The sequence below is a fragment of the Vreelandella alkaliphila genome, assembly GCF_016107625.1.
GTDB lineage: Bacteria > Pseudomonadota > Gammaproteobacteria > Pseudomonadales > Halomonadaceae > Vreelandella > Vreelandella alkaliphila.
On the sequence record NZ_JABASV010000001.1, the window covers coordinates 576037 to 690936 of the forward strand.

General features: G+C 53.8%; 112 protein-coding genes, 1 tRNA gene and 1 pseudogene (2 of these 114 cut by a window edge). 37 read left to right on the forward strand and 77 right to left on the reverse strand.

All coding sequences use genetic code 11. From position 1 onward, the window contains the following. A protein-coding gene (locus JFC11_RS02575; RefSeq protein WP_198348654.1) for an FAD-dependent oxidoreductase crosses the window boundary here: on the forward strand, positions 1 to 269 show its 3' end. 925 nt of this gene lie to the left of the window's left edge; 269 of the gene's 1194 nt are visible here — the last part of the coding sequence; the start codon falls outside the window, past its left edge; the stop codon is at positions 267 to 269. 29 nt (positions 270 to 298) lie between these two features. Here the strand turns inward: JFC11_RS02575 and JFC11_RS02580 are convergent, their stop codons facing one another. Genes JFC11_RS02580 through JFC11_RS02590 form a run of 3 tightly spaced genes read right to left on the reverse strand, consistent with a single transcriptional unit; the run spans position 299 to position 1684 of the window. Continuing rightward, positions 299 to 730 (reverse strand): META domain-containing protein, encoded by a 432-nt coding sequence (locus JFC11_RS02580; protein WP_198348703.1) that lies wholly within the window; start codon positions 728 to 730, stop codon positions 299 to 301. A 45-nt stretch (positions 731 to 775) separates the two neighbouring features. Next, on the reverse strand, positions 776 to 1216 hold the full coding sequence (locus JFC11_RS02585) for a VOC family protein (protein WP_120385794.1): 441 nt from the start codon (positions 1214 to 1216) through the stop codon (positions 776 to 778). A gap of 18 nt (positions 1217 to 1234) precedes the next feature. Next, positions 1235 to 1684 (reverse strand): DUF411 domain-containing protein, encoded by a 450-nt coding sequence (locus JFC11_RS02590; protein ID WP_198348655.1) that lies wholly within the window; start codon positions 1682 to 1684, stop codon positions 1235 to 1237. Positions 1685 to 1760: 76 nt separating this feature from the next. On the opposite strand from JFC11_RS02590, the gene JFC11_RS02595 reads away from it, so the two are divergent. Next, positions 1761 to 2831, forward strand: coding sequence for a metal-dependent hydrolase (locus JFC11_RS02595; protein ID WP_198348656.1), 1071 nt, complete (start codon positions 1761 to 1763; stop codon positions 2829 to 2831). A 30-nt stretch (positions 2832 to 2861) separates the two neighbouring features. On the opposite strand, the gene JFC11_RS02600 is transcribed toward JFC11_RS02595, so the two are convergent. From JFC11_RS02600 to rho, 8 genes are all read right to left on the reverse strand, one after another. Continuing rightward, on the reverse strand, positions 2862 to 3602 hold the full coding sequence (locus tag JFC11_RS02600) for an MliC family protein (protein WP_198348657.1): 741 nt from the start codon (positions 3600 to 3602) through the stop codon (positions 2862 to 2864). Positions 3603 to 3733: 131 nt separating this feature from the next. Next, positions 3734 to 4246, reverse strand: coding sequence for a DUF3087 family protein (locus JFC11_RS02605; protein ID WP_089039212.1), 513 nt, complete (start codon positions 4244 to 4246; stop codon positions 3734 to 3736). 89 nt (positions 4247 to 4335) lie between these two features. Further along, positions 4336 to 5415, reverse strand: a complete 1080-nt coding sequence (locus JFC11_RS02610) for a 3-deoxy-7-phosphoheptulonate synthase (protein WP_232482732.1) — start codon at positions 5413 to 5415, stop codon at positions 4336 to 4338. Positions 5416 to 5418: 3 nt separating this feature from the next. Continuing rightward, positions 5419 to 5595 (reverse strand): hypothetical protein, encoded by a 177-nt coding sequence (locus tag JFC11_RS02615; protein WP_167457095.1) that lies wholly within the window; start codon positions 5593 to 5595, stop codon positions 5419 to 5421. Between the two features lie 376 nt (positions 5596 to 5971). Further along, complete coding sequence (locus JFC11_RS19060; RefSeq protein ID WP_267900578.1) at positions 5972 to 6100, reverse strand: hypothetical protein; 129 nt, start codon at positions 6098 to 6100, stop codon at positions 5972 to 5974. Between the two features lie 67 nt (positions 6101 to 6167). Next, the gene (locus JFC11_RS02620) at positions 6168 to 6947 is read right to left on the reverse strand and encodes an NAD(P)H-flavin reductase (RefSeq protein ID WP_038481228.1); all 780 of its coding nucleotides are present in this window, start codon (positions 6945 to 6947) and stop codon (positions 6168 to 6170) included. A gap of 42 nt (positions 6948 to 6989) precedes the next feature. Beyond that, complete coding sequence (gene ubiD / locus JFC11_RS02625; RefSeq protein ID WP_095602769.1) at positions 6990 to 8483, reverse strand: 4-hydroxy-3-polyprenylbenzoate decarboxylase; 1494 nt, start codon at positions 8481 to 8483, stop codon at positions 6990 to 6992. A 69-nt stretch (positions 8484 to 8552) separates the two neighbouring features. Next, complete coding sequence (gene rho, locus JFC11_RS02630) at positions 8553 to 9812, reverse strand: transcription termination factor Rho (RefSeq protein WP_038481222.1); 1260 nt, start codon at positions 9810 to 9812, stop codon at positions 8553 to 8555. A 466-nt stretch (positions 9813 to 10278) separates the two neighbouring features. On the opposite strand from rho, the gene ppx reads away from it, so the two are divergent. After that, complete coding sequence (gene ppx / locus JFC11_RS02635; RefSeq protein WP_038481218.1) at positions 10279 to 11814, forward strand: exopolyphosphatase; 1536 nt, start codon at positions 10279 to 10281, stop codon at positions 11812 to 11814. On the opposite strand, the gene tilS is transcribed toward ppx, so the two are convergent. The 18 genes from tilS to rpsB form a co-directional block, all read right to left on the reverse strand. Continuing rightward, complete coding sequence (gene tilS / locus JFC11_RS02640) at positions 11795 to 13087, reverse strand: tRNA lysidine(34) synthetase TilS (protein ID WP_198348658.1); 1293 nt, start codon at positions 13085 to 13087, stop codon at positions 11795 to 11797. The two genes, ppx and tilS, sit on opposite strands and share 20 nt — an antisense overlap. After that, a complete protein-coding gene (locus tag JFC11_RS02645; RefSeq protein WP_038486504.1) occupies positions 13068 to 14024 on the reverse strand; it encodes an acetyl-CoA carboxylase carboxyltransferase subunit alpha in 957 nt (318 codons plus the stop codon). The genes tilS and JFC11_RS02645 overlap by 20 nt, the downstream gene beginning before the upstream one ends. 173 nt (positions 14025 to 14197) lie before the next feature. Next, positions 14198 to 17701, reverse strand: coding sequence for a DNA polymerase III subunit alpha (gene dnaE / locus JFC11_RS02650; protein ID WP_198348659.1), 3504 nt, complete (start codon positions 17699 to 17701; stop codon positions 14198 to 14200). A 38-nt stretch (positions 17702 to 17739) separates the two neighbouring features. After that, positions 17740 to 18357: a ribonuclease HII gene (rnhB, locus tag JFC11_RS02655; RefSeq protein ID WP_120385801.1), complete on the reverse strand. Its 618-nt coding sequence runs from the start codon at positions 18355 to 18357 to the stop codon at positions 17740 to 17742. After that, on the reverse strand, positions 18347 to 19546 hold the full coding sequence (lpxB, locus tag JFC11_RS02660) for a lipid-A-disaccharide synthase (RefSeq protein WP_198348705.1): 1200 nt from the start codon (positions 19544 to 19546) through the stop codon (positions 18347 to 18349). Before lpxB ends, rnhB begins: the two co-directional genes overlap by 11 nt. Before the next feature lie 61 nt (positions 19547 to 19607). Continuing rightward, a complete protein-coding gene (lpxA, locus tag JFC11_RS02665; protein ID WP_198348660.1) occupies positions 19608 to 20375 on the reverse strand; it encodes an acyl-ACP--UDP-N-acetylglucosamine O-acyltransferase in 768 nt (255 codons plus the stop codon). Next, a complete protein-coding gene (gene fabZ, locus JFC11_RS02670) occupies positions 20372 to 20815 on the reverse strand; it encodes a 3-hydroxyacyl-ACP dehydratase FabZ (protein WP_038481200.1) in 444 nt (147 codons plus the stop codon). Before fabZ ends, lpxA begins: the two co-directional genes overlap by 4 nt. 137 nt (positions 20816 to 20952) lie before the next feature. Further along, positions 20953 to 21990 carry a UDP-3-O-(3-hydroxymyristoyl)glucosamine N-acyltransferase gene (gene lpxD, locus JFC11_RS02675; protein ID WP_038486502.1) on the reverse strand — a complete coding sequence of 346 codons (1038 nt, stop codon included), beginning with the start codon at positions 21988 to 21990 and terminating at the stop codon, positions 20953 to 20955. Positions 21991 to 22042: 52 nt separating this feature from the next. Beyond that, positions 22043 to 22549, reverse strand: coding sequence for an OmpH/Skp family outer membrane protein (locus JFC11_RS02680; RefSeq protein WP_038481196.1), 507 nt, complete (start codon positions 22547 to 22549; stop codon positions 22043 to 22045). Positions 22550 to 22596: 47 nt separating this feature from the next. Next, the gene (gene bamA / locus JFC11_RS02685) at positions 22597 to 24948 is read right to left on the reverse strand and encodes an outer membrane protein assembly factor BamA (RefSeq protein WP_422822553.1); all 2352 of its coding nucleotides are present in this window, start codon (positions 24946 to 24948) and stop codon (positions 22597 to 22599) included. A 100-nt stretch (positions 24949 to 25048) separates the two neighbouring features. Next, positions 25049 to 26407, reverse strand: coding sequence for an RIP metalloprotease RseP (gene rseP, locus JFC11_RS02690; protein ID WP_038481192.1), 1359 nt, complete (start codon positions 26405 to 26407; stop codon positions 25049 to 25051). Positions 26408 to 26462: 55 nt separating this feature from the next. Then, positions 26463 to 27647 carry a 1-deoxy-D-xylulose-5-phosphate reductoisomerase gene (ispC, locus tag JFC11_RS02695; protein WP_198348661.1) on the reverse strand — a complete coding sequence of 395 codons (1185 nt, stop codon included), beginning with the start codon at positions 27645 to 27647 and terminating at the stop codon, positions 26463 to 26465. Next, positions 27644 to 28465: a phosphatidate cytidylyltransferase gene (locus tag JFC11_RS02700; RefSeq protein WP_198348662.1), complete on the reverse strand. Its 822-nt coding sequence runs from the start codon at positions 28463 to 28465 to the stop codon at positions 27644 to 27646. Before JFC11_RS02700 ends, ispC begins: the two co-directional genes overlap by 4 nt. Next, the gene (uppS, locus tag JFC11_RS02705; protein ID WP_198348663.1) at positions 28458 to 29243 is read right to left on the reverse strand and encodes a polyprenyl diphosphate synthase; all 786 of its coding nucleotides are present in this window, start codon (positions 29241 to 29243) and stop codon (positions 28458 to 28460) included. Before uppS ends, JFC11_RS02700 begins: the two co-directional genes overlap by 8 nt. A 106-nt stretch (positions 29244 to 29349) precedes the next feature. Then, entirely contained in the window at positions 29350 to 29907 is a 558-nt protein-coding gene (gene frr / locus JFC11_RS02710) for a ribosome recycling factor (RefSeq protein WP_038481172.1), read from the reverse strand. 4 nt (positions 29908 to 29911) lie between these two features. Next, the gene (gene pyrH, locus JFC11_RS02715; protein ID WP_038481158.1) at positions 29912 to 30685 is read right to left on the reverse strand and encodes a UMP kinase; all 774 of its coding nucleotides are present in this window, start codon (positions 30683 to 30685) and stop codon (positions 29912 to 29914) included. Between the two features lie 122 nt (positions 30686 to 30807). Next, entirely contained in the window at positions 30808 to 31677 is an 870-nt protein-coding gene (gene tsf, locus JFC11_RS02720) for a translation elongation factor Ts (RefSeq protein WP_038481144.1), read from the reverse strand. Between the two features lie 218 nt (positions 31678 to 31895). Further along, complete coding sequence (gene rpsB, locus JFC11_RS02725; RefSeq protein ID WP_038481130.1) at positions 31896 to 32645, reverse strand: 30S ribosomal protein S2; 750 nt, start codon at positions 32643 to 32645, stop codon at positions 31896 to 31898. Positions 32646 to 32979: 334 nt separating this feature from the next. On the opposite strand from rpsB, the gene map reads away from it, so the two are divergent. The 7 genes from map to JFC11_RS02760 all read left to right on the forward strand — a co-directional run bounded on the left by map (position 32980) and on the right by JFC11_RS02760 (position 40773). Then, entirely contained in the window at positions 32980 to 33771 is a 792-nt protein-coding gene (map, locus tag JFC11_RS02730) for a type I methionyl aminopeptidase (protein WP_038481127.1), read from the forward strand. Further along, positions 33771 to 36446 carry a [protein-PII] uridylyltransferase gene (locus tag JFC11_RS02735; RefSeq protein WP_120385809.1) on the forward strand — a complete coding sequence of 892 codons (2676 nt, stop codon included), beginning with the start codon at positions 33771 to 33773 and terminating at the stop codon, positions 36444 to 36446. Before map ends, JFC11_RS02735 begins: the two co-directional genes overlap by 1 nt. A gap of 127 nt (positions 36447 to 36573) precedes the next feature. Beyond that, complete coding sequence (dapC, locus tag JFC11_RS02740) at positions 36574 to 37770, forward strand: succinyldiaminopimelate transaminase (protein ID WP_198348664.1); 1197 nt, start codon at positions 36574 to 36576, stop codon at positions 37768 to 37770. Positions 37771 to 37798: 28 nt separating this feature from the next. Next, on the forward strand, positions 37799 to 38146 hold the full coding sequence (locus tag JFC11_RS02745; RefSeq protein ID WP_198348665.1) for a Spx/MgsR family RNA polymerase-binding regulatory protein: 348 nt from the start codon (positions 37799 to 37801) through the stop codon (positions 38144 to 38146). 56 nt (positions 38147 to 38202) lie between these two features. After that, positions 38203 to 39228 carry a 2,3,4,5-tetrahydropyridine-2,6-dicarboxylate N-succinyltransferase gene (gene dapD / locus JFC11_RS02750; RefSeq protein ID WP_038481114.1) on the forward strand — a complete coding sequence of 342 codons (1026 nt, stop codon included), beginning with the start codon at positions 38203 to 38205 and terminating at the stop codon, positions 39226 to 39228. Next, the gene (dapE, locus tag JFC11_RS02755) at positions 39215 to 40387 is read left to right on the forward strand and encodes a succinyl-diaminopimelate desuccinylase (protein ID WP_198348666.1); all 1173 of its coding nucleotides are present in this window, start codon (positions 39215 to 39217) and stop codon (positions 40385 to 40387) included. Before dapD ends, dapE begins: the two co-directional genes overlap by 14 nt. Further along, positions 40384 to 40773 (forward strand): hypothetical protein, encoded by a 390-nt coding sequence (locus JFC11_RS02760; protein ID WP_038481108.1) that lies wholly within the window; start codon positions 40384 to 40386, stop codon positions 40771 to 40773. Before dapE ends, JFC11_RS02760 begins: the two co-directional genes overlap by 4 nt. Positions 40774 to 40843: 70 nt before the next feature. Here JFC11_RS02760 and JFC11_RS18940 read toward each other — a convergent pair whose 3' ends face one another. Then, a complete protein-coding gene (locus JFC11_RS18940) occupies positions 40844 to 41386 on the reverse strand; it encodes a cold-shock protein (RefSeq protein ID WP_038481105.1) in 543 nt (180 codons plus the stop codon). 110 nt (positions 41387 to 41496) lie between these two features. Here JFC11_RS18940 and JFC11_RS02770 point away from each other — a divergent pair, with 110 nt between their 5' ends. Continuing rightward, positions 41497 to 41745 (forward strand): SlyX family protein, encoded by a 249-nt coding sequence (locus tag JFC11_RS02770; protein WP_038481102.1) that lies wholly within the window; start codon positions 41497 to 41499, stop codon positions 41743 to 41745. Between the two features lie 66 nt (positions 41746 to 41811). Here JFC11_RS02770 and ald read toward each other — a convergent pair whose 3' ends face one another. The 7 genes from ald to radC all read right to left on the reverse strand — a co-directional run bounded on the left by ald (position 41812) and on the right by radC (position 47438). Continuing rightward, positions 41812 to 42927, reverse strand: coding sequence for an alanine dehydrogenase (ald, locus tag JFC11_RS02775; RefSeq protein WP_198348667.1), 1116 nt, complete (start codon positions 42925 to 42927; stop codon positions 41812 to 41814). A 374-nt stretch (positions 42928 to 43301) separates the two neighbouring features. After that, complete coding sequence (locus JFC11_RS02780) at positions 43302 to 43736, reverse strand: acyl-CoA thioesterase (protein ID WP_198348668.1); 435 nt, start codon at positions 43734 to 43736, stop codon at positions 43302 to 43304. Between the two features lie 73 nt (positions 43737 to 43809). After that, the gene (locus JFC11_RS02785; RefSeq protein WP_038481093.1) at positions 43810 to 45000 is read right to left on the reverse strand and encodes a class I SAM-dependent rRNA methyltransferase; all 1191 of its coding nucleotides are present in this window, start codon (positions 44998 to 45000) and stop codon (positions 43810 to 43812) included. Between the two features lie 81 nt (positions 45001 to 45081). Further along, positions 45082 to 45909 carry a bifunctional DNA-formamidopyrimidine glycosylase/DNA-(apurinic or apyrimidinic site) lyase gene (gene mutM, locus JFC11_RS02790; RefSeq protein WP_198348669.1) on the reverse strand — a complete coding sequence of 276 codons (828 nt, stop codon included), beginning with the start codon at positions 45907 to 45909 and terminating at the stop codon, positions 45082 to 45084. A 186-nt stretch (positions 45910 to 46095) separates the two neighbouring features. Next, a complete protein-coding gene (gene rpmG / locus JFC11_RS02795) occupies positions 46096 to 46251 on the reverse strand; it encodes a 50S ribosomal protein L33 (RefSeq protein WP_009098622.1) in 156 nt (51 codons plus the stop codon). A 25-nt stretch (positions 46252 to 46276) separates the two neighbouring features. Further along, the gene (rpmB, locus tag JFC11_RS02800; RefSeq protein WP_038481085.1) at positions 46277 to 46513 is read right to left on the reverse strand and encodes a 50S ribosomal protein L28; all 237 of its coding nucleotides are present in this window, start codon (positions 46511 to 46513) and stop codon (positions 46277 to 46279) included. A gap of 250 nt (positions 46514 to 46763) precedes the next feature. Then, positions 46764 to 47438 carry a RadC family protein gene (gene radC / locus JFC11_RS02805; protein WP_089039238.1) on the reverse strand — a complete coding sequence of 225 codons (675 nt, stop codon included), beginning with the start codon at positions 47436 to 47438 and terminating at the stop codon, positions 46764 to 46766. A 153-nt stretch (positions 47439 to 47591) separates the two neighbouring features. On the opposite strand from radC, the gene coaBC reads away from it, so the two are divergent. The 5 genes from coaBC to slmA all read left to right on the forward strand — a co-directional run bounded on the left by coaBC (position 47592) and on the right by slmA (position 52482). Continuing rightward, positions 47592 to 48908 (forward strand): bifunctional phosphopantothenoylcysteine decarboxylase/phosphopantothenate--cysteine ligase CoaBC, encoded by a 1317-nt coding sequence (gene coaBC / locus JFC11_RS02810; protein WP_198348670.1) that lies wholly within the window; start codon positions 47592 to 47594, stop codon positions 48906 to 48908. Further along, positions 48905 to 49366 (forward strand): dUTP diphosphatase, encoded by a 462-nt coding sequence (gene dut / locus JFC11_RS02815; RefSeq protein WP_038481077.1) that lies wholly within the window; start codon positions 48905 to 48907, stop codon positions 49364 to 49366. Before coaBC ends, dut begins: the two co-directional genes overlap by 4 nt. Before the next feature lie 36 nt (positions 49367 to 49402). Further along, on the forward strand, positions 49403 to 50785 hold the full coding sequence (locus tag JFC11_RS02820; RefSeq protein ID WP_198348671.1) for a phosphomannomutase/phosphoglucomutase: 1383 nt from the start codon (positions 49403 to 49405) through the stop codon (positions 50783 to 50785). 167 nt (positions 50786 to 50952) lie between these two features. Next, entirely contained in the window at positions 50953 to 51852 is a 900-nt protein-coding gene (gene argB, locus JFC11_RS02825; RefSeq protein ID WP_009724121.1) for an acetylglutamate kinase, read from the forward strand. Positions 51853 to 51873: 21 nt separating this feature from the next. Further along, positions 51874 to 52482, forward strand: coding sequence for a nucleoid occlusion factor SlmA (gene slmA, locus JFC11_RS02830; RefSeq protein WP_095602789.1), 609 nt, complete (start codon positions 51874 to 51876; stop codon positions 52480 to 52482). 94 nt (positions 52483 to 52576) lie between these two features. Here slmA and rpoH read toward each other — a convergent pair whose 3' ends face one another. The 4 genes from rpoH to ftsY all read right to left on the reverse strand — a co-directional run bounded on the left by rpoH (position 52577) and on the right by ftsY (position 56660). Continuing rightward, on the reverse strand, positions 52577 to 53443 hold the full coding sequence (gene rpoH, locus JFC11_RS02835; protein ID WP_038481065.1) for an RNA polymerase sigma factor RpoH: 867 nt from the start codon (positions 53441 to 53443) through the stop codon (positions 52577 to 52579). Between the two features lie 153 nt (positions 53444 to 53596). Beyond that, entirely contained in the window at positions 53597 to 54637 is a 1041-nt protein-coding gene (gene ftsX, locus JFC11_RS02840; RefSeq protein ID WP_198348672.1) for a permease-like cell division protein FtsX, read from the reverse strand. Further along, a complete protein-coding gene (ftsE, locus tag JFC11_RS02845; RefSeq protein ID WP_038481059.1) occupies positions 54634 to 55302 on the reverse strand; it encodes a cell division ATP-binding protein FtsE in 669 nt (222 codons plus the stop codon). Before ftsE ends, ftsX begins: the two co-directional genes overlap by 4 nt. Further along, positions 55299 to 56660, reverse strand: coding sequence for a signal recognition particle-docking protein FtsY (ftsY, locus tag JFC11_RS02850; protein ID WP_198348673.1), 1362 nt, complete (start codon positions 56658 to 56660; stop codon positions 55299 to 55301). Before ftsY ends, ftsE begins: the two co-directional genes overlap by 4 nt. 90 nt (positions 56661 to 56750) lie before the next feature. Here ftsY and rsmD point away from each other — a divergent pair, with 90 nt between their 5' ends. Next, entirely contained in the window at positions 56751 to 57377 is a 627-nt protein-coding gene (gene rsmD, locus JFC11_RS02855; protein ID WP_193059882.1) for a 16S rRNA (guanine(966)-N(2))-methyltransferase RsmD, read from the forward strand. Between the two features lie 107 nt (positions 57378 to 57484). Next, on the forward strand, positions 57485 to 57679 hold the full coding sequence (gene zapB, locus JFC11_RS02860; protein ID WP_038481051.1) for a cell division protein ZapB: 195 nt from the start codon (positions 57485 to 57487) through the stop codon (positions 57677 to 57679). On the opposite strand, the gene JFC11_RS02865 is transcribed toward zapB, so the two are convergent. The 5 genes from JFC11_RS02865 to JFC11_RS02885 all read right to left on the reverse strand — a co-directional run bounded on the left by JFC11_RS02865 (position 57676) and on the right by JFC11_RS02885 (position 61230). After that, a complete protein-coding gene (locus JFC11_RS02865; protein ID WP_198348674.1) occupies positions 57676 to 58149 on the reverse strand; it encodes a GNAT family N-acetyltransferase in 474 nt (157 codons plus the stop codon). The genes zapB and JFC11_RS02865 overlap by 4 nt on opposite strands. After that, positions 58146 to 59003, reverse strand: a complete 858-nt coding sequence (locus tag JFC11_RS02870) for a hypothetical protein (RefSeq protein WP_198348675.1) — start codon at positions 59001 to 59003, stop codon at positions 58146 to 58148. Before JFC11_RS02870 ends, JFC11_RS02865 begins: the two co-directional genes overlap by 4 nt. Then, positions 59000 to 59308 carry a BolA family protein gene (locus JFC11_RS02875; protein ID WP_038481041.1) on the reverse strand — a complete coding sequence of 103 codons (309 nt, stop codon included), beginning with the start codon at positions 59306 to 59308 and terminating at the stop codon, positions 59000 to 59002. The genes JFC11_RS02870 and JFC11_RS02875 overlap by 4 nt, the downstream gene beginning before the upstream one ends. Positions 59309 to 59351: 43 nt before the next feature. Then, positions 59352 to 60755: an MFS transporter gene (locus JFC11_RS02880; protein ID WP_120385820.1), complete on the reverse strand. Its 1404-nt coding sequence runs from the start codon at positions 60753 to 60755 to the stop codon at positions 59352 to 59354. Positions 60756 to 60843: 88 nt separating this feature from the next. Then, complete coding sequence (locus tag JFC11_RS02885; protein WP_038481035.1) at positions 60844 to 61230, reverse strand: hypothetical protein; 387 nt, start codon at positions 61228 to 61230, stop codon at positions 60844 to 60846. 193 nt (positions 61231 to 61423) lie between these two features. Here JFC11_RS02885 and JFC11_RS02890 point away from each other — a divergent pair, with 193 nt between their 5' ends. The 7 genes from JFC11_RS02890 to JFC11_RS02920 all read left to right on the forward strand — a co-directional run bounded on the left by JFC11_RS02890 (position 61424) and on the right by JFC11_RS02920 (position 66901). After that, positions 61424 to 61831: a DUF2170 family protein gene (locus JFC11_RS02890; RefSeq protein WP_038481032.1), complete on the forward strand. Its 408-nt coding sequence runs from the start codon at positions 61424 to 61426 to the stop codon at positions 61829 to 61831. A 121-nt stretch (positions 61832 to 61952) separates the two neighbouring features. Beyond that, entirely contained in the window at positions 61953 to 62648 is a 696-nt protein-coding gene (locus tag JFC11_RS02895; RefSeq protein WP_038481028.1) for a PspA/IM30 family protein, read from the forward strand. 46 nt (positions 62649 to 62694) lie between these two features. Further along, positions 62695 to 63741 carry an ion channel gene (locus tag JFC11_RS02900; RefSeq protein WP_198348676.1) on the forward strand — a complete coding sequence of 349 codons (1047 nt, stop codon included), beginning with the start codon at positions 62695 to 62697 and terminating at the stop codon, positions 63739 to 63741. A 30-nt stretch (positions 63742 to 63771) separates the two neighbouring features. Then, positions 63772 to 64515: a DUF2491 family protein gene (locus JFC11_RS02905; RefSeq protein ID WP_038481022.1), complete on the forward strand. Its 744-nt coding sequence runs from the start codon at positions 63772 to 63774 to the stop codon at positions 64513 to 64515. Positions 64516 to 64610: 95 nt separating this feature from the next. After that, positions 64611 to 65033, forward strand: coding sequence for a DUF350 domain-containing protein (locus tag JFC11_RS02910; RefSeq protein ID WP_009724104.1), 423 nt, complete (start codon positions 64611 to 64613; stop codon positions 65031 to 65033). Between the two features lie 12 nt (positions 65034 to 65045). Continuing rightward, positions 65046 to 65651 carry a DUF1190 domain-containing protein gene (locus tag JFC11_RS02915; RefSeq protein ID WP_198348677.1) on the forward strand — a complete coding sequence of 202 codons (606 nt, stop codon included), beginning with the start codon at positions 65046 to 65048 and terminating at the stop codon, positions 65649 to 65651. 62 nt (positions 65652 to 65713) lie between these two features. Further along, a complete protein-coding gene (locus JFC11_RS02920; RefSeq protein WP_198348678.1) occupies positions 65714 to 66901 on the forward strand; it encodes a glutathionylspermidine synthase family protein in 1188 nt (395 codons plus the stop codon). A 12-nt stretch (positions 66902 to 66913) separates the two neighbouring features. Here the strand turns inward: JFC11_RS02920 and lysS are convergent, their stop codons facing one another. The 3 genes from lysS to JFC11_RS02935 form a co-directional block, all read right to left on the reverse strand. Then, a complete protein-coding gene (gene lysS, locus JFC11_RS02925) occupies positions 66914 to 68428 on the reverse strand; it encodes a lysine--tRNA ligase (RefSeq protein WP_038481011.1) in 1515 nt (504 codons plus the stop codon). A gap of 179 nt (positions 68429 to 68607) precedes the next feature. Next, positions 68608 to 69706 (reverse strand): peptide chain release factor 2 gene (gene prfB, locus JFC11_RS02930; protein WP_174412712.1). Its coding sequence is split into 2 segments (ribosomal slippage): positions 68608 to 69630 and positions 69632 to 69706, totalling 1098 coding nucleotides; the frame shifts between segments, so codons are not numbered across the junction. A 234-nt stretch (positions 69707 to 69940) separates the two neighbouring features. Continuing rightward, positions 69941 to 71287 carry an OmpP1/FadL family transporter gene (locus JFC11_RS02935; RefSeq protein ID WP_038480993.1) on the reverse strand — a complete coding sequence of 449 codons (1347 nt, stop codon included), beginning with the start codon at positions 71285 to 71287 and terminating at the stop codon, positions 69941 to 69943. A 274-nt stretch (positions 71288 to 71561) separates the two neighbouring features. Between JFC11_RS02935 and JFC11_RS02940 the strand changes: the two genes are divergently transcribed. Next, a complete protein-coding gene (locus JFC11_RS02940) occupies positions 71562 to 72005 on the forward strand; it encodes a MerR family transcriptional regulator (protein ID WP_038486497.1) in 444 nt (147 codons plus the stop codon). Next, positions 71972 to 74518, forward strand: coding sequence for a heavy metal translocating P-type ATPase (locus JFC11_RS02945; RefSeq protein WP_198348679.1), 2547 nt, complete (start codon positions 71972 to 71974; stop codon positions 74516 to 74518). The genes JFC11_RS02940 and JFC11_RS02945 overlap by 34 nt, the downstream gene beginning before the upstream one ends. A gap of 80 nt (positions 74519 to 74598) precedes the next feature. Here the strand turns inward: JFC11_RS02945 and JFC11_RS02950 are convergent, their stop codons facing one another. The 13 genes from JFC11_RS02950 to ffh form a co-directional block, all read right to left on the reverse strand. Then, positions 74599 to 76065 carry a cytochrome P450 gene (locus JFC11_RS02950; protein WP_038480990.1) on the reverse strand — a complete coding sequence of 489 codons (1467 nt, stop codon included), beginning with the start codon at positions 76063 to 76065 and terminating at the stop codon, positions 74599 to 74601. 171 nt (positions 76066 to 76236) lie between these two features. Further along, positions 76237 to 76851 (reverse strand): YitT family protein, encoded by a 615-nt coding sequence (locus JFC11_RS02955; protein ID WP_038480987.1) that lies wholly within the window; start codon positions 76849 to 76851, stop codon positions 76237 to 76239. 123 nt (positions 76852 to 76974) lie between these two features. Continuing rightward, entirely contained in the window at positions 76975 to 78207 is a 1233-nt protein-coding gene (locus JFC11_RS02960; RefSeq protein ID WP_198348680.1) for a glycosyltransferase, read from the reverse strand. Positions 78208 to 78280: 73 nt separating this feature from the next. Then, a complete protein-coding gene (locus JFC11_RS02965; protein ID WP_198348681.1) occupies positions 78281 to 80080 on the reverse strand; it encodes a single-stranded-DNA-specific exonuclease RecJ in 1800 nt (599 codons plus the stop codon). A gap of 6 nt (positions 80081 to 80086) precedes the next feature. After that, the gene (thrC, locus tag JFC11_RS02970; protein WP_038480979.1) at positions 80087 to 81475 is read right to left on the reverse strand and encodes a threonine synthase; all 1389 of its coding nucleotides are present in this window, start codon (positions 81473 to 81475) and stop codon (positions 80087 to 80089) included. 3 nt (positions 81476 to 81478) lie between these two features. Next, complete coding sequence (locus tag JFC11_RS02975) at positions 81479 to 82795, reverse strand: homoserine dehydrogenase (protein ID WP_038486493.1); 1317 nt, start codon at positions 82793 to 82795, stop codon at positions 81479 to 81481. 86 nt (positions 82796 to 82881) lie between these two features. After that, on the reverse strand, positions 82882 to 83673 hold the full coding sequence (locus JFC11_RS02980) for a DsbC family protein (protein ID WP_038480976.1): 792 nt from the start codon (positions 83671 to 83673) through the stop codon (positions 82882 to 82884). Continuing rightward, positions 83648 to 84529, reverse strand: coding sequence for a site-specific tyrosine recombinase XerD (gene xerD, locus JFC11_RS02985; protein ID WP_198348682.1), 882 nt, complete (start codon positions 84527 to 84529; stop codon positions 83648 to 83650). Before xerD ends, JFC11_RS02980 begins: the two co-directional genes overlap by 26 nt. Before the next feature lie 158 nt (positions 84530 to 84687). Further along, complete coding sequence (rplS, locus tag JFC11_RS02990) at positions 84688 to 85044, reverse strand: 50S ribosomal protein L19 (protein WP_009724084.1); 357 nt, start codon at positions 85042 to 85044, stop codon at positions 84688 to 84690. A gap of 202 nt (positions 85045 to 85246) precedes the next feature. Beyond that, positions 85247 to 86008: a tRNA (guanosine(37)-N1)-methyltransferase TrmD gene (trmD, locus tag JFC11_RS02995; protein ID WP_038486491.1), complete on the reverse strand. Its 762-nt coding sequence runs from the start codon at positions 86006 to 86008 to the stop codon at positions 85247 to 85249. A gap of 101 nt (positions 86009 to 86109) precedes the next feature. Next, positions 86110 to 86655, reverse strand: coding sequence for a ribosome maturation factor RimM (gene rimM, locus JFC11_RS03000; protein WP_198348683.1), 546 nt, complete (start codon positions 86653 to 86655; stop codon positions 86110 to 86112). A gap of 73 nt (positions 86656 to 86728) precedes the next feature. Beyond that, positions 86729 to 86977 carry a 30S ribosomal protein S16 gene (gene rpsP, locus JFC11_RS03005; RefSeq protein WP_009724081.1) on the reverse strand — a complete coding sequence of 83 codons (249 nt, stop codon included), beginning with the start codon at positions 86975 to 86977 and terminating at the stop codon, positions 86729 to 86731. 290 nt (positions 86978 to 87267) lie between these two features. Further along, on the reverse strand, positions 87268 to 88686 hold the full coding sequence (gene ffh / locus JFC11_RS03010; protein WP_198348684.1) for a signal recognition particle protein: 1419 nt from the start codon (positions 88684 to 88686) through the stop codon (positions 87268 to 87270). Positions 88687 to 88932: 246 nt separating this feature from the next. Here ffh and JFC11_RS03015 point away from each other — a divergent pair, with 246 nt between their 5' ends. Both JFC11_RS03015 and JFC11_RS03020 read left to right on the forward strand, forming a co-directional pair. Further along, positions 88933 to 89730: a cytochrome C assembly family protein gene (locus JFC11_RS03015; protein WP_038480965.1), complete on the forward strand. Its 798-nt coding sequence runs from the start codon at positions 88933 to 88935 to the stop codon at positions 89728 to 89730. 118 nt (positions 89731 to 89848) lie between these two features. Then, positions 89849 to 91126, forward strand: coding sequence for an HlyC/CorC family transporter (locus JFC11_RS03020; RefSeq protein WP_038480964.1), 1278 nt, complete (start codon positions 89849 to 89851; stop codon positions 91124 to 91126). Between the two features lie 20 nt (positions 91127 to 91146). On the opposite strand, the gene JFC11_RS03025 is transcribed toward JFC11_RS03020, so the two are convergent. Together JFC11_RS03025 and JFC11_RS03030 are read right to left on the reverse strand one after the other, a co-directional pair. Next, positions 91147 to 91791, reverse strand: coding sequence for a 1-acyl-sn-glycerol-3-phosphate acyltransferase (locus JFC11_RS03025; protein WP_232482760.1), 645 nt, complete (start codon positions 91789 to 91791; stop codon positions 91147 to 91149). Positions 91792 to 91805: 14 nt separating this feature from the next. Next, positions 91806 to 92420: a TetR/AcrR family transcriptional regulator gene (locus JFC11_RS03030; protein ID WP_038480958.1), complete on the reverse strand. Its 615-nt coding sequence runs from the start codon at positions 92418 to 92420 to the stop codon at positions 91806 to 91808. A gap of 188 nt (positions 92421 to 92608) precedes the next feature. On the opposite strand from JFC11_RS03030, the gene JFC11_RS03035 reads away from it, so the two are divergent. Next, entirely contained in the window at positions 92609 to 93286 is a 678-nt protein-coding gene (locus JFC11_RS03035; protein WP_198348685.1) for an SOS response-associated peptidase, read from the forward strand. Between the two features lie 8 nt (positions 93287 to 93294). Continuing rightward, positions 93295 to 96141, forward strand: coding sequence for an insulinase family protein (locus tag JFC11_RS03040; protein ID WP_198348686.1), 2847 nt, complete (start codon positions 93295 to 93297; stop codon positions 96139 to 96141). A 38-nt stretch (positions 96142 to 96179) separates the two neighbouring features. On the opposite strand, the gene sbcB is transcribed toward JFC11_RS03040, so the two are convergent. From sbcB to minC, 4 genes are all read right to left on the reverse strand, one after another. Continuing rightward, a complete protein-coding gene (sbcB, locus tag JFC11_RS03045) occupies positions 96180 to 97673 on the reverse strand; it encodes an exodeoxyribonuclease I (protein WP_095602807.1) in 1494 nt (497 codons plus the stop codon). A 163-nt stretch (positions 97674 to 97836) separates the two neighbouring features. After that, positions 97837 to 98088, reverse strand: coding sequence for a cell division topological specificity factor MinE (minE, locus tag JFC11_RS03050; protein ID WP_038480946.1), 252 nt, complete (start codon positions 98086 to 98088; stop codon positions 97837 to 97839). After that, positions 98085 to 98903, reverse strand: coding sequence for a septum site-determining protein MinD (gene minD, locus JFC11_RS03055; RefSeq protein WP_009724070.1), 819 nt, complete (start codon positions 98901 to 98903; stop codon positions 98085 to 98087). The genes minE and minD overlap by 4 nt, the downstream gene beginning before the upstream one ends. A gap of 157 nt (positions 98904 to 99060) precedes the next feature. Then, positions 99061 to 99810: a septum site-determining protein MinC gene (gene minC, locus JFC11_RS03060; RefSeq protein WP_038480943.1), complete on the reverse strand. Its 750-nt coding sequence runs from the start codon at positions 99808 to 99810 to the stop codon at positions 99061 to 99063. 183 nt (positions 99811 to 99993) lie between these two features. Here minC and JFC11_RS03065 point away from each other — a divergent pair, with 183 nt between their 5' ends. Further along, the gene (locus tag JFC11_RS03065) at positions 99994 to 102801 is read left to right on the forward strand and encodes a DUF349 domain-containing protein (RefSeq protein ID WP_198348687.1); all 2808 of its coding nucleotides are present in this window, start codon (positions 99994 to 99996) and stop codon (positions 102799 to 102801) included. A 120-nt stretch (positions 102802 to 102921) separates the two neighbouring features. On the opposite strand, the gene phbB is transcribed toward JFC11_RS03065, so the two are convergent. Continuing rightward, positions 102922 to 103668: an acetoacetyl-CoA reductase gene (gene phbB / locus JFC11_RS03070; protein ID WP_120385833.1), complete on the reverse strand. Its 747-nt coding sequence runs from the start codon at positions 103666 to 103668 to the stop codon at positions 102922 to 102924. A 276-nt stretch (positions 103669 to 103944) separates the two neighbouring features. Between phbB and JFC11_RS03075 the strand changes: the two genes are divergently transcribed. Further along, positions 103945 to 104021, forward strand: a tRNA-Met gene (locus JFC11_RS03075). Positions 104022 to 104211: 190 nt separating this feature from the next. Here JFC11_RS03075 and JFC11_RS03080 read toward each other — a convergent pair. Further along, on the reverse strand, positions 104212 to 104454 hold the full coding sequence (locus JFC11_RS03080) for a helix-turn-helix domain-containing protein (protein ID WP_172118552.1): 243 nt from the start codon (positions 104452 to 104454) through the stop codon (positions 104212 to 104214). A 125-nt stretch (positions 104455 to 104579) separates the two neighbouring features. Here JFC11_RS03080 and JFC11_RS03085 point away from each other — a divergent pair, with 125 nt between their 5' ends. The 4 genes from JFC11_RS03085 (at position 104580) to JFC11_RS19170 (ending at position 107184) form a co-directional block, all read left to right on the forward strand. Beyond that, entirely contained in the window at positions 104580 to 104819 is a 240-nt protein-coding gene (locus JFC11_RS03085) for a hypothetical protein (RefSeq protein WP_172118553.1), read from the forward strand. Continuing rightward, positions 104812 to 106032 (forward strand): site-specific integrase, encoded by a 1221-nt coding sequence (locus JFC11_RS03090; protein WP_198348688.1) that lies wholly within the window; start codon positions 104812 to 104814, stop codon positions 106030 to 106032. The genes JFC11_RS03085 and JFC11_RS03090 overlap by 8 nt, the downstream gene beginning before the upstream one ends. Next, the gene (locus JFC11_RS03095; protein ID WP_172118555.1) at positions 106019 to 106975 is read left to right on the forward strand and encodes a TraI domain-containing protein; all 957 of its coding nucleotides are present in this window, start codon (positions 106019 to 106021) and stop codon (positions 106973 to 106975) included. Before JFC11_RS03090 ends, JFC11_RS03095 begins: the two co-directional genes overlap by 14 nt. 80 nt (positions 106976 to 107055) lie before the next feature. Continuing rightward, the gene (locus JFC11_RS19170) at positions 107056 to 107184 is read left to right on the forward strand and encodes a BPSL0761 family protein (protein ID WP_422822555.1); all 129 of its coding nucleotides are present in this window, start codon (positions 107056 to 107058) and stop codon (positions 107182 to 107184) included. A gap of 350 nt (positions 107185 to 107534) precedes the next feature. Here JFC11_RS19170 and JFC11_RS03100 read toward each other — a convergent pair. From JFC11_RS03100 to JFC11_RS03130, 7 genes and pseudogenes are all read right to left on the reverse strand, one after another. Next, positions 107535 to 107992, reverse strand: a pseudogene (locus JFC11_RS03100) (sodium ion-translocating decarboxylase subunit beta); the annotation flags it as partial. Between the two features lie 458 nt (positions 107993 to 108450). Further along, complete coding sequence (locus JFC11_RS03105; protein WP_198348689.1) at positions 108451 to 109221, reverse strand: transporter substrate-binding domain-containing protein; 771 nt, start codon at positions 109219 to 109221, stop codon at positions 108451 to 108453. A gap of 12 nt (positions 109222 to 109233) precedes the next feature. Next, positions 109234 to 110016, reverse strand: a complete 783-nt coding sequence (locus tag JFC11_RS03110; RefSeq protein WP_198348690.1) for an ABC transporter permease — start codon at positions 110014 to 110016, stop codon at positions 109234 to 109236. After that, a complete protein-coding gene (locus JFC11_RS03115) occupies positions 110013 to 110720 on the reverse strand; it encodes an ABC transporter permease (RefSeq protein ID WP_198348691.1) in 708 nt (235 codons plus the stop codon). The genes JFC11_RS03110 and JFC11_RS03115 overlap by 4 nt, the downstream gene beginning before the upstream one ends. A 12-nt stretch (positions 110721 to 110732) precedes the next feature. After that, entirely contained in the window at positions 110733 to 111545 is an 813-nt protein-coding gene (locus tag JFC11_RS03120) for an ABC transporter ATP-binding protein (protein ID WP_269769424.1), read from the reverse strand. 22 nt (positions 111546 to 111567) lie between these two features. Beyond that, positions 111568 to 114372 (reverse strand): aminotransferase class III-fold pyridoxal phosphate-dependent enzyme, encoded by a 2805-nt coding sequence (locus JFC11_RS03125; RefSeq protein ID WP_198348692.1) that lies wholly within the window; start codon positions 114370 to 114372, stop codon positions 111568 to 111570. A gap of 10 nt (positions 114373 to 114382) precedes the next feature. Further along, positions 114383 to 114900: the 3' portion of a Na+/H+ antiporter NhaC family protein gene (locus tag JFC11_RS03130; protein WP_198348693.1), read on the reverse strand. It continues 988 nt past the right edge of the window; only the last 518 of its 1506 coding nucleotides appear in the window; its start codon lies off the right edge, out of view — the gene reads right to left on this strand; its stop codon occupies positions 114383 to 114385.

Consider the following 114900-nt stretch of genomic DNA (forward strand, 5'->3'; position numbering starts at 1 on the left):
CACTGCTCTCTTCTCCACTACCCAAGGCCGGAGTTTACGCCGTGCGCCAGGGGCCAGTGCTGGCGGAGAACCTGCGCGCCGCCTGCCACAATGAATCGCTGGTCAACTGGAAGCCACCAAAACGTGTCCTGGCCCTAATTGGTACTGGCGACAGCCATGCGATTGCCAGCAGAGGCGCCATCGGTTTCTCAGGCCGCTGGGTATGGGAATGGAAAAAGCGGATTGATGCGCGCTTTATTGCCCGCTTCAACCCGCCTTTTAAGCACTAGATAACTGCGATCAGATGCTAACTGAAGGCTTAGTTAGCTTCACGCCAGCCGCCTAGTACGCGGCTATCTGGTCCAAAAAACACCAGTCGATCATGATCGATGAGGTAGCGGTAGGCCGTATCGAGCATATCGGTTACCCGCTTGGCGTCTTCCATATTGGGGCAAGCCATGCGTGTCGAGGCGAGCTGGCTAAACTCGATACGTTGGTTCTCACCCAGTTCCACACTGCCGGTAAATCGGTTACAACCATCCGAGCCGCTCACGCTGCCGTCGCGTCCAATTTGAAAGAATGGCGTATCGGGTAAAGATACCCGCTCATCGGTACCTACTAATAATAAATTCCAACGCTGATCGACTATCGCGCCTGACAGCGACGCGCTTTCCGGCGCTGCCGTGCTCTCTTGCTCTGGTGTACTGCTACAGGCACTGATTAATAGTGCGGTAGCCACACCGGCTAGCATTGCTCCAAATTTGACCGTCACTGTCTCATGCTCCTTATTGACAAATTACCAGCTTCCGCTGTTATCCATTGACGCCCATGGCTCCTGAGGGGGCAACGCATCGCCTTTTTGCAGTAGCTCGACAGAAATACCGTCAGGCGACTTCACGAACGCCATATGCCCATCCCGCGGCGGGCGGTTAATGGTAACGCCGTTATCTTGAAGCTTTTTGCATAGCGCGTAAATATCGTCAACGCGATAGGCCAAATGCCCAAAGTTGCGCCCGCCGGTGAGCTCTTCTGGATCCCAGTTATAGGTTAGCTCAAGCTCTGGTGCCGTTAAGCGTTCTGAGCGCGCTTCATCTTCCGGCGCGGCGAGAAAGACCAGCGTAAAACGGCCCTTTTCATTTTCTTTGCGACGCACTTCTTTCAACCCTAAAAGATCGCAGTAAAAATTCAGCGATGCACCTAAGTCGCTTACCCTTACCATAGTGTGCAAAAACTGCATGTCATTCTCCCTCCATCATTACTGGGTATATTCGCTAAAGATAGCGGGGGTGCTGTCGTTGCGGGTCCAGCTGAGAACAGCGTAATCATCAACCCGGCCGGTTTCCATGCCTGGAGAACCATGCGGCATACCTGGCACAGTTAACCCGATAACGTTTGGCCGCTCTTCTAACAGTCGCTTAATATCTGCAGCGGGTACATGACCTTCTATCACGTAACCATCAGCGATGGCTGTGTGGCAAGATGCTAGTTCTGAGGGAACGTTATTGGCTACTTTGACTGACCGAAGGTCGCCGTCACGGTGATGGTTCACAGCAAACCCGGCTTCTTCAAGATGGCTTACCCATGCACTACAGCAGCCACAGTTAGGATCGCTATGCACATCAATCGTAGGCGCTGCCAAAGCGCTTAGCGAAAAGGCAGCAAGAAGGCTGCCCACCAGACCTTTAACTAGACGATTTCGTGACATTTAAAAACCCTCTTCACCGACATGTACAATAATACCTAGCTTACTTGGAATACGGGGCCACCCCAAGGAGACATACGTGGATTCAGTCACACAAGCAGCCCTTGGGGCCGCCATAGGTGGTGCAATATTAGGTAAACGACTGGGTCGCAAAGCCATATTGATGGGTGCACTGCTCGGCACGCTGCCCGATCTAGACGTGATGCTTGATTATGGCGATGCAGTGGCTAATGTGACTGAGCACCGCGGTTTTAGCCACTCCCTATTTGTGCTGACTGGCTTAGCTACGATATTGGCACTGCTGTGCCAGCGTTTCATACCTACTCGTGATATCAGCCTGGGGAGATGGTGGTGCTTTTTTGCGCTCATATTGATCACTCACCCGCTGCTGGATTCATTGACCACCTATGGCACTCAGTTGTTCTGGCCGCTAGATAAGCCGCCTGCAGCGTGGCCTATCGTGTTTATTATCGACCCTTTCTACACCTTGCCACTACTGGTTGCGCTGATCATTGCTGTTGCCGCCAAAAAAGTGCGCAGAGCTTGTACAGTTGGCTTAGCGATCTCCAGTATATATTTGCTGCTGGCGGCAGGCGCGAAATGGAGCGTTGAACAACGCTTAACCCCAGCACTGGCAGACGCTGGTTTACAGGCAGCGCCGATATTAATTCAACCGACACCGTTTAATATTGCACTGTGGCGCGCGACGGTTATTGATGGAGATCGCTATTTTGAGAGTTTGATCAGCGTATTTGATAGTCAGGACGCACCAGCGCTTGAACCTATAAAGCGCAACGTCGCACTTGAGGAGAGCGTGCTAGCCAGCCCACATGGCCAACGGTTGACATGGTTTACTGGCCCCTTTCTACGCTATGACACGCTGTTGATCGATGGTCAGGAAACGCTAATCGCCACCGATATTCGCCTTGGCTTTCCAGGCTTTCATCCGTTCAGTTTTACCCTGGCAACGTGGAGAGATGGTTCTTGGCACCCTGCCGACATAAGCGAGCAACTAGAAACCTCCCAAGAGCCCAGACTGGAAATACTTTCAAGGCTCGCTGCCAGGGCTATCGGTGATAACACCGCACTGTGTGCCAGCGACTTTATTGAAGCACAATGGCGTGCCGAGCCTTTCCTTTACCGTTGCTGACACACCAATGGATTCAAAAGACCGTGCCAACTAGGGAGCGATGCCCTGACCACAGCCTTTGTACTGTTCCCCGCCGATGGTCAATGTGACTCGAGCGGGATACGGCTGGCCTTTCATGTCATCAAAACAGGCTCCCGACTCAATGCGTACGCGGAAAAACTCCTCTGCGTTGGCATTTTCAATCACCACTCTGCCCGCCTCATTGTCCATGACGCTTACCATATAGGGCATCGTTTGCGTCTCGCTGCCGTAGTTCGTTGTCCAGGTCATCACCGGCGCGTCATGAGCAAGCTCAATCGACCAGCCCGGCTCATTGCCACGCCCTAGAAACATCACGCCATGATGATCCGCGCGGGTTGCTGCGACTCGACGCTGCCCCTGTTGGCATTGCAACTGACCACGCGGTGTTTCAACCTGCGCTTGATCGCCACGATTCCAGAAGCTGATCTCACCATCTTGATAGCGCGCACCGCTTGCCACAATCGCTTCCGGTAAACGCCAGGCACCATGTAGTGACCAAAGGCGCAGGTTATCGTCGTTCACCGCGGTGACCAAGTTCTGGTTTGCGGGCTGGCACTCCCAAGCGTCAAAATGGGCCGCGCTGCCTGGAAATAGCGTAGCAGGCAGTAGCGGTGCACTGCTGTGTACGGTTGTTTTGGACACTCCAGCAGCAGAATTAGCAGGCGTTGTCCCAGTACTTGCACAGCCCGTCAATGCAAACGTGGCCGTTAACGCAATCAAACCGGTTAACCGATTAGGTGAGTAAGTCATGCATTCTGCTCCCTGTTGTCATCACTATTGTGACCGCTATTGATGTCATGCCTTTGATCATCATAGGCACTGTCAATGGCGTCTAGTTAACGTTCGGCGTCGTTCTTTTTAATTAATAAATTTCACTTCAGTTAGCGACGCTTAAATGCTTTTAAGTCCTGCGGGTCAAAACTGTCAACCTGGGCTGGCAGCCCCAGCTCTTCGCGCTTTAACTTTATCTGCATTTTTTCAGCTAGGCGTTCAGAATCATCATCGGTAGTACGGCCGTTAAGTTCAGCGAGCTGCGTCATGCCTTGATGGTAAAATGTCACAATATCCAGCGCTACACGATTATCTTCCTCCACGCCGCGGCGCAGTGGCTGCAGGTAGCCACTAATCTGAGAAAGGTGGTGTTTGAGCTGCCATACATAGCGCATTTCAGCCATCCATGGGCGATCCTTAAGCACCGCAAACAGTACGCTGGTGGCCAACAAGCCAAGGAAGACCCCCAGCCCATTGAGCCATAAGGTGCTGCCAAAAGCGGAAGTTAAAAGCATCGAGAACAGTAACCCGAAGACAATTAATTGCCCTGCCATGGCAATACTGATCATTCGTGCCTTGCGCTGGTAACTACTGGGATTATGCTGCTCAAGGGTGAAAACCATGGCCAACCTCATCATAAAAAGTAGTCTCTTATGATACGGGGCTGGCCAGGGCAAACAAGAGATTATCCAACTGCTGGAAGATGACTGGGTTAACTCATTCGCTCAGCAGCGGTTTTTAGCAATCGTTCCGTGGTTTCCCAACTCACACAGGCATCGGTCACCGATACGCCGTAGCGCATCGCGTTAGGCGACAGCGCTTGCTTACCTTCAAACAAGTGACTTTCAAGCATTAGCGCCACCAAGTTGACATCGCCTGCCTTGCGCTGTGCCAACACGTCGAGCAGCACTTCGCTTTGGCGTCGGTGATCTTTGCGCGCATTGGCGTGACTGCAGTCCACCATTAAGCGAGGGTTCTGCCCAGCATCTCGTAAGATATTCACCGCCGCTCGCACATGATGCGCCTGGTAGTTTGGCTCGCCATGACCACCTCGTAACACCACATGCGTATTGGGGTTACCAGCCGTTTCCTGCATGATCGGGCGCCCTTCATTATCCATGGCGAAACGCTGGTGGGAATGAGCCGCTGCCTGCATAGCATCAATGGCAACCTGAACGTCGCCGCTCGTCGCATTTTTGAACCCCACTGCTGCCGCAAGATCACTTGCCAGCTCTCGGTGTAACTGCGACTCAGTGGTACGAGCACCAATGGCGACCCAGCTCAGCAGATCATCTAAGTAGGGGGCTAGCATTGGCTGTAAAAGCTCTGTGGCCACCGGCAGCCCCCGCGAAGCAACCGCGTGCATAAGCTCACGAGAGAGGGTGATGCCTTTTGACATATCACCACTACCATCTAGCCCAGGGTCGTATGCCAAACCTTTCCAACCCACGGTGGTACGCGGCTTTTCTACGTAAACACGCATTACCGGTAATAGTTGCTCGCTAACTTCTTCGCTTAGCGCAGCCAACCGATCGGCATACTCTAACGCTGCCTCTGGATCGTGGACGGAACAGGGGCCGACAACCACTAATAAGCGCTTATCTTGACCATTCAGGATGCGCTGAACCGCTTGGCGCTGATGGGCAATTTGCTCACCCAGTTGGCTATTGATAGCGACACTGCGGCGTAGCTCTGCTGGCAAAGGCAATGGCTGCGATGAGCTTGAGGAGCCGTTCGTTAATGACGCTAGGTTTGACAAGGTTGTGCAAGCAGGGCTGACATGGGCATTCATAACTTAACTCTCCGGAAGCGTGTGACATCGTGATAACAACAACTTGCCACCCTGGCTTGCACGGTCGGAGGTGGCAGCTTGCACCGACCGCGCGTCGCTAAATCGCCAGCCATAGCCATAACCGATATAGTTGGCAATATTGGCGAGCAGATTAGCGAGAGAGTTTGCGCGGTACATCATGATGCAGCTCCTTGATGAAATGTCTGTGAAACCCGAATAGTTAAACCAAATAAACCGTTAAAACGAAAGAAGCCTCGGTTGGGCTACCAACCGAGGCTTCTTTGCATGCGGCAGGCAACCTAGTCGGTGTGCCTGATGACGCGACGCTACTGGTCGGCCAGGGGCACACCGTGGCTAAACCAATAGGCAGCATAAAAGAACGCAGCAACACACGCCCAAGCACTCGCCGCCGATACCGGCCTTGCTTGTGTGTGGCAAGTGCATTGTGCTGTGTGCATGGCTACATCCTAATTTATAAGTCTAATTCACGTTGCGCATCGCAAACGATGACATCTAAGTGTTTAATCCTGCCTGCATAGGAGCAAAATGGCAACCTTCAGCCGCCAAACGCTTGTATCCAACCAATCGTTGCGGGCAGTGCACTCATGCCAACCAGAACCACAACGCCGAGCACAATAGAAAGTAAACCTGATTCATCTTTGAAGTTGTCGTCATGGTGGGCCATGAAAGCCTCCTTTTTTATCGGTATCGGTTATCGGCACATGCCGTGCGTCAGTTATCGGCCGATCATTTTAGTGAGGGCGAGGAGCGTAGGCAAATACATCCGAGAACATTCTCTCACTACTGATGTTTTTTCGCTCGAACACATCAACACAGGCGTAAACCATCCCCGGTGAGCCTGATAGGAAGATATCACAATCGCTGGGCGTCAACTGAGCCCTTGCAAGTTCGCTCTCAAGGGCACTTTCCAGCACTAGGTCAACGCGTCCTTGATGGTGTGATATTCGTTCACCAACCGCCAGCGGCTCGGTAAGCGGAAACTCTGTTACGGCTTGAAAAGCAACATTGGCATACTCTTGTGCCCATTCGCAGGCCAAGTCTTCGGCATACAGATCGCGGTGCTCGCGGTTTGCCCACCATAGCGAAATAGGCCGGGCGGGCTGCTGTCGTAACGCTGCTTCTACAATGGCTTTCATCTGTGCAAAACCGGTGCCTGCCGCGACCAGCAGTAGCGGGCGCTCGCTTTCGGCGTCCAGCACACAGTCACCACTGGGTAATCGTACGGTCAACTGGTTGGCCACCTGCAACAGCTCTCTCAGACGAGCTGAGTTGTCCCGTTCAGGCCAGTGTTGAATATGCAATTCGATAATGCCATCGCCACGTTCAGCGCTGGCAATTGAAAACGGCACCCAGGTGTTATCGTCTAGTTTCAGCTCTAAATACTGACCAGGCGCATGCTGCATGGCTTCTGGCCGCCCTTCCAGAGTCACCCCAAAGACGTCGGGATTTAAATCCTCAACGGCGGTTACCTGGCAGGTTAACGTCTTGCAAGTTGACGTGCTTGCGCTCATGAAAGCCTCTTTATGAAGAATCGTCCGACCTGCGCCACTGGGTTAGCCGTGGCGAGGTGTGGGTAACGGGATATCAATGCCCAGCTCGTCCCAACGCTCGTCAACGCGGGTCTTTATCGAATCGTCCATCACGATGGGTATCCCCCACTCTCGATCCGTTTCTCCTGGCCATTTATTGGTGGCGTCGAGCCCCATTTTAGACCCCAACCCAGACACCGGAGACGCAAAGTCGAGGTAATCAATGGGAGTATTTTCCACCATCACGGTATCCCGTGCTGGGTCCATACGCGTGGTAATTGCCCACATCACGTCTTCCCAGTTACGCGCGTCGACGTCGTCATCCAGTACAATGACAAACTTGGTGTACATAAACTGACGCAGAAAGCTCCAAACCCCCATCATGACGCGCTTGGCGTGACCTGGGTACTGCTTCTTCATGGTCACGACGGCCATCCGATAGGAGCACCCTTCCGGCGGCAGGTAGAAGTCAACAATCTCCGGGAACTGCTTACACAGGATCGGGACAAACACCTCGTTAAGCGCGACGCCTAGAATAGCTGGCTCATCGGGGGGGCGGCCGGTATACGTGGAGTGGTATATCGCGTCCCGCCGCATCGTCATCCGCGTGACGGTAAAAACGGGGAAGTGATCGACTTCGTTGTAATAACCGGTGTGATCGCCAAATGGCCCTTCCGCTGCCATATCGTCGGGATAAATAAACCCTTCAAGCATGATTTCTGCAGATGCAGGCACTTCCAGATCAGCATGGCCGCACTTAACAAGCTCTGTGCGTGAACCGCGAAGAAGCCCAGCGAATGCATACTCGGAGAGAGAGTCGGGTACCGGTGTGACGGCGCCTAAAATCGTTGCAGGGTCTGCCCCCAGCGCCACCGCCACAGGAAATGGCTCACCGGGATGCGCTTTTTGAAACTCAAGGAAATCCAGCGCACCGCCTCGATGGGAGAGCCAACGCATAATCAGGCGGTTTTTAGCAATTTTCTGTTGGCGGTAAATACCGAGGTTTTGACGCTTTTTATGCGGGCCTTTGGTAATCACCAATGGCCAAGTCACTAGCGGCGCCGCATCGCCAGGCCAGCAGTGCTGGATCGGCAAACGATCTAAGTCAACCTCATCGCCTTCAAACGACAGCTCTTGTACCGGGGCCCGCTTAACGATTTTTGGCCCCATACTTAGCACTTGCTTGAAAATCGGCAGCTTGTCCCAGGCGTCTTTTAGCCCTTTGGGCGGATCAGGCTCTTTTAGAAACGCCAGTAGTTTACCCACTTCGCGCAGCGCCTCTACCGAATCCTGCCCCATGCCCAACGCAACCCGTTTAGGCGTACCAAAAAGGTTGCCCAGCAGCGGCATGTCATGACCCTTCACATTCTCGAACAACAGCGCGGGGCCGCCAGCACGCAATGTCCGGTCGCAAATTTCGGTAATTTCCAGATAAGGATCAACTTCGGCTTTAATTCGCTTAAGTTCACCCTGCGCTTCAAGTGCCGCAATAAAATCGCGCAAGTCGTGGTACTTCAAGGCACTCTCCTCAAGGCACTTCTCCGGCTGTCAGACGTTTATCGCTAGTGCTTGGCCGTAATGCAGCGCCTAGCGGCGCTTCATTGCTTCAAAGAACTCCAGATTCGTCTTGGTATCCTTCAGACGATCAATCAGGAACTCTGTAGCAGCCGTGTCTTCCATCGGGTTGAGCAGCTTGCGAAGAATCCACATACGCTGCATTTCATCTTCAGACGCCAGTAGGTCTTCACGCCGAGTACCGCTGCGACGGATATTGATCGCGGGGAACACGCGTTTCTCAGCCAGCTTGCGGTCAAGGTGCGCTTCCATGTTGCCGGTGCCCTTGAACTCTTCGAAAATAACTTCGTCCATTTTCGAACCAGTATCGACCAGCGCAGTGGCAATAATCGTCAAGCTACCGCCCTCTTCGATATTACGCGCGGCACCGAAGAAACGTTTTGGCTTCTCAAGAGCGTGAGCGTCCACACCACCGGTTAGCACTTTGCCGGAGCTGGGCACTACGGTGTTGTAGGCACGTGCTAGACGAGTGATGGAGTCAAGCAGAATCACCACGTCCTTCTTGTGCTCTACTAGACGCTTGGCTTTTTCGATAACCATTTCTGCAACCTGCACGTGGCGGGCGGGTGGTTCATCGAAGGTAGAGGCAACCACTTCGCCACGCACGGTGCGTGACATTTCGGTCACTTCCTCAGGACGCTCATCGATCAGCAATACAATCAGATGGCACTCAGGATTGTTGCGCGTAATGGACGTCGCGATGTTTTGTAGCATCAGTGTCTTACCCGCTTTAGGCGGTGACACCAACAGACCGCGCTGACCTTTACCAATCGGCGCAGTCAGGTCAATGATGCGCGCGGTAAGATCTTCGGTAGAGCCATTACCAATCTCCATGCGCAGCCGGTCGTCTGGGAACAGCGGCGTTAAGTTCTCAAAGAGAATCTTATGCTTGGCATTTTCCGGACGATCAAAGTTGATCTGGCTAACTTTGAGCAGGGCAAAGTAGCGCTCACCTTCTTTAGGCGGGCGGATTTTGCCGGAAATGGAGTCGCCTTTACGCAGATTGAAACGACGGATCTGAGACGGCGATACGTAGATATCATCCGGTCCAGCGAGGTACGAGCTGTCAGCGCTACGCAGGAAGCCGAAGCCATCCTGAAGGATTTCCAGCACACCATCGCCATAAATATCCTCTCCACTTTTAGCATGCTTTTTGAGGATGGCGAAAATGATGTCCTGCTTGCGCGAACGGGCTAAGTTGTCGATACCCATCTCGCGGGCGATATCGAGCAGCTCGGGAACGGTTTTTTGCTTGAGTTCAGTGAGATTCATCGGTGTGTTAGAAAGTTGCTCATGAAAGCTGGGCGACAAGCGCCGGGAATAAGACAGGAGGCGTGGCCTAAATAGTAGGGCTAAGCGCCGAGTGATGCGTTCAGAACCCCATCTAGGCACACACTCAGATACTGAAAGCTGGGCAGTCTTGAAGCAAATGCCAATAAAGGAGTAGCGGCATCAATGACTGCTTAGCGTGAGGGTGCTAATAAACTAGTTAATCTGATCGGCACAGAAAATGCTGTTTCAGCGGGTTATCTGACGACTTGGACATCTGGCTGATGCCATTGGATACGTACTGCTCGGAATACCCGAGTAATACGCCTGTTTAATAGGCAAACAAGTTAACTCGGATCAAGCCAGTAGTTCGATGGTAGTCAAGGCCCGCGATAAACGCAAGTGTTTGACAATTGACAATACTAATAAGGCACCGCAACCTTGGCATAGCCACTAGGAAGGAACGCCCATGCCCAAGGAAATTTCACTCCCTCTCACCGCGCCGTCGGCTGAACTGGATCACACTGAACCGCAGCGCTTAGCCGCCATCGACCTGGGTTCTAACAGCTTCCACCTGCTGGTCGCTAACTATCAAAACGAGCGCCTTCAAGTCGTTGCCAGGATGGGTGAAAAGGTTCAGTTAGCCGCTGGGCTAGACGAGAACGGCTATTTAAACGAGGCAGCCATGCAGCGCGCGTTGGACTGTCTAGGCCGTTTTGCACCCTTTCTCAACGACATTGAGGATGCCAATCTGCGCATTGTCGGTACGAATGCGTTGCGCGATGCCTATAACAGCCAAGCGTTTATCGAGCGTGCCGAAGCGCAGCTTGGCCACGCCATCGAAATTATTGCTGGCCGCGAAGAGGCCCGGCTTATTTATTTAGGTGCCGCCCACGCGCTAGCCGAAACTGGTCGCCGCTTAATTGTTGATATCGGCGGCGGATCGACGGAATTTATCATTGGCGAAGCCTTCGAGCCCAAAGCACTTGAGAGCTTACGCATGGGCTGCGTCACCTTCAGCAGCCGCTTTTTTCCTGATGGCGAACTTAGTGAAAAGCGTATGCGTCGTGCTGAGCTGTCTGCCCTGTCAGAACTGGCCAACATTCAGCGTCCCTACCTACGCCTTGGCTGGGATGACCCGGTGGGCTCCAGCGGAACGATAAAGGCTGCCGCGAGCGTGTTATATGCTTACGGCGATTCGCCCCAAGAAGGTGTTATCACCCGTAGTGGATTGAAAAAGCTGCGTGAACGCCTACTAAAATGCAAACAGCTGGAGAAAGTTGAGCTAGATGGGCTAAAACCTGACCGAGCAAAAGTCTTTCCGGCAGGTATCGCCATTTTAAACGCTATTTTTGAAGCCTTTAATCTTTCCCAAATGCGCTTTGCAGACGGCGCCCTGCGCGAAGGAGTGCTTTATGACATGGCGGGACGGAATAGCGCGGAAGATACCCGTTCTAAAAGCCTAGATGCATTGAAGCGGATTTATGATGTTGACTCTCGGCAGGCAGAAAATGTCGCCGACACTGCCCTTCGCCTATTCAATAAAGTAAAAAAATCCTGGGGATTAACAAAAGAGCAAGGCCACTATCTTGTCTGGGCAAGCCATGTACATGAAATTGGTTTGGCTATTTCTCATAGTCAATTCCATCGCCACGGCGCCTATTTGCTGGAACATTCCGACCTGGCTGGCTTTTCACGCCCTGAGCAACGTTTGCTAGCGTTTTTAGTGCGCGCCCATCGACGCAAGTTTCCGACTAAAGAGTGGCAGGCCCTGCCGGCCTCTCATCAGGAAGGTTGTGCCAAGCTTGCTCGTCTGCTGCGCCTTGCCGTGCTTATTAATCACTCCCGGTCTGAAAATCCCCCGCCGCTACCAGAGATTAACGCAGAGGGTGAAGCACTGCTGATGACGCTACCACCTAGCGACGAACCGACGCTGTTAAGTACCGATATGGAGCAGGAACAGGCCTATATGACAGCGGCTGGGTTTACGTTTTCGGTGGTGTAGATGTAGAGGCAAGAACAACGCCTTCAGCCTGCCACAATACGTTGGCAGGCGGCTGGATAACGCCCAAGCATAACTCACCTTCCATTACTACAATCAAACGCTCACGCTCCCAGGGCGGCACTCCCCGCTCTTGGAGTAAGCGTTTAACATCCCGCCGTCCGCGCTCTTTTAATGCAACCACTTCACCACCACGTCGCCAACGCAAGGTTACGCGGCGCGGCGGCAGCAGTGTTACTTCCAGCCTGCCTAGGGGGGTTATCTTCCCTGGCTCACCCTCCCACTCGGTTTCCCACTTAGGCAGCGGCTTAAGCGGTTCCATGAGATAGAGACGGCGTTGCCAAATTCGTGCGTCTGCCCCTGGCCATGTAACCTTCACCTGGGCGTCATCCGCTGCATCTAATTGCGCAAGCAGGCTTTCAAGGCGTTTTTGAGGGGGTGTTGGGAGCGCTAGCTGCTTACAAAGCGTACGCACCAGCAGCCGCTGGCGAGGTAAGGAGCGTTGACTAAGCAGCGTAGCATCCATGCAGTACTCTCCGCGCATCAGCGTTGCCAGCTCTTCCGCGGCATAGGCCGCCAACAGCTGGTCTGCCTCACCGGCATGCTGGGCACTGTTGGCAAGGGCCCGTGCAGCGCCAGGCCAACGTAGCTGTAATGCTGGCATCACTTGATGGCGTAAGCGATTACGATCAAACGCGATGTCTCGGTTTGTCGGGTCTTCGCACCAACTGATTGATAATCCATGCGCGGCATCAGCCAACGTCTGTCGGCTGACACTCAACCAGGGCCGCAGCAGAGTGAGCCCCTGCCACTCGCGGCGAAAAGGCATGCCCGCCAAGCCACGCACACCACTGCCGCGCAACGCGGCCAGCAGTAGCGTCTCGGCTTGGTCATCTTGGTGCTGGGCTAGCCATAGCGTATCGCCAGCGGGAATATGCGCCATGAACGCCTGGTAACGCGCTCGCCGCGCCGCCCCCTCTATACCTTCGCCCTGAGCGTCGACAGCAACGTTTGCCGTCACTAGTGATACACCAAGCGTATCGCACAGCGTTTGACAATGCGCTTCAAAGGCGCTGGCTGCCGCCTGTAGACCATGGTTAATATGAATCGCCCGCAGCGGACGACGTGCGTCCCGGCAAACCTGAGCGGATAGCGTCAGCAGCAGCGAAGAGTCTAGCCCACCGGAAAGCGCTATCCAAATAGTACGCCCCGGCGGGGTCTCCGCCAGGGCGTCATTCAGTAAACGTAACAGCGGCTTAGGCGGCTGGGGCGCCATAGCTCATTAACCGCTTATAGCGGCGCTCCAGTAACGCATCGCTATCAAAGCTTTGCAGACGCTCCAGACTATTAGCCAAAGCCTCTTTAACGCGTTCAGCCGTTGTCAGCGGATGGCGATGAGCACCACCTAGCGGCTCTTTAATCAGCTCATCAACAAAGCCAAGCTCTTTGAGGCGCTCAGCAGTGATCCCCATGGCTTGGGCGGCGTCAGATGCTTTTTCAGCACTCTTCCAAAGAATAGACGCACAGCCTTCCGGAGAAATAACCGAATAGGTAGAGTACTGCAGCATATGCAGCTCGTCGCACACACCAATCGCCAGCGCGCCACCAGAACCACCTTCCCCCACTACGGTGGAGATAATCGGTGTTTTCAGGCGTGACATCACCGCCAAATTATACGCAATGGCTTCCGACTGACCGCGCTCTTCTGCATCGATCCCTGGGTAAGCCCCAGGCGTATCGATAAACGTTAGGATGGGCATTTTAAAGCGTTCAGCCATTTCCATTAGGCGACAGGCTTTACGGTAGCCTTCTGGACGCGGCATGCCAAAGTTGCGACGTACTTTCTCTTTAACATCGCGTCCTTTTTGATGCCCAATAACCATCACCGGCTGATCATTCAGACGCGCGACGCCTCCGACAAGGGCTGCATCATCGGCAAAGTTGCGGTCGCCGTGAAGCTCATCAAAGTCAGTAAAAATATGCTCAAGATAATCCAGCGTATAAGGGCGCTGCGGATGGCGAGATATCTGGGAAACCTGCCAGGGCGTTAAATCCTTGAAGATCGATTCGGTTAACTTACGGCTTTTCTCTTCCAGCCGAGATATCTCATCGGAGAGATTAACCTGGCTATCGGAGCTGACCAAACGCAGCTCCTCAATTTTTGCCTGAAGCTCGGCAATGGGCTGTTCAAAATCGAGATAGTTAGGATTCATCGGCTCTGCCTGTAAGCTGCCTATAAAAAAAGAAGCCTTGTCGAAACGGGCATGTATGAGGGGCATTATCGCACCCTGAACCTGCCACGCAAGGCAGTACCCTTTCAATTAGCGTGCCGCACCGCCATTTAGCACTCAATTTGACGGTGGCACGCGCACGTTTGTAGCGTTTGTTAGCGGTAACGTAGCTGAACGCCAACCTGCCCCTGCACATCACGAAGGGCCAACAGCAGGTCGTCGCTGGGAGCTACTTTCCATTCATCAGCCAGCGCCAGCCAGCCAACCGCTGCTGAGTGGCGATACTGTAGCCGTACCGGCAACCCGCCGGTATCGCGGTATGGCGCAAGACTCTCACGCAGGCTATCGACTAAACGCCCGTTGATCTGTTCAGCATCTAATGCTAATTCCACTGCTTCGCCATAGCGAATCCGCGCGGTCACCATCGGCGTAACGTCTTTACCCCGCAAGCGCAAACCGCCGGAGAAGTCATCGTTGGATACTTCACCTTCAACGATAATCACTTGGTCAGATTCGATTTGGCCTCGCAGTTGCTCAAATAGTTCGCCAAATAGAGAGGCCTCGATACGCCCGGTGCGATCATCCAGCGTGATAAACGCCATGGTATCGCCACGTTTGGACTTCATGGTGCGCATGGCTACCACTAAGCCAGCCACCCGCTGCGGCTCACGAGAGGCCTTCAAATCACTAATGCGAGTAGAGACAAAGCGCTTTAGCTCACGCTCATATTCATCAATGGGATGGCCGGTCAGATAGAGACCCAGCGTATCTTTTTCACCAGAAAGACGCTCACGATCTGTCCATTCACGGGCGCTCTGATACTCAGCATAAGGATCCGTTTCTTCCTCTTCCGCTGTAAACGCATCGCCAAACATATCCAGCATACCCAGATTTTGGTTGGCATGGTTTTGAGCAGCCGCTTTCAAGGCGTCTTCCATCGCGGCGGAAAGCACCGCCCGGTTAGGGCCAAGATTATCCAGTGCGCCAGAGCGAATCAGCGCTTCTAGCGTTCGCTTGTTCATCCGTTTTGGATCAAGGCGGCGACAAAAATCGAAAAGATCTTTAAATGGACCATCGGTGCTACGGGCTTCAACAATCGCACCAATCGGACCTTCACCCACACCGCGAATGGCACCCAGGCCGTAAACCACGCGCCCTTCCGTATCAACGGTGAACTTGTAGCCACCGACATTAACATCCGGCGGTGTGACGGTAAGCTTGAGGTGGCGGCACTCCTCAATTAGCGGCACCACCTTGTCCAGGTTATCCATTTCCGTTGACATAACGGCGGCCATAAACGGGCCAGGATAGTGCGCTTTCAACCAGGCGGTTTGATAAGACACCAAGGCGTAAGCAGCAGAGTGCGATTTGTTAAAACCGTAACCGGCGAATTTCTCAACAAGATCAAAGATATTGCCAGCAAGATCTTTATCAATACCGTTGGCGGCACAGCCTTCCATAAAGCCTGAACGCTGCTTAGCCATCTCTTCGGGCTTTTTCTTACCCATGGCGCGGCGCAGCATGTCTGCCTGCCCCAAAGAATAACCGGCCATTACCTGAGCAATCTGCATGACCTGCTCTTGGTACAAAATAATGCCGTATGTCGGGCTAAGTACCGGCTTTAACAGGTCATGCTGATAATCTGGGTGGGGATAAGAGACTTCGGCACGGCCGTGCTTACGATTGATAAAGTCATCAACCATGCCGGACTGCAGCGGGCCTGGGCGGAATAGCGCCACCAGGGCGATCATATCGTCGAGGGAGTCTGGCAGCAGGCGCTTAATCAGCTCCTTCATACCACGAGATTCCAACTGGAAAACGGCGGTGGTTTCCGCGCGTTTAAGCATCTCAAACGTTTTGCTGTCGTCCAGCGGGATAGCGTCGATGTTAAGTGGCGCTTGACCGTTTACCCCCCGCACTTTATCGACCATTTCCAGTGCCCAGTCGATAATCGTCAGCGTCCGCAAGCCCAAAAAGTCGAACTTTACTAGCCCAGCGTCTTCGATGTCGTTTTTATCGAACTGCACCACCAGGCCAGAGCCATCTTCATCGCACAGCAGCGGCGAGAAATCGGTCAGTTTGGTGGGCGCAATAACGACGCCCCCCGCGTGCTTACCGGTCCCCCGGGTGGTGCCCTCTAGCTTGAGAGCCATTTCCCAGATCTCTTCGGCTTCGTCGTCATTGCCGATAAACTCTTTCAGTGCTGGTTCTTGCTCTATCGCTTTGGCAAGCGTCATACCCACTTCAAAGGGGATTAGCTTAGAGAGCTTATCGCCTAAGGAGTAAGGCCGCCCCTGAGCGCGGGCCACATCGCGCACCACCGCTTTTGCAGCCATGGTGCCAAAGGTGACAATCTGAGATACCGCATTGCGGCCATAGCGGTTAGCTACATACTCAATCACTTTGTCGCGTTTTTCCATGCAAAAGTCGACGTCAAAGTCGGGCATGGAGACACGCTCAGGATTAAGAAAGCGTTCGAACAGCAGATCGTAGCCAATGGGGTCAAGATCGGTAATTTTTTGCGCGTAAGCCACTAATGAGCCCGCACCGGAACCACGCCCTGGGCCGACTGGCACGTTGTTATCCTTGGCCCACTGGATAAAGTCCATCACGATCAGGAAGTAACCAGGAAAGCCCATTTGGATAATAACGTTCAGCTCAAACTCAAGCCTGTCACGGTAACGTTGATCAATCTCGCGATATGCGTCGCTATCGCGGGGGTACTGTTCAACAGGGAACAGAAAATCTAACCGTTCAGTGAGGCCGTCATGGGAGACTTTGCGGAAAAACTCATCCTGAGTCATCCCTTCGGGAATTTCGAACTCAGGTAGGAAAATTTCGCCCAACCGTACATCAACGCTACACCGCTCGGCGATCATAACGCTGTTCTCAAGCGCCTCAGGAATATCAGCAAACAGTGCTGCCATCTCCTCAGGGCTTTTTAGGTACTGCTCTTCGGTGTAGCGTCTTTCACGGCGCGGGTCATCCAAGGCCTTGCCTTCGCCGATGGCAACGCGGGTTTCGTGTGCCCAAAAGTCCTCCCGCTCTAAAAAGCGCACGTCATTGGTCGCTACCACTGGGGTATTCGACTCAATCGCCAGCTTCACACTCGCGTGAACGCAATCTTCTTCAAGCGGCCGCCCGGTACGGATTAACTCCAAATAAAAACGGTCTGGAAAGGCGCGCTGCCACTCTTCCAACAGCTCCCTAGCTTCGCGTTCATGATCAGACAGCAAGTGACGACCTATCTCGCCTTCACGTCCGCCTGATAGCGCAATTAGTCCTTCGCTTTGCGCTAGCACCCACTGTTTGTCCAGAATGGCTCGCCCTTGGCGCTGGCCATCGGTCCACCCCTTAGAAATCAATTCGGTGAGATTGCGGTAACCAACATCGTTCATCGCCAGCAGCGTAATGCGATACGGATGGGCCTCATCATGGGGGTTGTACAGCCATAAGTCGCTACCGATGATGGGCTTGAGACCAGCGCCCTGCGCCGCTTTGTAGAACTTAACCAAACCAAACAAGTTAGCTTCATCGGTTAAGGCCAGAGCCGGCATCCCGCGCTCAGCGGTGGTACTGACCAGTGACTTGAGTTTTACCAAGCCATCAACCAGGGAGTATTCACTGTGCAAACGTAGATGAACAAACGGAACCGTCATGGGACTCTCAGCAACAAAGCTAGATAAATAGAAAATGCTTACAGCAGCGCTAACTGACGCTGAACCGGCGCAAAGCTCCGGCGGTGTTCGGCAAGCGGCCCGTGTGCAGACAATGCCGCTAAATGTTCTTTCGTTGGATAACCTTTATGGCGGGCAAAGCCATAATCAGGATAGCGCAGATCAAGCTCAGCCATCTGAGCATCTCTGGCCACCTTGGCCAAAATTGACGCAGCGGCGATCGCAGGATGGCGGGCATCACCTTTTACCACCGCTTGCCCAGGAAGCTCGTGGCCGGGCAACCGATTACCATCTACCAATAAATATTCAGCCGCGGGTATTAAAGCATCAATGGCACGCCGCATAGCAAGATGAGTGGCATGGTAGATATTTAGCTGATCAACCTCAGCAGCACTGGCCTCGGCCACAGCAAACGCTAGCGCACGTTCGCGAATCTGCACATCCAGCGCTTCGCGTTTCTTAGCGGTGAGCTTTTTTGAATCCGTCAGCCCTTCAATAGGGCGACTAGGATCAAGAATCACCGCCGATGCCACAACACTGCCAATCAGAGGCCCACGCCCAACTTCGTCAACGCCCGCTAAGAAGTCACCACGATAGTCGATCACTAAGGGGGAATAGTCAGTCGGCTTAACGGCCATGATGATTCCCTTCTTGGGAAGCTATTTCGTTGCTATCCAATGGCTGGCCCGCCACCATCGCGGAAATTGCTTGTGCCGCCCGTTGGCTGGCATTGCGCTGTAATGCACGATGCATATCGGCAAAGCGTGCCTCCAGGGCGTTACGTTCTTGGGCATTATTAAGCATTTCGCCGAGCCGATCAGCGATCGTTTCTGGTGAGGCAGCGTCCTGAATCAGCTCGGGCACAACGCCCTCTTGAGCAATCAAATTGGGTAGTGAAATCCACTCGGTTTTCACCAACCGCTTTGCCAGCCAGTGGGTCGTCGGTGCCATTTTATAAGCCACTAGCATTGACCGATGACATAGCATGGCTTCTAGCGCGGCGGTGCCCGAAGCCAGCAACACAGCATCGCTGGCTACCATCGCCTCGCGAGCCTGCCCTTCCAAGAGCATGACACGCTCGCTTAACGTGGGGTAGCTTGCCAGGAGCTGGGTGATTTCTTGATAACGCTGGTGGGTCGCTGCGGGAATGACCACATGTAGCGCTTCATTACGCTGACAGAGCAGCTCAGCAGCGCGTAAAAACGTATCACCAAGAAAGCGTATTTCATTACCCCGGGAACCAGGCAATATTGCCAGAACAGGGGCTTGAGCAGGCAATGCGAGTGTTTGGCGAGCCGCTTGGCGGTCATTCTCAAGCGGTAATTCATCCGCTAATGGATGACCAACAAAGGCGACCGGTACCTGGTGCTGATGGTAAAAGTCAGCCTCAAACGGCAGTAGCGTCAACATGCCATCAACCGCCTTGGCGATCTTTTTCACCCGCCCTTGCCGCCATGCCCATACCGAAGGGCTGACATAGTGAGCTGTCTTTAATCCGGCGGCACGCAGCTGTTTTTCAAGGCCGATATTAAAGTCAGGCGCGTCAATGCCAATCATAATATCCGGCTGCCAGGCGAGCGCTTCTTCACGCAGAGTGCGGCGCACGCGAATGAGCTCTGGCAAGTGCTTGATGACTTCAACAAGACCCATCACCGATAATGTTTCAAGGGGAAAGCGGCTCGTCAGACCATGCGCTTCCATGCGAGGCCCACCCAGCCCACGAAACTCAATGTTGGGGTGACGCAGCTTCAGCTCGTGCATCAATCCTGCCCCGAGGATATCGCCGGAGAGTTCACCTGCAACAATATAGACGCGCTGAAGTGTCATGATGACGGGAGAAGTAGTGGCATTTGAATCCATCGTTGATGTCAGCTAGACATCAATATCGTTAGCGGACGATACCGCGCGTTGACCGTTCAATAGAGTCGGCAAACGTGGTGACTTCGGGCAGATCGAATCGGCTGCGCATTTCGCTAACCGCCTGTTCGACAGTTAAGCCCTGGCGGTATACCAGCTTGTAGGCACTGCTTAATGCATTAATCGCGTCTCGACTAAAGCCACGGCGCTTCAAACCAACAAGATTAAGGCCTCGCGCTTCAGCAGGGTTGCCATTGATCATCACATAGGCGGGCGTGTCTTTGGTAATAATCGACCCGCCTCCGGCCATCGCATGTTCACCAAAGTGACAAAACTGGTGAACAGCCGCTAGGCCACCCAAAATGGCGTGATCGCCGAGAACCACATGACCTGCCAAAGTAACTTGGTTAGCTAGGATACAGTCGTTGCCAATCACACAGTCATGACCGACATGAACATACGCCATAAATAGGTTACGCGAGCCAATAGTGGTTTCGCCGCGATCCTGCACGGTACCACGATGGAGGGTAACGCCTTCACGGACAACGTTATCATCCCCCATTACCAACCGTGTTGGCTCGCCCGCGTATTTCTTGTCTTGGCAGTCTTCTCCTACCGAAGCAAACTGAAAAATTCGCGTACGTTCACCTAGAACGGTAGGCCCTTTAATAACCACGTGGGGGCCTATCACAGAGCCAGCGCCAATCGTGACGCCTGGCCCAATAACACTAAACGGGCCAACCTCAACGTCGTCAGCAAGCTGCGCTTTGGGATCAACCAGTGCAGTAGGGTGTATCAAGCGACCTTCCTCTCAGCACAAATAATTTCCGCCTCACAGGCTAATTCACCATTAACCGAGGCACGGCAGGCGAACTTCCAAATACCACGTTTCCCACGGATGACATTGGCTTCCAGGACTAACTGGTCTCCCGGCATAACAGGGCGTTTGAAGCGCACATTATCGCTTCCTACTAAATAGTACACATAGCCGTCAGCGGGCAGCTTATTGACTGTTTTAAACCCTAAAATACCGCACACCTGAGCCAGCGCCTCTAAGACTAAAACACCTGGCATAATGGGATGGTGCGGGAAATGGCCATTAAAAAACGGCTCATTAATACTGACATTTTTGTACGCAACGATGGATTCACCCACGGTTAATTGCGTTACTCGATCCACCAGCAAAAACGGGTAGCGATGAGGCAAGTATTCGCGAATTTCGTTAATATCCATAACCATCGTAACGACCTCTAAAATGACAAAAGGCCTGAATCATATCAGGCACGCGCCAGCAAAGTTGCTGGTTAAAAAACAGTGAATTATAACCTGCTGCTATGCAGCCTCAAGCTAGCTGTATCTATATTGCTGGCATAATTCTACTTACTGCGATGGCTTTTCTCTAAACGAGATAAACGCTTGGCTATTTCATCTAGCTGTTTAAATCGCACCGCATTCTTGCGCCATTGGGTATTACTCATGGCACCAGTACCCGAAGAGTAGACACCTGGCTCATGAATCGAATTGGTCACTAGACTCATCCCCGTTACCTGCACACCGTCACAAATAGTAAGGTGTCCGGACAGTCCAACGCCCCCTCCGAGCATGCAGTGTTTACCCACTGTCGTGGAGCCAGCAATGCCAACACATCCCGCTAGTGCACTGTGATCACCAATGATTACGTTATGCGCAATCTGTACCTGGCTATCGATTTTTACATCGTTGCCAATGACGGTGTCTCCCAACGCGCCACGGTCAATGCTTGAGCAGCTGCCGACTTCAACATCATCGCCTAGCACAACCCCGCCTAATTGAGCGATTTTGTGCCATCCTGCCCCGTCATGGGCAAAGCCGAAACCATCACCACCGATCACACAGCCGCTTTGCAAAATCACTCGCTTGCCCACAACAACACCGTGGCAAACAGTAACGTTGGCGTGTAGCCGAGTATCATCGCCAATCACACTATCGGCACCAATCACACTGCCAGCACCAACAACTACACGCTCACCTAACACAACGCCTGCCTCAATCACTGCATGTGCTTGAACAGAAACACCTTTGCCCAACATAGCGTCATCCGCTACAACAGCTGTAGGGTGAATACCTGTAACATCCCGAGCAGGTAACGGATCAAATAGTTGGGAAAGCTTTGCGTAACCTAAGTAAGGATTAGCCATCTCTAAGCGCGGAACAGGGCAATTCTTGCCATGCTCAGGATGAAGCAGCACTGCCGCTGCTTTTGTGGTTGCTAGATCTTTTAAATACGCACGATTAGCGAGAAATGCGACTTGATCAGGCGCTGCCTCTTTAAGCGTTGCAAGACCCCGAATCGGCTGTTCGGCGTCGCCTTCAAAATCGACGTCCAAGTGACGTGCAATATCCGCAAGGGTAAGGTGATGAGGAGCGTGCGTCATAGAAGCCCAGAGAAACATGGGTGCGGGCTAGCCCGCACCAACAGTCCTAAAATTAGTTTAGCGAATCAAAAATCTGTGTGACTTCATTAGTCACATTAGGCAGGTCAGTTGATGAGTGCAACACCCCTTGAGGTTCGACCAGAACATCAATGTTGTGGCGCTCTAGCACCTGCTCTACCGCTTGTTCCAGCTTGGGCTCAGCGCCTTCAAGAAACCGCTGCTCAGATGCTTGCTGCGCTTGGATCACTTCACGGCGCAGCTGCTCAAAGCGGCTACCCTTTTGCTGAAGCTCAGCAATGAGCGGATCTCGCTGAGACTGAGACATCGTCTCACCTTCACGCTGTAAACGCTCTTGTAGGCGTTGAAGCTCTTCGCCCAACGCTTGAGCCTCACGCTGCTGGTTACCGATTTGGCCTTCCAGTTGGCTCAACGATGACTGAGCCGACTGTGTATTCATCAACGCGGCGCGCCAATCAAGCACTGCCACTTCAGCGGCAACAGCGTAGGCGGGTAGCGTCATTGCACCAAGTAGGCACACAGCTGCTGTCAGTTTACGCATCGTGTTAACTCCTTTTTATTAGGTAGGTACCAACGTATCCCACCATGTTAGAACGTTTGGCCCAGCGAGAACTGGAAGAACTGAGTATCGTCACCGCTTTTATCGCTTAACGGCTCTGCCACGCTGAAGGTCAAAGGGCCTACCGGCGTTAGCCACGAAAGGCCGATACCAACGCTGTAACGCAAGTCACCCAAGTCGACTCCAGAACTGCATTGCTGGCGCCCAACATCTGCTTCCTGCACATCATAGCAAGAACTCAAGAAGGTATTACCCGCGTCGAGGAAGAGCGACGGTTGAATCGCACGCTGATCTTCCACAAAGGGCATTGGGAAGAGCACTTCTGCCGACCCTTCTACCAATATATTGCCACCCAACGTACGGTCACGACCACCATCTCGAGTCGGCGTTGTACGCTGTCCCAGGGTGTTTGAAGTAAAACCACGTACTGAACCTAAGCCACCCGCATAGAAGTTCTCATAGAACGGATAAGGATCATTGCTACCCAGCGTGTCGGCATAGCCTAGATTACCGGTAAACTTCAACGCCCAGGTCTGGTCATCATTGATCGGGAATAGCTGCTGGGCACGAGCACGCAGCTTGTAGTACTCCGCATCACTACCAGGGACACCTGTTTCTAGCGATACACGCTGATAGTTACCCGCTGTTGGCATAATGCCACGGTTCAAGTTATTACGTGTCCAGCTCGCAGTCAGCTTCAGGCTTTGTGCATTATCGCCTTGATCTTCGACGTAACGAATAATTTCTGAGGCAGAGTCGTTGTAGGTTTTAACCGTGATTTCTTCAAGACTGGCGCCGAAGTTCAGACGGGAAAGCTCGCTGATGGGATAACCGAAGTTAATACCAGCGCCGTAAGCATCGGTGGAGAACGTCGAAATATCGGAGTCGCCGTAATCAGTTTCCCGATAAAAGAGATTATAACCGCGCGAAATACCATCCAGTGTCCAATAGGGATCCGTGAAAGCAAAGTTAACACTGGTAAACGTATCACTACGTTGTGCACCTACGTTGACGCGGTTCCCGGTGCCCAGGAAGTTATTTTGCGCCAGACCAACGCCGTAAATCACACCTGCGCTTTGTGAAAAGCCGACACTGGCAGAAACTGAGCCAGACGGCTGCTCTTCAACGTTATACGTTACGTCTAGTAAGTCAGGCTGTCCCGGGACCGGTTGCGTATCAACCTCTACTTGGCTAAAGAAGCCGAGACGCTCTAAGCGTTGACGCGACTGAGTAATCGACTCAGTCGAGGCAGGTGCACCTTCTAACTGGATCATTTCGCGACGCAATACTTCGTCTTGCGTTGTGGTATTGCCGAAAAACTCAATGCGACGTACATAAGTTCGCTGACCAGGGTTGACCGCGATCACTAAATCAACCGTTTCACCATCACCGGCCATTTCAGGGATACCTTGAACTTCAGCAAACGCAAAGCCTTCCGCACCAAGTCGCTGGCGAAGCGCTTCAGTAGACGCGTTGAGATCCCCACGAGAGAACGTATCACCACGGTTAATAGTCAGTAGTTCGTTCGCTTCGTTTTCGCTAATTTGCAGGTCACCTGCAAAACGAATGTCGCCTACTTGGAACTGATTGCCCTCATCAATATTTAACGTGATGAAGATCTCTGACTTTTCAGGACCAATCGATACCTGTGTTGAGGTGACATCAAAATTAACGTAACCACGATCCAGGTAGAAAGAGCGTAGTCGCTCAATGTCACCTGCAAGCGCTTCACGAGAGTAATCATCCTTAGAGAACCAACCAAAAACACGCCCTGGCCGATCATTTAGCTCGAATACGTCGCGCAGCGTCTCGTCGTCGAATGCCTCATTACCAACAATATTGATCTGTCGGATTTTAGCGACTTCGCCTTCATTAACATTGATATTAACCTGGACGCGGCCCTCATCAATTTCATCAACTTCAACATCGATGCCTGCGCTGTAGCGTCCCTGAGCTTGATAAACCCCTTCAAGCTCACGTTGAATCTCTTCCAATGTGGAAAGCTGAAGCACCTGCCCTTCGGAAAGGCCTGATTCGCGTAGGCCATTGCGCAGATCCTCATCAGAAATCTGCTGATTCCCTTCGATGTTCAAGCGCGCGATGGTCGGCCGCTCAACCACCTGAATAACCAACACATCCCCCTCGCGCGCGAGGGAAACATCTTCAAACAAGCCTGTGGCAAACAAATCTCGCGCAGCAGCAGCAAGCTGCTGTTCGCTAACGCGATCATTGGCATTGACGGGAAACGCATTAAAGACCGAGGCGGCAGATACCCGCTGCAGTCCTTCCACACGAATGTCGGAAACATCAAAGGATTGTGCTTGGGCACTGCTGGTACCTACCAGCAACAATGCCGCCATTCCAAGGGTCTTGATTTTCATGCAGTCAGTTCGCTCGCGTTGGTCTGCCCATCATTCCAGATAGGCACCATATACATTTGTGCAGGCAGATGACAAGGCATCCAGCGCCCTACACGCGTCATTACCACAGGCGCATCAGATCAAAATAGAGAGCCATTAACATTAGGGTGCCTACCATGGCAAGCCCAATACGCAACCCTACTGCTTGCGTTTGCTCAGAGACCGGCCGCCCACGCACGACCTCTATAAAATAATAAAGTAAATGCCCACCATCGAGCACAGGTATTGGCAGTAGATTAAGCACGCCAAGGCTGATGGAAAGATACGCTAGAAAGCCTACGAACGCTTCCATCCCCGCACGAGCAGAGTCACCTGATATCTGCGCGATGGTAATCGGCCCCGAAAGGTTCGACGGTGAAATAAGCCCCACCAGCATCTTACGGATAGCATCTACCGTCAGTAGCGTCATCTCACCTGTACGTGATAACGCCTGACCTACCGCTGCTACAGGCCCGTAACGAATTTCACGTTGAAACTCTTCAGGCCATGTTACCTGCTGCGCTCCGGCACCAATGTACCCAACCTCACCGCCACTCTCCAGCGTATTACGACCAGGCGTTAAAGAGAGGCTGCCCTGCTCATCACCACGCTGGTAACTCACCACTAGGGTTTGGCCTGCACTCTCACGAATAACCGAGACAAACTGCATCCAATCATCAATTGGCTCGCCATCCAGTGACAAAATACGATCACCTGCCCGCAGGCCAGACTGTGAAGCCGCCTGGCCATCAATCACTTGGCCTAGCACCGCGGGTACGTTGGGGCGCCAAGGAGTAATACCCAAACTCTGCATTGGCTGGGGCGGGTCCTGGCGAACCATGTAGTCAACAACAGGAAGCTGATAAACCCGTGAGGCATTCGCCCCTTCAGGCTGCGCCTCAAGCATCAAGTCACCATTAAACCCGATCATGGAGACAAGCTTTAAGTTAATCTCTTCCCAGGAGCGCATAGCATCCCCCTGGATAGAGGTAATCTCTGCACCGTGAGAAAGCCCTGCCTCTGCCGCAGGAGAGTTAGGAGCAACATCGCCCACTACTGGGGCAACGGTTGTGGTGCCAGCAACAAACAGTGCCCAATAGGCCACAATCGCGAGTAAAAAATTTGCAATCGGGCCAGCAGCAACAATAGCGATACGCTGCCACACATTTTTACGATTAAATGCTTGATCTAATTGCTCTTCAGGTACAGGCGCTTCACGCTCGTCAAGCATTTTCACATAGCCGCCTAGCGGTATGGCCGCCACCGCAAACTCTGTGCCGTGACGATCAACGGTCGACCACAGCGGCTTACCAAAGCCAACCGAGAAGCGCAGCACTTTTACACCGCAGCGCCGCGCCACCCAAAAATGGCCAAACTCGTGAAAGGTTACCAACAACCCCAGTACCACGATCACCGCTAATATGTTCTGAATCAGGCCCACTCTTCGCTCCTTTACATAACTCGCTGATCAACGATGGCTGATGCCAAGCGAATTACTAGCATACTATTAGCGCCGCCTGCTCCCGTGCCCACTGATCTGCAGATAATATCTGATCAAGCGTGTCCGCACGTCCTTCAAACGGTAGAGCCATCACTTTTGCCACTACATCAGCAATCGCGCTGAAGCCAAGCTGTCCTTCCAGAAAAGCTTCCACGGCGACCTCATTCGCCGCATTCAAAATCGCCGGTGCAGCGCCGCCCTTGTGCATAGCATCGCGGGCGAGCGACAAGCAGGGGAAAAGCGCTTCATCAGGGGCTTCGAAATCCAGACGCGCCACCTGAAAAAGATCCAACGTCTCAACACCCGCATCAATCCGTTCCGGCCATGCCAATCCATAAGCGATAGGCGTACGCATATCAGGATTACCCAGCTGCGCAATCACCGAACCATCATCATAGGCAACCATAGAGTGAATAACGCTTTGCGGATGAACTACAACCTGTATCTGATCAGGCGTTGCATCAAATAGCCAGCACGCTTCGATAAGCTCTAAGCCTTTATTCATCAACGTCGCGCTGTCGACGGAGATTTTGCGCCCCATTGACCAGTTAGGATGATGACAAGCCTGCTCGGGGGTCACATTAGCGATATCTTCTGCCTGCCAGCCACGAAAAGGGCCGCCAGAGGCGGTGAGCAGCAGCTGGCGAACACCGTGCTGACGCAATCCACCTCTATGCTCGGTAGGTAGACATTGGTAAATAGCATTATGTTCGGAATCAATCGGCAATAAAGTTGCACCTGAGCGAGCAACAGCGTCCATAAACAGCGCGCCACTCATCACTAAAGCTTCTTTATTGGCCAACAGTACGCGCTTACCTGACTCGGCAGCTGCTAGCGCAGGTAGCAGGCCCGCTGCGCCAACAATAGCGGCCATAACGGTATCCACCTGCCTGTCTCGTGCCACCTGGCAAAGCGCCATAGCCCCTGAAAGAACATTGGTAGTGAGGCCTGATGTTAAAATTGCTTGCTGCAACCAGGCCGCATCCTCAGGATCATCTAACACAGCAACAACTGGACGATGAACACGACATTGCGCTAAGAGCGCTTCTTTTGAGGTATGAGCCGTTAAGGCATAAACGCTATAACGATCTGGATATTGAGCAATGACATCAAGAGTACTTTTACCAATTGAGCCTGTTGAACCAAGCACTGTAATACGTTGAACAGCTGGTGGGCTCATAGGACGCTCACCTGTAGATGGATCACCTGCAGATAGAACAGCGCAAAAATAGGCACTGCTGCCGTCAAGCTATCAATACGATCCAATACGCCACCGTGGCCTGGCAAGAGCTGGCTTGAATCTTTGATATCCCGATAGCGCTTAAGCATACTTTCGAGAAGATCACCAAGCACTGAAACTAGCGTAACCAATCCGGTAATCACTACCAGTGCAACACCGCCCATAAGATTAATGGGCTGCCACACAGCGAACACAATCGCTAGCAATAGTGTGGCCGCAAGGCCGCCATAAACACCTTCCCAGGACTTACCTGGGCTCACTTTTGGAGCAAGCTTATTTTTCCCCCAACGCCTGCCAGCAAAGTAGGCGCCAATATCAGCGGTCCAGACCAGCAATAGCACAAACAGCAGCCATACAGCACCACTATCGCGGAGCACATTGAATCCTACCCAGCACGGCAGCAGCACCCACACACCCATGAGCAACCGACGAGAAGTGGCTTGCCATTGGTTGGCAGTATCAGGGTAGTGAGTCACCCAATAAAGATTAATCACCCACCCCACAGCTGCCAGCCAAAGCGGCCAAGCGGCTAGCGCTGCCTCTCCCAGCCACATCGCCAGCATTAATACTCCCATAACAGCCACCAGGAAAAATCGCGCTCCCTGGCGGGCTACACCGGCTAAGTTGGTCCACTCCCAAGCACCTAGCAGCACAATTAGTGCTGTAAACAGTGCAAAGGCTCCACCTTGTAGTCCGAACAAGCCGATCAGCGTCAGGGGCGCTAACCAAGCTGCTGTAATCATCCGCTGTTTAAGCACCTTGCGCCTCTATTTGTGCGTCGGTCATACCAAAACGACGGCGACGTAGGCAAAAGTCGTCCAGCGCTTCATCAAGCGCCGCCCCGTTGAAATCTGGCCAGAGCAGTGGCGAAAAATGCAGTTCTGCATAAGCCAACTGCCATAACATAAAGTTAGATAGCCGCTGCTCCCCGCTGGTGCGGATGCATAAATCTACCGGCGGTACATTGTGCGTATTCATTGCCGCATCGAGACGCGCCTCATCAATATCGGAAGCCACTAACTCACCTGCGGCTACTTGCTCCGCCAACTGCCTAGCCGCTCGCGCAAGGTCCCATTGGCCACCGTAGTTGGCCGCAATCACCAGATGCATGCCAGTATTCTCTGCGGTTAACGACTCGGCACGCTGAATATGCTTTTGGATCGCATAGGAGAAACCACGCTGTTCGCCAATAATTGACAGGCGAATATTACGATCATTGAGCTTTTTGACTTCACGCTTAAGCGCCATCAAAAAAAGCTCCATCAAGGCATTCACCTCAGCTGCTGGACGCTTCCAATTTTCACTAGAAAAAGCAAAAAGACTCAGTGTCTGAACGCCTCGCTGCGCAGCGCGTTCAATAACCGCCCGCACGGCTTCAACACCGGCTCGGTGACCGCGTACTCCGGAAAGCCCACGTGCACGCGCCCAGCGGTTATTACCATCCATAATAATAGCAACATGGGATGGCGGTGCCTCCTCGGATCGAGAAGGCGGTGTGCCATCCTGCTGCGCTTGGGGAAGCTGCGGAGACGTCATGGGTTCTCGCACCAAAGATCAGTCATAGTAAAGCCAAGCGATGGCCCACGGGCAGCCAAGCTCCCCGTGGTTGATTGAAAGCAGGTAGCTATTTTTACACTAATAACTATACCTGCATGAGATCTTGTTCTTTTGCGGCAAGCGCTTTATCAACCTCAGCAATATACTTATCCGTCAACTTCTGGATTTCGTCTTCGCCCTGGCGCTGATCGTCTTCAGTAATTTCTTTATCCTTCAGCAAAGACTTAAAATCACCGTTGGCATCACGACGTACGTTACGCACCGCCACGCGCGCATGTTCAGCTTCGCTACGCGCCTGCTTGATGTAACCTTTGCGCGTTTCTTCGGTCAGCATCGGCATCGGCACACGAATGACATTACCGGCGCTGGCAGGATTGAGCCCCAGATCAGAGGTCATAATTGCCTTTTCAATCTTAGGCACCATGCCCTGCTCCCAAGGCGTCACTGTCAGTGTACGAGCATCTTCCACGTTAACAGAAGCCACTTGATTTAGCGGCACCTGGCCACCGTAATAATCAACGGTAACAGCGTCGAGAATACTGGGATGAGCACGCCCCGTACGGATCTTGTTGAAGTTACTGTGCAGCGCTTCAACGCTTTTCTTCATGCGAGATTCTGCATCTTTCTTGATGTCATTGATCACGATATTACCCTCTGTCTATCAGCGTGCCTTCCTTGCCCCCTACTACCAAATTCAGCAGGGCACCAGGCTTATTCATATCAAATACCCGCACCGGCATATTATGGTCACGTACCAGGCAGATTGCGGTCAAATCCATAACGCCCAATTTTTGGTCTAGGGCATCGTCGTAGGAGAGCTGGTCGTACTTCACGGCATCGGGATGCTTAACCGGATCTTTATTGTACACGCCGTCCACTTTGGTGGCTTTGATCACCACGTCAACATCTACTTCAATACCACGTAAGCAGGCTGCAGAGTCGGTCGTAAAGAAAGGGTTACCCGTACCAGCTGAAAACAGCACCACGTCTCCGGACGTTAAGTAGCGGATGGCGGTGCGGCGGTCGTAATGCTCCACCACACCACTCATGGGAATCGCTGACATTACCCGCGAGCGAATATTGGAGCGCTCAAGTGCATCCCGCATTGCTAGCGCATTCATCACTGTTGCCAGCATTCCCATGTGGTCACCCGTCACCCGATCCATGCCGGCTTCATTAAGCGCCGCGCCACGAAATAGGTTTCCACCACCAATCACGATACCCACCTGAACGCCAATACCAACCAATTGGCCAATCTCTAGTGCCATACGATCCAGCACTTTCGGATCAATACCAAAATCGTGCTCACCCATTAGCGCTTCGCCAGACAACTTCAGCAAAATACGTTTGTATTTTGATTTCGACTTTTCAGCCTTACTGGCAGCAACTGCGGGGGCGGACTCTTGAACTTCACGTGACATGGCATCTCTCCTGAGGCAGACCTGAACACAGGCGGGCGAGACGACCCCAGTTTTTCGCAGGGGCCGGATACACAAAAGCGTGCGCTCGCGCGCACGCCATCTTCTTTCTGAAACCTCTGACCTTAGCGACGGCCAGCCTGTTCCATAACTTCTTTAGCAAAGTCGACTTCTTCTTTCTCGATGCCTTCGCCCACTTCAAAGCGAGTGAAGCTAACCACTTCGCCACCCGCCGCTTTCACGAACTCGGCAACGGATTGGTTCGGGTCTTTAACGAACGGCTGTTCGGTCAGGCTGTTCTCGGCCAGGTACTTTTTCAGACGGCCTTGAACCATTTTCTCAGCGATCTGCTCAGGCTTACCGGCCATGTCCGGCTGGGCCAGAATAATCGCTTTTTCTTTATCCAGCTCTTCCTGCGGCATATCTTCTGGGTGCGCAACCGACGGATTGATCGCTGCTACGTGCATAGCAACGTCTTTAGCAGCTTCCGTGTTACCACCTTTCAGAACGGTCAAGACGCCGATACGGCCGCCGTGAACGTATTCACCTACAAGGCCACCTTCAACGGCGTTCACAACAACGGCACGACGCACACCGATATTCTCGCCGATTTTCTGCACCAGCTGCTCACGAGTAGACTCGAGGTCGCCAGCCATTACCGCTGCAACGTCTTCATTTTTCGCCGCAAAGAACGCATCCGCGATCTTGTTGGTGAAAGCGATGAAGTTGTCGTCACGGGCAACGAAATCAGTTTCGGAGTTGATCTCGACCATTACGCCGTAGCTGCCGTCTTCTGCTACGCGAGTAACAACGGCACCTTCTGCAGCGGTACGACCCGCTTTTTTCGCGGCTTTAAGGCCGGAGCTTTTACGCAGGTTCTCGATTGCAACTTCGATATCACCGTCGGCTTCAGTAAGTGCTTTTTTACACTCCATCATGCCAAGACCGGTACGTTCGCGCAGTTCCTTAACCTGAGAGGCGCTGATAGCAGCCATGAGTTTTCACCTCGGAAATGGTTCTAGCTGAAAGTTAAACGCGCTACAGAGTATAGGCTCGGTAGATGACCGTTGCGTATCACTTTGTAGAGCATTCGCCGGCATTAAGCGTCCGGCATAATCGGCCCACTTGAGCGAACTCAAAGCGGGAAAAAGGGGGCATAAGGCCCCCTCTTAAACATGATGCGGCTTATCTGGCCGCCGCACCACTGCAACCGTTACTCGGCAGCAGCGTCAGTGTCGGCAGAAGCGGCTTCTTCAGTCACTTCAACAAACTCTTCCGGACGACCTTCTTTTGCACGACCACACGCGTCAGCAATTGCTTTCACGTAGATCTGAATAGCGCGGATGGAGTCGTCGTTACCCGGGATAACGTAATCAACGCCATCTGGGTTTGAGTTGGTATCTACCACACCAATAACCGGGATACCCAGTTTGTTGGCTTCGTTGATCGCGATGCGCTCGTGGTCAACATCGATAACGAACAGCGCGTCAGGAAGGCCGCCCATGTTCTTGATACCGCCAATAGAACGCTCAAGCTTCTCTTGCTCGCGAGTTGCCATCAAGACTTCTTTCTTGGTCAGCTTCTCGAACGTGCCGTCTTCGCGCATGGTTTCAAGATCACGCAGACGCTTGATGGACTGACGAATGGTCTTGAAGTTAGTCAGCATACCACCCAACCAGCGATGGTTGACGAACGGCTGGTTAACGCGGTTTGCTTCTTCTTTGATGATCTTGCTAGCGCTGCGCTTGGTGCCAACAAACAAAATTTTGTTGTTGGATGCCGCCATCTTCTCAACCACGTCGATCGCTTCGTTCAGCGCCGGCAAAGTGTGCTCGAGGTTGATGATATGAATCTTGTTGCGCGCGCCGAAGATGAACTTGCCCATCTTCGGATTCCAGTACTTGGTTTGGTGACCGAAGTGAGCGCCTGCTTTCAGCAGGTCACGCATATTAACGTGAGACATGATAAAACTCCTGAAACTCGGGTTAGGCCTCCACGCACCCCATGGATCCGACCAGTGGCATCGTCAAACGCTGCCAGCGGCACCCGGGACCATGTGCCGGTGCATGTGTGTTTTCAAGGCTTGCTGTTTAGTAACACAGATTTCTGCATTACGTTTAAATAGCCTTTCTGCAGATGACCAACTGAAAAAGAAGCATCGGATGGCGATTGCAGGAAAGCGCGCGGCTTTATACCATAGATCATTACCAAGATGAAGTCACAGCGCATGTAACGGTCTTAATTTACCGCTCACCATTGCCGTTCACCACTTACTTTAGAACCCACATCGAGAATTCATGAACGTTCCTATCAAGACGCCTTCTGAAATCGAGAAAATGCGTGAAGCCGGGCGCCAAGCCGCCAGCGTCATTGAAATGATCACCCCCCACATCAAGGCGGGGATCTCTACGGGTGAAATTGATCGCCTGTGCCACGATTTTATTGTTAACAATTTGGGCTCTACACCTGCCCCGCTGAACTACCACGGTTTTCCGAAAGCAACCTGTACATCAATCAATCACGTGGTCTGTCATGGCATTCCTGATGATGCCAAAAAATTGAAGAACGGCGATATCATGAATTTGGATATCACCGTCAAAACAACCGACGGCTACCACGGTGATTCCAGCGTGATGTTCGTCATCGGCGATACGATCCAGGGCGAGCGCTTATGTCGTATCACCCAAGAGTGCCTGTACAAAAGCATTGAGCTAGTAAAGCCTGGCATACACCTTTCGGAACTTGCCCGCGTCATTCAGCAACATGCTGAAGCACACGGCTACTCCGTGGTGCGCGACTTCTGCGGTCACGGCATCGGCGCCGATTTCCACGAAGATCCGCAGTTTCTTCACTATGATGGCTATGCACCCGATGCCGACATCTCGCTGGAAGCTGGCATGTGTTTTACTATCGAACCAATGATTAACGTAGGCGGCTATAAAACCAAGGTGCTACGCGATGGTTGGACAGCGGTCACTAAGGATCGAAGCTTATCTGCCCAGTGGGAGCACACGCTGCTGGTCACAGAAACCGGTGTTGACGTGCTGACTGCACGCAGCGACGAAGACTTCAGTTTTCTAAATCGCTGATGCTTCTTCATCACTACCGGTTCGAGCCGGACACCACGCTGTACGATCTCGCTATGTTTCGCACCGAACTCGCCGGATCACGCTCCCCCATTGCGCCGTTTAAGGCGGCGCTTCGGGAGCTACAAGCCAAGCTGGATGAGCAGTTTCGCTCTGGGGCTGATATACGCGACCTAGTCCGCGGGCGAGCGTGGTATCTGGATCAGCTGCTAGCCATTGCCTGGGCCCAGCACGACTGGCCTGACGATGGCGTTGCCCTGGTGGCAGTGGGTGGTTACGGCCGAGGCGAGCTACACCCGCACTCAGACATCGACCTCCTACTGCTACTGGAGCATGATGATGACACCCCTTATCGCGAGTCGCTAAGCGCTTTCATTACCTTCTTATGGGATATCGGTCTCGAGATCGGCCATAGCGTGCGCTCGCTTAATGACTGTGAGCGGGAAGCTGAAGCTGATGTCACCGTGATGACCAACCTGTTGGAATCGCGACTCATTGCTGGCCCCGAACATCTTCGCCAAAAGATGCGTGAACGCCTTAGCGCCGAGCATATTTGGCCTGCTGACCGCTTTTTTGAAGCAAAGTGGCAAGAACAAATTGCCCGCCACTATCGCTACAACAACTCGGAATACCACCTAGAGCCAAACCTGAAAAGCTCCCCAGGCGGCCTACGTGATATTCAAATGATTGGCTGGGTAGCTAAACGCCATTTCGACACTGAGCACTATGCTGACATCGTCGCGAATGGCTTTATGAATGATGCCGAACTGCGCATTCTAAGCCAGGGCCAAGCCTTTTTATGGCAGGTGCGTTATGCCCTGCACATGCTAACAGACCGCGCCGAAGATCGATTACTTTTTGATCACCAACGTACCATTGCCGAAATGTTTGGCTTTAGGGATACCCCTGAGCGTTTAGCAGTTGAACAGTTCATGAAGCGTTACTACCGGCATGTGACCGCCCTGGCTGGGCTTAACGACATGCTGTTACAGCACTTCGATGAGGTTATTCTGCGCGGCAAAGAGGCCTTGGAAACCGTTAAGCTAAACGAGCGCTTCGAAACCAAAGGCGGCTACATCCAAGCGCGCTCACGCAATCTGTTTCGTGAGCGACCTGCGGCCATGCTGGAACTGTTTCTGCTGATGGCAAAGCACCCGGAAATAGAAGGGGTACGCGCCGACACCATTCGCCTGATCCGTGACCATCGCCATCAAATTGATGACCACTACCGCGAAGACCCTCGCCATCAGCGACTATTCATGTCCATTTTGCGGGCTCCCGGCAATGTCCCTCGCCAATTAAGGCGCATGAACCGTTACGGCATCTTGGGCAAGTATCTGCCAGAATTTGGTCGCGCGGTCGGGTTGATGCAGCACGACTTGTTCCACATTTACACGGTAGACGCCCACACCCTTCGCTTACTGAAGTTTTTACACGGTTTTCGCAAACCGGATGCCAAAGACGACTTCCCCGTCGCAGCCACACTGATTCATCAACTGCCTAAAATGGATCTGCTGTGGATTGCCGGGCTGTTTCACGATGTTGGCAAGGGCCGCGGCGGCGATCATTCTGAGATTGGTGCGCGTGATGTTGAGCAATTCTGTCATCGTCACCATGTCTCTCAACACGACACCAACTTACTGCGCTGGCTGGTGGAGCATCACCTATTGATGTCTATGACCGCCCAGAAGCGCGACATTAGCGATCCGGACGTGATTCGCGACTTCGCTCTAACGGTGCGCGACGAGACCCGCTTAGACTATCTCTACGTGCTCACCGTTGCCGATATCAATGCAACCAACCCCACCCTGTGGAACGGCTGGCGTGCGTCGCTGTTGCGCCAGCTTCATGCTGAAACCAAGCGAGCACTGAGACGAGGGCTAAAAAACCCGCCTGACCGAGATGACTGGGTGCGCGAAACTCGTACCGAAGCCCGTTCGTTACTGCAAACAGTCGGCGTAGACAGCGCTCAGATTGATCAACTGTGGGAGTCCCTCGGCGAAGACTATTTCCTTCAGTACGCACCCAGCGAAATTGTCTGGCAGACCCAAGGCATTCTTGCCCACCAGCCGTCTGTTTTGCCGCTGGTCTTAATTAGCGCACCCACCGCCGATATGGCCGAAGGCGGCACCAAGGTTTTTATCCATACCCGCTCGGTAGACGACCTATTTGCCGCGACCGCCGCCGCCATGGAGCAGCTAGGTCTATCTATCCATGATGCCCGCATCGCCACCTCGCACAACGACTGGACGCTAAATACGTTTATTGTGCTAGATCATTACGGCCAACCTATCCGTGATCCTGAGCATATTGAGGAGATGCGTCGGCATCTCGTCGAAGAGCTGGACGATCCGGATGACTATCCAGAGATCGTCACGCGCCACACACCGCGCCAGCTTAAGCACTTCAAGGTACCCACCGAGGTGGTCATTGAGCAGGACCCAGCCAACGAACGTACGCTGCTAGAGCTAACTGCCCCAGACCGCCCCGGCCTGCTGGCTCGTGTCGGGCGTATTTTTATGGAACAGGATATTGCCTTATCGGCTGCGAAAATTGCCACGTTGGGGGAACGGGTTGAAGACGTTTTCTTTATCACCACGAAAGCGGGCGAGCCGCTCACCGATCCAGAACGGCAACAGCAGCTTCGCGAACGGCTTATCGAAGTATTAGGCGTGTAAGCGCTTAAATGAGCGACGCCTTGGTGGTTAAGTTTGAGGTGGCACCAGGGGTTGCCTATAATCGGCGGTTTAGTTGGCCGTTTTTACAGACATCCAGCACCGCCTTTAGGCTATCAACGGACATGCCATGAATCCTGATCTAAACCTTCTGCACCCCTATCCGTTTGAAAAGCTAGCCGCCCTAAAAGCAGCGCTTGTGCCACCGGTGGGGCTTGCACATATTCCCCTCACTATTGGGGAGCCTCAACACGCCCCTTACGCAGGGGCGTTAGAGGCGCTGGTTGCCCATCAATTAGAGATGGCTCGCTACCCGGCAACCAACGGCCTACCCGCCCTACGCGAAACCATTGCCCACTGGGCAATCCAACGCTTTTCGCTTGCCGGGCTAGATGCCGAACAGCAAGTACTCCCCGTTAACGGCACCCGCGAAGCAATTTTTGCCTTTGTGCAAGCCGCCTTGGATCGCCAGCGCCCCGCTAAGGTGGCTGTCCCTAATCCCTTCTACCAAATTTATGAAGGGGCCACACTACTGGCAGGTGGCGAGCCGCTCTATTTGGAGTGCACGGCTGACAACGGTTTTCGCCCTGATTTTTCGGCCGTGAGCGCGGCAACCTGGCGCGATGTACAAATGGTATTCATTTGCTCACCTGGCAACCCCACAGGGGCCGTCACGCCACTTTCTGAATTCAAGGAGCTCATCGCACTGGCTGATGAGCACGACTTTATCATCGCCTCCGATGAGTGCTACTCAGAGCTATATCTGGATGAAAGCACGCCCCCTCCCGGCCTGCTACAAGCCTGCGCAGAGCTTGGACGCGACGACTATCAACGCTGCGTAGTGTTTCATTCGCTATCTAAGCGCTCTAACCTGCCAGGGCTACGCTCCGGCTTTATAGCGGGTGACGCGAACCTTCTCGCGCCGTTTAAGCGCTACCGCACCTATCATGGCTGTGCAATGTCGTTGCCGCTTCAGCACGCCTCTATCGCCGCTTGGCAGGATGAAACCCACGTACGTGCCAACCGGGACGCTTACCGCGAAAAATTTAGCGCTGTCACCAACGTGCTGGCACCCGTAATGGACTTCCCTACGCCGGAAGCTAGCTTTTACCTGTGGCCAGCAGTGCCCGACGGCGATGACATCGCCTTTACTCAGCGGCTATTTAGTGAGCAACACGTCAGCGTGTTACCTGGCAGCCTCATGGGCCGCCCAGGGAAAAATGGCCATAACCCCGGTTCGGGTCGACTACGTTTAGCATTAGTGGCGGAGCTTGCGCCCACGCTCGAAGCAGCTGAGCGACTTCGTCAACTGCTTGAGCGCGGCTAGACACCGTAGACTTGTTTAAGGAGGTTATATGCTGACACTCTATATCATCAACACATGCGACACCTGCCGCAAAGCACGCAACGTACTTGAAGAGAAAGGTATCCCTTTCAAGACCCATGACCTGCGTAAAGATGGTCTTTCAGCCGGCTTACTTGAACACATTCTTGAGCGCGTACCGCTATTAGAAGCGCTTAATAAGCGCAGCAAAACATGGCGTGATTTACCCCAGGAAGAAAAAGACAGCCTGGATGCTACCTCTGCCCGCAGGCTAGTGCTTGAACAGCCCACGCTGCTCAAAAGACCACTGCTAGAAGTTGATGACGACACTATTTTAGTGGGCTACCGCAACGGCGATTACGACTCTCTCAGCGGTTAACATACCACTGACCCTAACAACTGATTGTTATTCAAAACTTTAAAGGAAGACGCGTTATGCTGAGCTTCGCGCTTGGAATCGGCACCCAAAACACACAGGGCGACTGGTTAGAAATCTACTACCCAGCACCACTGTTTAATCCTGCAGACAGCTTGGTAGCCGCAGCCAAAGAGGCGTTAGACGCCCCCGCTGGCAATACGGCAATCAGTTTCCTGCCCGAAGATTGCACGCGCTTGGCCAAAGCGCTGGAAGCTGCTGGTCACTCTGAGCAGGCAGCACTCGCCGAATCATTCGCCGCCAGCCATCGCCCCCTGGTCGCAATGTTTTTAGAAAGCGATCAGGCACCGCAGACCGTTCCTGAAGTTTACTTAAAGCTGCACTTGCTCTCTCACCGCTTAGTAAAGCCTCACGGCCTGGATCTGACGGGAATGTTTGGCCTGCTGCGCAACATCGCCTGGACCAACGAAGGCGCGATTGATATTGAAGAGCTGCCCGCCCGCCGTCTTAAAGCGCGTTTAGCGGGTCGCGCGCTGTCAGTCGACTGCGTCGATAAATTCCCCAAAATGACCGATTACGTGGTACCCACCGGCATCCGCATTGGCGACACTGCTCGCGTGCGCCTGGGCGCTTACCTGGGTGAAGGCACCACGGTAATGCATGAAGGCTTCGTCAACTTCAACGCAGGTACTGAAGGCCCCGGCATGATTGAAGGGCGCATTTCTGCTGGCGTCATGGTCGGCAAAGGTTCCGACCTGGGTGGCGGCTGCTCCACCATGGGAACGCTGTCTGGCGGCGGTAATATCATTATCAAGGTAGGCGAAGGCTGCCTGATTGGCGCTAATGCCGGCATCGGTATTCCGCTAGGTGACCGCTGCACCGTAGAAGCGGGCTTATATATTACCGCGGGCTCGAAAGTTACTCTGCTCGACGATCAGAAACAAGAAGTTAACACCGTGGCAGCACGCGAGTTAGCAGGCCAAGATGACTTATTGCTGCGTCGCAATTCACAAAATGGCCGTATTGAGTGCCTGACGAATAAAAGCGCCATTGCGCTGAACGAGGCACTGCATGCCCATAACTGAGCCTGAAACGCTGTCGCCCACGTTGCAGCTCGCGTTTGAGCTACTTAGCCGGGCGTCAGTAACGCCGGATGACGAAGGCTGCCAGGAACTTATGATCGAGCGCTTAACAGCGCTCGGTTTTCATATCGAGCAACTGCCGTTTGGCGATGTCAAAAACTTCTGGGCAATAAGAGGCCATCACGGCCCCGTATTGGCCTTTGCTGGCCACACTGACGTCGTACCCAGTGGGCCCCATACGAACTGGGAATTCCCACCGTTTGAGCCGTGTATTGATGAGCACGGCATGCTCTGTGGGCGAGGCGCAGCAGACATGAAGGGCAGCCTAGCGGCGATGCTCACTGCCGTTGAGCGCTTTGTGACCACCCATCCAGAGCACGATGGACGCATTGCGTTTTTAATCACATCCGATGAGGAAGGCCCTGCCATCGATGGCACCAGCGCAGTGGTTGAGCATTTACGCGAACGCAACGAGCGCTTGGACTACTGCATTGTCGGTGAGCCCTCGTCGACCTCACGACTGGGCGATATGATTAAAAACGGACGCCGCGGGTCACTGGGCGGCGTGCTACATATCAAAGGGATTCAGGGTCATGTGGCCTACCCACACCTTGCGCGCAACCCTATTCACCAAGCGATGCCCGCACTGGATGCGTTGGTTAACGAGCACTGGGACGCAGGCAATGACTTTTTCCCTGCCACCAGCTTCCAGATATCTAATTTTCGCGCGGGCACCGGGGCCACTAACGTCATTCCAGGTGAAGTAGAAGTCGTGTTTAACTTCCGCTATTCCACGGAAGTTACCCATGAGATGCTAAGAAGCCGCACCGAGTCGATTTTGGATCAGCATGGCCTCGAGTACCATATTGATTGGACGCTCAACGGCGAACCATTCCTGACCTCAGAAGGCGAATTAGTCGATGCTGCCATTCGCGGTGTAGAAGCCGTTACCGGCGAGCGCCCTGCACTTTCGACCAGCGGCGGCACCTCGGATGGTCGCTTCATCGCGACACTTGGCGCCCAAGTGGTCGAGCTTGGCCCGCTTAATGACACTATTCATAAAGTGAATGAGCGCGTGCGCGCCAGTGACTTGGATGAACTAAGCCGCATTTATGAGGCAACGCTTCAAGCCTTGTTAACGGACGACGAGGTGAGCGTATGATGGAGCGGTTTCCGGATATTGAGGTATACCTTGCCAGCGTAGCGATAGATAAGCTCAATGCGTGGCTAAGCGAAGCTCTCGATGCACCGCCCCTTAGCCCAGCCGGCAAGGGTAAATGGAAGACTCGCGGCCACCATCAAGGTGAAGCTGTGCCCGTACTATTGGTGGACAAAGCAGCCGATGGTTTTGCCAGCTTGTGGTTTGATAGCCACCACACCCCGTGGCACACCGACCAAGAGTGCGCTCAGCACGCCGCCGAAGCTTTACAGACCGAGGTTCGCTGCTCGTTAGGTGGTTGGCACCCCGGAGATGACCCTGACCGCTTCTGGCAAGTATTGCCAGGGGGCCAGGAAAGAGCTATTGAATGGCCTGATTCAGGCCGTTAAACGCACAAGACCCCGCTTAGCGGGGTCTTGTTTTTCAGCAGTTGACGATGCTAGCGCGATTCAATCAAAGCTACTCAATAATACTAACGTCGTCTGCCTGAAGGCCACGGTCATTCTTAATCACGTGATAGCGAACAATCTGCCCTTCAGCAAGCATACGCGGGCCACGGCCACGAATAGCACGAAAGTGAACAAACACATCCTCGCCATTATCCCGGGTAATAAAGCCGTAACCTTTATTGGTGTTAAACCACTTTACTTCGCCCTCTTCGCGACCATCATTGGGGTCGATGATATCTTCCTCTTCATCATCTTCCACTTCAGGTACCGCTTGAGGCTGACGCGGCGCAGATTTAGTTCGAGAAACATCAGCTTTCACTACCATAGGCGGCGCCAGAGCAGCAGCGGCTAAAGTACCTATAAATAACGCAATAAAACATCCCAGAGCAGCGGCAATATACACACCACTTACCCCGCTGATGGCAAGCTCAGCCAGCCACTGCTCAGCAAGCGGTGCATTCGTTAAATGAACAATCCCCGCCAAAAGAAGTGGCGTGGGGGCGGCAAGTAAAACACTGATGAAGAAACAGCGAAAAACAACTTTTGGATTCATAGATGATAAAAGCTCTCTTGTTGTATGGGTAACAGACGAAGGACAATACTCGGCCAACTAGGCCCATTCCTAACAGTACCGAGCATACTACACAAGGTCACGATGTTATCATGACAAACGAATTATCGCCTGCAGAGCTAACTCAACTTCTTGAATCTTTAGAGAGTCGACTGGCTTACCAAGAGCATTGGCTAGACACCCTTGACCAAGCGGTTGCTCAGCAAGAGCGTCGGCTAGAAAAGCTGGAGCAACTGAGCACGCTGATGCGTGACCGCTTGCGCGAGCAGTATCAGGCGCTCCAGGCGGGTGACTCGCAGGGTGATACCCGCCCAGAAGACGAAGTCCCCCCTCACTATTAGCACCACCACTAGCAGCACCATCTGGGTATCAGCAGTATCACCTACTACTAATTGACGTACCGATTATCATGCCACTGCACTAGCTGGGTCGATGCTCTTGAGTCCAAAAGCATCGGCAACAGCCTGATAAGTCACTTGACCATTATGGACGTTGAGCCCGGGCAGGAAGTGTGGGTCGTCTTTAAGCGCCTGTTGCCAGCCTTTATCAGCCAGCGCCAGTACAAACGGCAAGGTGGCATTGGTAAGACCCAAAGTAGATGTCCGCGCCACCGCGCCAGGCATATTGGCCACACAGTAATGAACGATGCCATCCACAATATAGGTCGGCTCGGCATGCGTCGTAGGCTTGCTGGTTTCAAAACAGCCGCCCTGATCGATGGCTACGTCTACCAATACACTGCCCGGCTTCATATCGGACAGCATGGCACGGGTAATCAACTTGGGAGCAGCGGCTCCGGGGATAAGTACGGCGCCAATGATCATATCGGACTCTTTAGCTGCCTGATCAAGGGCGTCCGCCGTTGAGTAGACAGTTTTGATGCGCCCCTGGTAACGATCGTCCAGCACCTCTAAGCGAGCAATCGACTTGTCAAGAATGGTCACCTCGGCCCCCAACCCTAACGCCATACGGGCGGCGTTTTCACCAACCACACCACCGCCAATCACGGTAACTTTACCCGGAGCAACGCCTGGCACACCAGGCAATAGCACGCCGGAGCCACCCTGGGCTTTTTCCAGGCTATGCGCACCTGCCTGGACGGCCATGCGCCCAGCAACCGTGCTCATCGGCGCGAGCAGCGGTAGCCCACCTTTTGCATCGGTGATGGTTTCATAGGCAATGCAGGTAGCACCGCTGGCCATCAGCCCTTGGGTTAATTTTTCCTCAGCGGCCAAGTGCAAGTAGGTGAACAGCGTTTGGTTGGCGGTTAGACGCGCCACTTCTTCGGCCTGAGGCTCTTTTACCTTGAGAATCAGCTCGGCGCTTTGCCACAACGCATCTACATTAGCTTCCACCTGGGCGCCTGCGGCTTCATAGTCGCTGTCGCTAAATCCGGCTCCTTCTCCTGCAGCTGCCTGCACGCTTACCGAGTGGCCACGCCCTACTAGCTCCCGTGCACCTGTCGGAGTGAGTGCCACCCGATACTCGTGGTTTTTGATCTCTTTTGGGACGGCGATTTTCATTAGCGTTTTCCTTCTCTATTGATTGTTAGTGCTAAATCTCAACTGCTAAGTCTCAACTGCTAAGTCTCAACTGCTAAATCTCAACTGCTAAGTCTCAACTGCTAAGTCTCAACTGCTAAGTCTCAACTGCTAAGTCTCAACTGCTAAGTCTCAACTGCTAGATAGTCAGAGCCTCATCTTTACTACCTATCTTTACCACCTAGCCGTTAGAGCCAGGCCATCAATAAGCGCTATTAAGCAAATTACAGCACAGCTGGCACTAACCACCACCTCAAGCAAGAAAAACAAAAAAAACGCCAGCTAGGGCGTTTTTGGGAGAAGAATCTAGCGTTTAACGAAAATCAGCGAAAAAATCGACGGCATTTTAGCATTAGCTACTCCGCCACCACCGCACCACCGTAAATGCGCTGGTACTCATCAGGCAGCCGCGTGGGCCGCCCGCTGCTAAGCGCCACACAGGCAAACCTGGTGCGAGCATTTAGCAACGTCTTGCCACTCCCCACGCGCTTAAGCTGGAACCGGCGGGTCAAACTAAAACGGCCATCGCAGGCAACAATCCACGTCGCCAGTTTCAACTTATCGTCGACAAAGGCGGGTGCCAGATAGTCCAACTCATGACGATGGACGACCATGGCACGGTCTAGGGACTGATAGCGCTCAAGGGATAGCCCCAAGGCTTCGGAGTGGGCCCAACTGATCTGCTCAACCCAGCGTAAATACTCGCTGTTATTGACATGCCGGTAAGCGTCAATGGCCTCCGGTGTCACCTGAAGATCGATCACAAAAGGGTTTGGCAGTGCCCACTCCATAACGCTACTCCTTGCGGTGACTCCTTGATGCTACTTCTTGCCTTGCAAATGTTTGCCAAGCAGCGTCTTTGGCCTAGTCGCGGAATACCCGCACGCCCAGCGCCTTCAGATACGAAGTTTCCGGGATAGCCGGATGAACGGGGTGATCGGGGCCCTGATGTCCTTGAAAAATCACCTGGCCATGACGGTCTTGGTGGCGAACGGCACCACGAACCACATCCACCAAACGCTCAGGAGCGAGGTGCATGGAACACGAGGCTGACAACAGCAAGCCATCGCGGCCCAATAGCCGCATCGCTTCACGGTTTAGTCGTGCGTAAGCACGCTCACCATTAGGGATATCCTTGCGCTTTTTGATAAACGCAGGCGGATCAAGAATGACCACATCAAACTGTTCGCCGTCGGCTTTCAGTGCCGCTAACGCTTCAAAGGCATCGCCTTCGGCTACTGCGACCTGCTCCTGCACACCATTTAACTCAGCATTGCGTGCCACCTGATCTAGCGCTGAGGCAGAAGCATCGACACACAACACTTCCGAGGCACCGCTCGCAGCCGCCTGAACACCCCAGCCGCCCACGTAACTGAACACATCCAGCACGCGCTTGCCCGCCACTTGGCTGTTCAGCCATGCGCGGTTGACGCGATGGTCGTAGAACCATCCTGTCTTTTGGCCATTCAGAACAGGCACTGCAAAGGTAACCCCATTCTCTTCCAGTAGAACCTCGTCAGGAAGTGTGCCTTTGACCACTTCAACGTGGGCTTCTAGGCCTTCCTGGCGACGGCCGCCCGTATCATTACGGAACACGATGGCATTAGGCTTAACAACTTTTTCCAGCGCATCGACAATATCTTCCGCCAACGCTTGCATACCTGCGGTATTCAACTGCACCACCAGCACATCACCGAAACGGTCAATCACCAAGCCCGGTAACAGGTCACCTTCACCGTGGATCAAACGGTAAAAAGGTTTATCGAACAGACGCTCACGCAGCGCCAACGCTTGGTTGAAGCGGTGTACGAATAACGAGCGATCTAGGCGCATTTCTGGGTCACGCGACATCACCCGACCACAAATCAGCGAGTGCGGATTAATGTAAGCGACGCCAAGGGTTTTGCCATTGGAAGCTTCAACTAACGCAGGCTCACCAGCCGCAAAGTTTTTTAGTGGCGTCTCTTTGATATCTACCTCGTTGGAGTAGATCCATAGATGGCCCGCCTTCAGGCGGCGATCGGCATTTTTATTCAGGCGCAGGCGTTGAGTCACAACAATCTCCAAAAGAGCAATCTTACAAAGCACATAGACTCTGAAAGCATAGGCAAAACAGTTAATATCAAAGAGCGGCCGCTAACGCTGACAACCAGGGCAAAACACGCTGGCCCGCTGGCCTAGAGTGATACGACGCAGCTCAACGCCACAGCGCAGGCAAGGCTGCCCATGGCGCCCATATACATTCAGTTGCTGGGCAAAGTAACCTGGCTCGCCCTGCCCACTGACAAAATCCCGCAGCGTGGTGCCACCTTGGGTAATCGCTGCCGCCAGCACCTCTTTAACCGCCGCGGCTAGCTGCTGGTAACGGGCCAGGGAAATTTTCCCAGCGGCACGTCGGGGATCAATGCCCGCCATAAATAGCGCTTCGGCAGCGTAAATATTACCCGCACCGACCACCACGCGGTTATCCATTAAAAAAGGCTTTACCGCAACGCGTTTATTACGCGATGCGTTATAGAGCCAGCGACCGTTAAACGCGTCATCCAACGGCTCAGGACCAAGGTGCGCAAGGCGCTTATCCAAGCTGCCATCGCCCTGCTGCCAGTCAACAAAACCAAAGCGACGCGGGTCATGGTAGCGCAGCACATGTCCCTTGGCCGTCACCACGTCAACATGATCATGCTTTTTAGGCAAATCGCCGACGTTTGCAATCCTTAGGCTGCCCGACATGCCCAGATGCCACAACAGCGTGGCCTCACCTTCAAGTGTCGCCACGGGAATTTGTAGGTACTTAGCGCGACGCTTTAATACGCCAACCCGAGCTCCTACTAGCCGCTCGGCTAGATCTTCGGGCACCGGCACGCGTAACCGGGTCTGGCGCACCAGCACCTCGGTAATCTCTTGCCCTTCTAAATAGGGGGCAATGCCGCGTCGCGTCGTTTCAACTTCAGGCAATTCGGGCATGATGAAAGTCTATGATGACAGCACCGTGACAACCATTCTGTCGCCTAAGCGGTGCCGAAGCGTAGGGACAGATACCGCCAACCTACAAAGTAAGCGGCTAAATACCGGGCATGCAAAAACCCGGCTTAGGGCCGGGTTTTTCAACAGGCGCTCGCCTGCGGTGAAAGCCGATCATTGTAATCGCGATTACTTGATCTTAGCTTCCTTGTAGATAACGTGCTTACGGACGACCGGGTCGTATTTCTTGAATTCGAACTTATCCGGTGTATTCCGCTTGTTCTTATCAGTGGTGTAGAAGTGGCCTGTACCGGCACTAGACACCAGCTTGATCTTATCGCGCATGGTTTAACTCTCCCAAAATGCTAGCTTAGATGGCGTCGCCGCGTTTGCGGATATCAGCCAGAACCGTTTCGATACCTTTCTTGTCGATGATACGCATTCCTTTAGAGGAAACGCGCAGCTTGACGAAGCGGTTTTCAGATTCAACCCAAAAACGATGGGTGTGCAGGTTCGGCAAGAAACGACGACGTGTCTTACGCTGGGAGTGAGAAACGTTATTACCAGTTACCGGACGCTTGCCGGTAACCTGACATACTTTGGACATGAGAGCCTCCAACCGCTTGGCGAGTTGTTCAAAACTGTCGGGCAAACCGGAGCAGGGAGGGAGTCGACGCAGTTAACTGCCTAGCTGTACCCAAATCCGTTATTCAACCCAAGTTTAAAGGTGGCACTTTATACCAGAGCACCCGGCTACCAGCAAGCAAAAACGCCCCAAAATGCCAAAAAAGGCATCTTTTGGACAATTTACTTAGGTAAACGACGAGATTTTGACGTCGCACCATTTTGATTAATTGCTATAGCCAACCGCGCTCGGCAAACGAAACCACGTTACCGTCCCCCACCACGAAATGATCAAGCACTCGCACATCGAAGAGTGCAAGGGCATCTTTTAGACGTTCAGTAATACGTCGATCAGCATCGCTTGGTTCAGCAACACCCGATGGGTGGTTGTGAGCCAGGATGACAGCACCAGCGTGTAATTCAAGCGCACGCTTGGCTACTTCGCGGGGGTAAACGGATGCGCTGTCTAGGGTACCGCGAAACAGGGATTCATAGCGAATAATTCGATGCTGTGTATCTAAAAAAAGCACGGCAAACTCTTCATGACCCAGATGACGAAGCTGGGAGCTTAAGTAATGACGCACAAGCGACGGCGATGTGAGCGCATTGCCACGGGCAAGCTGGCTCGCCAAATGACGCCTAGAAAGCTCCAGGGTCGCCTGAAGCTGGGCAAATTTCGCACTACCAAGCCCTCGAGCCGCACAAAACTGATCCTGATCCGCCTCCAAAAGCTGCCTCAAACCACCGAAACTGGCCAACAGATCCCGTGCCAGATCCACTGCAGAGCGCCCCTGCACGCCTACTCGCAAAAAAATGGCCAGTAGCTCGGCATCTGAAAGCGCCTGCACCCCCATGTTCAATAACTTCTCGCGTGGCCGCTCACCTTCCGGCCAGTGATTAATCCCCATCGCCGCCTCCTTGCCCACCTCTGATAGCACCGTCCGCGTTTGCTACTACGCCCACCCAAACTGGCTTTTCCAACTGCTGCTTGAGCATGCCAAAATAACCCGTCAAATGGTATGGTACTCACCTTTAACAAACGCTACATGGGACTACCCATCATGGCCTTATTATCGCCATCCCCGTTAACGTCGCTTGCTGGTAAGCGCCTGCTGCTTGGCATTAGTGCCGGCATTGCGGCTTATAAAAGCGCGCTGATTGTTCGGTTACTCAAGCAAGCCGGCTGTGAGGTTCGCGTGGTAATGACCGAGGGTGCTCAAGCGTTTATTACGCCGTTAACGCTTCAGGCGCTTTCAGGGGAGCCGGTACGCACCTCGTTGCTTGATCCTGAAGCAGAGGCTGGCATGGGGCATATTGAGCTGGCCCGCTGGGCAGATGCCGTATTGATTGCCCCAGCAACGGCTGATTTGATCGCCCGATTAGTGCATGGCATGGCTGACGACTTGCTAACCACTCTGTGCCTAGCCTGTGAAGCACCCAAGTTGATTGCACCGGCCATGAATCAGGCCATGTGGCGACACCCTGCAACTCAACGCAACGTCTCTCAGCTAGCCTGCGATGGCTGGCAGTTGATCGGGCCAGCGGCTGGTGACCAAGCGTGTGGCGACATCGGTCCTGGGCGAATGAGCGAACCAGAGGTTATTGTTGATTTCTTAGCACAGCATTTTGCTTCTGCTGCCAAATCACCAGCATCAGCCTCTGCGCCGCACGTAGTGATTACTGCGGGCCCCACCCGCGAGGCGCTAGATCCCGTGCGCTATCTATCCAATCACAGCTCAGGGAAAATGGGTTATGCACTGGCCGCTGAAGCTGCCGCCCAAGGAGCACGGGTGACGCTGATAAGCGGCCCAGTTAATCTCCCCACTCCTCTCGGCGTTGAACGCATCGATGTGGAAACCGCTGCACAAATGCATCACGAAGCGTTAACACTCGCCCCCCATGCTGGCCTATTTATTGGCTGCGCTGCGGTCGCTGACTACCGCGCTGCCAGCGCTGCCGAGCACAAAATCAAAAAAACCGACGACAGCGATACGCTAACGCTTACGCTGGTCAAGAATCCTGACATTATTGCCGATGTTTCCGCACTGCCTACTAACCAACGCCCTTTTGTGGTGGGCTTCGCCGCCGAGACTCAGGATGTCGCTCGCTATGCAGAAGATAAATTGACCCGCAAAGGGCTAGATATGATCGTAGCCAACGACGTTTCCCAGCAGGGGCTCGGTTTTGGCAGCGATAACAATGCCGCTCTGCTGCTGTGGCGCTCTGCGACGGGAACCAATCAACGGGAAGCCCCACCTCAGCCTAAAACCCAGCTAGCCGCGCTAATTATTCGTCACGCACTATCACTACTGCCTTCTCAACGGCCATCTCAACCACCTTCTCAATTATCCTCTCAATCCTCCGGAGAATTATCATGAGCGGTTCTCGCCCACGCCTGCAGTGCAAAGTATTGGATGAACGCCTGCACGACTACCTCCCCTCTTATGCAACAACAGGCTCAGCGGGGATGGATTTGCGAGCACTGCTAGATGAGCCACTGGTGCTTGCACCTGGTGACTGCCAGTTAGTGCGAACAGGCCTTGCCATTTACATAGAAGACCCTAGCTTGGCGGGTATGATTTTGCCTCGCTCCGGGCTAGGTCATAAGCACGGTATCGTGCTGGGCAACCTCGTCGGGCTCATCGACTCTGATTACCAGGGCGAACTGATGGTATCGGTTTGGAACCGTGGTCAAAGCAGTTTTACGTTATCGCCCTTTGAGCGTCTCGCTCAATATGTCGTTGTTCCTGTCGTGCAAGCAGAACTTACCATTGTTGATGCCTTTGAAGACTCCACTCGCGGCAGCGGTGGTTTTGGCAGCACAGGCAGCCAATAAGCCAAGCGCTGTTTTAGCGCATATCTAGGAGCGACAATGAACGTACCTGCGTCGATATTTCGTGCTTACGACATTCGCGGCATTGTGGGCGATACGCTGAGCGAGGCCACCACCGAACTCATTGGCCGAGCTATTGGTTCTGAAGCCGCCGCTCGAGGCGAGCAAACGGTCATTGTTGCCCGTGATGGACGACTTTCCGGGCCTCACCTGCAAGCAGCGCTGATTCGCGGCCTAACAGCCTCAGGACAAGACGTTATAGACATCGGCATGGTGCCTACCCCCGTGCTTTATTTCGCCACCCACACACTGCCTGAAAGCTGCTCTGGGGTAATGCTAACCGGCAGTCACAATCCACCTGACTACAACGGCTTCAAAATCGTCTTAGCGGGTGAAACGCTCTCCGGTGATGCTATCACCGCCCTCTATGAGCGCATCCAAGCAAACGACCTAACCAGCGGCCAAGGCAGCGTTCGCCGGCATGACCTACGCACGGCGTATCTTGAAAGAATTATTAACGACATCCATATCGAGCGCCCACTGAGCGCAGTTGTGGATTGTGGCAACGGGGTCGCCGGAGAGTTGGGCCCGCAGCTTATTGAGCGCCTGGGGGTAAAAACCACCCCATTATTTGCCGACATTGATGGGCACTTCCCGAACCACCACCCCGACCCAGGCAAACCTGAAAACCTACGCGACTTGATCCACAGCGTTAAGGAAACAGGTGCCGATATTGGCTTGGCTTTTGACGGCGACGGCGACCGTTTAGGCGTTGTCACGCCAAGTGGCCGTATGATCTACCCTGACCACCTACTGATGGTATTTGCAGCTGATATGCTGTCACGCACCCCCGGTGCCAAGGTGATCTTCGACATCAAATGCACAGGTAACCTGGCGCGAGTTATTAGCGACGCTGGCGGCAAGCCTGAAATGTGGCGCACCGGGCATTCACTAATCAAGGCACGCATGCGGGAAACCGGCGCTGAACTGGGCGGTGAAATGAGCGGGCATATTTTCTTCAAGGAGCGCTGGTATGGCTTCGACGACGGCATCTACGCCGCGGCCCGCTTGCTTGAAATTCTAGCCCGCCACCCCGGCAGTGCTGATGAACTGTTTGATCAATTTCCACAAGATATCAGCACGCCTGAAATTAATATCGCGGTCGCTGATGAAGAAAAATTTCCGCTTATCAAGAAGCTTGCTAGAGAGGGCGACTTCGGCGAAGGTATCAAAACCACGATTGATGGCATTCGCGTGGACTATGCCGATGGCTGGGGACTGTGCCGAGCCTCTAACACCACTCCTGCGCTAGTACTGCGCTTTGAGGGTAGCGATGCCGCGGCACTTAGCCGAATAAAACAGCGCTTTGCCAATGCGCTGGAGAAAATTTCACCAACGCTGATGATTCCTGAACCTCAATAACGTGGATAGATACGACAGGGTGAACAGAAGAAAAGTGATTGTGCCAATCGAATGCGCGACACAATAAGAATGCTAGACAACACGCCGCATGGAAAAGCCAATGCTCGCGCTGTAATAACGGTCGCGATAAAAAAGTAGCGACGGAAAAAATCAAAAGGGACAACGTCATGAGTTCAACTAGCCGCGACCCTCAGGTCGTTGTGGAGGTATTGTCAGAAGCCCTCCCCTACATCCAGCAGTTTTCGGGCAAAACGGTCGTCGTTAAATATGGCGGCAACGCCATGACTGAAGACACCTTGATCGATTCATTCGCGCGTAACATCGTGCTAATGAAAGAGGTCGGTATTAACCCGGTTGTCGTCCATGGGGGCGGGCCACAAATTGGCAGCCTGCTAGAAAAACTGAATATCGAATCTCGCTTTGTGAACGGCATGCGAGTGACCGACTCTCAAACCATGGACGTCGTGGAGATGGTTCTAGGGGGCTTAGTCAATAAAAGCATTGTTAATCTAATCAATCAAAGCGGCGGCAAAGCCATTGGTTTAACCGGCAAAGATGGCGCGCAAATTCGCGCCCGCCAACTAAAAGTAGAGCACCAAAGTCCTGAGATGACCGCTCCGGAAATTATCGACATTGGCCACGTAGGTGAAGTGGAGTCTATCTCCACCGACCTCATTGAGATGCTCGCCGCCAGAGACTTCATTCCGGTAATAGCACCTATCGGCGTTGACGGTGAAGGCCACAGCTATAACATCAACGCCGACTTGGTGGCAGGCAAACTGGCCGAGGCACTCAACGCTGAAAAACTGATGCTATTGACCAACGTCGCGGGCCTGATGAACAGTGAGGGAGAGGTATTAACTGGACTAAGCACTGCTCAAGTTGACGCCTTAATCGCCGACGGCACGATTTATGGTGGCATGTTGCCAAAAATACGTTGTGCACTAGATGCGGTAAAAGGCGGCGTTAACAGCGCCCACATTATCGACGGCCGCGTTCCCCATGCGGTCTTGCTGGAAATCTTTACCAATGCTGGGGTAGGCACCCTGATTACTGACGCAGGTTAACCGCGACGGAGGGCTAACGTCATGAGTGACGAACAAAAACCTCGCCGCCGCGAGCAAATCCTGCAAGCGTTAGCCGTTATGCTGGAAGAGGATAGCGGCAAGCGTATTACAACCGCTGCGCTTGCCCGCCAGGTTGGCGTCTCAGAAGCAGCGCTGTACCGGCATTTCCCCAGCAAAGCGCGCATGTTTGAGGGGCTGATCGACTTCATTGAAGAAAGCATCTTTGCGCGTATTACCCGCATCCTAGAAGATATCCCCGATGCGGCGTCTCGATGCGGCACCATCTTGGCCTTGCTTCTAGGCTTTGCCGAAAAAAACCCTGGACTTGCCAGGGTACTGGGAGGCGATGTACTGACTGGCGAAACGGCCCGGCTGCGCCAGCGCGTTCACCAACTGTTTGAACGGCTGGAAACCCAGCTAAAACAGATACTGCGGGAGGCCGAGCTGCGCGAGGGGCTGCGCACCAGCATATCGGCTTCAGCAGCAGCCAACCTGCTGATCGCTCAGGCTGAAGGGCGTATTTCTCAGTATGTGCGCAGTGATTTCAAGCGCTTACCAACCGAGTACTGGGAAGACCAATGGGCGCTGCTGTCTAGCCAGCTGTTACGAGCAGCCGTACAACCAGCTTAGAAAGCGGTGACACAACATGCACGCCCAATAAAAACGCCCCGAAGGCAGAGCTTTCGGGGCGTTTATCTTATGCTTAACCGATATGTGTACGTGATTAAGCAGCGATAGCTTCGCCCATTTTTTGGCGCAGTTTTTTCATCGCATTCTTTTCGAGCTGGCGAATGCGCTCAGCGCTGACGCCATAAACATCGGCCAGATCGTGCAGTGTCGCTTTGTTATCAGTGAGCCAGCGACGCTGCAAGATGTCTCGCGAACGCTCATCAAGGCCTTTCAAGGCTAGCTGTAAGCGACGCGTTGAATCTTCCTCAAAGTTGCTGTCTTCCAGCAGCGTCGCTGGATCAGCGGAAGCGTCATCTAAAAAATACGCCGGTGCTTGATAGGTGCTCTCTTCGTCGTCGCTAGGAGACGCATCAAAACCCGCATCGTAAGCCGACAGACGTCCTTCCATATCGCGCACTACTTCTGGCTTTACGTTGAGGTCTTCCGCAATCGCGTTAACTTCATCGTTGTTTAGCCAGGCTAAGCGTTTTTTGGCGCTACGCAGGTTAAAAAACAGCTTGCGCTGAGCTTTCGTGGTGGCAATTTTGACAATACGCCAATTACGCAACACAAACTCGTGAATTTCCGCTTTGATCCAATGCACGGCAAATGAGACCAAGCGAACGCCCTGATTAGGGTCGAAACGCTTAACGGCTTTCATCAGACCGACGTTACCTTCTTGAATCAGGTCAGCCTGTGGCAGACCATAACCCGAGTAACTACGAGCAATATGCACAACAAAACGCAGGTGCGATAGCACCAAACGGCGTGCTGCTTCCAAGTCACCTTCATCGTGGAGGCGGAATGCAAGCTCACGCTCTTCATCAACGCTTAGTACGGGGATGCCGTTAACCGCTTGAATATAGCCGCCCAGATCGTGACCTGGAGAAAGCTGACCCACCGGTAGAAGACTAGTGCTCATGTGCAGGTGGTCTCCCTTAAAACCTATCGTGGTTGGTGTTCCGTTAACTCTAAGACCTTAGCCTAAGCATAAGGTTCAAATGACCGATGCATTCACTGCATAAGACACAAAACGGGGTGGAAATTCCCGCTACTGACCGCATAACAAACATAATCAACGCGGGCGTATGCTAGAGAGATGGCGTGTAACAGCCAACCAAGCTCCCAGCCAGCCCAATAGTGTACTGCAAGATAGCAGAATTGTAGAGCCTGTCACATCTAACTGCGGCAACACAAAGTTCGCTCCGTAGCTTGCCGCCAAGGCAGCAACAGGCATCGACAGCCAGTGGTTGCAAAATCCCAACAATCCCAGCGCCAGCAGACCGCCCCCCACGCCGTACCAAGCCCCGCTATAGAGGAAGGGGCGACGGACAAAGGCATGGGTCGCGCCAATGAGCATCACTACTTCGATTTCTCGTCGTCGGCTCTCAACCGAAAGACGGATAGTGTTGCCCACCACTAGCAGCACACCACAGCCAAACAACACCCCAAGCGCGAGCGCCACCCGTCGCCCAAGATCCGCCAAATGACGTAAACGCTCTACCCACGCCAAATCCACGCGCACCTCGTCTACCCCAGAGAACTCCTCCAAGCGCTGTGCCAGTTGTGCCATAGCTGCAGGCTCAACGCTCTGTGGATAAATCACAATACTGGCCGGCAGTGGATTATCTTCCAGCCCTGCCAGGGTATCTTCAATACCAAGGGACTGCTGAAACTCAACCATACCTTGCTCGGCACTGATAATGCGGGTCGTTTCGACACCTTCGTCCGCGATGACCGCTTCTTCAATGCGAACGGACTGTGCAGCGTCTACGGTCGTTTCCAAATAAACGGTGAGGGTTGCACTCTCATCCAGTTCTGCGTCTAGCAGCTTAGCGCTGTCCAAGGTTAACCAAAGCGCCGCAGGCAAGACTAACGCAATGGCGATGGCCAGCATGGTTAGCAAATTACCCACAGGATGACGTACCAGGCGATAAAGGCTATCCAGTGCCATTGCACGATGATGGCGTCCCCAGGCGCGTAAGCGGCTGCTAAAACGTGTTTGCTGTGAACGTGCGCCACGCCGCTCGGCGTGTGGCTCACTGGGAGTTCTGGCCGATTGTCGCTTACCTTTGGGCGCTGCGCCTATAGGACGGGGTGCCGCGGCACGTTTCATACGGCCCCCTCATCTGCCACCAGACGACCATCTTGCAAACGCAAAATGCGGTGACGTAGTCGCGCAATCAGCGCTAAGTCGTGACTGGCAATCATCACGGTGGTGCCAATACGGTTGAAGTCTTCAAACAGCGCCATAATATCGGCAGAAAGCTGTGGGTCTAAGTTACCGGTAGGTTCATCAGCAAGCAGCAGAGCTGGCTTATTAACCACTGCGCGCGCAATGCCCACTCGCTGCTGCTCGCCACCGGAAAGCTCTACTGGCAGCGCTTTTTCGCGGTGTAAAAGCCCGACCTTATCCAGTGCTGCACGAACGCGCCGCGCCGTTTCACGCGGCTCTACCCCCTGGATTTCTAGCGGCAGAGATACATTGCGGAACACACTGCGATCAAACAGCAATTGGTGATCTTGAAACACCACGCCAATTTGCCGACGATAAAACGGCACTTGGCTGGCGTGGAGCTCGGCAATGTCGTGCCCAGCCACCACTACCCGGCCACGGCTAGGCTTTTCGAGGCGCATAATCAGTCGCAGCAACGAACTTTTACCAGCACCAGAATGCCCCGTCAGGAACACCATTTCGCCTCTTGCAACGCGAAAGTTGAGGTGTGCCAGCGCATCAAAGCGCCCTCCATAGCGCTTACCCACATGTTCAAAAGCGATCATGCGCGGCCATCATCCCCTTGCCGGTCAAACAGCGCGTTAACAAAGTCATCTGCCTCAAAGGGGCGGAGATCATCCAGCCCTTCGCCTACACCAATAAAGCGAATCGGTGTTTTGAGCTGCTTCGCCAATGCGAAAATAATCCCGCCCTTGGCGGTACCGTCCAGCTTAGTCAGCGTAATGCCACTGATCGGCACGGCGTCGTTAAATGTGCTGGCCTGGGAAATGGCGTTCTGCCCTGTCCCCGCATCCAGCACCAACATCACTTCATGAGGAGCAGTACCATCCAGCTTCTGCATGACCCGATGGACTTTTTTCAGTTCTTCCATCAGATGGCTCTTGTTGTGCAGCCGTCCTGCTGTGTCGGCAATCAGCACATCCACGCCACGTGATTTAGCAGCCGCCACCGCGTCGTAAATCACAGAAGCGCTATCAGCACCCGTGTGCTGCGCAATCACCGGCGCGTTGTTACGCTCGCCCCACACCTTAAGCTGCTCAACCGCCGCTGCACGGAAGGTGTCGCCTGCAGCAAGCATGACGCTTTTACCTTCACGCTGAAAACGCTGGGTCAGCTTGCCGATAGTCGTTGTTTTACCTACGCCATTAACACCTACCACGAGAATGACAAAAGGCCCTTCACTCTCTTTTTCAAAACTTAGCGGCGTCGCTACCGGCGCTAGCATCAACGCCAACTCCTCTTGCAACCCGCGATAAAGCGCTTCTGGGTTATTCAGTTCTTTGCGCGAAACGCGCGCTTCAAGGCGCTCAATAATCTCGCTAGTGGCTTCAATGCCTACATCCGCCATCAGCAGCTGGGTCTCAAGATCTTCCAACAGCTCATCATCAATCTGCTTTTTGCCCAGAAACAGATCGGCAATACCGTCAGTTAGATTGGCGCGGGTTTTGCCTAACCCTGACTTAATACGAGCGAACCAGCCTCTCTTTTCCCCTTTTTCGGCCACGGGCTTCTCTTGAAGGGCCGGTTTAGGGGCAGATATTGTGGCCGGTTCTGGTTCTGGTTCTGGTTCTGGTTCTGGTTCTGGTTCTGGTTCTGGTTCTGGTTCTGGTTCTGGTTCTGGTTCTGGTGAAGAGGCTAGCTCAGGCGCTAGTTCTGATTCACTTGTTTGTGACTTTTCAGCGGTTTCTTCAACGGATGTACTGTGTTCCGCTGGCTCGGTTCCAGGCACTGACGTTTCTTGCACAACAGCTTCCGCCGTTGGCAAGGCCTGCTCTGTTTTATGCTCTAGCGCTGACTCTTTGGTAGCCTCTACTTCGCCATGCTCCTCCTGAGACAGCGCCTGCTGATCTTGCTGCTCCTGTTGGGAGTCGTGCTTTTTCTTACGTTTGAAAAAACCGAACATAGGTGTCATCCGACTAAATAGGTGAACATTGCGATTATCCTACCATCGCAGACCAAGACTTTGGATAAGTAGCCCGCTACAATCCGCGTTATGAAACGACAACGCTCTTCTCGCCCTTCTACTTCTCGCTCATCGACAGCGCGGCGCGGGCCTGCCAAACCGCCGGGTAAGCTACGCATCATCGGCGGCGACTTTCGCCGCCGTCAGTTGCCTGTACTCGACCACCCAGGGCTACGGCCCACCCCTGATCGCGTGCGTGAGACCCTATTCAACTGGCTAGGCCAACACCTGTTTGGCAAACAAGTGCTGGACCTCTTTGCAGGCACAGGAGCACTAGGCTTTGAAGCCATTTCCCGCGGCGCCAGCAACGTTACGTTTGTCGAGCGCGATTCCCGGGTAGCCGCGCTAATTAGTGAAAATATTATCACCCTTAGCACCAGTAATGGCCGAGTGGTATCTACCGATGCACTCGCTTTTCTCAACCAACCCTGCCAACAGCCTGCGGATGTCGTCTTTCTTGATCCACCGTTTCATCAAGGCTTAGCTGCTTCCTGCTGTTCCGCATTAGAAACCGGCGGCTGGCTTGCAGACGATGCCATGATCTACCTGGAAACTGAAAAGTCCCTATCTCCAAGCGTGCCCACTAACTGGCAGCTTTATCGGGAAACCCAGGCGGGCGAAAGTGCGGCTCGCCTCTATCTTCGTAAACCCGTGTAAACTGCGCTTGCCGCAATCCTGCAGCGGCGTTACGCTCGCCCAACTGAATTACGTTTTTGTCCCCGTTATGACAGGTAGTGTGCCTGTCGACGTTATTGGAGGTAGGCATGAGCCTTGAGTTATTTAACCAGCTGGAACAAAAAATTACCGACACCGTTGAGGCGTTGGAATTGATGAAGCTTGAAAACGAAGAGCTGCGTGGCGAAAACGCGCTGCTAAAGCAAGAACGTGAGGAGTGGGAGCGCCGTTTACAGGGTGTACTCAGCAAATTTGAAGACATCGAAAGCGATAGCGTGTCTTAAAGTAAGCGCGACATCAGTAACGCATCTTCTCGCCCGGCGGCACCCTGTGCAGCCGGGTAGTAACCTCGGCGCCGACCATCTTCATTAAACTCGTAGTGCTGATAAAGCGTTATCGCACGTTGGTTACTTGCCCGCACTTCAAGCAGTAAGCGTTCGCTTTGCCACTGCCTAGCACAGGCGACCACTGCGCCAAGTAGCTTGCCACCGATTCCCTGGCCTTGCTGCTGTGGAAGCACTCCAATCGCTTGAAGCTCTGCCTCAAATGGCAAACGCACCACGATGGCATAACCAAGCAGCACACCGCCAACGGACACATGGCCAACCGAAGCTGATGGTTGCCAGTAACCAATCACCTGTGAATTAGGATCGTCTAACGCGTCATGGAGATGCTGCGAACTTATGCCACTGTTAGCTTGCGCTTCTAACGCCTGTAACGCAGCACTGTCAGCAACGCTTAATGGGCTTATCACCGGGTGGCAACCTCAGCACGCCACTGCTGACCAAGCGACACCAGCGCGGGCCAAAGCTTACGCTTGGCACTCCCGTGCTCGGCAAGTGTCCTCAATGCAGGGCCCTGCCACACGGGCAGCGACAACGTTTGGCTGCGTTGCTGGCTAACATCCATGACCCGCGCTAAGGGGGAATCATCGGCTAGTTCATCAGTTCCCCACCACAACAGGCGTTCCAACTGCCAGCCCTTCCTACCCGCCGCGCCAGCAATAAAGGCAGCCACTCCGTCTTGCGCTTCTTCCAGCGGCTCCTCCGGCGTGAACGTGTTGGCCATTGGCGGCCATTTAAAATACGTCACCGCGGGCATTTCACCGCTCAACACGCCTGCTGCCCGCAGCATATTAGCCAGCAATTGCTGTTCAATAGGCGTTATTTCCCCCTCATGAAGGCTTAACCAGCGCCCACCAACACACATACAGGAAAGACTGAACGTAAGCGGCTCAACTTTGCTAACCGGCTTTTTTTCCTGAGTAGAATTTTCCAGTGTAGAAGCAACGGGGGCGTCGGCTGGCTTACTGGCAGGAACAGGAGGTTGGCCCAGCAGCGCGCGCACTGCCGCCGGGGCCGAAGAGGATGCCGATGCCGTGTGAGTGGCAACGGGAGCACTATCACCTTTCGGTGACTGATTACGCGGGCGAGGTGCAGGTGCATCGTCCAATAGCGCGTGAAGGCGCTCTCGCGGCGGAGTAACAGCAGGCGCATCTTCCCATTCGCACGCCTCCGTAGGTCGTGCGTTAGGCAGTTGATATTTGGCTGCCCAGGCTGTTATGCCCATTGCATCCAAATACTGCCGGCGAATAACGTCTGGCGTCACTGGCCGCCGCCCCGACAGTTAGGCGAATTCGGGCGCTCGCCGCCACGTGTCTGCCACTCTTTTGGGGTGTACAGATGCAACGCCAATGCATGCACGGGCCCAGACAGCTCATCGGCGAGCAGCGCATAAATCTGCTGATGGCGCTTCACCGGCATGATGCCATCGAAGCTATCGCTTACCAGGGTGACTTTAAAGTGCGTCTCAGCGTTAGCCGGCACGTTGTGCATGTGGCTTTCATTTTCTACGTGCAGCACGTCGGGCGTTAACGCCGCTAACTTCTGCTCAATCTGTGTCTGCATCGCCATGAGTACTTTCTCCTTCAATCAGCAACCAATTTATTGTACGCCCTTACTTGCTAACAGACGATGCCCGCCGCTCAATGAGAGCACGCTGGGCTAACGCCACCCGGGAAAGACTAGCCACCAGCGCTAGCAGCGTGGTGCCAGCCCCCAGCCATAGGGTTATCTGTACAGGTGAACCCAACGCCAAGGCCGCCCCTACCAATGCCACCCCAACTGATTGTCCAACAGTACGGGTAGTGCTCATCACGCCGGATACATTAGCGCTTCGCTCAGGCGGAAGACTGCCCATCATTTCGCGGTTGTTAGGTGGCTGAAACAGACCAAAGCCGATGCCACACAAGGCGGTGCGCCACAGACTGCCTGCCACGCCGGTAGATTCATCAACGAGTGCTAGCGCTACTAATCCCATAATCAGCAGTATCAAGCCTGCGCTTGAAAGAAGACTCGGGTTGATTCGGTCAGCTAAACGACCCGCTAGGGGGCCAACCACCATAATCGCTAACGGCCAAGGGGTGAACAGCCAAGCTGTCTCCAGTGGCGAGAATCCCATCTGCTCCTGATAAAAAAACGACAGCGCAACAAACGTTAACCCCTGACCGATAAAGGCCAACCCTGACGCTGAAACAGCCAGCGTAAAGCGTTTTTCAGCAAATATACTCAGCGGCAGCAGCGGATAAGGCGCGTGACGCTGGCGTCGAATAAACAGCGCACAAGCCAGCAACGCTATCACCGCCCAGCCACCACTTTGCCATAGCGGTGCGGCATGGCCGACTGCATCCATTGCGAGAAAGAAACTGGCTAGCATCAACATAGACAGCAGTGCACCCAGCACATCAAAGCTGCCCCGGCGTGGTTTATCTCGGGGCAACGCACGACTAGCCAACCATAGCGAACACACACCAAGCGGAACATTAAGCGCAAACAACCAGGGCCAGTCGGCAAACGAGAGGATGACGCCGCTCAACGTTGGGCCAGCTGCATAGCCACCGGCCACCACTAACGCGCTAAGGCCTAAAGCGCTACCCAATAGACGTGACGGAAAAATTGCCCGATACAGCGACGGACCGATGGACAGCGTGGCCGCTGCCCCCAACCCCTGCAAGGCGCGAAATATCAGTAGCGTTTCTAGATTACGCGAAAGCGCCGCCCCTAACGCCGCGAAAACGAAGGTGGCCAAACCAAATAAATAGAGCCGCCTGCGGGTGATCAGCTCACTTATGCCTGCGAACACTAATAAGAACGCCGCGCAGACCACTTGGAATAAATTGGTGATCCATACCGCTCTGGAGGCAGGCACATTAAGATCTGCGGCAATCGTCGGGAGGGCCAAATTAATCATGGTGGTGTCGACTACCGCCATTAGCGTGCCGGTGACGAGTGCCAGTACGGCAAGCGCGCGCGCGGGTCCTGGCAAACCATCGTCACCCGCCCGAGTTTCAAACAATCGCATGGTGGTTCGTTCCTAAACTGCACCATTAAAAACAATAAAACCGGCCTGGGCCGGTTCCACAATACGCATACATCAAGATGGCAATGCGCTAGTCTTGCTCATTGTCGAGCAGGAGTGCGTCATCAACCTCAGAAATTTCAAGTGCGGTTTCGTCGTCAAGATCAATCGCAAGGTAGCTATGTTCAATGCGTAAAAAGTCTTGGAACAGTGACCAATCAAGCTTTTCTGGCCATTGGCGCTCATCCTCTTCCCAGGCACGCAGCTCAGTCTCTAGGATTTCTGCATAGCGCTCACGAACAAAAGTCTCAAGCGCTTCAGGGGTATCCATCTCTGGGATAAGGTACACCGTACTTTCACGTTCGACGTCGTCCAGGGTCAGGTCGTCGTCTCCCATGGTGGGTTCGAGCGCATTGATCCAGTCCACGAAGGTCTGGGTCGGCCTGACGCTCAGGGCAGAGCGATTTAGCAGTTTCATGGGATTCTCCTCGCCGTCGAAACGTTGACCATTATGGGTGCTAACGGATTAGTTTGCCATCGGTGCAGACGCAATATCGATTGATTCGGTAAAATGCTGAAGAATTTTTAGCTAGCAACTCCGTTACTCACCGGCACGGCTGTTACAGTCCTATGTACAGCCCTATGCAGGATAGACCATTAGGATACGCTCAATGAATACACAGACACGACTTGAAGCGATTAAACACAGCGTAGAACAGAACGAGCTAAACTGGCCTAACGCTGACATCACTCTCGACCAAGACAACGATTCGCTGGTGTTTACGCTAAAGGACTACGGCGACTTACCTGTTACCCTGACGCATTGCGAGCAAGAGTGGTTGGTGATGACCGAAGTGGCTCCCACCAGCGCGGTTGAGAATATCCATACCTTCAACGATGCTTTGTTGCGCTTAGGCATGACCCTACCGCTAGTCAGCGTTGGCATCCACACCCTGGGTGACGAAGATTACTATGTGGTCTATGGCCAACTGTTTGCAGATTGCAAACTTGAGGCCATCAGTGCTGAAGTCGAAGCTTGCGCTCAGGCTGCATTGGAAATTGCCGATTTAATCGGTTGATTCAAATACTCACGAGTTAACGTGATCCAGGCACCAGCCAGATATCGCCTGTTGTTAAGTATCACCCTGTTGTAAGCCCCACGCGCAAGCGTCGGATTGGTTCGATTTAAGGAGTTACCCGATGTTACTACGCAAAATGTTTACCGCCCTGCGCGGCAAAGCCACTGAAACCGGCGAAGCGATTGTCGATAGTCAGGGGATTCGTATCATGGAGCAGGAACTGCGTGACGCTAAAACAGCAATGAACCGGGCCAATGAAGAACTCACAACCATCATGGCCAGGCGCAACCTTGCCGCCAAGGAAGTGGATACGCTGTCGGATAAAATGGCAGAGTATGAAAAAAGCGCCATGGCCGCGCTTGAAAAAGGCGAGCAGAGCTTAGCGGAAGAAGTCGCTGGGGAAATTGCCCGCCTGGAAAGCGAGCGCGAAATCGCTCAGGCCAATGTCACCCAATACGATGGCACTATCGAAGCACTGAAATCGACCATCGCTAAATCGAAAAGTGAAATTCGCCGCGTTGAGCAGCAGATGTCCCACGTCAAGGCCACTGAAGCCGCGCAAAAAGCACAGGCTGCCGTGGCATCTCAACATGCTGGCCAAAATGCCAGCATGAACAGCGCCGTTGCCTCCCTTGAGCGTATTAAAGAGCGCCAGGCCCTCCAGGCTGAAAAGCTTAAGATCGGTGAATCAATGCAAGCGCAAGACTCCGGCGCTGACTTGGAAGCGCGCCTTTCCCAGGCAGGTATCGGCAAACAGCAGACGTCAGGAAGCGATGTTCTGGCTCGCCTAAAAGCCAAGCAAAATGCTGGCAATTGAGTGCTAGCGTTATTACTACCGCCTGAACGCAAGGAAGACTGACGCCATGCCAGTGCTACAACGGCTACTAAAAGTTTTAAAAGCCTCTACGATTAACGTCAGTTGGACGTTTCTGTTACTGCTGGCACTGGCACATATAGCAACCTCTTGGCTACTCATGGGGCTCTCTGGCGAAGAGGTTGCCAACTCACTGCCGTTGTGGCTGTATTTTTACGTTGTTACGGCTTCCACCGTGGGCTATGGGGACTTCTCGCCGAGTTCAACTGCTGGGCAACTGATCGCTGTGTTTTACCTGATCCCAGGCGGTATTTCGCTATTTGCTGCCCTGATTGGCAAGGCAACCGTCACGGTGGGCAACTTTTGGAGGCAGCAAATGCAAGGAAAAGGCGATTACAGCGACCTTACTGGCCACACGGTGGTGCTAGGCTGGCATGGAGAAACCACTGAAAAGATCATTGATATTCTCAAAGCTGACCGGCAGCTCCCTGATGAAATCGTGCTGTGTGTCACCAAAGACATCAACAACCCACGTCCGGGCGACTTAAAATTCGTCAAGGGTGATAGCTTCGCCAACATGGAGCTTCTCAAGCGCGCCGGCGTTGAAAACGCCAGCCGTATTATTATCTATGACGGCAGCGATGAACGCGTGGCGACTGTGGCGCTTTCCGCTTATAGCCTAAAGTCTCCTGGCTGCCATATCGTTGCCCACTGCGAAAACCCTAATACCGCAGCGATGTTGCGCCGAACATTGCCGGGCATCGAATGCACCGAGGCCCTGGCACTGGAAATGCTAGTGCGTTCAGCCACCGATGCAGGCATTAGTCGCGTCGTGAATGAGCTGCTCGCCGTCAATCATGGTGCCACTCAATATCAAACGCAGCTGCAAGATATTCCTAAAGGCAGCACATTTGGCCAATTATTCGCCCTAGCCAAGGAAGCGCATAATGCCACCTTGCTCGGCGTCACTTCCGTTAGTGGCGAGGCGAATATGCTCAACCCGCCCTCCACCCGTGAGCTAAGCGACGGCGATGTGCTGTATTACATGGCCTATGATCGTCTGACGCCGGCACATTTTTCATCGCTGCTGGCATGACATCCCACCGTTTCATGGAGGTTCATCACCATGCTTGGTTCACTTAAATCACTGTTTCGTGCCAACAGTAAAGGCGTGCAGCAAAAGCATGCCAGCGAAACCGCCCAACGCTCTAGCGGCCTACCCGTCGGCATGACCCCAGACGACTTCAACGGTCTTCGACTTGGCGGTATGGTGTCACTCAATATGCTATCGCTGAAGGCGTTCGACAGCCTGAATTTTGATGCCAGTTGGAGTGGCGCAGCGCAGGAAATAGCCGCGATTGGCGTCGTCGAACTCGGCCAGGGCGAACAGCTCGCGCGCTTTTATCTGGAAAACGACACCTGGATTCAAGCCTCCATTGCTAACGGCAAGGTGTTTGAATACAAACTGTTCGATTTCCTGTCGTCACAACATGTTTCTAATCTTGAATTTGATGGTCTGATCAATCAGCCGGATAGCCAGGCACCCGCTCATCCACTCGGCCAGAGCAGCTTTACGCTGGAAGCAGACGACGACATTCCAGACGACCTTAAACGCTATCAACGCGTATGGGGCGCTGAAAGCAGCGCATGGTCAGCCCCGGTAGTGCTTGAGGAAACGGTGACTCGCGCTAATGGCAGCGGAATTTCCCAAGTCACGCACCACTGCATGCTCTATGAGCGCCAAGATCAGGCCTCAGAGCGCTTTGAATATATCCTACTCAGTGCTGAAGCCGATGAGCTGGAAGGCAGTTATCAATTAGTCACCAGCCTGGGAATCGATATCAGCGCAGTGATTATCGAAGCGCATTGATGGTCACCTGAAAGACTCACTGATCACTATTCCCAGCTTCTGCTCACCACGTACGATTTACCACTCACGATTAACGACTAAAAAAGGAAACGATAATGGGCAATATCGGTATGTACTTGGCAGGCCTGCCAGCGTTTTTCGCCTACCTGATCACCGCCGCCATCCTACTGGTAGCGTTCATGGTCGCGTACAGCAAGATTACCCCGCATCATGAATGGAAGCTGATCCAGGAAGGCAACGCCGCAGCGGCAACCGCTTTTGGCGGCGCCACCTTAGGCTTTACCATACCGCTTTACAGCGCTATGGCGAACAGCGTGAGTTTCATTGATTTTATCGCCTGGGGCATCATCGCCTTTATCGTGCAGATCGTTACCTTCTTTGCCATCAAACTGGTGTTGAAAAGCAAAGGGCAGAGCCTTTCCGGACATATTACCGATGGCCACGTCGCATACGGCATTTTCGCGGCAACTATCGCTATCGCGGTTGGCCTGCTCAACGCCGCGTCCATGATCTGGTAAGGGGAGACTCTCATGCAATCATCTAACCAGCCACCGCGCCGCAAGCGCAGTTCTCGGCTAACCCTGGCCTTGATGGGCGCGGCCGGTACAGCCGCGTTAGCCGGCTGTGGGCAGTCATCTCCGCCGCAGGACACTCTATCGGACATCAACTTCTCCGAGCCCAAGGCCTACCAGAACATAGACGAGTGCGTAGCAGACGAGCTTTACACGCGTACCGCCTGTGAAGCGGCGTTTACGGCAGCCGTTGAAGCGGTTCCGCGCTTTGACTCCTTAGAAGCTTGCGAACAGGTACATGGCGAAGGTGCCTGTGAGCCCCCTCCCCAATCAGCTCAACAGGGGCAAGGTGGCAGTTGGTTTGGTCCCGCGCTGATGGGCTATATGGTTGGCAACATGATGGCCAACCGCAATGGCGCACGGGTACAAAGCCTGTATCAGGAACCGGTCTACCGTACCCGCCAGAATCGCGGCGACTGGAACGCTGCGTCGTCCTCTGCTTCTTCACGGGTGGACCAACGTAACCAAGCCTTCCGCTCATCGGTTATGCAGTCCAACCAACGGGCAACTCAACGCTCTGGGTTCGGTTCGCGCTCCAGCGCACGGGGTGGATTTGGCTCCTAAGCTAACCTCCGTTCGCTTACTATCTTTCGACGCACTCACCTGCGCCAGCAAGGAGCCGTTTTATGTTGCGCGTTGCCATTACTGAACGCCCTCAATGGCGCGAACTGGCGCACCAGCTAGGGTTTCACTTCCATACCATTGAAGGGGAGCCCTACTGGACCGAGGATGCCTATTACCAGTTTACGCTGGCCCAGATCGAACAAGACATTGAAGATCCCACCGAGGCGCTACACGAGATGTGTATGGATGCCGTTGACCGGGTTTGCCAGTCTGATGCCCTGCTACACCAGTTAAATATCCCTGAACAGATGTGGAGTGTTATTCGTGCCTCCTGGCGTAATGGCCAGCCCCACCTCTATGGGCGGATGGATTTTGCCTATAGCGGTAATGGGCCTGCCAAACTGCTAGAGCTTAACTACGATACGCCCACCAGCATTTACGAGGCGGGCTTCTTTCAGTGGCTATGGCTTGAACAGGTGATCGAACAGCGCCTGCTGCCTGCCCACGCCGATCAATTTAATTCGATCCAGGAGCGCATGATTGCTGCCCTCGCCCATATCGGGCAGCGCCTTGAACGCAACGGCTCAGCCTCTCCGGCACTGCACTTCGCCTCTATCAAAGCCCATGAGGAAGATCGCGCCACCGTTGCTTACCTGCAGGACTGTGCTCTACAGGCGGGACTGAATGCCCCCTTTATCCATATCGAAGACATCGGCTATCAACCCAACACCGACCACGGCTGTTTTGTTGACCTGGAAAACCGGCCCATCCGCGCACTGTTTAAGCTCTACCCCTGGGAAGAAATGAGCGATGACGCTTTCGGTGAGCTGCTGCCCACGATGCAAACCCACTGGTTCGAGCCTCCGTGGAAAGCCATCCTCAGCAATAAGGGCATCCTGCCGTTGCTATGGCAGTGGCATGAAGGCCATCCCAACCTGTTACCGGCGTATTTTGACACCAGTGATGGCACGTCGCTGACACCCGGCTGGGTGCGCAAACCATTTTTCTCTCGGGAAGGTAGCAATATTGAGCTGATAACCACGAGTGGCCAGTACGAAACCGTTGATGGCCCCTATACCGACAACCCGCGTATTTTGCAGGCCTACCACCCGCTGCCGCGCTTTGGCGAGCGGCATGCCCTGATCGGCAGTTGGGTAGTCGGTGACAAGGCGTGCGGCATTGGTATTCGTGAAGACGTTGGCAAAATCACCAAAGACTCCAGCTGCTTCGTACCGCACGCTATTGTCTAGAGCTTGTCAGCGTTACTCGCTGGCTTCGGGGCGCATCGCTGGGAACAGCAGTACGTCCCGAATAGAGGGGCTGTCGGTAAACAGCATTACTAAACGGTCAATACCAATTCCTTCACCCGCCGTTGGCGGTAAGCCATACTCCAACGCGCGCACGTAGTCGGCGTCAAAATACATCGCTTCCAGATCACCGGCATCTTTTTCGGCGGCCTGTTCGCGGAAACGTTCAGCCTGATCTTCGGCGTCATTAAGCTCCGAGAAGCCGTTGGCAATTTCTCGGCCACCGACAAAGAACTCAAAACGGTCGGTAACGAAAGGATTAGCATCGTTACGACGCGCCAGCGGGCTAACTTCTGCGGGGTATTCAGTAATGAACGTCGGCTGGTCCAGCTTGTGCTCGGCCACTTCTTCGAAGATCTCGGTCTGAACTTTACCCAGCCCCCAGCTCTCCTTCACTTTAATGCCCAGCTTTTCTGCAACCGCTTGTGCGGCTTCCAGCGTATCCAAATCCGCATCGGTGATGCCGTCGCCATGATCAAGAATCGCTTGGCGTAGTGTTAGGCGTTGGAACGGCTTCCCGAAGTCATAGCTAGCGCCTTGGTACTCGATCGTCGTGGTGCCCAGCACTTCTTGGGCCGCCGTGCGCAGCATGGCTTCGGTCATATCGAGCAGATCACGATAATCCGCGTAGGCCCAATAGAATTCGACCATGGTGAACTCAGGGTTATGTCGCGTAGATAACCCTTCGTTACGGAAATTACGGTTGATTTCAAAAACCTTCTCGAAACCACCCACCACCAGACGCTTGAGGTAAAGCTCTGGTGCAATACGCAGATACATATCAATATCCAGCGCATTATGGTGAGTAATAAATGGCCGCGCTGCCGCACCGCCGGGGATCGGCTGCAGCATCGGCGTTTCAACTTCCATAAAGCCGCGAGCTTCAAAGAAGCGGCGCATGGAGCTGATTACCGCCGCGCGAGTTTCAAATACCTTACGCGACTGCGGGTTCATGATCAGGTCTACGTAGCGCTGGCGATAACGCGCTTCCTGATCGGTCAGGCCGTGGAACTTATCCGGCAGTGGACGCAGGCTCTTGGTCAACAGCTGCGCTTCTACCATCATCACGTACAGGTCGCCCTTACCCGACTTGTGTACTGGGCCACGGGCAGCGACGATATCACCGATATCCCACCCTTTGATGTCCTCAAGCACGTCAGCAGGCAAGCCCTTTTTATCTACGTAGAGCTGGATTTGGCCGGCCACATCTTGGATCACGATAAACGGGCCACGCTTACGCATGACGCGACCAGCCACCGATGCTTGATGATCAAGCGTTTCAAGCTCCGCTTTATCCTTTTCGCCCAGCAGGTTGTGTAGCTCAACCGTGAGGCTGTCACGGCGAAAATCGTTCGGGAAAGCACTCTTACCTTGCTCAGCGGCGCGCTCACGGCGAGCCGCAAGCTTGGCACGGCGCTCGGCGATTAGGTGGTTTTCGTTATCGAGAGAAGACGCGTCTTGGTTAGCCATCGGGCACCCTGTTCAATGTTCAAACGCTAAAAAGATGACGAACCCCCTGATTAACTATTGCGCTTGGCCATACTGCGTTAAAAATCGCCTCAAAATGCTCATTTACAACCCGTAAACTGCGCTTTTTCGTTGATTTTTGCCTTGTCTGGTCTGCGCTCATCACATTAATCAGAGGCTTCTTACAAACCCTGCTTCAGGCTGGCGACGATAAACTGATCTAAATCGCCGTCGAGCACTTTGTCGCAGTTGCTAGACTGAACGCCGGTGCGCAGGTCTTTGATGCGTTGATCGTCCAGTACATACGAGCGAATTTGGCTGCCCCAGCCGATATCGGCTTTAGAGTCTTCCGCTTCCTGCTTGGCCGCATTGCGCTTTTGCATTTCGTGTTCCCACAACTTGGCCTTCAACTGCTTCATGGCGAAGTCGCGGTTGGCATGCTGGCTGCGTTGATTCTGACACGCCACCACAATGCCGGTCGGCTCGTGGGTGATCCGTACTGCTGAGTCGGTGGTGTTAACGTGCTGGCCACCCGCACCGCTAGAGCGATAGGTGTCTACCCGCAGGTCAGAGGGATTAATTTCAACCTCAAAGCTGTCGTCAATTTCCGGCGACAAAAATACCGATGCAAACGACGTATGACGGCGGCCGCCGGAATCAAACGGGCTTTTACGCACTAGACGGTGCACACCAGTTTCAGTGCGCAACCAGCCAAAAGCATAGTCACCTTGAATATGCAGCGACGCCGATTTAATGCCTGCTACTTCACCAGCAGAAATTTCGATAATCTCTGCTTTGAAACCGTGGCTCTCCGCCCAGCGTAAGTACATACGCAGCAGGATATTCGCCCAGTCTTGAGCTTCGGTACCGCCCGACCCAGACTGAATATCCAGATAGGCATTATTCTCGTCCATTTCACCGGAAAACATGCGGCGAAACTCAAGCTTTTCCAGTGCCGCTTGCAGACCATCGAGCTCTTTGCGCACTTCATCGACGGTGCCTTCGTCATCTTCCATTTCCGCAAGCTCAAGCAAGTCGCGGCTATCAGCCAAGCCTTGGTCGAGCTCATCGATGGTGGCCACGATGGCTTCAAGCGATGCCCGCTCTTTACCCAGCTTTTGAGCATAGTCTGGATCGTTCCAGACATTAGGGTCTTCAAGTTCGCGGGAGACTTCTTCTAGCCGATCTTTGCGTTCGGCATAGTCAAAGATACCCCCTAAGAACGTCTGTCCGCTCAGACAGGTCCTTGATCTGGTTATGTATCGGATTTGTTTCCAACATGGATCGCCTAGCCTTGGTCAGTATCGCACGGTTCAAAAGAGACAGGCGCCGCTGGGGCAGCTAAGCGCCTAGGCTTACAAATGCCAACGCTAGCCGCCCCAGCGGCGAAATTCTGAGACGCATTGTAACGAAAGCCAACGCTTACCGCACCCACCCTGAAAAACGATCGCCACGCAAAAAAACCCGGCGTAAGCCGGGTTTATAGGTAAAACGATTAAAGCAGACAGCTTATCATCAGAAACGATAGGTAAGCTGAGCACCGAAACCATGGGCTTCGTTTTTATAGTCTGCGGAGTAGTTAGAGGTAATCGGCGGTGTTTGCTGACCGGCAACAGTAAAGCTGTCGGTTTTGCTCTGATCAACCTGGGTGCTACGCTCGGTAAGGTACGAGTAGGCAACGTCCAAGGTTAAATCAGGCGTGGGGCTCCAGCCTGCACCAATCGAGAAAATCCGACGGTCGTCAGAGGGAATACGCACGCTGCGAGTTTCATCCTGGGTGGGCGTAAAGTCCAGCGCTACCCCAGCGCGTAGTGCCACTGTTGGTGTTAACTGGTACTCGCCACCGGTAGAGAATGCCCACGCATTGGAGTAATTCTGCTGTTCGTTGGTAATTTCACCACGCTCGGTGCCGGTGACCAAAATCTGGTCAAAGCGACTCCAGCGTGCCCAGGAAACACCGAACATCAGCTTCAGCTTGTCGCTCATTTCCTGAGTCAACGAGAAGTTGACTGTTTCAGGCGTTGTTAAATCCAGCGCTGCCGTATCTGTTACTGTGCCGATCCCTAGCTGATCCAACACAGGTGAGTTAGCCGCAAAGCTACCTTCCAGATTAAAATCTACTTTTGAGCGGTACGTTAAGCCGAACGTAGTTTCAGGTGCTGGCTGATAAATGACACCCAAGTTATAGCCCCAGGCCTCATCATCGCCTTCCACACGCGAATCCACTTCAGAAAGGCCTAGCGGAGTTGCCACAGGCACCTGACGACGCAGTTCACCCTCTACTCGGTTATAGGTGAGGCCTGCGCCGACAGACCACTGCTCGTTAAAACGATACGAGACCGTTGGCTGAGCCGTCATCACTTTTACTTCGGTGTAGTTGCCCTGGTTACGCCCCTGAAAACCATTTTCGTATTCGGTTTTAGAACCGAATGGCGCGTAGACCCCAAAACCGAATGCCAGCTTTTCATTAACAGGGTGCGCATAGAAGGCAAAGGGAATTAGCGTACCTGGCACCATGTCACCATCGTTGGTGCCCGCCACTGGCAACGTATCTGTCGCCCCCCCTGTCGCTTGTAGGAAAGCAGGGCTACTCTGTGAGGCACGTACATTAGAAATGTCGCTATTTACGTTGAGGAACGTGCCACCTACCGTAATTTGGGCACGATCAAGAAACGACATACCTGCCGGGTTACCGTACACAATGGTTGCATCATGCACATTTGAGCTGCGCCCGGCATGACCATATCCCTGTCCGCTGACGCTCTGCTCATTGATTTGATAACCGCCTGCTTGCGCCTGACTAACAAAAGCAACTGATGCTACTGCGGCCGCCAAGGTGAGCTTTTTAAATTTATTATGCATAGTGGGCCTCTCTTCCCAATGATCCGATGGATACTTCCATCCACCCTCTTTGTTCTAACACCTCAGTTTTCGCCTAATGACCGCTTGGGATCAAGGGCAAACGAGCGTTTTATTTCGGTTTTGACTTATACATTAGTCGAACGAGTGTTTTAAATCAGTGTTTTAGTCATTTCGACTGAAGGTCACAATATCGCTTGACCTATGTGTTACCCATAGGTTTTACACTTAAAAACATCAAAACTTCCACGCAGAGGACGTTATGCAGCCTGGAGAGATGAAGGTCGGCGAACTTGCCAAACGCGGTAGCGTTACCGCAGAAACGGTTCGCCATTACACCCGTGAAGGGTTGCTGGCACCAACACGCCACCCTGAGAACGGTTACCAGTTATTTTCAACTACTGACTTAGAGCGACTGCACTTTATTCAACGAGCACGCAAGCTCGGCTTTAGTGTGGCTGAGATTCGCGACATCCTGGCTCACGCCGATCAAGGCGACTCCCCATGTCCATTGGTGCGCGATCTACTTACCCACCGACTACCACAAATACGGGCACGCATTGCCGAGCTTGAAGCGCTCGCCCAACGCATGGAACAGGCATTAGAGAGCTGGCAGCACATGCCAAATGGCATGCCCGATGGTCATAGCCTATGCCGTTTAATTGAGAGTTTTCCCGAGGAGACACCATGCAATCACGCACCATGCAGCCACAAACACTGAGTCGCACCGTGCCGGGCATGAATTGCCAGGGCTGCGTAAAGCGTATGCGCGAGGCGATTCAAGCCGCAGACCCCAACGCCCTCGTTGAAGGCTTTCCCGCAGAAAAACGCTTGGAAGTTACCAGTACGTTAGAAAACGATTCACTGGACAGCACATTAAGTGAAGCGGGCTATCCACCGGGTGACTCCAACAGCGAGACTCAACCACCGACGGAAAGTGATACTGCGCCAACGGTCGATAACGGTAACGACAAACTGACGGCTGAAAATGAGACGCCCACCAGCGCGCCTCAACAGAGGCTATTGATTAGTGGCATGACCTGCGCAGGCTGTGTGAATAGCGTCGAAAAAGCGTTGGTCAACACCCCGGGCGTTACCGACGCCTCGGTGAACTTTGGCACCCACACCGCCCAAGTAACCGGCAGGGTTGAGCGCGCGGCTCTGATTAACGCTGTGGCGGCAGCAGGCTACCGCGCCGAGCCTATTGTCGACATGCGCGAGGCCGAACGCATTCGTGAGTCCCAAGAGGCCGCAACCTATCGCCAGCGCCTGCGCGGCAGCATGCTGTCATTAGCGCTGGCTATTCCGCTCATGCTGAGCATGTTCGTTTATCACCCGCACCCCATGGGAATGGGCCGTCTTTATTGGCTGGTCATTGGCCTGCTTACCCTGGCTATTTTGGCATTTCCAGGGCGGCACTTTTTTACCAACGCTTGGAAACAGTTCAAGCTCCATCAGGCCAATATGGACACGCTCGTGGCCATGGGTACGGGTACCGCCTGGCTCTATTCGATGATGGTCGTGGCGTTTGCTCCTTGGCTACCAGAGGTCGCTCAAGGCATCTACTTTGAAGCATCGGCCATGGTGGTGGGGCTCATCCTGCTCGGCAATGCCATGGAGTTACGTGCCCGTGGACGCACCAGCAGTGCATTAAAACGCTTGCTAGACCTGCAGGAGAAAACTGCACGCGTGATCCGTAATGGCCAAGAGCAGGAGTTGCCTGTTGACGACGTAGCGATAGACGATCATATCCGCGTACGCCCCGGCGAACGACTGCCAGTGGATGGCATCGTACTCGATGGCCAAAGCTATATTGATGAATCCATGCTGACCGGTGAACCGCTGCCCGTTCATAAAAACGCGGATGACGATGTCAGCGCTGGTACTGTTAACGGCAATGGCAGCTTGGTCTATCGCGCCACTCGTGTGGGCAGCGACACTCGCCTGGGACGCATAACCGAACAGGTCGCCAGCGCTCAAAACTCTCGTCCGCCAATTGGTGAACTGGCCGATAAGGTATCGGGAATTTTTGTTCCCAGCGTGATGATCATCGCCGTACTAACCGCACTGATCTGGTTTAACGTCGGCCCCGCTCCCGTGGTGATCCATATGCTGGTGACCGCCACCACGGTACTGATTATCGCCTGTCCCTGCGCATTAGGGCTGGCAACACCCATTTCCACCATGATTGGGGTGGGTAAAGCCGCCGAGCACGGCGTGCTGGTAAGAAGCGGTGAAGCGTTACAAACCGCCAGCCAAATCACCACCTTAGTGGTGGACAAAACCGGTACTTTGACTGAGGGCAAGCCTCAAGTGACCGATGCGACGGTGCTACATAATGACTCTTCGCAAGTGCTCTCCTGGGTAGCCGCACTGGAAAGTCGTTCGGAACATCCGTTAGCCAATGCATTAACAGCTTATGCGGAAGCGCATAATGCCACCGCTGAAACACTGGATACGTTTGATAGCGTCACCGGTGGCGGCGTGAAAGGTAGCACCCAAGCAGGCGACTCACTGCTGCTGGGCAATGCCCGCCTACTCGAAGAGGCTGGCGTGGACCTAACCCCCGCAGAAGAGAGCGTACGCCAGCTAGAAGCGAAAGCACGTTCATTGGTGTACCTGGCAGCCAATGGCAAGCTAGCTGCTCTATTCGGCATCAGTGACCCGCTGCGTGCTGACGCGGCTGCCGCAGTGAAACGCTTACAAGAAGATGGCTTAACCGTCGTCATGCTTACTGGAGATAATGAACACACTGCGGCCGCCGTGGCACGAGAAGTGGGCATTAGCGAGTTTAGAGCAGGCATGACGCCAGATGATAAACATGCGGAAATTGAGCGTCGTCAGCAGGCAGGAGAGGTTATAGGCATGGTTGGAGACGGCATTAATGATGCCCCAGCACTGGCTCGTGCCAACGTTGGCTTTGCCATCGGCCAGGGCACCGACATCGCTATGGAGAGCGCTGGGATTACCTTGATGCGCGGTTCGCTACATGGTGTGGCTACTGCTATCGAGCTAAGCCGGGCGACGCTTACCAACATCAAGCAGAACCTAGTCGGTGCCTTTGGCTATAACGTGCTGTGCATCCCGATTGCTGCCGGCGTGCTTTACCCCTTCACCGGCATGCTGCTGTCACCCATCATTGCCGGTGCGGCCATGTCGCTATCGTCAATCACCGTGGTGAGCAACGCCAACCGCTTACGGCTTTGGAAAACCGCCCAACAGGAGGCCTCATGAGCCTATTGATCAACCTGGCAGGAATCGGTCTTATCGCCGCTATCGTATGGTGGTTTTGGCTTAGCGCCTGATAAGTCATTTCATCGCGGCTGTAGCATCATGGGTAGGCCGCCTTGTGGGCGTAATGTCAGTCGACATTCAATGCTTACTTGGTGGCCTTTCACTAGTTTAGGCGTGAAATGTTGTGCCAATGTTGCCAAGCAGAGAACACCTTCGTAAAGCCCAAAGCGTTTTCCGAGACAAACACGTGGCCCCACGCTAAAGGGTAGATAAGCAAATTTGTCTGGACGTGGAGCATCTGGAAGAAAACGCTCTGGAACAAAATGATCGGGCGCCTCCCACAATTTACGATGCCGGTGCAGCAGCCAAGGGGATACGAGCAAAACGGTCCCTTCACGCACATCGCGATTGCGCACCTTATCACCTCCTCGCGCTTGCCGGCTCAGCATGGGTACCGGCGGATATAGCCGCATGGCTTCCTCAAATACCGCCATTGTATAAGGCAGCTTAGCGACATCTTCATAGCACGGCGTTCTACCACCGAGCACGTCATCAAGTTCATGCTGCAGACGCGCCATAGCCTGAGGGTCATAATCAAGCAGGTACCAGCACCACGCCAATGCGTTAGCAGTCGTTTCATGGCCTGCCATAAACATGACAATCGCTTCATTACGCACTGCTTTTCGGCCCATCGGGCAGCTATTATCTCCGCCATCTTTCATAGACGTCATAAAGCTCTCAATCAGGCTATGCTGTCCTTGCCCTGATCTGTGCGTATGACGATCAATAATACGGTCAATAATTTCATGCACTTGTTTTGCTGAATAGCGCGTACGTGCTCTTCGCAGTGGATTACCTAGCAAACTTAAAAATGGCAATCCCAGCATATTGGCCATATCTAAATGCTCAGAATGACGCTGATATTCGGTAAAACCAGCCACCACCTGCTCAGCTTCTTCGTCGGTGGTATCATCCCCAAAAATCGTTCGGCCAATGATACGCGCTGTTAAATGAGCCATCTCAGTCAGCATATCAATGGGCGTATCTGATGGATGCTGGGCCCATCGCTTGGCAGTTTCCTCCGCCGAGGCGGTCATGGTGGTACAGAAACCGGGTAACAGAGCGTTGGTTAGCGATGGCGCGCACTGGCGGCGGCGCTGACGCCACAAATCGCCATCGCTGACAAACAACCCATCATCAAGAAGCGGTTCCAGAGCACGGCGCATTTGCGGACTTTTACGATCATAGTTGTCGTGCTGCTCAAGGAAAACGCGACGAACCGTATCGGGGCTATTACACAGAACATAGTCTTGCTTCATCAGCGCCATGCGCGAGGTACGTATTGAGTAGTCTTCCTCCCGCCAGACAGAAAGCAGATTGTGCTGCGCTAGACGCAAGCGATGCACGATGCCTTTACTGGCTGAAACAGGCGTTACCTTGACCGGAGGTTCCAAGCCCTTAGCCCGGTTCAATGCCGCAGAAAGCCCCTGATGGTCATTCGCACTTTTTGTTGTTACTGCTTTGCATAAAACACTATCTTGGTGCATTGTCCCCTGCCCTACTATTTATATGTTTGGAAGCCGACTCTTATTCACGGGACATACTTTTTAACTAAATTTAACGACGTCTACCTTAACAGGAACAGCCGGCTTGGCGCATCGACGGTTAATTACCCTGCTTGATAAGAAATCTCTAGCGACCTGTCTCGTTAGTTCTATTTAACTAACACCGATATACCGCCCTGGTTTGTGATTCAAGGCAATAATCAAATTCAGCGTCAGTGCCCCCAACACGGAGTAACCCACGCGGTCTAGCGGTAGCTGGGTCAGTGCCACCAGCAAAATTAGCCCGTCGATCCCCAGTTGCACATAGCCTGCCCGCAGGCCATGCTTTTCTTGCAGATAGAGCGCGAGAATATTAATTCCCCCAAGGCTGGTTCGATGCCGGAACAACATCAACATGCCTATGCCCATTAAAGCGCCTCCCATCAACGCAGCGTACAGCGACGGAACATTGGCGAACTGTACCCAACCTTGGGTGAGTTCAGAAAACAACGACACGAGACCGATAGCGGCAAACGTGCGCAGCGTAAAACTCCACCCCATGCGCTTAATGGCCAAATAGTAAAATGGTACATTGATGGCAAAAAACCAGAAGCCAAATCCCCACCCAGTCACGTAATTCAGCAGTAATGCCAGCCCAGCGGTGCTGCCAGTGATCAATACCGAATGGGTATAAAATGCCACACCTAAAGCAACAAACAGCGTGCCAAGTACCATGGCCATCATATCTTCATAGTATTTATGCGGATCTTTAGGCAGATCGTCCCGCATGAGGATGTCCTTTTGTAGAATTATTCGAGCACTTCTTCCAAGAGACTCTGCAACGTCAGTGTCTTTACAGAGAATCACCGGGGAGGGAGAACGTATTTCCGACGCTCAATGGCTCTTATTTCATCAGCGCCCCAGCGCACTCTCTAGTATATTGGCTGCATTGGCTGCCCCATTTGCTTTCTGCACGGCGCTTGAAAAACGCTGGGCAGATTGACGAAATACGGGCTCATGCATTAGTCGCTCTAGCTGTCGCACCAATTTATTGGGGTTAATTCTACGCACTGACATCTGCAAGCCGAATTTTTGGCGCACGCCAATTTGAGCATTGAGACGCTGCTCATAGTGGGCAGGCAGCGCCAGCATTGGCACACCCGCCGCTAATGACTGATACATACTGCCATTGCCACCGTGATATAGCATTGCTCGGGCATGCGCCAAGAGCTGTGAGCCAGGCGCATAGCGCGTAAAACGAAAATTACTCGGGGCAGCGTTCATCACCTCTTCGCTTACCTGACCACCGGTGGTCACCATAAAACGGTAAGGCAGCGCTCCCAACGTGGGATACGTGCTGCGCAGGAAATGCTCTAACAACCCTGTTGACCCCATGGTGATATAAATATTGGGCGTGCCATCTTGGAGCTCATCAAACCATTCAGGTAACGGGGCCGTTAGATCTGGGGAGATCGGCCCTACCATATGATAATCGCGAAACCGTTTAGGCAAGCTGTAGAGCCCTGGTAAATCAGGCGAAATCATTGGCATGTGATAGAGCATGTCAAAGGCATTTCGGTCTGGCCGCTGATACTTCTGATAAAGTCGCCGTCGGATACCAGACAGTAAATAGCGGTCTAAGCCTTTAGCAGCGTAGTAAGTAGGTGTTGGCGGCGTTAACAGTCTTGCGGCATAGCCATTCATGATGCCAGCACACGGGACGCCGGCAATGTACGCGGCAGTACTGGCACTTACCGTGGCATCACCCACCACTAAATCAGGTTTGACCTGTTCGATAGCCTGCAACTGGGACTCAATAATCTTGGTTAGAGGCGCCCAATAGCGTAGGTGCACCATATCCCAAAAGGAGGCTTTCCAGCCAAGACGTTGGAAGCGTATCCATATATCGGGAAGATTCGGCTCTCGAGCATAGATAAGAGGGAACCCTGCTTCCTGAACAAGGCTCAAGCGAGAGCTGGGATGGTTAGGATCATCACCCGCGAAAATCACTTCGTGCCCACGTTGGCGCAGTACGTTGGCTATCTCGATACAACGCACTGTATGCGCAAGCACCCACCCCAGAGGGAAAAACAGGATACGTGACGGTCTGGCAGCCACATTGCTACCACTAAGCGAGTCTGACATACCAGGTTTCCTGTCTTATTCAACCATCAAACGATGTTGTCCACTGACTAAAATCCGCGAATAGCAAAGAGAATTAGACAGGGCTGGCGTGCTCTACCATCAACTGCAAGGACTCTCGTCCTCGCCAGCGGTTGCGATTGAGCTTATAGGCGCAGTGCAGCGTGTCGCCCACGCTAAATGAGGGGAGCTCCCCCGGCGTTAACGCCCGGAACCAAATCGCTTTGCTAGTCACCGCGCCCATGGAAAGTTCCATCATCAGGTGAGAACCTTCAGCACCTACTGGGCGTAGTGCTTCAACAATAAAGCGCCCTTCAAATAGTGGCGGGTCAAACTCACGCCCGTAAGGGCCAAGCGCTTCAACTTCGCTTAGCGTTAACAGAGATAGCTGCGACGTAGAGAGCTCGCCATCTGTCCATAGCCGCGGATAAAGCGGTGTATCGCCCAGTTGCTCACCAACGGCCTGTAAAAAAGCAGCTTTAAAGGCCGCTAACTGTTCTCTTGGTACGCCGACACCCGCCGCCCCACTATGGCCGCCAAAGCGCGGTAGCGACTCAGGAGCTAGCTCAAAGGTACGTTGCAGCGCATCCCGTAGGTGCAGGCCATCAATCGAGCGACCAGAACCGGTCAACATATTGGGCGCCGCCGCGCGGGTCAGCACCAACGCGGGGCGGCCATAGGCCTGCACTAACCGCGAAGCGACAATACCTTGCACGCCAGGGTGGCCATCTTCCAGCAGTACCACCACAGCAGGCTCATTAGCCTCCAGCGACGAAACGGCAAGTGCACGCGCTTCTTCCGCCATGTCCGCTTCAATCGCCTTGCGAGACTGGTTGTCTTGATCAAGCACCTCTAGCTGACGATTGGCGACACTATCACTTTCCGCGAGCATAAAATGTAACGCCGCATAGGGGTCATCCAGCCGTGAGCGAGCGTTAATTCGTGGCCCCATTTGGAACGCCAGCGTTTCAGCGTTAAATGGCACACTATCTGCCCCAAGCCGCGCCGCCATGGCGCGCCAACAGGCAGCGTCCATACGGTTGATCAGCGTTAATCCGTAGTTGACCACTGCGCGGTTAGCCGGACTACCGCCCAGCGAAACACAGTCCGCTACGGTGCCCAGTGCAACGTAAGAAAGCCACGGTGATAGCTTAGGTGTCGCATCAGGCATTGCCCCCCATTCAATCAATACGCCACGGGCAAGTGACATCAAAAGCCATGCCACCATGCACCCGGCGATCGTTTTATCGGGATAGTCACAATCACTGCGTGTCGGGTTAACGCAGGCATAGGCAGAAGGCGGTGGGCCTTCCAACGGCAGCGCGTGGTGGTCGCTGACTACCACATCAATACCAGCGGCTTTCAAGCGTGCAATTCGCGGCTCATCTGAGCTGCCGCAGTCGGCGGTAATCACCAGCGAGGGCAGCGGTTTTAAACCAAGTGTGCGCTCCACCAGCGGCAGGCTAATGCCATAGCCATCGTGGATACGGTGGCCAATCAAACTATGTAACTTGTGTTCGGATACGCCAAACAGCTCCACCAACGTACGCCGAATCACCACATGGGAGGTGATGCCGTCCACATCGTAGTCGGTGAGTATGCCGATGGATTCCCCTTCTGCCACTGCCTGGGCAATACGTTCAGCGGCACGGCGGCCATCGGCTAGCTTTTCTGGATGCGCCAAGTAACGCAAACTCGGCGCCACCAGCGGTGCGAGCTCGCCCTTATAGCCCGGCAATCGTGAGGCCAATAGCCGTGCTTGTAGCTCGCTTAAGCCTTCCGCTTGGGCACGCACATAGATAGCCTCGTCCAGTGGACGAGGCTCTAAGCGTGGCTGATTGGCGTTCTGCTGCGCAAGTGCGGGTTCGTCGGCCATTACGCCTCAGCGCCGATTGTCAGCGACAAACTGCTGCACGGCGCTCAGCTCAGCGGGCAGCACCGTGTAACGCTCTTCGCGCTCAAGCAAATCATCCATATGAGTGGGCAACGGCACACCCTGGAAACCTGCCTTGACCACGGCTTCAGCGAATTTCGCCGGATGCGCGGTAGCAAGCGTAATCACCGGCGTCGTGGTATCCACTCGTGCGCGCTCTGCAGCGCGATAGCCAGTGGCCGTATGGGGGTCAAGGATCTCCCCAGTACGGTGATGGGCTTCACGAATGACTTCCAGAATGGTCGCATCATCAACGCTATGGCTAGCGAATTTTTCGCGCAGCTTGGCCAGCGGTGCATCGGCAAGCGCCGTAGGCTCTTGCTGGAAGCGTTCTAGTAGCGCTGCCACAGCGGCACCATCGCGGTCGTAAGCATCAAACAGCAAACGCTCAAAGTTTGACGAAACAACGATGTCCATTGACGGCGCGAGGGTCGCTGCCAACTCTTTCTTGGAGAAATCATTGGCGGCAAGCGTGCGATGCAGAATGTCGTTGGCATTAGTGGCAATAATGAACTGCTTCACCGGCAGCCCCATCTTAAACGCCATGTAGCCTGCGAAGACGTTACCGAAGTTAGCCGACGGAACGCAGAAGCTCACTTCTCGCTGAGGCGCGCCCAATGCAACACCAGCGGCGATGTAGTACACGATCTGCGCCATGATGCGCGCCCAGTTGATCGAGTTCACCGCCACTAAGCGCGTGCCATTCAGGAAATCCTGATTAGCAAAGCTCGCCTTAACCATTGCCTGGGCATCATCAAAATTGCCTTCGATAGCAATATTGAAGACGTTGTTGGCGAGCACCGACGTCATCTGGCGGCGCTGCACTTCAGACACGCGGTTATGCGGGTGGAGAATAAAAATATCGAGGTTATCGCAGTGGCGACAGCCTTCAATAGCCGCGGAACCGGTATCCCCAGAGGTCGCGCCCATAATGACGGCACGTTCACCACGCTTTTTCAGGAAATGATCCAGTAGCCGCCCTAGCAGCTGCAGCGCGACATCTTTAAACGCCAGCGTTGGGCCATGGAACTGCTCTAGCAGAAAGTGATTGGCATTCAACTGCTTTAACGGCACAACGGCGTCATGATTGAACGTGGCGTAAGCTTCTGTCACCAAGCGACGGAAGGTATCGTCGTCAATTTCACCATTTACAAACGGCTTCATGACCCGAAAAGCAATCTCGGCGTAGGAAAGGCCAGCCATGCTGGCCAGCTCTTCCTTAGAAAACTCGGGCAGCGTTTCCGGCACATAAAGTCCGCCGTCGCTGGCCATTCCGGTTAGCACAACCTCTTCAAAGGAGAGCGCGGGCGCTTGGCCACGCGTGCTGATATAACGCATGAGTTACTCCCCTTCGCTCAGACTTTCAACGCGAATACGGGTAACCGGCCCAGCAATATCCGCCATGGACTCGATTTCACGGATAGCATCGTTCATCTGTTTCTCTTTTGTGCGATGCGTCAGCAAAATGATCGGCACCAACTCACCTTCAGTAGCCTCTTTCTGGATCAGCGCTTCAATAGAGATGCCCTGCTCGGCCAGAATGGTGGCAACACGCGCCAACACACCCGGGCGATCCACCGCCAACAGACGCAGATAATACGCTGTGGTAATATCTTCCATCGGCATAATAGGCAGTTGACTGGCATCATCGTCGATGCCGCTAAACGCTAGGTAAGGCACCCGGTAGTGGTGATCCGTGGCGATATCACGGGCAACATCCAGCAGGTCGGCTACGACGGCAGACGCTGTCGGCTCAGCACCGGCGCCAGCGCCGTAGTAAAGTGTTGGACCAACCGCATCGCCCATCACAGCAATCGCATTTTTAACGCCGTGCACATTCGCCAGCAGGCGCTCTTTAGGAATCAACGTCGGGTGAACTCGGAGCTCTAGCCCTTGATCAGTCCGTTTAGAGATGCCCAGATGCTTAATCACGTAACCCAGGTTATCGGCCTGCTCGACGTCTTCTGCAGTAATGCGAGAAATACCTTCGGTGAAGGCTTTATCAAACTGCAGCGGCACGCCATAGGCAATTGACGCCAGGATGGTCAATTTATGGGCAGCGTCGATACCTTCCACGTCGAAAGTGGGGTCAGACTCCGCGTAACCTAGCGCTTGGGCTTCGGCCAACACGTCTTCAAACGCGCGACCTTCATCACGCATATGGGTGAGAATGTAGTTACCGGTGCCGTTTATGATGCCCGCTACCCACTCGATACGGTTAGCACCAAGGCCTTCGCGTAGCGATTTGATGACCGGAATACCGCCCGCCACAGCCGCCTCAAAGGCAACAATGACGCCTTTCTTATGCGCGGCGCGGAAAATTTCATTACCGTGAACAGCAATCAATGCCTTGTTGGCAGTCACAACGTGTTTGCCGTTTTCAATCGCCGTTAGCACCAACTCGCGGGCGATATCGTAGCCACCAATCAGCTCTACCAGCACATCCACGTTAGGGTTATTAGCCACCTCAAACACGTCAGAAGTCGCATTAATGCCGGTAATATCGCAGTCAGGGTGAATACTGCGGTGGGCAACCTGTTCAATCACAATCGGGCGGCCAGCACGACGGCTAATGTCATCAGCGTTACGTGTTAAGACGTTAAATGTACCGCCACCGACCGTACCTAACCCACAAATGCCTACTCTTACCGGTTTCAAAATACTTCCCCTTTCGTGATGGGCACCCATAGGTGCCGCCTCTTAAATCAGTGTCTCAGCGCTATCGTTCGTCACTGCACGTGACGTTATTCGTCTTCCAAGCCTAACATGCTAACGAGCCGGTCGGGGGGTACAAACCCTGGCACCATTTTCCCGTCGGGCAACACAATCGCAGGAGTACCCTGCACGCCCACAGCCTTACCTAATTCGTACTGATCGGCAACGGGGTTATCGCAGTTTGCCGATGCCGCAAGCGTTTGGCCTTGTTTAGCTTGAGTCATGGCCTCGCTACGGTTATCCGAACACCACACTTGCTCAAGCGTCGTCGCAGCACCACTGCCCATGCCTGCGCGTGGAAAGGCCATATAGTGCACTGCAATGCCGCGCTCGTTAAGCTCAGGCACCGTTTCATGTAGCCGCTCGCAGTATGGGCAGGTAGGATCCGTAAACACAATTACCGTAGCTTTCGGCTCACCCACACCTTGAAAAACGACTCGCTCGCTCGCTGGAATGGCAGCAAGCACTGTAGCCCTTTCTTGGTTACGCGCCTGCTCGGTTAAGTTAACCAAACCATTATCCGCGTTTTGATAGAGGTCCCCTACCAAAAAGTGGCTACCATCGGCATTGGAGTAAAAAGATTCACCACTTTCCAGAACAACGTGGTACACCCCGTCCATTGGCGTTGCGTTTACCTGCTCCACCGGCATTGACTGGCCGTTAACTTGCAAGTTCTCCGTCAGATACTCGGAAACGGAGTCAGCACTGGCAACAGCAGGCAGTAAACACCCCGCAAGCGCCAGCCAGGGAACACAGGATTTAGCAACTAAAGACATACGTTGATGCATTGTATCTTCAACCTCGCGGATGGTGTTCGGCATGCAATTGCTCCAGGCGCGCCTGGGCAACATGCGTATAAATTTGCGTTGTAGATAGGTCGCTATGACCTAACAACAGCTGTACGACCCGCAAATTAGCACCATGATTCAATAAATGAGTCGCAAATGCGTGGCGTAACGTGTGAGGCGACAAGGGCCGAGTAATACCCGCAGTGATAGCGTGGGCTTTAATGCGGTGCCAAAACGTTTGCCGCGTCATGGCTTTATCTGCTCGCCCAGGAAACAGCGCGGGCCGTGTAGGATCTTGCATCAGCGCAGGCCGAGCCGTCTTCACATAATGCCCTATCCACTCGGCAGCCTCTTCACCCATTGGCACCAGCCGATCTTTATCGCCCTTGCCTCTTACGCGAACAACCCCTTGGCGAAGATTGACCGCATCGCCAGTCAGTCCAACCAGCTCCGACACGCGTAGCCCGCAGGCATACAACAGCTCAAGCATGGTGCGGTCGCGAACTCCAAGCGAGGTGCTGATATCAGGGGCGAGCAACAGACGCTCAACCTCTTCCTCTTCCAGGGTATTCGGCAAGCTAGGGCGTACCCGCGCCAGCGACACATTGGCCAATGGGTCGCTGGCGATATGCCCATAAAGCCGTGCCCAACGGTAAAAACTGCGCAGCGACGAGAGTAGCCGTGCATTACTGCGTAGTTGATAGCCCTGTTCTCGACGTAATTCCAACCACTCGCTAAAACGCTCTGATGAAGGAGTTAACAGTGTTTCTCCCGCACTTTCGAGCTGCTGTTGCCAAGCAGTTAAGTCATGCCGATAGGCCGCTAACGTATGGTCGCTTGCCCCTTGCTCTAACCATAAGGCATCTAGATAGGCATCTATCACGCTCATAGGCTAACGGTCTCTTGACGGTGGTACCACACAAACAAAAACCCCGCCCCGCAAAGCGGTGACGGGGTCTTGGTATCCGAGCGCGACGCATGTCAAAAACTGCGCATTTCAAAAACTACGCATGTCAAAAACAGCGTGCGCCCGTGAAAAAGTGGCAGTTAAGCCAGCTTTTCCTTGATACGCGCCGACTTGCCGCTGCGCTCGCGCAGGTAGTACAGCTTGGCTTGACGAACGTCACCGCGACGCTTGACTTCAATAGAGTCAACCAACGGGCTGTAGGTCTGGAAAGTACGCTCAACACCAACACCGTGAGAAATTTTACGTACGGTGAAAGCGGAGTTCAGGCCACGGTTACGCTTACCGATGACCACACCTTCAAACGCCTGCAGACGCTCACGAGTACCTTCCTTTACTTTAACCTGAACGACGATGGTGTCGCCCGGTGCAAAGGCCGGAATCTCTTTGCCCATTTGCTCGGATTCGATCGCCTGGATCACCTTGTTCTTGCTGCTCATTTTCATACTCCTAAATAACGTAATGGCTTGCCACGCAGTTGTGGAAGGGGCAAACCGTGATCCCGGCGCTCGAAGCGAGCTACGCGGGAGTCGTTATGGGTGACGCAGGTGCGTAGGCTAAGTCTCGTAGACTAACTGTCTCACAGACTATCTGCCTAATTTGCCCTGCACCGCCGCTCGGTTCTATGCAATTGAAGAACAATCACTTAGTTGACAGAGCGTGTTCCTCGATAAACTCGTCTAGAAGCCGCTGTTGCTCGGCATCAAGCGTACGCCCTGCTAATAAATCAGGACGGCGCTGCCATGTACGGCCTAACGACTGTTTTAACCGCCAGCGCTTGATGGCCGCATGATTACCGCTTAACAGCACATCAGGCACTTGTCGCCCGTCAATCGTCTCAGGACGGGTATAGTGCGGACAGTCTAACAAGCCATCATTGAACGAGTCTTCGATAGCGGAATCCTGGTGACCCAACACACCGGGTACCAGCCGTGCCGCCGCGTCAATTAGCACCATTGCTGGCAACTCACCACCGCTCAGCACATAGTCACCAATTGACCATTCTTCATCAATGTCACTTTCCACCACGCGCTCATCAATGCCTTCATAGCGCCCAGCGACCACTACGAGAGGGCCTGCTGAGGCGAGCGCTTGAACACCCTGCTGATCCAACTTACGCCCTTGGGGCGAGAGATAGATCACGGTGGGCGATTGTCCCGTCGCTTGCTCTGCTCGTTGCCGAGCATCAAAGATAGCAGCACGCAGGGTGTCTACCTTCATCAGCATACCGGGGCCGCCGCCGTAAGGGCGATCGTCCACGCTGCGGTGGCGGTCGGTGGCGTAATCGCGCGGATTCCAAAACTCCAGGGCAATACGCTGTTTCTCTACCGCTCGACCAACCACACCTTGTTGGGTAATCGCATCGAACATCTCTGGAAACAGCGATACCACGCCAATCCACATCGCGGGAGCATCCATTAAGCTGCTTTCTTCACCGTTTGCTGCAGTAACAGTTGAATCAGTTACTGTGAGCTCGCTCGACAACTGCTTACTCAAACCTGTTTTCAAAACTCAGGATCCCAATTCACGACCATACGGCCATCTTCGAGGCTGATTTCAACAATTACATCATCGGGTAAGAAAGGTAGCAGCCGCTCACGCTTATCAATTGCGTCGTTATCACCGCGCACCACCATGACATCGTTTGCGCCGGTTTCAAACAGGTAACTGACCTGCCCTAACCGCTCGCCTGACTGAGTGAAGACAGTTAAGCCTTCAAGCTCATGCCAGTAATACTCATCATCGGAAAGCGTAGGCAGTGCCTCTTTCGGCATCAGAATGTGCGTTTGCGCCAGCGCTTCGGCTGCCGTTCGGTCATCAACACCTTTTAGCTGCACCACAAGACCCTTGCCTTGCCGACGTCCCTGAATCACGGTCATGCGCGTAAGGGATTCCCCTTGGCGCACCCACCATTCTGGGTATTCCATGATGCTGTCTATGGGATTGGTATAGGAGTAGACCTTAAGCCAACCTTTAATCCCGTGAGGGCTAGTTAGCTTACCAAGCACCACATGTGCGTCGTCTGTATGGCTAGTTTCAAAACGCGTCATCGACGACCGCTCCAACAAATTACAACGACAACATCACCTACTATCACTTACTGACAGTCACGCATTAACCGGCTTAAGCCTGTTTACGCGCTTCTTTAACCAGCTCAGCAACACGACCAGACAACTGGGCGCCTTGGCTCTGCCAGTGAGTAACACGCTCAAGATCAACGCGCAGACGCTCTTCTTGACCACGGGCAACCGGGTTGAAGAAGCCGATACGCTCGATGAAACGGCCATCACGGGCGTTGCGTGAATCAGTAACAGTCAGGTGATAAAAGGGACGCTTTTTGGCGCCACCACGTGCCAAACGAATGGTAACCATACGATAACTATCCTTCGGTTGAGGTTACGAGAGTGTGCAATAGCGCAGATCGCTAACAGAACACTCGTCATACTATTTTCTCGGCACTGCAGACTAAAATCAGTGATTTGCTGCGTACCATCAGGTTCTTCACTGGCAGATGGTAAGGCGATGCTCGCGCATTTTTGCCAACACCCACGCATGAAGAGGCCGCATTCTACGCAAATGCGCTCTGCTTGGAAAGCCTGACAGCCAGAAAACTCTTAAGCCGTCAACCTTGCCAAGCACGTTACAAGGTTGCTAACAATGGCTTAACGCCAGGGAAGACCGCCGGGGCCACCCATACCGCCCATGCCACCGTCGCCGCCAGGACCACCCGGCCCGCCGCCGCCCATCATGCCTGACATGCCGCGCATCATTTTCTGCATCCCGCCTTTTTTGCCTGCTTTTTTCATCATTTTCTGCATCTGCTTATGCTGTTTTAGCAGGCGATTCAGGTCAGGTACTTGCAGGCCAGCACCCGCTGCAATACGGCGTTTGCGCGAACCATTGATGATATCGGGCTTGCGGCGCTCTTTGGGGGTCATTGAGTTAATCAATGCCTCCAGCTTGCCAAGCTCTTTCTCCGGACCAGGGCCTTGTGCCATTTCAGCCATTTGCCCCATGCCGGGCAGTTTGCCAAGCAGGCCACCCATGCCGCCCATTTTCTTGAGCTGCTGTAACTGATCGCGGAAATCTTCCAGGTCAAAACCGTCACCCTTCTTGACCTTACTGGCCAGCTTGGCGGCTTTGTCTTTATCCACCGTGCGCTCGGCTTCTTCGATCAGCGACAGCATATCGCCCATACCCAGAATCCGTGATGCCACACGGTCCGGATGGAAAGGCTCTAGGGCGTCTACTTTCTCACCAACCCCCATAAACTTAATGGGCTTACCAGTGATATGGCGTACCGAAAGTGCTGCACCACCACGGGCATCACCGTCAGCCTTGGTGAGAATCACCCCGGTCAGCGGCAGTGCATCGTGAAATGCTTTCGCCGTATTCACCGCATCCTGGCCGGTCATGGCATCGACCACAAACAGCGTTTCTTCCGGTGAAATTGCTTTATGCAGCGCCTGGATTTCGGCCATCATCGCTTCATCGATGGCCAGCCGCCCGGCGGTATCGACTAATACGACATCATGGAATTGAATTTTGGCGTGTTTGATTGCCGCTGTGGCAATATCCACTGGCTTCTGATCGGAACGAGACGGAAAGAAATCCACCTGAACTTCTTTTGCCAGCGTCTCTAGCTGATCAATCGCCGCTGGACGATAAACGTCGGCGGAGACCACCAGCACTTTTTTCTTTTCGCGTTCACGCAGATAACGCGCCAGTTTAGCAACAGAGGTGGTTTTACCCGCCCCTTGCAGGCCTGCCATCAACACGACCGCAGGTGAGCCTTTTAGGGATAAGCCTTCATTGGCTTCGCCCATAATCGCTTCCAGCTCTTGCTGGACGATTTTAACGAATTGCTGGCCTGGCGAGAGGCTCTTCGAGACTTCTTGGCCAACAGCACGCTCACGAACACGCTCAATAAATGCCTTCACCACCGGCAAGGCGACATCTGCCTCTAACAGTGCTTTACGCACTTCGCGCAGGGTGTCTTTGATATTGTCGTCAGTTAGCCGCGCTTGGCCTTTGATCGACTTCAACGTCTGGGAAAGACGCTCACTCAGATTCTGAAACATGGGGCCTCTGCCTCCGTCGTTGTCGCCGGGCGGTCACACCGGACGAATGTAGGATCGATTATACGCGCTCGCCGCGCGAGTCTCCATGGTCGTCAACATTGGTTATCGATGGCTGTGCGACGCCGCTATGATTGGTTATAGTAGGCAGACTGTTCTAGCTTGAACGATTTAGCACCGCTGACTTTCACAGCGTTGATTAAATGACACTGGATTCAACAACGCGCTGCAAGGCGCACGGATAGCATCATGCAGGCGCTCCCTTTCGCCACGATCGCTTTTATACTTTATGTCGCCGCTGCCATCTGGCAGGGCATGACTTTATTTCGTCGCGTGCCACCACGCCAGGGCATGGTGCGTCTACTTGGTGCGCTTGGGCTTTTACTGCATATCCCAGTGGTCGTGGAGCTTGTTAGCTCAGCCCCAGGTCTACTGCCCGGGTTCACAACCAGCGCAACGCTTCTGATGGCCGTGGCCGTCAACGTTGTGCTCGTCGCCAGCCTGTTTAAGCCGGTGCTCAACGCTGGCATCGTGCTATTCCCTCTCGCGGGTATCGCGCTTATTTTTGCCACTTGGTTACCGAGCCAGGGGAGCCAAAGCGGCTTAACGCTCGGCATTTTACTGCATGCCGTCAGCTCTGCGCTGGCGTTTGCCGTCTTGGCAATTGCCGCGATTCAAGCGGTGCTGGTCGGCCTGCAGAACCAAGCACTGCGCCATCACCATATTCGTGGCATTGTGCAATCACTACCACCACTCACCACCATGGAAAGAGTGCTGTTTGAACTGGTATGGTCGGGCATTATATTGCTGACACTTTCGATCATCAGCGGGCTGATCTTTCTCGACAATATGTTCGCGCAGCATTTGGTGCATAAAACGGTACTTTCGCTGGGGGCGTGGATTATTTTCACCACACTTTTAGTGGGTCGATATCGTTTTGGCTGGCGTGGCATGCGCGCTGTGCGCTGGACGCTTGGCGGGTGCATACTGCTACTGCTGGCTTACTTTGGCAGCAAGTTTGTCCTGGAAATCTTGCTCAATCGCTAAACCTATACTCACCGCATTATCAGCACTGATTTAATTTGGCGTTGATAACAGTGGCCTTGACAGGCCACTTCCATACTTCTAAAAATCGAGCCTAATACGCCATAAAGGAACTTTCGACTTGAGCGACGACTTCCCCCTGGGGTTACTGTTCGGCCTGCTAGCCATTTTGATATTGCTGTCTGCCTTTTTCTCCAGCTCTGAAACAGGCATGATGTCGATAAACCGCTATCGACTAAGCCATCAAGCTAACAGCGGTGATCGCCGCGCAAAGCGTGTCATGCGTTTATTAACGCGCCCCGATCGACTGATTGGCGTTATTTTAATTGGCAATAACTTCGTCAATAACTTAGCCGCCTCGATTGCTACCATCATTGCCATTCACTTCTTTGGTGACGTCTCTGGCCCAGCTATTTCAACGGCGCTACTGACGATTACCATCCTTATTTTTGCCGAAGTAACACCGAAAACCTACGCAGCCATCAAGCCTGAGCGGATCGCTTACCCTACTTCCCTGGGCCTGGAGCCACTGCTCAAACTACTTTACCCACTGGTATGGCTAGTCAACGTCATCTCAAATGGCCTATTACGCCTAATGGGCGTTAAAAGCGTTGAGAACGGCGGCGACAGTTTAACCCGCGATGAACTGCGCACTGTAGTTCACGAAGCAGGGACGCTAATTCCCTACCGACACCGCGCTATGCTGCTGTCGATTCTTGATCTTGAGAATGTCACGGTTAACGACATCATGGTGCCGCGACACGAAGTTCTTGGCATCGACCTTGACGACACGCTGGAAGATATTCTGACCCAGATCCGCACCAGCCAACATACCCGTCTACCGGTCTATAAAGGCGATATCAACAATATTATTGGTATGCTGCATCTACGCAATGCAGCGCGCTTTTTATCGCGTAGCGAAGTCACCAAAGCAGCGATTGTTCAAGAAGCACGGGAGCCGTATTTCATTCCCGAATCCACACCGTTACATACACAACTGCTGAACTTCCAAAAGCAGAAGCGGCGTATTGGTATTGTGGTGGATGAGTACGGCGATGTGGAAGGCTTGGTAACCTTAGAAGATATTCTTGAGGAGATTGTCGGGGAATTCACCACCGACGTCTCAGAAGATGATGAAATTCATCAGCAAGATGATGGCAGCCATGTCATTGAGGGCACTGCCAATATTCGTGAAATTAACAAAATGCTTGGCTGGCAATTGCCCACTGACGGCCCTAAAACCCTGAATGGCTTAATCCTTGAGCACCTTGAGGCGTTTCCGGAAGGGCCTGCCTGCTTGCAGATTGGTAATACGCGGATGGAAATTTTAGAAATCCGTGACAACCTGATCACTTCAGCACGCTGCTGGCAAAAGTTGCGCCTTGCACGCCGAACGTAGCGACTGACCGTCTAACCAACCTAACGGCGGGTGATTTCGCTATCACCCGCCGCCTTCAGCGCCCTCACGCGGGCCTCCAAATAGCGACGCAAGGCAATATCCTCTACCTCATGAACCAATACCGGCGGCCCGAAGTGTAAACTGACCGGCGCACGAAAACGTGACGGCCATTTTTTAAGTGCCTTGCCACCGTAGTGTGATGTCCAAGACCCCCACAGCCCTGCCAAGCCAGCCGGAATGACGGGCACATTATCGCGGGCAAGAATGGTTTCGAGCCCGCGCCTAAAGGCGTGGATATCGCCATCTGGGGTGATACGCCCTTCAGGAAACACCATTACGACATCACCTTCGCGAAGCGCGTGGCTCACCTCATCCAGCGTTCGACGCAATGCACCAGGGCTATGCCGCTCTGATTCAATCGGAATCGCGCCCACAAGCTGGAACCACCACTTTAGCCAGCGAGATTCAAAGATGGGCTGATCCATCACAAACCGCAGCGGCCTGGGGCTACCGCCGCCTAACACCAACGCATCCATAAAGCTGACGTGGTTACAGACTACCAGGGCAGCGCCGCGCTTAGGTACGTTCTCTTGGCCATGCACAGAGAACCGATAACACACTCGCATAACGACATAAATGACGCGACGCAACGCGCAACGCACCATTTTCAACCACCACGTCACGTCGCCGCCTCCCGGTGGCGCAGGCCAGCCAGCACCGTGCTCATTAGCTGATCCAGCAGCTCATCCACCTTCAACTGCTGACCTTGCCAATAGCCTAAGCGCTCGTTTAATCCAAGCTGCACCAAGCCGTGTACGCTCCCCCAGAGAGTGCGCCCAAGGCGTCGCGCTTCAAGATCATCCAATGCTGGCTGATACCGTTTCAACGACGTTTCCACCTGAGTGAACAGCGCTTCAATAAGGTCACTCTGGCGCTGATCCAGCTCGCCTTCTTGGGCCAGTGGATAATCAAATAGCAGCTGCCAGCGGTAGCAGCCTTGCTCAGCGAAGCGCCAATAAGCGAGCGCTAGCGAGCGCAGCCATGGCTCAGGATCATCTTCTGCCAGGCTAGTAATGGTATGCTGTAAGCGTGCCAACGTTTCAACGTTGACGTGCTGCAATAAGTTATTAAAGCTGCCATATAATTTAAGCAGCGTACTTGGCGCGCAGCCCACTTCTCTGGCCAGGGCACGCAGTGACAAACCATGGACTGGCTGCTTAGCCAACCACTCATCACAAGCGTGCATGACCTGCGCGTGGAGGGCATCGGGCGCATGCTGTCTAGGACGGGCCATGGCGATCTCTTAAGGTCAACGGCAAACAGGAAGAATGCCTCATCGCGCTTTAGCGTGAGCAAGGGATACGCTAGGATACCTTACATCGAACACTGTTTTCGACACTAAAACACGACATTTAACCTATTGTTGCGCTACCCCGCCATTTTGCACGCTCACTACCCCCCATTTCGCATAAGGAGACAGGCATGACGGGACGCCTTCACGTGCAGCGCCTCACGCTATCACGCCTTGTGCCCTCGCTGACTGATTCTGAACCACTTATCGAATCGCCTAACTTAGCGCCCAGACAGCCTGTATCGGCAATACGCCTTGAACAGGGACGCTTGCGGCTTCAGCCATTATTTTGGGGACTAACGCCTCCTTGGCTGAAGGTACTCGATCACGCGCCCCATTGCGCTAGAGCAGAAACGCTTAATCAGCGCGCCATGTTTAACGAGGCGTTTAGTGCTCGCCGCTGTGTCATTCCAGTCAGTGGGTTTTACATCTGGAAGATACAAGCACACAGCAAGCAACCCTATCTCGTTACCCACGTTAACCGAGGGCCACTGTTACTGGGTGCTTTATGGTGCCGTTACCACACAACGCTCACCGCATTTACTGACTCGACGGCGCTGATCAGCGTACCTGCCAACGCCTGCCTTTCTTCACTGACTGACCGATTACCTGTTGTCATCCCTCCAAAAGCGTTAACGCGCTGGCTGGACCCGACGACCGACCTTGAAGCACTCAATGCGCTATTAATACCTGCGCCATTGGAACTGTTGGGCGCTTTTCCGGTATCAAAACATGTTAACAATCCTGCCTATCAGTCATCGTCCTGCGCCCACCCGGTGGGGCCGATGCTGCGCTGGGCTGTGCCATAGGAACCGTAATGTTACGATCTAATGAACCTCTGCCTAACCGTTACGCTGCACGGCAGGCCGTCATCGGCGTCGTGATTGGCGTCGCTTGGTGCACTCCTTTTTTCGCCTTCGCTCAAGACACCCCTGTAAAGGACGCCATCACGCCTATCGTCAGCCCATTTGACGAGCGCGATTACCGCGTACTGACGCTGGAAAACGGTCTTCAGGCGCTGCTTGTTAGCGACCCAGAGGCCGATAAAGCCGCCGCCTCAATGAATGTTCGTGTAGGCAGTGCTCAAGACCCTGACGACCTGCAGGGGCTAGCCCACTTTTTAGAGCATATGCTGTTTTTAGGTACCGAACCGTACCCTCAGTCTGATGCCTATCAGCGCTACATTTCTGATAATGCGGGCTCCCACAACGCCTTTACCGCCCAACAAGACACCAACTATTTTTTTGATATTGAGCCTTCGGCCTTGCCAGGCGCGCTGGACCGCTTTAGCGAATTCTTCCTTTCACCGCTATTTAACGCCGATCATTTAGAAAGCGAACGGAATATTGTTCACTCTGAGTACATGGCACGCATTCGTGATGAATCCCGCCGTGAAAACGATGTATTGAATCAGCTACTAAATCCAGGCAACCCCACGACGGGCTTTGCAGTAGGTAGCCGTGACACCCTCGCTAACCCACCCGAGGGTGAAGCTACTCTTCGCGAGCGGGTGATTGATTTTTATCATCGCTACTATGATGCCAACGTCATGAACTTGGCCATTGTTGCCCCCCAGCCGCTTGATACCCTTGAAGCACTGGTAGTAGAACGCTTTGCCCCCCTTCCAGATAATGGCCTAAGCGTTCCGACCATAGGCGCGCCACTGATCGATCCAGACACGCTGCCCCGCTACATTGAGCGCCAGTCATTACAGGATCGCCGTCAACTACGTTTCTACTTTCCGATTCCCGATCCCACCGATGAATACCGTACGAAGCCGACCCAACTGATCTCTCACCTAATTGGCGATGAAGGCGACGGCAGCTTGCTGGCAGCGCTACGCAAAGCGGGTCTTGCGGATGCACTTTCAGCCGGCGTAGGCCGAGGAGACGGCAATGAGGCGCTGTTTACCATCTCGATTAGCTTAACGCCAGCCGGAGCAGAGCGGCTGGACGATATTGAGGCCACTCTATTTGCTGCCATTGAGCAAATGCGCGAGGAAGGGTTAGCTGAGTGGCGCTACGAGGAACAAAAAAACCTGAATGAACAGGCGTTCCGTTTTCAGCAACATGGCGCACCGCAGCAGGAAGCTACCCGCTTAGCCATGAGCCTTTCTCGTTATCCGGTGGATGATGTGCAGTATGCGCCTTACCGGATGGATGGTATGGATAGCGAGCGTCAGCAACTGTATCTCGACGCACTAACCCCAGATAACATGCTGCGCTTCTACTCCGCACCAGACGTAGAAAGCGACACCGCCTCACCCTGGTTTAACACCCAGTGGAAAGAGCAACCACCCACTCAGCTGGGACAAGCACTAGGTGGCCTAGCGTTACCTGAACCCAACCCTTTTATCGCCAGTGACCTCACTCTCAAAGCGGGGCAAGATGAGCGCCCCGAGGTGTTGGTTGATGGGCCCTCGTTTACCGCATGGCACATGCAAGACAGCCGTTTTAATACGCCAAGCGTTGAGTGGCGGGTAAGCCTCCAGCATCCTAGCGCCAGCTATTCGCCTGAAGAAGCGGTACTCACGCGCCTCTTAGCGGGATGGCTAAATGACAGCCTAAACGAGTCGTTATATCCGGCCTGGCTGGCTGGCCAATCGTTCAGCGCCTATGCTCACGGGCGTGGTATGACGCTATCATTTTCAGGCTGGCGCGATGGACAAACGCCACTGATAGAGCAGGCGATTGAACAGCTTAAGCGCGCCGACATTTCCCCCAGCGCCTTTGAACGTGTGCGCTATCAACTCCAGCGCGAGTGGCGCAACGCCCCCCAAGCATCGCTTTATGGCCAGGCAAGCCGTGCACTGGGCGAAGCGCTTCTGACACCCCAATGGTCAACGGCTGAGTTATTTGACGCCAGCCAGCGGTTAGAGCGTCACCACTTAGAAAACTTCCGCAAACGGTTTTTAGACGCGCTTTACATCGATGCAATGGCCGTTGGCAATTTGGATAAAGAGCTGGCTCGTGAGCAGGCCAGTGTAATACGCGGAGCGTTATCACCGCGTCTCACTCGTGAGGATATCCCCGAGCTTGAAGCGCTACAGGTGAGCAATCAGCCTGAGGTGCTTCACCCGCACAGTACCCGCGAAGAGTCGCTTGTGTTGCGTTATTTACAGGGTCGCGACAAATCCACTGAAGAGCAGGCGCGCCTCAGCGTATTGGCGCAATGGTTGGATACGCCCTTTTATCAGCAACTACGTACCGAGGAGCAGCTTGGCTACATCGTTAATGCAGGTTACTCCCCGCTGCTAGAAGCGCCGGGGATTGCCTTGGTGGTTCAGTCGCCGGATGTTGAGAGCAGCATGATCGCCGAGCGCATGGACGCCTTTATGGCGGCAGCGGGCGAGCGCCTGAATACGTTAACCGAGGAGGAGTTAGCGCCGCATCGTCAAGCCGTTCATTCTCGCTTGACCCAGCGAGACACGAGCCTACAGGGCATGGCAAACCGCTACTGGCAAGCCACAGCACTGGAGGACGTGCACTTTGATCGCCGTGAACAACTCGCCACACTAGCGTTGGATGTTAGCGTACAAGAACTGCAGGCACTGTGGCCGACGCTTCAATCACACCAGTTAGACATTCGCTACAACCCTGGCGACTCACCAAGTGATATCGCCCCCTACCGAGAAGCACGCGTGCCGTTTACCGACGCACGCTAAGTGCTAATTTGCGAAACGAATTAGCTAGACTCACCAGCTCAGGCATCAAACGCCTGAGCTGGCATCATCGACTCAACGTACATCACCAACTCTTCCAGCACTTGGCGCTCGCGATCCGATAGGATCTGCTGGTTATAACGCTCTATCTCTCGCGCAAAGGCTTTCAGCGTAAAGCCCGACAAGGCCGGATCATTGATACGCATCCAGCGAAACGCATCCCACTGCTCGCGCTCTTCGCCCTCCAGCGTGTCTGGATAACTACGCGCACGGTAGCGAAACAACATTTCCTCCAGGCGAGGATCTTGAAAGGCAAAGCGCTGGCCGACTAAATCCCAGGGATCCATTGCCAATGCTCGCTCCATTTGCTGGCGATCAGCCGCAGAGAAAAAGCTGCCGGAATAGAGCATTAAGTCAGGGTCTTGAGGCACATCTTCGTAGGCTGCGTTAAATACCTCAGCTACTTTTTGCGCCACACCGCTAGCCTCTCGCAACGTTTTCCAATGGCCGCGACAGGCATCAATATCAATCGTTAACCGTTCAATGATCGTGCCGTATTCACCTTTATGGGGGCCATCCACATCTTTTAACACCGTCGCTGGAAAGATGACTGGGCAGCGATTAATGTGGATCACTTTCAGCGGTATACGCACTTCCCCCTCGGAAAGGTCCTGCTGGCTTACGAACACACGTTCTCTGATTTGCTCGGCACTCATGGTCAGCAAATCACTAGGATCGACGCTTAAATCGTAAACAATAACGCCATTAGGATTCGTCGGATGCTCGGCCAGTGGCATGACTAATGCACTACAGCCACGGCTGGCAGGGTAACGACGGGAAATATGCAAAAGCGGTTTAGCGCTAGGCAAGTCTAACTGCTTGGCCACTGCACGCTTGCCACGCATGCCCAGTAAATAGTCGAATAATTTTGGGTTTCGGGCTTTTAGCAGACGCGCCAGCGCAATGGTGGCACGTACATCAGCCACCGCATCATGAGCACCTTCATGGGCAATGCCATTGGCCGCCGTTAAGTGCTCAAGTTTGAAGCTAGGCGCACCATCTTCCCGCTGCGGCCACTCAATGCCGTCGGGGCGCAAGGCGTAAAACGCGCGCACCACATCAATCAAGTCCCAACGGGAATTGCCGTTTTGCCATTCGCGGGAATAAGGGTCAAGCAGGTTGCGATAAAACAAGTGGCGGGAGATTTCATCATCAAAGCGAAGGCTGTTATAGCCCACCACGCAAGTGCCTGGCTCACTCATAAAGCCTTGGACCTGGCGGGCAAACTCCCCCTCAGGCAAGCCTTTCCGCTGCGCTTTTTGCGGTGTAATACCGGTAATGAGGCAAGCAGCAGGGTGAGGCAGGTAGTCATCAGCAGGTTTGCAGTAGAGCTCTATCGGCTCACCGATTTCATTAAGCTCGGCGTCAGTGCGTAATGCGGCAAACTGAGCGGGCCGATCGCGACGCGGATCAGCACCAAATGTCTCATAGTCATGCCAGAGAAAACTGGCAGGGGCAGCATTAGGTGGCGCCATTGATGAAATCTCCTTGAGCATAGCTTCCCGCCTACAAGCCAACGAACCACTTGCCGAAGCGGGTACAAAAGCCCAAGCCTAGCATAACCGCAACGCCTCTCGCCGCCCCTCTTAGCGAATAGCCATGCTTAACGACTGGCTATGCTGCTTCCATATGCAAACGTCAACCTTTCGGTAGCGTAACGTTGAGCTCCAACACTGAGCAATTGTCTTCGCTATCAAGTGAAATTTGAATGGCATCATCATCGACCTGTACATAACGACGAATGACTTCCAACAGCTCGCGCTCGAGCAGCGGCATATAATCTGGCTGACCGCGCTGGCCGCGCTGATGCGCCACGATAATTTGCAAACGCTCCTTAGCCACCGAGGCGGATTTCTTGCGCTCACGCTTCAAGAACTCCAGCAATTTCATCGCCGACCACCCCCGAACATACGGTTCAACAATCCCTTACGCTGTACTTCATGAAAGCGCAGAGGCATATCTTCACCTAATAGGCGCGATACAGTATCTGAATACGCCTGACCTGCATCGCTCGCCGCATCGTGAGTAACGGGAACACCCTGGTTCGATGCACGTAATACCGCTTCGGATTCAGGGATTAAGCCAAGCAGATCGATAGACAAGATTTCACGAATATCATCAAGGGTCAGCATGTCCCCAGACGTTACGCGAGAAGGGTTATAGCGCGTAATCAGCAGATGCTCTTTAACAGGGTCTAAGCTTTGTTCAGCGCGCCGCGTCTTGGAACCAAGCAATCCCAAAATGCGATCAGAGTCACGCACTGAGGAAACTTCAGGATTCGTGACAACAATCGCCTCGTCAGCGAAGTACATAGCGAGTTGAGCCCCCCTCTCAATACCTGCGGGGGAGTCACACAAGATAAAATCAAAATCTTGTTTGAGCTGCTCAAGGATTCGCTCTACGCCTTCCTGCGTCAGTGCATCTTTATCACGCGTTTGAGAGGCTGGAAGAATAAACAAGTTTTCAACGCGTTTATCGCGAATCAGCGCTTGGTTAAGCCCTGCTTCCCCTTGGATAACGTTTACCAAGTCATAAACAACGCGGCGCTCACAGCCCATGATTAGGTCGAGGTTACGTAGACCAACATCGAAATCAATGACGACTGTTTTTTTACCGCGCAGGGCAAGTCCTGTTGAAATAGCGGCAGCGCTGGTGGTCTTACCAACCCCCCCTTTACCGGAGGTCACTACAATAATTTTGGCCAAGAGTTACTTCCTTCTTGAAGTCGTTCATCGCGAGCGCGTTTAAAGGATCGCACTGCGCATAACGGGAACATCAATGTCAACAACATGACATACTGTAACGTATAGCGCTTGCGACGTCGCTAGGCATTAAGCACCAACACACGCTCATGCGTTTGAATTAACCCAGCGGCTTAATTTCCAGCTGCTCTTTAGCGAAATGCACCTCTGCAGCACGGCCAAGCAACTGTGAATCAATATCTTCTAACCGTTTGTAATTGCCTGCCACAGAAAGAAGCTCTGCTTCCAATTCTCGACAGTAAATACCCGCCTGGGTATTGCCATGAATACCCGCCAAGGCACGTCCGCGAAGCGCTCCGTAGACGTGGATACTACCAGCCGCCAGGACTTCAGCGCCCGCATTTACTGCCCCAATCACCACTAGATCGCCTTCTGATGCGCTTACCTGCTGGCCAGAGCGCACCGTACCGCGAAATAAGCGTGTTGCTACCGCAACCACTTCCTGGTCGGCAGCTTCCACCTCATCTATGGCGTCATCAGGGGTAGCAGTAGTATCAACGCTCTCTAATAGCCTAGACCGCCCTTCTTCAACAGGGGCAAACCAGCCTAGCCCTAATGCCCAGGCAGATTGACGTACTGGCTCAGCTCCGCCACGTACGGCGACCGGCAGTAATTTATGATCGCGACATACCGCGCAAATGCGCTCAAGCGCCAAGTGAGGTTCATCGAGTTTTTCCACGCTCAGCACAACCGGTGTATGCTGAAAGAACGCGGGGGATTGCGACAACTTGCCAGCTAGCTGACTTCGTATATGTTCCGGGTCAGCACTGCTCAATTCCATGACGGTCATTGGCAGCATGCCACCTTTAAAGGTGAAGGCAATGTCGGCACTATTGGCGTTGAGGCTCATGGCCGAACTCCATGTCATGTTCAGGTAAGATAAAGGTAGCGCAATCTCGCGCTGGGTGTTGTGAAGAAGTATTAATCATCACAGCGCCTACAGCAAAGCTAAGCGACAGCGCCGATGACTGCAACTATCTGTCATCGGTAGTTGATTTTTTTTCACGCTACGCACCTCTCTGCAGGATGATCCATGCACGGACTGTTAAGACGCCTGTTCGCTCCTCGGTGGCAGCACCCTGATCCCGAGGTGCGTCTCAAGGCACTCGACCAGCTTGACCCTCAACAACCAGAACAGCAACAAGCGCTAAAGCAATTAGCACAGGATAAAGAGAGTAACATCCAGCTTGCTGCTCTACTGGCCCTTGATGACTTAGCGGAGCTTGTCAATGCGCTTCCAGAGCATCGTCAAGACGAAGCTTGGTTTAACGCGGCTTGCCAGCGCTTATGTGGCTCACAGGGCCACACCGACCTGCAAAAACGGCAGGCTATTGTGGCAGAGCTATCGGAGCCTCGGTTGCTCAACGCCATTGCACTTCAGGGAGACAACCTTAATCTGCGGCTCGCTGCGTTAGAGCAATTAACCGTTGAAAGCGACTTCGTCCACCAAGCCTGCCATAACGGCGTGGCAGCGGTGCGCCATCAAGCGGCTCAACGAATTGAAAGTGAAGAGAGCCTCAAAAAGCTATTAAAAGAAGCGCGTCGTGACCGCCAGGTCATTCGTCTGGCGCGAGAAAAGCTCACCCAACTGCGCAATGATGCTGAGTGGCTAGCGGATCAACAAGCCCAGCGTGAGCATCTGCTTAAACAGTTAGAACAGCACGCCAGGGCTCCCTGGGAGCCGCTGTATGGTGGTCGCTTCCGTCATTTGGAGCGTGAGTGGCAAAGCCTTTCCCACCCGCCCAGCGTGACGCAAGAGCAGCGTTTTCATCAGGCAGCGCTTAGCTGCCGAAAAACACTGCATCATCATGAAACGCAAGAACAAGCGCGTCAGCAGAGCATTGCTCATCGCGAAGAGATTGAACGAACTCGCGATCAACTGCTTGAAGGCATTGAAGAAACGTTAGAGGGCCTGGCACATGCAGAGCAGCTAACAGTTCAGGATATCGATAGCCTACGGGCTCAACGCCAACTACTCGGCCAGCGTTGGCAATCCCTGTCAGATCAACACCCGCCTGGCGAGAGCGTTCAACAACGCTATAGCCAAGCACTGAAACGCTATGAAGTATGCATGGAAGCATGGCAGCGCTGGCAAGCCATCAGCACAGATATAGAAACAGCCATTGCCAACCAAGATAACGTGGCCATTGCCAAGTACGTTAAGCAGTGCGCTTGGCCTAAACACATAACGCCTCCAGAGCTACTCAAGCATGCACAAGCGTTAAAAGATGCTGACGTTTCTACCAAACCCACTCCTACCGCGTCACTTAACGCGCTTAGTGCCGACGTGGATAACTTTGAACACTTGTTAGAGCGTGGTGCCTTTAAAAGTGCCAGCCGCCTCTATCAACGCCTCAAGCCCTCCATCGACGAACTGACAGGGGAAGACGCCAAGCCGCTAAAAGCACGCGTGAAACAGCTAGGCGCACGGTTAGCAGAACTACGTGATTGGCGCGGTTTTGTGGCCGGCCCTAAACGCGAGCAACTCTGCGCTAGCATCGAAGCGCTGGCTGACGATCAACACATGGCAGACGTTGCTCTTGATCGCCATCATCGCCAGTTGGTAAAAGAGTGGAAATCGCTCGGCGATGCCGCTGCTAATCGCGAACAGTCGGCACGCTTTCGCGCGGCCTCTGATCGCATTCACGAGCGTTTGACTCCCTGGCGAGAACAGCTTAATCAAGAGCGTGATGCCAACCTAAAAGGCCGTGAAGCACTCTGCGAACAACTTGAAACGTTGCTTGATCAGCCAGCAGAGGATGCCGACCCCGATGTATTGCGCGAGATCCGTGACAAAGCCCGCCACCAGTGGCGTCACTACTCTCCGGTTCCTCGAGACCAATCAGAAACCGTTGGCCGTCGTTTTGGAGCTATCCGTCATCGCCTCCAGGCGCTTATTGACCAGCGAGCAGAGCAGATCGCTAGTCAAAAGCGCATGCTTATCGAACAAGCGAAAAGCTTACAGGATGACCACGAATCACCCTTAGCCGCCCGCATAGCGAGCACAAAGCAGCTACAGCAGCAGTGGCGCGCGCTGGGTCGTGCTCCAAAAGGCGAAGAGCAAGCCCTATGGAAAGCCTTTCGTCATACCTGCGATCAGCTCTTTGCTCAGCGTGACGCCCACAAGCATGAACAGGCAGCTCGCCAACAACAGAAGCTCGATCAGTTGCAAACATTAATTGACGAAATGGATAGCTGGCAGCCGACGCAAGCCGAAGAATCTGCCGCCCTTGCGTCTTATCTAGAAAGCATTAGCCAGCTTGAGCCGTTGCCACGTAATCGACGAAGTGACGGCATGCAGAAACGCCTTAGCGGCATTGTAAGGGCTAAACGTGAGCGCTTAAGCCGCCTGGAAATTGCTCATACAGTGCAGCAATGGCACAGCGCCTTACCGCTGGTAAATGCGCATATCGCCGCAGACCAACAAGCACTAGCCGGCGAAGAGCCACAAGCAGTTGATGCGAAAGAGGTATTGAGTGACGGGCTGCCTGCTATTTTTATGAAGGCTCACCAGCAGCGCAATCATGCGCGGCTCACCACTTCCACTCCCCTCTCAGCCGAAAAACTTGCTGAACTAGAAGATGGACTGGCTCGCCTGAGAGTGCATTTGTCTTTGCTAGCGTTAGGTAGCGTCAAGCAGCGTGATGAACCTCTCCGCCTGGCGATTCAAGTAGAACGGCTAAATGAAGGGATCAATAACGAACGTAGCCGACCAGATGAGATTATCGGCATATTAGCAGCACTTATGGCGCTTGGCCCCATGCCTAACCAATTGTGGCGCAAGGAAGCAGAAGAGTTTGACAATCTTTTTAGTCGCCTAGCGCGAGTGCCTCACCCTTAAGCCCTTTATATAAGTACGTTACACAAGTACTTCTCCCCCCCAACACTAGCAACGGGAGGCGAATAGCCTCCCGTTTACGCTTTTCCGTGATTGAATAAATCTGCTTATCGCGTTGGGCGATTAGCCCATAAACTGACCGCCGTTAATATCAATATTGGCGCCAGTAATAAAGCCTGACTCTTTATCTGCTAAGAACGTTACCAAGCGACCGATCTCCTCTGGTGTACCGTAACGCTTCACTGGAATGGTTTCACGAATGGCTTCACGCACCTGCTCGGGAATTTTCATGATCATATCGGTGGCAATGTAGCCAGGCGACACGGTATTCACCGTAATGCCTTTGGTTGCCGTTTCTTGTGCCAGCGACATGGTCAACCCATGCATACCTGCTTTGGCAGCCGCATAGTTCACTTGCCCGAATTGACCTTTACGGCCATTGATAGAAGAAATATTGATGATGCGACCGTAGCCCTGCTCCAGCATCATTTCAATAACGCTGCGGCACGTGTTGAAGACGCTATTAAGGTTGGTATCGATCACTTGATACCACTGCTCATAGGACATCTTCTTCATGGTGCCATCGCGAGTAATGCCAGCGCAGTTAACTAACACGCTGATAGGCCCATATTTTTCTTGGATTTCGCGAGCACCTTCTAGGCAGGCATTGTGGTCGGAAAGATCAACACCCGATAACGCGATGTTGTTGTAACCAGCGGTTTGCTGGGTTTCCAGCCAGGTTTTGGCTTTCTCAGGATTGTGATATCCCGCGACTACCAAATAACCCGCATCCGCCAATGAGTGGCAAATTGACGTTCCGATTCCACCAGTTCCACCTGTTACCCAGGCGACGGGGGCTTGATTGGTCATTGACTACCTCCCTGATATGACAAACGGCTTGGACGCTAAGCATTATGGTGATGTCGCAAGCCATTCTTAATAAGCGCCGTAGCGCTTCAGTATTCACAGCACGTCGTATTGTTAGTTGGACGACATACTGACAGTAAGCTTTTTGTTATCCCTATTGGAAGCATAGCTTTACTCTTCCAATGTTGCAGCACGATGAAGGTCGTGCCTAACAATATAAGCGTTTTATGCAGGGGGTTGACTTCGCGCTAAAAATGCGTAGAATACGCCACACGTTGATGCGGGGTGGAGCAGTCTGGTAGCTCGTCGGGCTCATAACCCGAAGGTCATCGGTTCAAATCCGGTCCCCGCTACCAATATTTTGAAAGGCAGATCAGTTACTTAATGATCTGCCTTTTTTGTTGCCTGTCATTCCAAAAAGCTCTGTGCCCAAATTGTGCCCACACCGTGCCTATTTTTAAAAATGCCTATCGGTAGGTGAAAAAGGCGGCGACCTTCAGGCACCGAACTTTATTTAGCATCTCCTTCTTTTTCTTTACTACCGAGTTAAGGCGCAGGTTCTGGACTGGACTCCTTGATGTGAGTCACTAGCTGTTCGATCTCACAATCAAAGTAGTAGCAAAGCCTATCTAGATTATCTGTCACTGTGCTGTGGCCTGGGTGATTGATAATTTTCGATAACGTCATCCGGTTGATGCCCGTTTCTTTCGCTATCTCCCCGATCGTAATTCTGCGCCGCTCGGCAAATTCCTTCTCTGCAATCAACTCTTTTAAGTGATACCGAATCATCGTCTTCTCTATTATTGATCATAAAAATTATCAAAAAGTGCTTGAAATAATCATTTGATTGTATATATTTACAATTGAGCGATTAAAAATATTATCAAATGATCACCACATGAGGAGATAATCTCATGGACTGCACTTTTCTGACAACGGAAGAACTCGCCTCACGTATCAAATACGATGCGCGCACTATCCGCCAGCAACTCAAAGACAGCGTGCTCATTGAAGGCACCCATTACATCCGTCCCTTTGGGCGTCGGAAAATTCTGTATATCTGGGAGGCTATCCAAGAAGAAATGCTGCAAGCGACACCTCGTCAACAACGAGTCGCCATACCGATGGCTAACGGGGGTATCTGCCATGGGTAAGGTTCGCGTTCGCCAAGAAAGTAAAAAGCTTTTTATCGACTTCCGCTACGACGGCCAGCGATTTCGTGAACAGACCCTGCTAGACGATAATGCAAAAAATCGTAAACAGCTGGAACAGCTTTTACAGCGCATGGAAGCAAAAATGCTGCTAGGGGAATTCAATTATGCAGAGTTTTTTCCCAACAGCAGCAATTTACAAAAACTGAAAGCCCATCAGCCCTCGCCTGCAAAAGAGTCTCAATATGCTGAGGTTTTAGACACACCACTCTTCAACGACTTTGCTGAGCAGTGGCTTGAAGAGAGTAAAGTTCAATGGCGTGCTTCCCACATGCGCAATGTGCGCTCGATCTTGGATAGCTCGCTGAAGCCCGCATTCGGTAAAAAGCCCATTGGTGATATCATCAAGGCCGACATCATGGGGTTTCGCGCCAAGCTGGCCAAGCGCAAAGGGCGTGGCACCACGGGGCTCGTATCGCCAAAGACCATCAACAGCCATATGACCATTCTTCGCATGGTGCTGGATGAAGCTGCCGAGCGATTCGATTTCGAGACGCCCTACAAAAATATCAAACCCTTAAAGCTACAGAAGACGCACATCGAGCCCTTCTCGCTCCATGAAGTCCACCGCATCATCGATAACGTGCGTCCCGACTATCGCAACTACTATACGGTGCGCTTTTTTACCGGTATGCGTACCGGTGAGATAGATGGATTGAAGTGGAAAAATGTCGATTTCGCTAAACGAGAAATCTTGGTGCGCGAGACGTTGATAAATGGCGAAACGGAATACACCAAGACCGATGGCTCCCAGCGTGAAATCCCCATGTTTGGACAGGTATATGACGCCTTAAAAACGCAGTACGCCGCGACTGGGCATATGAGCCAGTACGTGTTCTGCAATCAACTGGGACAGCCGCTTGATCACAACAACGTGACGAAACGCGTGTGGTATCCCCTACTACGGTCACTGGGTATGACCAAACGCCGCCCGTATCAAACACGCCATACTGCCGCGACGCTGTTTCTAGCCTCGGGTGAGAATCCAGAGTGGGTAGCGCGCATGTTAGGCCACAGTTCAACCGAGATGCTGTTTAAGGTCTATTCGCGCTATGTGCCTAATGCCACGCGTATGGACGGCTCTGCTTTCGAGCGTTTATTAGGCAATGCAACGTCCACCAAGCCCGAGAAGGAGCACCGCCATGAAACTGCCTAATCAACAAGCTACAGCACACCTGTCTCGCACTTTTACGGGCACTTATCGCCTTACGGGGCGCGTGGTAGAGTTCGACAATGCAAAAACGCCTTTTCTAAAGCTTCGGCTAAGCGACTGCGAAGGTGATCGTATCGCAATGCTGAATTTAGCAAAGACACACGTTCCTGAGCGCATTGGCCATTTGGATTTTGTTACTGCATCAGGAGTAAAGTGCTTATCAGGCCAATTCCTTCTTGATGAGTTTCGCAAGGCGACCCGTGAGGAAGTCCACTCACTGGATACGCTACAATCGCTACCACGTGTGTACGCCCCCGCACCAGCGGTGTTCGATCAATTAGTGAAGACCGTACAGTCTCTGCAATCGGAGCACTTACGCAGTTTTTTAACACGAGTATTGGAACGTAAGGACCGTATCGAGGCGTTTCTGAATGCACCCGCCAGCGTGACCTACCACCACGCCTATGCAGGTGGGTTGCTAGCACACTCACTGGACGTTGCTAACAATGCCGTGGCGATGCTGCGCTTAAATGAGCCTTCCATGTCACGCTTAATGCAGGAAACGTGTTTTGTGGCAGGATTGCTACACGATATTGGTAAGACGTATACCTACGACTCGAAAGGCAAGCCTAACGCAGCGTGGAAGCTCTGTAGCCACGATGCGTTTACACTTGAAGCGTGTGCATACGGTCTTGCCTACTTAGACCAGCATGAGCCTGATATTGCGATGACCTTGCGCCATATCTGGACATGTGCCTCCCCGGGTGCACGCTACGGCCAGCCAGCCGCCATGACACTTGCTCGTTACATTCGTGATGCAGATGGGCAAAGCGCCATGACAGATAACCAACAACGTGCGTTTCGTAGCAAAAGCCAGTGGGGCTTTAGCCGGATTGGACAAAATATTTTTTGGCAGCCTCAACTACCTGCCGCAGTATCTCATTGATGCAGTCTTCTATTTTTCGAACTGAACCCTCAGCTTTTAGTGTGGCGGTTCTATCAAAGCAAGAAGAAAATTTTATGACCATGCCAAGTGAACGCACGCGTTCGGTTATCCAGACCCGAGTATTCTTGATCGAGCTAAGCCATAACAATGGCCTTTCAGAAACTATCCGCAGACAAGCAAAGCAGCTATTTAAGAACATTAAAGTGTAGCGCTACTAAATCGGGAGAATTCAACAACGAGCTTTTCGCAGTCAATCTAACAAAGGCTTCGGTCGGATTGGTCAGAATCTCTTTTGACGGCCTGGAACTCCCTGCACTGCAGCCACTCTAGCCACCCGCACGACATATGACACCGCCAAACGCTAGCTTGGCGGTGTTGTTAGTTAATTCGCCATTCAATAAAACGCATCCTCTTCAATTCTAGCGCCTTACAATCGACGGCAACCTATCTAACGCAAAATACAAAATCTATTTTAATTCAATAAGTTATAGCTATATAGGCAATCTTCATCTGAAACTGCCACACCTAGGCGCAGCCGTTCCATTATCAACAAGATGCATTAACATAAATATTTAATTACTATACCACTCGCAACAGCAGAACCGATAGCACCTGCCACATTTAGGCCCATAATATGCATCAGTAGGAAGTTATGCAGGTTCGGCTCTAAGCCAGCCTTATTAGCCACTCGCGCGGCCATCGGCACTGCAGAAACATCCTCGGCGCCAATCAGCGGATTAATCGGCATTTTGCTGGCTATGATTCATTAGTTTAGCCATCAATAAGCCTGCGTCCGCGCCAATAATAAACTCCACAATACCTAGATCCAAGATACCCCGCGTTGCAAATGCCAGAAAGCTCTCTGCCATCAGCTTGGAGCCAACCGATAGTCCCAAGATAATCGCCACGATATTGATCAGATCATTTTGTGCTGTATCAGATAGGCGCTCTACCACGCCACAGGTTACTAAAGCAGAACATGCCCAGCAGCAGTTTCAGCAGTTTCAGCAGTTTCAGCAGTTTCAGCAGTTTCAGCAGTTTCAGCAGTTTCAGCAGTTTCAGCAGTTTCAGCAGTTTCAGCAGTATACTAACGGCCAAATGAACGGTTTAAAGGCATCAACCACTTACCTTACCCCAAGCAAATTCAATTACTAATTGATGCCACCAATACGGATTGGAGTTGTGTAGTACCCGCTATTTCGGCGCGCGGCTAAAGCGCTCCCTAGGACGCCAAAAGCTAGACGCTAACTACAAGCCTTAGGCTTTCCGGGGCGGTTCAGTGGCAAAACTTCCCTCAGCACTCTATGGGATTCTTTATTATTTGAAACGGGTGAGTAATTAAAATGCCCCAGACAATGTCCGGGGCATTTTACTCATCAGTCTAAAGGAATGTAGATGGAGTTTTCGTCCGGTCTTCTGATGCACCCTTTTTATGCAGTGGAACGTCATGAGAAGAGCAGCGGCGAGAGCGTGATTCAGAAGTCTGATTCACTTGGGAAGTACTTCTGATAAATCTCGTCGTAAGTACCATCCGCCCTCAGTTCCGACAGTGCGGCATTAAACTGCTCGGCGAGCCCCCCATCGCGCTGACGGAAGGCAATCCCGAAACCCTCACCGAAGTACTCTTCAGGTTCGTTGACCAGCTCACCTACCACTCGATATCCCTCGCTACCGTCGAGCAGGGTAGCCACGCCGGCCGGATGATCCAGGAAGATGAGTTCAACGCGGCCCGTTTTCATGTCCATGATCATGTCGGACGTGGTCGAGTAGCGGCTGACCTCGGCCACGTCGCTGAAGGTGTCGGTCACGTAGCTGTCCTGCAGGGTCCCGCGTTGCACACCAATGGCCTTGCCGGCCAGCGTCTCTGGATTGATTTTCTCTACGTCGAGATTTGCGGCCCCGAACCAGGCGGAATAGGGCTTGATGTAGGAGGCGGAGAACAACACTGTCTCGCGGCGCGCATCGTTGATGGTCATAGAGGACATGATGGCGTCGTATTTACGGGACAGAAGGCCCGGGATGATACCGCTCCACTCCTGCACCACCCACTCGCACTCACGGGAGATACGCTCACACAGAGCGTTGCCCAGGTCAATATCGAATCCGGTCAACTCGCCACTGGGCAGGCGGTACTCCATGGGCGCGGTGGGCACGTCGACGCCGATGCGTAGCGGATCCTCGGCGCTGGCAGTCGCGGAGAGGCCGATAAGGGCGGCGGCGGTCAGAGAAGAGAAAGTCTTGTTCATGTTGTGGATCTCCTATGGTTTCTGCGGAATGGCATTGCCGAATGCCATGATCTTACGGCGTTGCTTGCGGACGCCTCTGAGCTGCGGATTGAAGCGAGCCTCCAGACGACGGAGTACGTAGAGCAGGGTCAGGGTGATGACCAAGTAGATCAGGGCGGCAAAGATGAACGCCTCAAAGGGAGCATAGAAGCGTGAGTAAACGAACTGGGCCGCCCCAGTGATATCCATCAGCGTCACTGTGCTGGCGATTGCGCTGGCGTGGAGGGTTAGTATCACTTCGTTGCCATAAGCGGGCAGCGCCCGACGGAAGGCGCTGGGGAAGACGATGCGCCTATATATCAGTGACCGACTCATGCCACAGGCCTTAGCCGCCTCGAGTTCGCCACGAGGAGTGTTGACGATGGCGCCATGGAAAATCTCGGTAGTGTAGGCCACGGTGTTGAGAGTGAAAGCCAACAACGCCGGCAGGAACGGCTCCTTGACCAGCGGCCAGAGCCAGCTTTCCTGGACGTCGTCAATGAACACAACGCCGTAGTAGATCAAGTAGAGCTGAACCAGTAGCGGAGTGCCGCGAAACACGTAGGTGAAGGCCTGCACAGGACGCCTGAGCCAGCCATAGTGGGAACCACGGGCCAGGGAGAGCGGCAACGAGATCACGAAACCCATCAGCAGCGACAGTGAGACCAGAGAGAGAGTCGTCTCGATGCCCTGCCAGTAGACGGCAAGCGTATCGGGGGTGAAAATCGCGCGCTCGGCCAACCAGGCAGTAAGCGGCTCCAGTAGCGTATCGATCATGACCTACCCCTTGTAAAACCGGCGTTGTATTTCCGGGTCAGGCGCTTGATCACCCACTCCGAAAGGCTGGTCAACAGCAGATAGATGACAGCTACGAACAGCATAAAGGTGAAGGGCTCGAGGGTAGTTTTGGAGGCTTGGGTAGCGACGCGAACCATGTCCGACAGACCGATCACCGAGACCAGCGCGGTGGTCTTGAGCAGCACCAGCCAGTTGTTCGAGAGACCAGGGAGGGCGTGGCGCATCATTAGCGGGAAGCGGATGCGCCGGAATATCAGCGCCCGACTCATGCCGCAGGCAGTTGCCGCCTCGACTTGGCCCTTGTCGACGGCCTGGATAGCGCCGCGGAAGGTCTCGCCCATGTAGGCACCGAAGATCAGGCCAATGGTCAGCACGCCGGCGATGAAGGCGTCGATATTGATAAACAGGTCGAGCCCAAAGCGTGCATAGAGCCAGTCGGAGACGTCATTCATCAGCACCTGGCCGCCGAAGAAGAATAGCATCATCAGCACCAAGTCTGGAACGCCTCGGATCAGCGTGGTGTAGAGCGTCGCCAGCAGATGAGGCAGGCGACGCTTCGACAGCTTGGCGCTAGCGGTGACAAGTCCGAGCAGCACGGCGATGATCAGCGAAAGCGCGGCTAATTCGACGGTCACAAGAGCACCTTCGATTAGGCGCATGCCGTAGCCATGAAGATTCAGCATGGGAGGTCTCCTTCAGCGGGTCGACAGGAACTGGCGCAGGCGGTTGGAACGCGGAGTGTCCAGCACCTGCTGCGGGGGACCCTCTTCTTCCACCTCGCCTTGGTTCAGGTACATAATCCGGGTCGAGACATCCCGGGCGAAGTCCATCTCGTGGGTCACTAGCACCATGGTGCGCCCCTCCTCGGCAAGCCGACGCATCACCGCCAGCACGTCACCAACCAGCTCGGGGTCGAGGGCCGAGGTGGGCTCGTCGAACAACATCACGTCGGGGTTCATGGCCAGTGCCCGAGCAATGGCTCCGCGCTGCTGCTGGCCGCCGGAGAGCTGCGAGGGATAGTGGTCAGCGCGCTCCTCCAGGCCGACCTTGGCTAGCAGGCAGCGGGCCTCGTTGATGGCTTCAGCCCGCGAGTAGCCCTGCACATGTATCGGCGCCTCGATGATGTTCTCCAACAGCGTCATGTGGGACCACAGATTGAAGTTCTGGAACACCATGGCGACTCGCGAGCGCATCCACTGCACCCTCTTCTCGTCCTGGGGCACCCGGCCGTGGCGGGTTGTTGTGAAGTGGACCGGCTGGCCATGGATCTCGAGCTCGCCGCCATCGGGCTGCTCGAGCAGGTTGAGGCAGCGCAGGAAGGTGCTCTTACCGGAGCCGGACGAGCCGATCAGAGTGATCACGTCGCCGCGACGAGCCGTTAGGGAAATTCCTTTGAGCACATGGGTGTCACCGAAGCGCTTCTTGATACCTTCGACCCTGAGCAGTACCTCGGCAGGCTCAGAACTCACTGGGGAGGGGCGCGACTCGCTCGGTTGTAAAGTTGTCATTGTTGTCATGAGGATCACCGTGTTATTGGCAGTACATGTCGAAGCTCGCTTCGAGCAGAGTCAGGAAGGCCTCGATGTCGCCGGCCTGGATGGCCAGTGGCGGCTTGATCTTGAGCACGTTGTCGTCGGGACCGTCGGTGGAGAGCAGTACCCCGTTGAGGCGCAGGTAATGACAGATGCGCTTGGCGGTGGCGCTGTCGGGCGCAAGGCTCGGGCCCTCGATGATCTCGATGCCGAGGAAGAGTCCGCGCCCGCGTACCTGGCCGACCCTGGGGAAGCGCTCAGCCAGAGCCTCGAGGCGGCCTTTGAGTGAGTCACCGAGGGTCCTGGCATGGTGTTGCAAGTCTCGGGACTCGATTTCGTCAAGCACCGCCAGGGCGATGGCGCAAGACACTGGGTTGCCGGAAAAAGTGTTGAAGTATTCCATGCCGGTACGGAAGGCCTCGGCCACCGCCCGAGTAGTGACCACCGCAGCAATGGGGTGGCCGTTGCCGATGGGCTTGCCTAGGGTGACGATGTCCGGGGTGACGTCATACTGCTCGAAAGCCCAGAAACTGCTGCCGGCGCGGCCAAAGCCGACCTGGACCTCGTCGGCGATGTACAGGGTGCCATGTGCCTGCAAGTGACGTGTCACTCCCTCGAGGTAAGTTTCAGGCCAGATCCACTGGCCGCCGACGCCAGCGAAGCTCTCGACATAGAATGCTGCTGGCTGCTCGCGAGCCTGAGAAAGGGTCTCGAGGGCCTCTGCCAGATATAGCTCGTCGGCCCCCTTGCCACGATGCCGTCCGCGATAGGTGTCGGGGAAAGGCAGCTTGATTACGTGCTCTGGGGTACCCTGGCCGCCCGGTCCGTCGTGTTTGTAGGGGCTAATGTCGATCAGGCTCGAGAGGTGTCCGTGGTAGGCATGTTCCAGCACGGCCAAATCGTGACGTCCTGTGTAGTTGCGTGCCAAACGCATTGCCAAGTCGTTGGCCTCGCTGCCGGAGTTGACCAGGAAGACCACCTCCAGATGGCCCGGCAGGGTAGCCAGCAAACGTTCGGAGTAGTGCACGATGGTGTCGTGAAGATATCGGGTGTTGGTGTTCAGCTCGGCCATCTGCCGGGAGCCAGCCGCCGCCACGCGCGGGTTGGCGTGCCCCACATGGCAAACGTTGTTGACCAGATCTAGGTAGCGTCTGCCGTCCTCCGCGACCAGATAGGCCATGTCCCCGCGTACGATCTTTAGTGGATGCTGATAGGCATGGCTCAGAGTGGGGGAAAGCAACTGACGACGAGCGTGGAGCAGCGTAGCGACGCCGTTGCGAGCGCCGTAGACGTTGCCACGGCCGAGTGCCAGGGCCGGATCGATGTAGACCGCAGCGACCGCTTGCCACTCCTCAGCATCCAGGCTCGTGCACATTCGTAGCCCACCGATATCACTCTCCCCCCACAGGCAAGCCAGGGTGATGGTCTGGCCCGCAGCAAGGGACAGAGAAAAGCCGTCCAGGCTCAGTTCGGCCCGCGGCAGAGGCGCGCTCGGATCGGCACTACGCAGGATCAGGCTGAGGCGTCCTAGACGGCGATCCTGCAGACCGATCACCAGACGATCGTCACGCTGATCGACGCGGATGACGCGAATCTTGTTGCGCAGCACCAAGTCGCGCTGAGCGATGAAGGTCTCGCCGGTGGCGATCCGCTCTTCGACACCGCCCATCGGAACGCCAAAGGTTCGCGACGGGTTCAGAGCGGTGTAGCGATCGTCGCCCAACACGTCCAGCACTCCCCGCTTCGCCAGCCACTCCCTGCGCTCGTTCAGGGGGGCTAGCGTCGAGACGGGATGGCACAGGGCGATCAGCTCCTCGGCAATCAGCTCTGGGCTGAGCGTGGTAAAGTAGCGCCATTGACGCAGGATCTGCACTTGGGATATGGCGATATAGGGCGCGTCTTGGCCGGCGGCGGCGGCCTTCAGATAGTTCATTCGACTCAGCAGTATGCGCAGCAGGATAAGCCGCGGCAGGCATTCGAGTTCCCCCCTGGAGAGCGGCCGAATGCTGTGATAGCCCAGAGTCAGCTGCTTGAGCGCTTCCAGTCGGTTGGGACTGCGGTCGGTCAGGTAGACCGCGGCGACGGCGAGTTCGATGACAGTGAAGGCGTGGCAGACATCGCCGAAATCGATCAAGCCACTGGGATGCTCCGATGTCGGCGAGTCTAGGAATAGGTTGTAGTCGTTGGCGTCGTTATGAATTAGCTGAATGGAGAGCTCATGCTCCCTGGCGCGTACGAAATCGACGCATGCGGCCATCTGCTCGCGCATCTCGTGTTGCAGTCCTCCAATCTCGGGACGCTCCGCGAGAGTACGATACGCGGTCAAATCCCAATCGTGGAAGGGCTCCACGGGCCAGCCCATAGCGCTCGGTTCGAGTTCGGCCAAGGCCAGATCGAGATGGCCGAGCCCTTCGCCAGTGGCATACAGCTGGGCTTCACTGGGAGGCAGGCCCTCGGCCCAGAGGGTGCCATCCAGATAGCTCAGTAGGCGCAGCTGCCAGTTCTCCCCATCCAGCCTGAGCGTCACGCTCGCTTGGCCATCTCGGCTGCGCCGATGGCGCGGCAGCTTGAGCCCACCCAGGGGCTGGTCTTCCAGGGCCGTCATCAAGGCCACCTCAGCTTGGATGGTTGGGGCCCGGCTGAGTTTGGCCAAGTAACGGCTGCCATCGTCCAAGATCAGGCGGAAGTTCTGGTCGGTGTAGCCATCGAGGCGTTCGAGGGCTCCCGCGAGGCCAAAGTGCTCGGCAAGTGCCTCTACGACACACTGTTCGATGGTTTCGGACATGATCATCGTTTCTGACATGAAGTCATCCTCAGGCGTGGTGGGTGTGACCACTCTGTTGAGAAGAGGTGGGCTGGGGCCGGATATTGGCGTTGCGCAACATGTTGAGTCCCAGTACGGCGCAGGCGATGGCCAGCAGCAGGTTGATCAGGGAGAAGAAGGTAAAGGGCGCGTAGATCAACGTCGGGACCCCTAGAGTGGCGGTCAGGAAAGCGCCGCAGGTGGTCCAGGGAATCAACGGAGACACCACGGTAGAGGCATCTTCCAGCGCACGCGACAGGTTCTCGGGTGCGAGCCCCAACTCCTCGTACTTCTCCTTGAACATGCGCCCCGGCAGGATATTGCCCATGTACTGGCTGCCGGTGAGCATCAGCGTCGTCAAGCAGGCCAGGTGGGTTGACAGCACCAGCCCCCCCGGGGTCTTCGCACGCCGAGTCATGGTCTCGACTAGGCGCCTGAGGAATCCTGCGCTGGCCATGATGCCGCCGAAGGACATCGCCGCGACGACCAGCCACAGCATGTAGAGCATTCCGAACATGCCACCCTTGC

Bases quoted from the DNA above. Each gene is read 5' to 3' on its own strand.
- rplS (WP_009724084.1), bottom strand. From the start codon at position 85,044: ATGAGCAGCAAGAACAAGGTGATCCAGGCGATCGAATCCGAGCAAATG.
- JFC11_RS02620 (WP_038481228.1), bottom strand. From the start codon at position 6,947: ATGAGCGCAAGCACGTCAACTTGCAAGACGTTAACCTGCCAGGTAACC.
- JFC11_RS02935 (WP_038480993.1), bottom strand. From the start codon at position 71,287: ATGCATAATAAATTTAAAAAGCTCACCTTGGCGGCCGCAGTAGCATCA.
- fabZ (WP_038481200.1), bottom strand. From the start codon at position 20,815: ATGGTTATGGATATTAACGAAATTCGCGAATACTTGCCTCATCGCTAC.
- JFC11_RS02950 (WP_038480990.1), bottom strand. From the start codon at position 76,065: ATGCACCAAGATAGTGTTTTATGCAAAGCAGTAACAACAAAAAGTGCG.
- JFC11_RS19060 (WP_267900578.1), bottom strand. From the start codon at position 6,100: ATGGCCCACCATGACGACAACTTCAAAGATGAATCAGGTTTACTTTCT.
- sbcB (WP_095602807.1), bottom strand. From the start codon at position 97,673: ATGGCGCCACCTAATGCTGCCCCTGCCAGTTTTCTCTGGCATGACTAT.
- slmA (WP_095602789.1), top strand. From the start codon at position 51,874: ATGAGTGACGAACAAAAACCTCGCCGCCGCGAGCAAATCCTGCAAGCG.
- JFC11_RS03085 (WP_172118553.1), top strand. From the start codon at position 104,580: ATGGACTGCACTTTTCTGACAACGGAAGAACTCGCCTCACGTATCAAA.
- JFC11_RS03110 (WP_198348690.1), bottom strand. From the start codon at position 110,016: ATGATCGATACGCTACTGGAGCCGCTTACTGCCTGGTTGGCCGAGCGC.
- xerD (WP_198348682.1), bottom strand. From the start codon at position 84,529: ATGAGCGTGATAGATGCCTATCTAGATGCCTTATGGTTAGAGCAAGGG.
- JFC11_RS02820 (WP_198348671.1), top strand. From the start codon at position 49,403: ATGAACGTACCTGCGTCGATATTTCGTGCTTACGACATTCGCGGCATT.
- JFC11_RS02760 (WP_038481108.1), top strand. From the start codon at position 40,384: ATGATGGAGCGGTTTCCGGATATTGAGGTATACCTTGCCAGCGTAGCG.
- JFC11_RS02885 (WP_038481035.1), bottom strand. From the start codon at position 61,230: ATGAAACTGCTAAATCGCTCTGCCCTGAGCGTCAGGCCGACCCAGACC.
- JFC11_RS03090 (WP_198348688.1), top strand. From the start codon at position 104,812: ATGGGTAAGGTTCGCGTTCGCCAAGAAAGTAAAAAGCTTTTTATCGAC.
- minC (WP_038480943.1), bottom strand. From the start codon at position 99,810: ATGAGCCTCAACGCCAATAGTGCCGACATTGCCTTCACCTTTAAAGGT.
- JFC11_RS02590 (WP_198348655.1), bottom strand. From the start codon at position 1,684: ATGTCACGAAATCGTCTAGTTAAAGGTCTGGTGGGCAGCCTTCTTGCT.
- rpsP (WP_009724081.1), bottom strand. From the start codon at position 86,977: ATGGTTACCATTCGTTTGGCACGTGGTGGCGCCAAAAAGCGTCCCTTT.
- JFC11_RS03115 (WP_198348691.1), bottom strand. From the start codon at position 110,720: ATGCTGAATCTTCATGGCTACGGCATGCGCCTAATCGAAGGTGCTCTT.
- bamA (WP_422822553.1), bottom strand. From the start codon at position 24,948: ATGAAAATCAAGACCCTTGGAATGGCGGCATTGTTGCTGGTAGGTACC.
- JFC11_RS03025 (WP_232482760.1), bottom strand. From the start codon at position 91,791: ATGGTGCGTTGCGCGTTGCGTCGCGTCATTTATGTCGTTATGCGAGTG.
- JFC11_RS02960 (WP_198348680.1), bottom strand. From the start codon at position 78,207: ATGTCAGACTCGCTTAGTGGTAGCAATGTGGCTGCCAGACCGTCACGT.
- JFC11_RS19170 (WP_422822555.1), top strand. From the start codon at position 107,056: ATGCCAAGTGAACGCACGCGTTCGGTTATCCAGACCCGAGTATTCTTG.
- JFC11_RS02735 (WP_120385809.1), top strand. From the start codon at position 33,771: ATGCTTCTTCATCACTACCGGTTCGAGCCGGACACCACGCTGTACGAT.
- rpoH (WP_038481065.1), bottom strand. From the start codon at position 53,443: ATGAGCACTAGTCTTCTACCGGTGGGTCAGCTTTCTCCAGGTCACGAT.
- JFC11_RS03120 (WP_269769424.1), bottom strand. From the start codon at position 111,545: ATGACAACTTTACAACCGAGCGAGTCGCGCCCCTCCCCAGTGAGTTCT.
- JFC11_RS03065 (WP_198348687.1), top strand. From the start codon at position 99,994: ATGCACGGACTGTTAAGACGCCTGTTCGCTCCTCGGTGGCAGCACCCT.
- ffh (WP_198348684.1), bottom strand. From the start codon at position 88,686: ATGTTTCAGAATCTGAGTGAGCGTCTTTCCCAGACGTTGAAGTCGATC.
- JFC11_RS02875 (WP_038481041.1), bottom strand. From the start codon at position 59,308: ATGGCGATGCAGACACAGATTGAGCAGAAGTTAGCGGCGTTAACGCCC.
- rimM (WP_198348683.1), bottom strand. From the start codon at position 86,655: ATGACGCGTTTTGAAACTAGCCATACAGACGACGCACATGTGGTGCTT.
- JFC11_RS02605 (WP_089039212.1), bottom strand. From the start codon at position 4,246: ATGGTTTTCACCCTTGAGCAGCATAATCCCAGTAGTTACCAGCGCAAG.
- ppx (WP_038481218.1), top strand. From the start codon at position 10,279: ATGCCCAAGGAAATTTCACTCCCTCTCACCGCGCCGTCGGCTGAACTG.
- rpsB (WP_038481130.1), bottom strand. From the start codon at position 32,645: ATGTCTCACGTTAATATGCGTGACCTGCTGAAAGCAGGCGCTCACTTC.
- JFC11_RS02610 (WP_232482732.1), bottom strand. From the start codon at position 5,415: ATGAATGCCCATGTCAGCCCTGCTTGCACAACCTTGTCAAACCTAGCG.
- JFC11_RS02955 (WP_038480987.1), bottom strand. From the start codon at position 76,851: ATGCGGGACGATCTGCCTAAAGATCCGCATAAATACTATGAAGATATG.
- pyrH (WP_038481158.1), bottom strand. From the start codon at position 30,685: ATGTCACGTGAAGTTCAAGAGTCCGCCCCCGCAGTTGCTGCCAGTAAG.
- thrC (WP_038480979.1), bottom strand. From the start codon at position 81,475: ATGCGTTATATCAGCACGCGTGGCCAAGCGCCCGCGCTCTCCTTTGAA.
- rho (WP_038481222.1), bottom strand. From the start codon at position 9,812: ATGAATCTCACTGAACTCAAGCAAAAAACCGTTCCCGAGCTGCTCGAT.
- rpmG (WP_009098622.1), bottom strand. From the start codon at position 46,251: ATGCGCGATAAGATCAAGCTGGTGTCTAGTGCCGGTACAGGCCACTTC.
- JFC11_RS02580 (WP_198348703.1), bottom strand. From the start codon at position 730: ATGCTAGCCGGTGTGGCTACCGCACTATTAATCAGTGCCTGTAGCAGT.
- uppS (WP_198348663.1), bottom strand. From the start codon at position 29,243: ATGACGTCTCCGCAGCTTCCCCAAGCGCAGCAGGATGGCACACCGCCT.
- JFC11_RS02965 (WP_198348681.1), bottom strand. From the start codon at position 80,080: ATGGCCGACGAACCCGCACTTGCGCAGCAGAACGCCAATCAGCCACGC.
- JFC11_RS03035 (WP_198348685.1), top strand. From the start codon at position 92,609: ATGACGGGACGCCTTCACGTGCAGCGCCTCACGCTATCACGCCTTGTG.
- lpxB (WP_198348705.1), bottom strand. From the start codon at position 19,546: ATGACACTTCAGCGCGTCTATATTGTTGCAGGTGAACTCTCCGGCGAT.
- JFC11_RS03015 (WP_038480965.1), top strand. From the start codon at position 88,933: ATGCAGGCGCTCCCTTTCGCCACGATCGCTTTTATACTTTATGTCGCC.
- lpxD (WP_038486502.1), bottom strand. From the start codon at position 21,990: ATGACGCACGCTCCTCATCACCTTACCCTTGCGGATATTGCACGTCAC.
- rpmB (WP_038481085.1), bottom strand. From the start codon at position 46,513: ATGTCCAAAGTATGTCAGGTTACCGGCAAGCGTCCGGTAACTGGTAAT.
- JFC11_RS03080 (WP_172118552.1), bottom strand. From the start codon at position 104,454: ATGATTCGGTATCACTTAAAAGAGTTGATTGCAGAGAAGGAATTTGCC.
- JFC11_RS02980 (WP_038480976.1), bottom strand. From the start codon at position 83,673: ATGCCGAACACCATCCGCGAGGTTGAAGATACAATGCATCAACGTATG.
- phbB (WP_120385833.1), bottom strand. From the start codon at position 103,668: ATGACCAATCAAGCCCCCGTCGCCTGGGTAACAGGTGGAACTGGTGGA.
- JFC11_RS02680 (WP_038481196.1), bottom strand. From the start codon at position 22,549: ATGCGTAAACTGACAGCAGCTGTGTGCCTACTTGGTGCAATGACGCTA.
- JFC11_RS02910 (WP_009724104.1), top strand. From the start codon at position 64,611: ATGGGCAATATCGGTATGTACTTGGCAGGCCTGCCAGCGTTTTTCGCC.
- JFC11_RS02905 (WP_038481022.1), top strand. From the start codon at position 63,772: ATGCTTGGTTCACTTAAATCACTGTTTCGTGCCAACAGTAAAGGCGTG.
- JFC11_RS02915 (WP_198348677.1), top strand. From the start codon at position 65,046: ATGCAATCATCTAACCAGCCACCGCGCCGCAAGCGCAGTTCTCGGCTA.
- ftsE (WP_038481059.1), bottom strand. From the start codon at position 55,302: ATGATCGCTTTTGAACATGTGGGTAAGCGCTATGGAGGGCGCTTTGAT.
- trmD (WP_038486491.1), bottom strand. From the start codon at position 86,008: ATGTGGATTGGCGTGGTATCGCTGTTTCCAGAGATGTTCGATGCGATT.
- JFC11_RS02895 (WP_038481028.1), top strand. From the start codon at position 61,953: ATGTTACTACGCAAAATGTTTACCGCCCTGCGCGGCAAAGCCACTGAA.
- JFC11_RS03040 (WP_198348686.1), top strand. From the start codon at position 93,295: ATGTTACGATCTAATGAACCTCTGCCTAACCGTTACGCTGCACGGCAG.
- minE (WP_038480946.1), bottom strand. From the start codon at position 98,088: ATGAAATTGCTGGAGTTCTTGAAGCGTGAGCGCAAGAAATCCGCCTCG.
- mutM (WP_198348669.1), bottom strand. From the start codon at position 45,909: ATGCCCGAATTGCCTGAAGTTGAAACGACGCGACGCGGCATTGCCCCC.
- dapC (WP_198348664.1), top strand. From the start codon at position 36,574: ATGAATCCTGATCTAAACCTTCTGCACCCCTATCCGTTTGAAAAGCTA.
- lysS (WP_038481011.1), bottom strand. From the start codon at position 68,428: ATGGCTAACCAAGACGCGTCTTCTCTCGATAACGAAAACCACCTAATC.
- radC (WP_089039238.1), bottom strand. From the start codon at position 47,438: ATGGGGATTAATCACTGGCCGGAAGGTGAGCGGCCACGCGAGAAGTTA.
- JFC11_RS02880 (WP_120385820.1), bottom strand. From the start codon at position 60,755: ATGCGATTGTTTGAAACTCGGGCGGGTGACGATGGTTTGCCAGGACCC.
- coaBC (WP_198348670.1), top strand. From the start codon at position 47,592: ATGGCCTTATTATCGCCATCCCCGTTAACGTCGCTTGCTGGTAAGCGC.
- JFC11_RS02920 (WP_198348678.1), top strand. From the start codon at position 65,714: ATGTTGCGCGTTGCCATTACTGAACGCCCTCAATGGCGCGAACTGGCG.
- ispC (WP_198348661.1), bottom strand. From the start codon at position 27,647: ATGAGCCCACCAGCTGTTCAACGTATTACAGTGCTTGGTTCAACAGGC.
- JFC11_RS02945 (WP_198348679.1), top strand. From the start codon at position 71,972: ATGCAATCACGCACCATGCAGCCACAAACACTGAGTCGCACCGTGCCG.
- JFC11_RS02615 (WP_167457095.1), bottom strand. From the start codon at position 5,595: ATGATGTACCGCGCAAACTCTCTCGCTAATCTGCTCGCCAATATTGCC.
- map (WP_038481127.1), top strand. From the start codon at position 32,980: ATGAACGTTCCTATCAAGACGCCTTCTGAAATCGAGAAAATGCGTGAA.
- rnhB (WP_120385801.1), bottom strand. From the start codon at position 18,357: ATGGCCGTTAAGCCGACTGACTATTCCCCCTTAGTGATCGACTATCGT.
- JFC11_RS03125 (WP_198348692.1), bottom strand. From the start codon at position 114,372: ATGTCAGAAACGATGATCATGTCCGAAACCATCGAACAGTGTGTCGTA.
- tilS (WP_198348658.1), bottom strand. From the start codon at position 13,087: ATGGCGCCCCAGCCGCCTAAGCCGCTGTTACGTTTACTGAATGACGCC.
- JFC11_RS02745 (WP_198348665.1), top strand. From the start codon at position 37,799: ATGCTGACACTCTATATCATCAACACATGCGACACCTGCCGCAAAGCA.
- JFC11_RS02780 (WP_198348668.1), bottom strand. From the start codon at position 43,736: ATGGAGTGGGCACTGCCAAACCCTTTTGTGATCGATCTTCAGGTGACA.
- JFC11_RS02890 (WP_038481032.1), top strand. From the start codon at position 61,424: ATGAATACACAGACACGACTTGAAGCGATTAAACACAGCGTAGAACAG.
- tsf (WP_038481144.1), bottom strand. From the start codon at position 31,677: ATGGCTGCTATCAGCGCCTCTCAGGTTAAGGAACTGCGCGAACGTACC.
- JFC11_RS18940 (WP_038481105.1), bottom strand. From the start codon at position 41,386: ATGAATCCAAAAGTTGTTTTTCGCTGTTTCTTCATCAGTGTTTTACTT.
- JFC11_RS02900 (WP_198348676.1), top strand. From the start codon at position 62,695: ATGCCAGTGCTACAACGGCTACTAAAAGTTTTAAAAGCCTCTACGATT.
- dnaE (WP_198348659.1), bottom strand. From the start codon at position 17,701: ATGACGGTTCCGTTTGTTCATCTACGTTTGCACAGTGAATACTCCCTG.
- dapD (WP_038481114.1), top strand. From the start codon at position 38,203: ATGCTGAGCTTCGCGCTTGGAATCGGCACCCAAAACACACAGGGCGAC.
- JFC11_RS03095 (WP_172118555.1), top strand. From the start codon at position 106,019: ATGAAACTGCCTAATCAACAAGCTACAGCACACCTGTCTCGCACTTTT.
- JFC11_RS02585 (WP_120385794.1), bottom strand. From the start codon at position 1,216: ATGCAGTTTTTGCACACTATGGTAAGGGTAAGCGACTTAGGTGCATCG.
- JFC11_RS02940 (WP_038486497.1), top strand. From the start codon at position 71,562: ATGAAGGTCGGCGAACTTGCCAAACGCGGTAGCGTTACCGCAGAAACG.
- JFC11_RS03105 (WP_198348689.1), bottom strand. From the start codon at position 109,221: ATGAACAAGACTTTCTCTTCTCTGACCGCCGCCGCCCTTATCGGCCTC.
- JFC11_RS03030 (WP_038480958.1), bottom strand. From the start codon at position 92,420: ATGGCCCGTCCTAGACAGCATGCGCCCGATGCCCTCCACGCGCAGGTC.
- argB (WP_009724121.1), top strand. From the start codon at position 50,953: ATGAGTTCAACTAGCCGCGACCCTCAGGTCGTTGTGGAGGTATTGTCA.
- JFC11_RS02645 (WP_038486504.1), bottom strand. From the start codon at position 14,024: ATGAATCCTAACTATCTCGATTTTGAACAGCCCATTGCCGAGCTTCAG.
- ftsX (WP_198348672.1), bottom strand. From the start codon at position 54,637: ATGAAACGTGCCGCGGCACCCCGTCCTATAGGCGCAGCGCCCAAAGGT.
- JFC11_RS02600 (WP_198348657.1), bottom strand. From the start codon at position 3,602: ATGACTTACTCACCTAATCGGTTAACCGGTTTGATTGCGTTAACGGCC.
- zapB (WP_038481051.1), top strand. From the start codon at position 57,485: ATGAGCCTTGAGTTATTTAACCAGCTGGAACAAAAAATTACCGACACC.
- dut (WP_038481077.1), top strand. From the start codon at position 48,905: ATGAGCGGTTCTCGCCCACGCCTGCAGTGCAAAGTATTGGATGAACGC.
- dapE (WP_198348666.1), top strand. From the start codon at position 39,215: ATGCCCATAACTGAGCCTGAAACGCTGTCGCCCACGTTGCAGCTCGCG.
- ftsY (WP_198348673.1), bottom strand. From the start codon at position 56,660: ATGTTCGGTTTTTTCAAACGTAAGAAAAAGCACGACTCCCAACAGGAG.
- ald (WP_198348667.1), bottom strand. From the start codon at position 42,927: ATGAAAATCGCCGTCCCAAAAGAGATCAAAAACCACGAGTATCGGGTG.
- rsmD (WP_193059882.1), top strand. From the start codon at position 56,751: ATGAAACGACAACGCTCTTCTCGCCCTTCTACTTCTCGCTCATCGACA.
- JFC11_RS02770 (WP_038481102.1), top strand. From the start codon at position 41,497: ATGACAAACGAATTATCGCCTGCAGAGCTAACTCAACTTCTTGAATCT.